100 protein-coding genes and 4 pseudogenes (2 of these 104 cut by a window edge) are annotated in these 114,099 nt (G+C 72.8%); 61 read left to right on the top strand and 43 right to left on the bottom strand.

The genetic code is table 11. The features are described from left to right. Both BJ961_RS22460 and BJ961_RS22455 read left to right on the top strand, forming a co-directional pair. A protein-coding gene (locus BJ961_RS22460; RefSeq protein ID WP_271414608.1) for an FUSC family protein crosses the window boundary here: on the top strand, positions 1-439 show its 3' portion. The gene continues 1,250 nt to the left of window position 1, outside the view; only the last 439 of its 1,689 coding nucleotides appear in the window; its start codon lies beyond the left edge, outside the window; its stop codon occupies positions 437-439. After that, positions 436-1,035, top strand: a complete 600-nt coding sequence (locus tag BJ961_RS22455) for a MarR family winged helix-turn-helix transcriptional regulator (RefSeq protein ID WP_271414607.1) — start codon at positions 436-438, stop codon at positions 1,033-1,035. Before BJ961_RS22460 ends, BJ961_RS22455 begins: the two co-directional genes overlap by 4 nt. Before the next feature lie 29 nt (positions 1,036-1,064). On the opposite strand, the gene BJ961_RS22450 is transcribed toward BJ961_RS22455, so the two are convergent. Both BJ961_RS22450 and BJ961_RS22445 read right to left on the bottom strand, forming a co-directional pair. Next, a complete protein-coding gene (locus BJ961_RS22450; RefSeq protein WP_271414606.1) occupies positions 1,065-1,829 on the bottom strand; it encodes a VOC family protein in 765 nt (254 codons plus the stop codon). Between the two features lie 122 nt (positions 1,830-1,951). Further along, the gene (locus tag BJ961_RS22445; protein ID WP_271414605.1) at positions 1,952-2,344 is read right to left on the bottom strand and encodes a VOC family protein; all 393 of its coding nucleotides are present in this window, start codon (positions 2,342-2,344) and stop codon (positions 1,952-1,954) included. An 80-nt stretch (positions 2,345-2,424) separates the two neighbouring features. Here BJ961_RS22445 and BJ961_RS22440 point away from each other — a divergent pair, with 80 nt between their 5' ends. Continuing rightward, on the top strand, positions 2,425-2,973 hold the full coding sequence (locus BJ961_RS22440; protein WP_271414604.1) for a GNAT family N-acetyltransferase: 549 nt from the start codon (positions 2,425-2,427) through the stop codon (positions 2,971-2,973). 15 nt (positions 2,974-2,988) lie between these two features. Here the strand turns inward: BJ961_RS22440 and BJ961_RS22435 are convergent, their stop codons facing one another. Beyond that, on the bottom strand, positions 2,989-3,672 hold the full coding sequence (locus BJ961_RS22435; protein ID WP_271414603.1) for a glycerophosphodiester phosphodiesterase: 684 nt from the start codon (positions 3,670-3,672) through the stop codon (positions 2,989-2,991). A gap of 227 nt (positions 3,673-3,899) precedes the next feature. On the opposite strand from BJ961_RS22435, the gene BJ961_RS22430 reads away from it, so the two are divergent. The 4 genes from BJ961_RS22430 to BJ961_RS22415 all read left to right on the top strand — a co-directional run bounded on the left by BJ961_RS22430 (position 3,900) and on the right by BJ961_RS22415 (position 7,835). Beyond that, a complete protein-coding gene (locus BJ961_RS22430; RefSeq protein ID WP_271414602.1) occupies positions 3,900-5,297 on the top strand; it encodes a DUF6421 family protein in 1,398 nt (465 codons plus the stop codon). Positions 5,298-5,365: 68 nt separating this feature from the next. Next, the gene (locus BJ961_RS22425; RefSeq protein ID WP_271414601.1) at positions 5,366-6,112 is read left to right on the top strand and encodes an SDR family NAD(P)-dependent oxidoreductase; all 747 of its coding nucleotides are present in this window, start codon (positions 5,366-5,368) and stop codon (positions 6,110-6,112) included. Next, positions 6,109-7,179, top strand: coding sequence for a threonine aldolase family protein (locus BJ961_RS22420; protein WP_271414600.1), 1,071 nt, complete (start codon positions 6,109-6,111; stop codon positions 7,177-7,179). Before BJ961_RS22425 ends, BJ961_RS22420 begins: the two co-directional genes overlap by 4 nt. A gap of 83 nt (positions 7,180-7,262) precedes the next feature. Beyond that, on the top strand, positions 7,263-7,835 hold the full coding sequence (locus BJ961_RS22415; protein WP_271414599.1) for a transglutaminase-like domain-containing protein: 573 nt from the start codon (positions 7,263-7,265) through the stop codon (positions 7,833-7,835). Positions 7,836-7,845: 10 nt separating this feature from the next. Here BJ961_RS22415 and BJ961_RS22410 read toward each other — a convergent pair whose 3' ends face one another. Continuing rightward, positions 7,846-8,574 (bottom strand): lysophospholipid acyltransferase family protein, encoded by a 729-nt coding sequence (locus tag BJ961_RS22410; protein ID WP_271414598.1) that lies wholly within the window; start codon positions 8,572-8,574, stop codon positions 7,846-7,848. A 264-nt stretch (positions 8,575-8,838) separates the two neighbouring features. Between BJ961_RS22410 and BJ961_RS22405 the strand changes: the two genes are divergently transcribed. The 5 genes from BJ961_RS22405 to BJ961_RS22385 all read left to right on the top strand — a co-directional run bounded on the left by BJ961_RS22405 (position 8,839) and on the right by BJ961_RS22385 (position 13,392). Beyond that, positions 8,839-9,219 carry a TlpA family protein disulfide reductase gene (locus BJ961_RS22405; protein WP_381160481.1) on the top strand — a complete coding sequence of 127 codons (381 nt, stop codon included), beginning with the start codon at positions 8,839-8,841 and terminating at the stop codon, positions 9,217-9,219. A gap of 157 nt (positions 9,220-9,376) precedes the next feature. After that, entirely contained in the window at positions 9,377-9,898 is a 522-nt protein-coding gene (locus tag BJ961_RS22400) for a flavin reductase family protein (protein WP_271414596.1), read from the top strand. Between the two features lie 220 nt (positions 9,899-10,118). Continuing rightward, positions 10,119-10,907 carry an electron transfer flavoprotein subunit beta/FixA family protein gene (locus tag BJ961_RS22395; RefSeq protein ID WP_271414595.1) on the top strand — a complete coding sequence of 263 codons (789 nt, stop codon included), beginning with the start codon at positions 10,119-10,121 and terminating at the stop codon, positions 10,905-10,907. A 55-nt stretch (positions 10,908-10,962) separates the two neighbouring features. Continuing rightward, complete coding sequence (locus tag BJ961_RS22390) at positions 10,963-11,925, top strand: electron transfer flavoprotein subunit alpha/FixB family protein (protein WP_271414594.1); 963 nt, start codon at positions 10,963-10,965, stop codon at positions 11,923-11,925. A 168-nt stretch (positions 11,926-12,093) separates the two neighbouring features. Continuing rightward, complete coding sequence (locus BJ961_RS22385; protein WP_271414593.1) at positions 12,094-13,392, top strand: DUF6986 family protein; 1,299 nt, start codon at positions 12,094-12,096, stop codon at positions 13,390-13,392. Here BJ961_RS22385 and BJ961_RS22380 read toward each other — a convergent pair. Then, positions 13,373-14,230, bottom strand: a complete 858-nt coding sequence (locus BJ961_RS22380; protein WP_271414592.1) for a hypothetical protein — start codon at positions 14,228-14,230, stop codon at positions 13,373-13,375. The two genes, BJ961_RS22385 and BJ961_RS22380, sit on opposite strands and share 20 nt — an antisense overlap. 42 nt (positions 14,231-14,272) lie before the next feature. Next, positions 14,273-15,322: a LacI family DNA-binding transcriptional regulator gene (locus BJ961_RS22375; protein ID WP_271414591.1), complete on the bottom strand. Its 1,050-nt coding sequence runs from the start codon at positions 15,320-15,322 to the stop codon at positions 14,273-14,275. A 240-nt stretch (positions 15,323-15,562) separates the two neighbouring features. Between BJ961_RS22375 and BJ961_RS22370 the strand changes: the two genes are divergently transcribed. The 3 genes from BJ961_RS22370 to BJ961_RS22360 all read left to right on the top strand — a co-directional run bounded on the left by BJ961_RS22370 (position 15,563) and on the right by BJ961_RS22360 (position 18,111). Continuing rightward, complete coding sequence (locus BJ961_RS22370; protein WP_271414590.1) at positions 15,563-16,516, top strand: ROK family protein; 954 nt, start codon at positions 15,563-15,565, stop codon at positions 16,514-16,516. Positions 16,517-16,703: 187 nt separating this feature from the next. After that, the gene (locus BJ961_RS22365) at positions 16,704-16,898 is read left to right on the top strand and encodes a hypothetical protein (RefSeq protein WP_271414589.1); all 195 of its coding nucleotides are present in this window, start codon (positions 16,704-16,706) and stop codon (positions 16,896-16,898) included. 169 nt (positions 16,899-17,067) lie between these two features. Continuing rightward, positions 17,068-18,111 (top strand): NUDIX hydrolase, encoded by a 1,044-nt coding sequence (locus BJ961_RS22360; protein WP_271414588.1) that lies wholly within the window; start codon positions 17,068-17,070, stop codon positions 18,109-18,111. Positions 18,112-18,273: 162 nt separating this feature from the next. Here the strand turns inward: BJ961_RS22360 and BJ961_RS22355 are convergent, their stop codons facing one another. After that, positions 18,274-19,629, bottom strand: coding sequence for a dipeptidase (locus BJ961_RS22355; RefSeq protein ID WP_271414587.1), 1,356 nt, complete (start codon positions 19,627-19,629; stop codon positions 18,274-18,276). A gap of 144 nt (positions 19,630-19,773) precedes the next feature. Between BJ961_RS22355 and BJ961_RS22350 the strand changes: the two genes are divergently transcribed. The 3 genes from BJ961_RS22350 to BJ961_RS22340 all read left to right on the top strand — a co-directional run bounded on the left by BJ961_RS22350 (position 19,774) and on the right by BJ961_RS22340 (position 23,290). Then, complete coding sequence (locus BJ961_RS22350) at positions 19,774-21,075, top strand: geranylgeranyl reductase family protein (protein WP_271414586.1); 1,302 nt, start codon at positions 19,774-19,776, stop codon at positions 21,073-21,075. 236 nt (positions 21,076-21,311) lie between these two features. Continuing rightward, positions 21,312-22,577: a sensor histidine kinase gene (locus BJ961_RS22345; protein WP_271414585.1), complete on the top strand. Its 1,266-nt coding sequence runs from the start codon at positions 21,312-21,314 to the stop codon at positions 22,575-22,577. 47 nt (positions 22,578-22,624) lie between these two features. Beyond that, positions 22,625-23,290: a response regulator transcription factor gene (locus BJ961_RS22340; RefSeq protein ID WP_271414584.1), complete on the top strand. Its 666-nt coding sequence runs from the start codon at positions 22,625-22,627 to the stop codon at positions 23,288-23,290. On the opposite strand, the gene BJ961_RS22335 is transcribed toward BJ961_RS22340, so the two are convergent. Continuing rightward, a complete protein-coding gene (locus tag BJ961_RS22335; RefSeq protein WP_271414583.1) occupies positions 23,251-23,535 on the bottom strand; it encodes a DUF6332 family protein in 285 nt (94 codons plus the stop codon). The genes BJ961_RS22340 and BJ961_RS22335 overlap by 40 nt on opposite strands. Before the next feature lie 84 nt (positions 23,536-23,619). On the opposite strand from BJ961_RS22335, the gene BJ961_RS22330 reads away from it, so the two are divergent. Beyond that, positions 23,620-24,057, top strand: a complete 438-nt coding sequence (locus BJ961_RS22330; RefSeq protein ID WP_271414582.1) for a MarR family winged helix-turn-helix transcriptional regulator — start codon at positions 23,620-23,622, stop codon at positions 24,055-24,057. On the opposite strand, the gene BJ961_RS22325 is transcribed toward BJ961_RS22330, so the two are convergent. From BJ961_RS22325 to BJ961_RS22315, 3 genes are all read right to left on the bottom strand, one after another. Then, positions 24,044-24,787: a maleylpyruvate isomerase family mycothiol-dependent enzyme gene (locus BJ961_RS22325; RefSeq protein ID WP_271414581.1), complete on the bottom strand. Its 744-nt coding sequence runs from the start codon at positions 24,785-24,787 to the stop codon at positions 24,044-24,046. The two genes, BJ961_RS22330 and BJ961_RS22325, sit on opposite strands and share 14 nt — an antisense overlap. A gap of 81 nt (positions 24,788-24,868) precedes the next feature. Next, on the bottom strand, positions 24,869-26,041 hold the full coding sequence (locus BJ961_RS22320) for an MFS transporter (protein ID WP_271414580.1): 1,173 nt from the start codon (positions 26,039-26,041) through the stop codon (positions 24,869-24,871). Between the two features lie 153 nt (positions 26,042-26,194). Further along, complete coding sequence (locus BJ961_RS22315; RefSeq protein ID WP_271414579.1) at positions 26,195-27,217, bottom strand: LacI family DNA-binding transcriptional regulator; 1,023 nt, start codon at positions 27,215-27,217, stop codon at positions 26,195-26,197. Positions 27,218-27,520: 303 nt separating this feature from the next. Between BJ961_RS22315 and BJ961_RS22310 the strand changes: the two genes are divergently transcribed. The 6 genes from BJ961_RS22310 (at position 27,521) to BJ961_RS22285 (ending at position 35,953) form a co-directional block, all read left to right on the top strand. Beyond that, a complete protein-coding gene (locus BJ961_RS22310; RefSeq protein ID WP_271414578.1) occupies positions 27,521-28,882 on the top strand; it encodes an ABC transporter substrate-binding protein in 1,362 nt (453 codons plus the stop codon). Next, positions 28,879-29,814 carry a carbohydrate ABC transporter permease gene (locus BJ961_RS22305; RefSeq protein WP_271414577.1) on the top strand — a complete coding sequence of 312 codons (936 nt, stop codon included), beginning with the start codon at positions 28,879-28,881 and terminating at the stop codon, positions 29,812-29,814. The genes BJ961_RS22310 and BJ961_RS22305 overlap by 4 nt, the downstream gene beginning before the upstream one ends. A gap of 2 nt (positions 29,815-29,816) precedes the next feature. After that, entirely contained in the window at positions 29,817-30,698 is an 882-nt protein-coding gene (locus BJ961_RS22300) for a carbohydrate ABC transporter permease (RefSeq protein WP_271414576.1), read from the top strand. Between the two features lie 68 nt (positions 30,699-30,766). Then, the gene (locus BJ961_RS22295; RefSeq protein WP_271414575.1) at positions 30,767-32,848 is read left to right on the top strand and encodes a glycoside hydrolase family 2 protein; all 2,082 of its coding nucleotides are present in this window, start codon (positions 30,767-30,769) and stop codon (positions 32,846-32,848) included. A gap of 126 nt (positions 32,849-32,974) precedes the next feature. Then, complete coding sequence (locus tag BJ961_RS22290; protein ID WP_271414574.1) at positions 32,975-34,642, top strand: ricin-type beta-trefoil lectin domain protein; 1,668 nt, start codon at positions 32,975-32,977, stop codon at positions 34,640-34,642. Positions 34,643-34,711: 69 nt separating this feature from the next. Next, positions 34,712-35,953: an ROK family protein gene (locus BJ961_RS22285; protein WP_271414573.1), complete on the top strand. Its 1,242-nt coding sequence runs from the start codon at positions 34,712-34,714 to the stop codon at positions 35,951-35,953. Between the two features lie 48 nt (positions 35,954-36,001). Here BJ961_RS22285 and BJ961_RS22280 read toward each other — a convergent pair whose 3' ends face one another. The 4 genes from BJ961_RS22280 to BJ961_RS22265 are packed head-to-tail and all read right to left on the bottom strand — an operon-like array spanning position 36,002 to position 40,518. Further along, positions 36,002-37,381 carry a GH1 family beta-glucosidase gene (locus BJ961_RS22280; protein ID WP_271414572.1) on the bottom strand — a complete coding sequence of 460 codons (1,380 nt, stop codon included), beginning with the start codon at positions 37,379-37,381 and terminating at the stop codon, positions 36,002-36,004. Between the two features lie 40 nt (positions 37,382-37,421). Next, on the bottom strand, positions 37,422-38,249 hold the full coding sequence (locus tag BJ961_RS22275; RefSeq protein ID WP_271414571.1) for a carbohydrate ABC transporter permease: 828 nt from the start codon (positions 38,247-38,249) through the stop codon (positions 37,422-37,424). 5 nt (positions 38,250-38,254) lie between these two features. Next, positions 38,255-39,220, bottom strand: a complete 966-nt coding sequence (locus BJ961_RS22270; RefSeq protein WP_271414570.1) for a carbohydrate ABC transporter permease — start codon at positions 39,218-39,220, stop codon at positions 38,255-38,257. Positions 39,221-39,231: 11 nt separating this feature from the next. Further along, a complete protein-coding gene (locus BJ961_RS22265) occupies positions 39,232-40,518 on the bottom strand; it encodes an ABC transporter substrate-binding protein (RefSeq protein WP_271414569.1) in 1,287 nt (428 codons plus the stop codon). A gap of 284 nt (positions 40,519-40,802) precedes the next feature. On the opposite strand from BJ961_RS22265, the gene yicI reads away from it, so the two are divergent. Further along, the gene (gene yicI / locus BJ961_RS22260; protein ID WP_271414568.1) at positions 40,803-43,073 is read left to right on the top strand and encodes an alpha-xylosidase; all 2,271 of its coding nucleotides are present in this window, start codon (positions 40,803-40,805) and stop codon (positions 43,071-43,073) included. Between the two features lie 89 nt (positions 43,074-43,162). Here yicI and BJ961_RS22255 read toward each other — a convergent pair whose 3' ends face one another. Then, positions 43,163-44,365: a cysteine desulfurase-like protein gene (locus BJ961_RS22255; protein WP_271414567.1), complete on the bottom strand. Its 1,203-nt coding sequence runs from the start codon at positions 44,363-44,365 to the stop codon at positions 43,163-43,165. Positions 44,366-44,417: 52 nt separating this feature from the next. Beyond that, the gene (locus BJ961_RS22250; protein WP_271414566.1) at positions 44,418-45,155 is read right to left on the bottom strand and encodes an aspartate/glutamate racemase family protein; all 738 of its coding nucleotides are present in this window, start codon (positions 45,153-45,155) and stop codon (positions 44,418-44,420) included. Positions 45,156-45,522: 367 nt separating this feature from the next. On the opposite strand from BJ961_RS22250, the gene BJ961_RS22245 reads away from it, so the two are divergent. The 7 genes from BJ961_RS22245 (at position 45,523) to BJ961_RS22215 (ending at position 52,574) form a co-directional block, all read left to right on the top strand. Next, positions 45,523-46,872, top strand: a complete 1,350-nt coding sequence (locus tag BJ961_RS22245) for a purine-cytosine permease family protein (RefSeq protein WP_271414565.1) — start codon at positions 45,523-45,525, stop codon at positions 46,870-46,872. Between the two features lie 55 nt (positions 46,873-46,927). After that, positions 46,928-48,490 (top strand): hydantoinase/oxoprolinase family protein, encoded by a 1,563-nt coding sequence (locus BJ961_RS22240; RefSeq protein WP_271414564.1) that lies wholly within the window; start codon positions 46,928-46,930, stop codon positions 48,488-48,490. After that, the gene (locus tag BJ961_RS22235; RefSeq protein ID WP_271414563.1) at positions 48,483-49,562 is read left to right on the top strand and encodes a DUF917 domain-containing protein; all 1,080 of its coding nucleotides are present in this window, start codon (positions 48,483-48,485) and stop codon (positions 49,560-49,562) included. Before BJ961_RS22240 ends, BJ961_RS22235 begins: the two co-directional genes overlap by 8 nt. A 135-nt stretch (positions 49,563-49,697) precedes the next feature. Beyond that, positions 49,698-50,714 (top strand): DUF917 domain-containing protein, encoded by a 1,017-nt coding sequence (locus tag BJ961_RS22230; protein ID WP_271414562.1) that lies wholly within the window; start codon positions 49,698-49,700, stop codon positions 50,712-50,714. Next, entirely contained in the window at positions 50,711-50,869 is a 159-nt protein-coding gene (locus BJ961_RS22225; RefSeq protein ID WP_271414561.1) for a hypothetical protein, read from the top strand. Before BJ961_RS22230 ends, BJ961_RS22225 begins: the two co-directional genes overlap by 4 nt. Continuing rightward, positions 50,866-51,033: a hypothetical protein gene (locus tag BJ961_RS22220; RefSeq protein ID WP_271414560.1), complete on the top strand. Its 168-nt coding sequence runs from the start codon at positions 50,866-50,868 to the stop codon at positions 51,031-51,033. Before BJ961_RS22225 ends, BJ961_RS22220 begins: the two co-directional genes overlap by 4 nt. After that, positions 51,030-52,574, top strand: a complete 1,545-nt coding sequence (locus BJ961_RS22215) for a helix-turn-helix domain-containing protein (RefSeq protein WP_271414559.1) — start codon at positions 51,030-51,032, stop codon at positions 52,572-52,574. The genes BJ961_RS22220 and BJ961_RS22215 overlap by 4 nt, the downstream gene beginning before the upstream one ends. 13 nt (positions 52,575-52,587) lie before the next feature. Here the strand turns inward: BJ961_RS22215 and BJ961_RS22210 are convergent, their stop codons facing one another. Both BJ961_RS22210 and BJ961_RS22205 read right to left on the bottom strand, forming a co-directional pair. After that, positions 52,588-53,700 carry an ABC-2 transporter permease gene (locus tag BJ961_RS22210; protein WP_271414558.1) on the bottom strand — a complete coding sequence of 371 codons (1,113 nt, stop codon included), beginning with the start codon at positions 53,698-53,700 and terminating at the stop codon, positions 52,588-52,590. A gap of 19 nt (positions 53,701-53,719) precedes the next feature. Then, entirely contained in the window at positions 53,720-54,316 is a 597-nt protein-coding gene (locus BJ961_RS22205; RefSeq protein ID WP_271414557.1) for a Dps family protein, read from the bottom strand. Positions 54,317-54,527: 211 nt separating this feature from the next. Here BJ961_RS22205 and BJ961_RS22200 point away from each other — a divergent pair, with 211 nt between their 5' ends. After that, entirely contained in the window at positions 54,528-55,643 is a 1,116-nt protein-coding gene (locus BJ961_RS22200; protein WP_271414556.1) for a Gfo/Idh/MocA family protein, read from the top strand. A 127-nt stretch (positions 55,644-55,770) separates the two neighbouring features. Beyond that, a complete protein-coding gene (locus tag BJ961_RS22195) occupies positions 55,771-56,223 on the top strand; it encodes a phospholipase (protein ID WP_271414555.1) in 453 nt (150 codons plus the stop codon). On the opposite strand, the gene BJ961_RS22190 is transcribed toward BJ961_RS22195, so the two are convergent. Next, positions 56,129-56,884: a phosphatase PAP2 family protein gene (locus BJ961_RS22190; RefSeq protein WP_271414554.1), complete on the bottom strand. Its 756-nt coding sequence runs from the start codon at positions 56,882-56,884 to the stop codon at positions 56,129-56,131. The two genes, BJ961_RS22195 and BJ961_RS22190, sit on opposite strands and share 95 nt — an antisense overlap. Before the next feature lie 272 nt (positions 56,885-57,156). Further along, complete coding sequence (locus BJ961_RS22185) at positions 57,157-57,936, bottom strand: DeoR/GlpR family DNA-binding transcription regulator (protein WP_271414553.1); 780 nt, start codon at positions 57,934-57,936, stop codon at positions 57,157-57,159. A 129-nt stretch (positions 57,937-58,065) separates the two neighbouring features. Here BJ961_RS22185 and BJ961_RS22180 point away from each other — a divergent pair, with 129 nt between their 5' ends. Together BJ961_RS22180 and BJ961_RS22175 are read left to right on the top strand one after the other, a co-directional pair. Beyond that, on the top strand, positions 58,066-58,947 hold the full coding sequence (locus BJ961_RS22180; RefSeq protein WP_271414552.1) for an SIS domain-containing protein: 882 nt from the start codon (positions 58,066-58,068) through the stop codon (positions 58,945-58,947). Between the two features lie 32 nt (positions 58,948-58,979). Continuing rightward, positions 58,980-59,873, top strand: coding sequence for a class II fructose-bisphosphate aldolase (locus BJ961_RS22175; RefSeq protein ID WP_271414551.1), 894 nt, complete (start codon positions 58,980-58,982; stop codon positions 59,871-59,873). On the opposite strand, the gene BJ961_RS22170 is transcribed toward BJ961_RS22175, so the two are convergent. Continuing rightward, complete coding sequence (locus tag BJ961_RS22170) at positions 59,863-61,056, bottom strand: methyltransferase (protein ID WP_271414550.1); 1,194 nt, start codon at positions 61,054-61,056, stop codon at positions 59,863-59,865. The genes BJ961_RS22175 and BJ961_RS22170 overlap by 11 nt on opposite strands. A 77-nt stretch (positions 61,057-61,133) precedes the next feature. Between BJ961_RS22170 and BJ961_RS22165 the strand changes: the two genes are divergently transcribed. Further along, positions 61,134-61,784: an alpha-ketoglutarate-dependent dioxygenase AlkB family protein gene (locus BJ961_RS22165; protein WP_271414549.1), complete on the top strand. Its 651-nt coding sequence runs from the start codon at positions 61,134-61,136 to the stop codon at positions 61,782-61,784. Between the two features lie 37 nt (positions 61,785-61,821). Then, positions 61,822-63,060, top strand: a complete 1,239-nt coding sequence (locus tag BJ961_RS22160; protein ID WP_271414548.1) for an ROK family protein — start codon at positions 61,822-61,824, stop codon at positions 63,058-63,060. Positions 63,061-63,077: 17 nt separating this feature from the next. Here the strand turns inward: BJ961_RS22160 and BJ961_RS22155 are convergent, their stop codons facing one another. The 4 genes and pseudogenes from BJ961_RS22155 to BJ961_RS22135 form a co-directional block, all read right to left on the bottom strand. Continuing rightward, positions 63,078-63,476: a VOC family protein gene (locus tag BJ961_RS22155; RefSeq protein WP_271414547.1), complete on the bottom strand. Its 399-nt coding sequence runs from the start codon at positions 63,474-63,476 to the stop codon at positions 63,078-63,080. Then, a pseudogene (locus BJ961_RS22150) lies at positions 63,470-63,861 on the bottom strand (tautomerase family protein). Before BJ961_RS22150 ends, BJ961_RS22155 begins: the two are co-directional and overlap by 7 nt. 365 nt (positions 63,862-64,226) lie before the next feature. Beyond that, a complete protein-coding gene (locus BJ961_RS22140; RefSeq protein ID WP_271414546.1) occupies positions 64,227-64,814 on the bottom strand; it encodes a DUF4865 family protein in 588 nt (195 codons plus the stop codon). Between the two features lie 13 nt (positions 64,815-64,827). Next, a complete protein-coding gene (locus BJ961_RS22135; protein ID WP_271414545.1) occupies positions 64,828-65,445 on the bottom strand; it encodes a TetR/AcrR family transcriptional regulator in 618 nt (205 codons plus the stop codon). Between the two features lie 234 nt (positions 65,446-65,679). On the opposite strand from BJ961_RS22135, the gene BJ961_RS22130 reads away from it, so the two are divergent. Continuing rightward, positions 65,680-65,964 carry an SHOCT domain-containing protein gene (locus BJ961_RS22130; RefSeq protein WP_271414544.1) on the top strand — a complete coding sequence of 95 codons (285 nt, stop codon included), beginning with the start codon at positions 65,680-65,682 and terminating at the stop codon, positions 65,962-65,964. 221 nt (positions 65,965-66,185) lie between these two features. Here the strand turns inward: BJ961_RS22130 and BJ961_RS22125 are convergent, their stop codons facing one another. Then, positions 66,186-66,722, bottom strand: coding sequence for an ATP-binding protein (locus BJ961_RS22125; protein ID WP_271414543.1), 537 nt, complete (start codon positions 66,720-66,722; stop codon positions 66,186-66,188). A 185-nt stretch (positions 66,723-66,907) separates the two neighbouring features. Next, complete coding sequence (locus BJ961_RS22120) at positions 66,908-67,231, bottom strand: hypothetical protein (protein WP_271414542.1); 324 nt, start codon at positions 67,229-67,231, stop codon at positions 66,908-66,910. A 346-nt stretch (positions 67,232-67,577) separates the two neighbouring features. Between BJ961_RS22120 and cds1 the strand changes: the two genes are divergently transcribed. Then, complete coding sequence (cds1, locus tag BJ961_RS22115) at positions 67,578-68,702, top strand: L-cysteine desulfhydrase Cds1 (RefSeq protein ID WP_271414541.1); 1,125 nt, start codon at positions 67,578-67,580, stop codon at positions 68,700-68,702. A gap of 8 nt (positions 68,703-68,710) precedes the next feature. Here cds1 and BJ961_RS22110 read toward each other — a convergent pair whose 3' ends face one another. Next, entirely contained in the window at positions 68,711-69,184 is a 474-nt protein-coding gene (locus tag BJ961_RS22110; protein WP_271414540.1) for an SRPBCC family protein, read from the bottom strand. 118 nt (positions 69,185-69,302) lie between these two features. Next, complete coding sequence (locus tag BJ961_RS22105; RefSeq protein WP_271414539.1) at positions 69,303-70,127, bottom strand: DeoR/GlpR family DNA-binding transcription regulator; 825 nt, start codon at positions 70,125-70,127, stop codon at positions 69,303-69,305. A 253-nt stretch (positions 70,128-70,380) separates the two neighbouring features. Between BJ961_RS22105 and BJ961_RS22100 the strand changes: the two genes are divergently transcribed. Next, positions 70,381-72,774 (top strand): hypothetical protein, encoded by a 2,394-nt coding sequence (locus tag BJ961_RS22100; RefSeq protein ID WP_381160522.1) that lies wholly within the window; start codon positions 70,381-70,383, stop codon positions 72,772-72,774. 31 nt (positions 72,775-72,805) lie between these two features. Here the strand turns inward: BJ961_RS22100 and BJ961_RS22095 are convergent, their stop codons facing one another. The 4 genes from BJ961_RS22095 to BJ961_RS22080 all read right to left on the bottom strand — a co-directional run bounded on the left by BJ961_RS22095 (position 72,806) and on the right by BJ961_RS22080 (position 77,484). Then, positions 72,806-75,244: a right-handed parallel beta-helix repeat-containing protein gene (locus BJ961_RS22095; protein WP_271414538.1), complete on the bottom strand. Its 2,439-nt coding sequence runs from the start codon at positions 75,242-75,244 to the stop codon at positions 72,806-72,808. A 108-nt stretch (positions 75,245-75,352) separates the two neighbouring features. Beyond that, positions 75,353-75,958 (bottom strand): Rv1733c family protein, encoded by a 606-nt coding sequence (locus tag BJ961_RS22090; RefSeq protein WP_271414537.1) that lies wholly within the window; start codon positions 75,956-75,958, stop codon positions 75,353-75,355. Positions 75,959-76,170: 212 nt separating this feature from the next. After that, positions 76,171-76,998: an MOSC domain-containing protein gene (locus BJ961_RS22085; RefSeq protein WP_271414536.1), complete on the bottom strand. Its 828-nt coding sequence runs from the start codon at positions 76,996-76,998 to the stop codon at positions 76,171-76,173. Positions 76,999-77,040: 42 nt separating this feature from the next. Beyond that, on the bottom strand, positions 77,041-77,484 hold the full coding sequence (locus BJ961_RS22080) for a DUF6643 family protein (protein ID WP_271414535.1): 444 nt from the start codon (positions 77,482-77,484) through the stop codon (positions 77,041-77,043). Between the two features lie 353 nt (positions 77,485-77,837). Between BJ961_RS22080 and BJ961_RS22075 the strand changes: the two genes are divergently transcribed. Further along, the gene (locus tag BJ961_RS22075; RefSeq protein ID WP_271417128.1) at positions 77,838-79,091 is read left to right on the top strand and encodes a TerD family protein; all 1,254 of its coding nucleotides are present in this window, start codon (positions 77,838-77,840) and stop codon (positions 79,089-79,091) included. Positions 79,092-79,109: 18 nt separating this feature from the next. On the opposite strand, the gene BJ961_RS22070 is transcribed toward BJ961_RS22075, so the two are convergent. Continuing rightward, a complete protein-coding gene (locus BJ961_RS22070) occupies positions 79,110-80,357 on the bottom strand; it encodes a glycosyltransferase (protein WP_271414534.1) in 1,248 nt (415 codons plus the stop codon). Positions 80,358-80,396: 39 nt separating this feature from the next. On the opposite strand from BJ961_RS22070, the gene BJ961_RS22065 reads away from it, so the two are divergent. The 8 genes and pseudogenes from BJ961_RS22065 to BJ961_RS22030 all read left to right on the top strand — a co-directional run. Beyond that, positions 80,397-81,182: a glutamate racemase gene (locus BJ961_RS22065; RefSeq protein ID WP_271414533.1), complete on the top strand. Its 786-nt coding sequence runs from the start codon at positions 80,397-80,399 to the stop codon at positions 81,180-81,182. Positions 81,183-81,261: 79 nt separating this feature from the next. Beyond that, positions 81,262-81,804: a hypothetical protein gene (locus BJ961_RS22060; RefSeq protein ID WP_271414532.1), complete on the top strand. Its 543-nt coding sequence runs from the start codon at positions 81,262-81,264 to the stop codon at positions 81,802-81,804. Positions 81,805-82,016: 212 nt separating this feature from the next. Beyond that, the gene (gene lnt, locus BJ961_RS22055) at positions 82,017-83,636 is read left to right on the top strand and encodes an apolipoprotein N-acyltransferase (RefSeq protein WP_271414531.1); all 1,620 of its coding nucleotides are present in this window, start codon (positions 82,017-82,019) and stop codon (positions 83,634-83,636) included. Positions 83,637-83,703: 67 nt separating this feature from the next. Then, the gene (locus BJ961_RS22050; RefSeq protein ID WP_271414530.1) at positions 83,704-84,183 is read left to right on the top strand and encodes an NUDIX hydrolase; all 480 of its coding nucleotides are present in this window, start codon (positions 83,704-83,706) and stop codon (positions 84,181-84,183) included. Positions 84,184-84,237: 54 nt separating this feature from the next. After that, positions 84,238-85,038 carry a 3-hydroxybutyrate dehydrogenase gene (locus tag BJ961_RS22045; protein WP_271414529.1) on the top strand — a complete coding sequence of 267 codons (801 nt, stop codon included), beginning with the start codon at positions 84,238-84,240 and terminating at the stop codon, positions 85,036-85,038. 56 nt (positions 85,039-85,094) lie between these two features. Next, a pseudogene (locus BJ961_RS22040) lies at positions 85,095-86,240 on the top strand (GAF domain-containing protein); the annotation flags it as partial. Between the two features lie 475 nt (positions 86,241-86,715). Then, positions 86,716-87,189, top strand: coding sequence for a hypothetical protein (locus BJ961_RS22035; protein ID WP_271414528.1), 474 nt, complete (start codon positions 86,716-86,718; stop codon positions 87,187-87,189). Next, positions 87,189-88,349 (top strand): annotated as a pseudogene (locus tag BJ961_RS22030) (IS256 family transposase); the annotation flags it as partial. The gene BJ961_RS22035 and the pseudogene BJ961_RS22030, both read left to right, overlap by 1 nt. A 539-nt stretch (positions 88,350-88,888) precedes the next feature. Here BJ961_RS22030 and BJ961_RS22025 read toward each other — a convergent pair. After that, positions 88,889-89,143, bottom strand: a complete 255-nt coding sequence (locus BJ961_RS22025; RefSeq protein WP_271417287.1) for a hypothetical protein — start codon at positions 89,141-89,143, stop codon at positions 88,889-88,891. On the opposite strand from BJ961_RS22025, the gene BJ961_RS22020 reads away from it, so the two are divergent. Both BJ961_RS22020 and BJ961_RS22015 read left to right on the top strand, forming a co-directional pair. Further along, positions 89,046-89,360 (top strand): cupin domain-containing protein, encoded by a 315-nt coding sequence (locus tag BJ961_RS22020; protein WP_333782092.1) that lies wholly within the window; start codon positions 89,046-89,048, stop codon positions 89,358-89,360. The genes BJ961_RS22025 and BJ961_RS22020 overlap by 98 nt on opposite strands. Positions 89,361-89,441: 81 nt before the next feature. Beyond that, entirely contained in the window at positions 89,442-90,008 is a 567-nt protein-coding gene (locus BJ961_RS22015) for a GNAT family N-acetyltransferase (protein WP_271414527.1), read from the top strand. An 83-nt stretch (positions 90,009-90,091) separates the two neighbouring features. Here the strand turns inward: BJ961_RS22015 and BJ961_RS22010 are convergent. Both BJ961_RS22010 and BJ961_RS22005 read right to left on the bottom strand, forming a co-directional pair. After that, positions 90,092-91,429 (bottom strand): annotated as a pseudogene (locus tag BJ961_RS22010) (SMI1/KNR4 family protein); the annotation flags it as partial. A gap of 271 nt (positions 91,430-91,700) precedes the next feature. Beyond that, a complete protein-coding gene (locus tag BJ961_RS22005) occupies positions 91,701-92,750 on the bottom strand; it encodes a LacI family DNA-binding transcriptional regulator (protein ID WP_271414526.1) in 1,050 nt (349 codons plus the stop codon). 138 nt (positions 92,751-92,888) lie between these two features. Between BJ961_RS22005 and BJ961_RS22000 the strand changes: the two genes are divergently transcribed. The 4 genes from BJ961_RS22000 to BJ961_RS21985 are packed head-to-tail and all read left to right on the top strand — an operon-like array spanning position 92,889 to position 98,354. Continuing rightward, the gene (locus tag BJ961_RS22000) at positions 92,889-94,193 is read left to right on the top strand and encodes an ABC transporter substrate-binding protein (RefSeq protein ID WP_271414525.1); all 1,305 of its coding nucleotides are present in this window, start codon (positions 92,889-92,891) and stop codon (positions 94,191-94,193) included. Between the two features lie 11 nt (positions 94,194-94,204). Continuing rightward, positions 94,205-95,161, top strand: coding sequence for a carbohydrate ABC transporter permease (locus tag BJ961_RS21995; protein ID WP_271414524.1), 957 nt, complete (start codon positions 94,205-94,207; stop codon positions 95,159-95,161). Continuing rightward, positions 95,158-95,976: a carbohydrate ABC transporter permease gene (locus BJ961_RS21990; protein ID WP_271414523.1), complete on the top strand. Its 819-nt coding sequence runs from the start codon at positions 95,158-95,160 to the stop codon at positions 95,974-95,976. Before BJ961_RS21995 ends, BJ961_RS21990 begins: the two co-directional genes overlap by 4 nt. Beyond that, positions 95,973-98,354, top strand: a complete 2,382-nt coding sequence (locus tag BJ961_RS21985) for a beta-xylosidase/alpha-l-arabinosidase (protein ID WP_271414522.1) — start codon at positions 95,973-95,975, stop codon at positions 98,352-98,354. The genes BJ961_RS21990 and BJ961_RS21985 overlap by 4 nt, the downstream gene beginning before the upstream one ends. 65 nt (positions 98,355-98,419) lie before the next feature. Here BJ961_RS21985 and BJ961_RS21980 read toward each other — a convergent pair whose 3' ends face one another. Together BJ961_RS21980 and BJ961_RS21975 are read right to left on the bottom strand one after the other, a co-directional pair. Continuing rightward, positions 98,420-98,992 (bottom strand): dihydrofolate reductase family protein, encoded by a 573-nt coding sequence (locus BJ961_RS21980; RefSeq protein WP_271414521.1) that lies wholly within the window; start codon positions 98,990-98,992, stop codon positions 98,420-98,422. A 62-nt stretch (positions 98,993-99,054) separates the two neighbouring features. Next, positions 99,055-100,686: a PucR family transcriptional regulator gene (locus BJ961_RS21975; RefSeq protein WP_271414520.1), complete on the bottom strand. Its 1,632-nt coding sequence runs from the start codon at positions 100,684-100,686 to the stop codon at positions 99,055-99,057. 225 nt (positions 100,687-100,911) lie between these two features. On the opposite strand from BJ961_RS21975, the gene BJ961_RS21970 reads away from it, so the two are divergent. The 4 genes from BJ961_RS21970 to BJ961_RS21955 all read left to right on the top strand — a co-directional run bounded on the left by BJ961_RS21970 (position 100,912) and on the right by BJ961_RS21955 (position 108,886). Beyond that, the gene (locus BJ961_RS21970) at positions 100,912-102,177 is read left to right on the top strand and encodes an aspartate aminotransferase family protein (protein ID WP_271414519.1); all 1,266 of its coding nucleotides are present in this window, start codon (positions 100,912-100,914) and stop codon (positions 102,175-102,177) included. After that, entirely contained in the window at positions 102,174-103,613 is a 1,440-nt protein-coding gene (locus BJ961_RS21965; protein WP_271414518.1) for an NAD-dependent succinate-semialdehyde dehydrogenase, read from the top strand. Before BJ961_RS21970 ends, BJ961_RS21965 begins: the two co-directional genes overlap by 4 nt. Before the next feature lie 58 nt (positions 103,614-103,671). Next, the gene (argG, locus tag BJ961_RS21960) at positions 103,672-105,117 is read left to right on the top strand and encodes an argininosuccinate synthase (RefSeq protein WP_271414517.1); all 1,446 of its coding nucleotides are present in this window, start codon (positions 103,672-103,674) and stop codon (positions 105,115-105,117) included. 376 nt (positions 105,118-105,493) lie between these two features. Further along, entirely contained in the window at positions 105,494-108,886 is a 3,393-nt protein-coding gene (locus BJ961_RS21955; RefSeq protein ID WP_271414516.1) for a CARDB domain-containing protein, read from the top strand. Positions 108,887-108,906: 20 nt separating this feature from the next. Here BJ961_RS21955 and BJ961_RS21950 read toward each other — a convergent pair whose 3' ends face one another. The 3 genes from BJ961_RS21950 to BJ961_RS21940 all read right to left on the bottom strand — a co-directional run. Further along, positions 108,907-111,186 carry a PI-PLC domain-containing protein gene (locus tag BJ961_RS21950; RefSeq protein WP_271414515.1) on the bottom strand — a complete coding sequence of 760 codons (2,280 nt, stop codon included), beginning with the start codon at positions 111,184-111,186 and terminating at the stop codon, positions 108,907-108,909. Positions 111,187-111,280: 94 nt separating this feature from the next. Continuing rightward, positions 111,281-112,300 carry an oligopeptide/dipeptide ABC transporter ATP-binding protein gene (locus BJ961_RS21945; protein WP_271414514.1) on the bottom strand — a complete coding sequence of 340 codons (1,020 nt, stop codon included), beginning with the start codon at positions 112,298-112,300 and terminating at the stop codon, positions 111,281-111,283. Beyond that, on the bottom strand, positions 112,297-114,099 hold the 3' portion of the coding sequence (locus BJ961_RS21940) for a dipeptide/oligopeptide/nickel ABC transporter permease/ATP-binding protein (RefSeq protein WP_271414513.1). 192 nt of this gene lie beyond the right edge of the window; 1,803 of the gene's 1,995 nt are visible here — the last part of the coding sequence; its start codon lies beyond the right edge, outside the window; it ends in the stop codon at positions 112,297-112,299. The genes BJ961_RS21945 and BJ961_RS21940 overlap by 4 nt, the downstream gene beginning before the upstream one ends.

Genomic DNA, 114,099 nt, shown 5'->3' with positions numbered 1-114,099 from the left:
GGCCCTGCTCGTCACCGAGTTCGCCGGCTACCAGGCCCCCGGCGACCTGATGACCGAGCGGGCCGTGGACACCCTCGTCGGGGCCCTGGTCGGCTTCCTCGCAGCCGTCGCCGTCACCGACCGCCGTGCCGGGAACCGCGTCGAACAGGCGGTCACCGCGGCCGACCGGGCCCGGGAGCGTGCCGCGCGCCTCCTGGCGGAGCCCGCCCCCGCCCCCGGCGCCCTGGAGGCCGCCCGCCGGGGCCTGGCCGCGGCCCTGACCGACCTGCGCGCCACCGCCGACGGCGCGGCCGGCGAATGGTGGGGCCGCGCGCTGCCCCAGGAGAGGGTCGTGCTCGCCGAGCAGTCCGGACACCGTACGCTCGCCGAAGCGGTGCGACGCCAGGCAGCGCGTCCGGACCGGGACACGGGCACGAGGACGGAGGACGTACGGCCATGACCGCAACCGACGGGGACCCGGCGACCGGGGGCGACGCGGGAGCCGGTGACGGGGGAGCGTACGGCGGGGGAGCCGACGGGAGAACGGGGCCGGGCGGGGACACCGTGGCCGCCGTCGTACGCCAGTGGCGTGCCGTCCACCCGGACCTCGACACCGGGCCGATGGAGATCATCGGCCGTATCAACCGCTGCGCCGCCCTCCTCCAGCAGGCCGAGGACGCCCCGCTGCGCCGCGCGGGCCTCAGCCGCGCCGAGTTCGACCTGCTCGGCGCGCTGCGCCGCACCGGGCACGAGCTGACCCCCGGCGAGCTGGCCCGCGAGACCTTCTCCTCCGGCGCCGCCGTCACCAAACGCCTCAAGCAGCTCAGCGAGCGCGGCCTGGTCGAGCGGCGCGGCGACACCCGCGACCGCCGGGTCGCCCACGTCCGCCTCACGGACACCGGCCGTGACCTCGTCGACGGCATCCTTCCCGAACAGCTCGCCTACGAGTCCGCCGTCCTGTCCGGCGTGGACGGTCCCCGGCAGGGCGAGCTGGCGGCGCTCCTCGGAGGGCTGCTGGGACAGCTGGAGGGCCGCCTGGACGCGCTGCGGGCCTGAGGGCGGACACCCCGGCGTCCCCGGGCGGATCAGCGCTCGTCGCCCGCCCGGTACACACCGAACATCGCTCCCTGCGGATCGCGCAGGACGGCGATGCGCGGCCCGTCGGGCACGGAGGTGGGCTCCATGAGCACGGTGCCGCCGCCGTCGGTCGTGTCGACCGCGGCGGTGTTCACGTCCGCCACCGCGAAGTAGGGCAGCCAGTGCGCCGGAACCTCGTGCGGGAACTTCTCGTCCATCGTCACCATGCCGCCGAAGTCCGCCCCGTCGATCCCCCACTGCGGATAGCTCTCCGAGGCGGTCACGCTCCAGCCGAAGACCGTGGTGTAGAAGTCGGCGGCCCGGTCGGGCTCCCGGGTGAGCAGCTCCACCCAGCCCAGCGAGCCGGGCGCGTTGAACAGCCCCGCGCCGGGGAAGGAACGCCGCTGCCACAACTGGAACAACGCCCCGGCCGGATCGGCGACGACCACGAACCGGCCCGAGTCGAAGACGTCCGTGGGCCCCTGCAGGACCGTCCCGCCGGCCGCCGCGACCTGCCGCACGGCGGCGTCCGCGTCGCGCACCGCGAACGACACGTTCCACGCGACCGGCTGACCCGGCTGGTACAGCGGCGTCAGCGCGGCGACCGCCGCGTCGCCGATCCGGGCGATCGTGTAGCCGCCCGCCTGCTGCCGCGGGTCCGTCGTGGGATACCAGCCGAACAGCTTGGTGTAGAACCGCTTGGCGGCTTCCAGGTCGGTGGTCCCCAGCTCCGCCCAGCAGGGCCCGCCGGTCACCGGTTCGTGGAGCTTCATCGTGGTGGGCGCCCTTCCGCCGGGGCCGCGGACCTGGGCCGCGGACCGTCCGTCCCCCTCCAGCACGCTAAGGCCGGGCCGGGGCCGCGGCCATCCGGCGCACACCGGCGTGCCGCTCCGACTCAGATCCCGGGCCGGTAGCGCAGCGGATGCTCCGCGGGCACCTCCACCAGCACGATCCGGGTGCCGTCCGGGTCCGCGATCCACATCTCCACCAGCCCCCACGGCTCCTTCACCGGAGGCCGCACGATCGCGACGCCCCTGGCACGCAGCTCGGCGTGGACCGCCGCGGCGTCCTCGACCTGGAGCCACAGCGCGAGCGCGGGGTCGAGGGGGGCCTCGGAGCGTCCCGAGAGCTCCAGGAAGCCGCCGCCGAGGAAGTACACGGTGCCCCGCTCCGGGCCGGTGCCGAACTCCCGGTGGACGGCGAGACCGAGCTGCTCGCCGTAGAAGGCACGGGATCGGTCGGGATCGGTCGGGCGGAGCAGGGTCCTGCTGCTGAGTACATGCACCATGGGCCCCGAGGCTACTGGCGGCGTTACCCTCATCGGTGCCCGCGCCGCGCCGAGAACGCACCGAACCGGAGACGCACCACATGAACACCGCCGCCCCCAGCCCCCTCACCTATCGCGACGCCACCGAGGCCGACGCCGACGTCGACGCGATCGTCGCGCTCATCGAGTCCGCGTACCGGGGCGACTCCAGCCGGGCCGGCTGGACGACCGAGGCCGACATACTCCAGGGGCAGCGCACCGACCCCCAGGGGGTGCTGGAGGTCGTCAAGTCGCCGGACAGCCGCCTGCTGACGGCGGAGCGGGACGGCCGGATCGTGGCCTGCTGCCAGCTGGAGCACCGCGGACCGCACGCCTACTTCGGGATGTTCGCCGTCAGCCCCGCCCTCCAGGGCGAGGGCCTCGGCAGGACGGTCATCGCGGAGGCGGAGCGGCGGGCCCGCGAGACGTGGGGGGTGACGGAGATGCACATGACCGTGATCTCGGTGCGCGAGGACCTCATCGCCTGGTACGAGCGCCGCGGCTACCGCCGTACGGGAGAGATGACGCCCTTTCCGTACGGCGACGAGCGCTTCGGCATTCCGCAGCGGGACGACCTGCGGTTCGAACTGCTGGTCAAGCAGCTGGTGTGACGCGTTCCCGGCCGCTCACGCGGTGAAGCGGCCGGTGCGCTTGATCTCCGGGTAGTCGGTCGTCGCGCCGTCGAGCCCCAGGGCGCGCACCAACCGCAGGTGGTCCTGCGTGTTCACGGTCCAGGAGAAGACCCGCAGCCCCGCCTTGCGGGCCTTTCGCACGATCTCCAGCGTGATCCTGTTGATGTCCAGGCACACGGTCCGGGCGCCCGCCGCCACGGCGCGGTCCACGACCTCGGGGCCGTAGTACTGCGCGACCAGGGCGGTCCGCACCCCCGGCACCAGCCGGGCGATCTCGACGACGGCCTCGTCGTGGAACGAGATCACCTCCACCCGGTCCACCAGGTCCCGGCGGAGCATCACCTCGGCGAGGACACGCGCCGCCGCCACGTCCTTGATCTCGGCCTGCAACGGCAGCGAGACGGCGTCCAGCGCCTCCTCGAAGACCGGGATCCGCTCCCCGCGGCCGGCGTCCAGGGCGCGCAGCTCCTCGAGGGTCTTGTCGGCGATCGCGCCGGTGCCGTCGGTGGTGCGGTCGACGTCGGCGTCGTGCATGACGACCAGGGCGCCGTCCTTGCTCAGGTGCAGGTCCAGTTCGACGACGTCGAGGCCGGCCTGCTCGGCGGCGACGAAGGAGCGCAGGGTGTTCTCGGGTTCGACACCCATGGCTCCGCGGTGACCGATGGTGAGGAAGTTCAAGGCTCGACTCGCTTCCGTCGACGTCGGCGTGGGCAGGGCGGCAGCCTAACGGCCCTGCCGGACCGTTTCCCCCGTGCCGCGCCGGGTATACGAACTCGGCGCTCGGCAGGAAAAAATGCGGCGAACCCCGGGGTGAGGCAGGATAATTTACGGAGACTCCCCTTGATTGGAGAAACCTCGTATGCCTACGGTGTGACGACGCAAGCTTCTCCCGTGGAGGATGGGACATGACGGAAATTCTTGTGCAGGTGGGTGCGGAGGAGAACGTTCCTCCGGCGAGCAGGGTGGTGGAGCACCCGGCGTGGCCCGTGCTCAAGGATGCCGTGGAGCGGATCCGGCCATGGCAGTCCAAGGACGGGTCGATCGACTTCGACGCCGAGGGCGCTCCCGAGCGGTCCGCCGCCGAGGACGCCGTACGCCGTGTCGCCGAGGCCGTCCGGGAGCTGTCCCCGCTCCTCGCGCACGACCGCGCCTACCACGAGGCCCTGGTGACCGACCTCGGCCGCTGGGCCGACGGCGGCTTCCAGGTGCCCGACTTCCTGGACTCGCTGCTGGCCTTCCAGCCCGCCGCGAGCCGCGCCGACGGCCTCCAGCACCTGGTCGTCTTCCCGATGTACACGCAGAACGGCAATCCGGACCGCAACCTCGAAGCGGTCGTGCTGCGCATGGTCTGGCCCGACTGGCTGGCCGAGCTGGAGCGCACCCGCTACGACAACCCGCTGTTCTGCGGCATCACCTTCGAGGACTTCACGGCCGGCTACGACACCAACTCGGCCGTCCTCTTCCCGGAGACCATCGCCGTGCGCGAGGCACCCGAGCGCTTCTCCTGGGGCGGCATCTTCTGCGACCGCGAGGCCGCCCGCTTCCGCCGCGTCACCGAGGCCGCCGTGGACCTGCTGGGTCTGGAGCTGCCCGAGGACGTCGCCGCGCTGGTCGACGACCAGAAGCGCTGCGAAGAGGCGTTCGTGCTGTGGGACATGGTCCACGACCGCACCCACAGCCACGGCGACCTGCCCTTCGACCCGTTCATGATCAAGCAGCGCCAGCCGTTCTGGATGTACGGCCTGGAGGAGCTGCGCTGCGACCTCACCGCCTTCAAGGAGGCCGTGAAGCTGGAGGCCGACGGCGTCCCGCAGGCCCGCGACGTGCAGTACGCGGTGCTCTTCGACCGCATGTTCCGCTTCCCGGTGACCGGCGAGCGGGTGCGCAACTACGACGGTCTCGGCGGCCAGCTCCTCTTCGCCTACCTGCACAAGCACGACGTCGTCCGCTGGACCGACAACAAGCTCTTCATCGACTGGCAGCGTGCCCCGCAGGTCACCAACCAGCTCTGCGCCGAGATCGAGAAGCTCTACCGCGACGGCATCGACCGCCCGAAGATCGTCCACTGGTTCGCCGGCTACGAACTGGTCTCCACCTACCTCGCCCCGCACCCCGGCTCGAAGTGGGCCAAGGGCCCCGACGCCCTGGACCTGACCCTGCCGCCGCGCAAACTCGTCGACGACGTGCTTCCGGACGAGTTTCCGCTGAGCATGTTCTACGAGGCCCTGTCCAAGAAGCTCAAGAAGGTGATCGCCTCCACCCGGGGCATCACCGCGGACGGCGCCGAGCGGGCCGCCGCGTGAGCGACGGCGCCACTTCGCAGGAACACGCACGGCAGACACGGACTCAGCAGGCTCGGGAGGCGAGGACCATGGGCAACGGGACGCTCGACGGCGCGGTGATCGCGGTGGCAGGGGCGGGCGGACCCGCCGGACGGGCCGCGCTGCTGCGGCTCGCCGAGGCGGGTGCGACCGTCGTCGGCGCGGACAACGACCCGGAGCGGCTCGCCGAGGCCGTGGACGCGGCCCGCTACGCGCACGGCGGCGCCACCGTCACCGGCGAGACCGTCGACCTGCTGGACCCGGACTCCACCCGGGCCTGGGCCGACCGCACCGAGCAGGAGTTCGGCCGGATCGACGGCATGGTGCACCTCGTCGGCGGCTGGCGCGGCAGCAAGACCTTCACCAAGACCGAACTCGGCGACTGGGACCTCCTGGAGAAGCTGCTCATCCGCACCGTGCAGCACACCTCCCTCGCCTTCCACGAGGCGCTCCAGCGCAGCGACCGCGGCCGCTACGTCCTGATCAGCGCCGCCGGCGCGTCCAGCCCCACCGCGGGCAACGCCGCCTACTCGGCCGCCAAGGCCGCCGCCGAGGCGTGGACGCTGGCCATGGCGGACTACTTCCGCAAGGCGGGGGGCGAGCAGGGGCCGACGTCGGCGGCTGCGATCCTGGTGGTCAAGGCGTTGGTGCACGACGCGATGCGCGCCGAGCGTCCCAACGCGAAGTTCGCGGGCTTCACGGACGTGCGTGACCTCGCCGAGGCCGTCGCCGGTGTCTGGGACAAGCCCGCCGCGGAAGTGAACGGAAACCGTCTGTGGCTGACCGAGAAGCCGTGAACCCCCCGAAGACCGACGCGCGTCGCCATCACGACCCCGAGGTCCGCGGTTTCGCCAGTGACAACTACGCCGGGGCGCACCCCGAGGTGCTCGCCGCCCTGGCCCTGGCCAACGGCGGACACCAGGTCGCGTACGGCGAGGACGACTACACCGAGAACCTCCAGCGCGTGATCCGCGGCCACTTCGGCTCCGGCGCCGAGGCGTTCCCGGTCTTCAACGGCACCGGCGCCAACGTCGTCGCGCTCCAGGCGGTCACCGACCGCTGGGGCGCGGTGATCTGCGCCGAGAGCGCGCACATCAACGTCGACGAGGGCGGCGCCCCCGAGCGCATGGGCGGCCTGAAGCTGCTCACCGTCCCCACCCCCGACGGCAAGCTCACGCCCGACCTGATCGACCGGCAGGCGTACGGCTGGGACGACGAGCACCGGGCGATGCCGCAGGTCGTCTCGATCACCCAGAGCACCGAGCTGGGCACCCTCTACACGCCCGACGAGATCCGCGCCATCTGCGAGCACGCCCACGCGCACGGGATGAGGGTGCACCTGGACGGCTCCCGGATAGCCAACGCCGCCGCCTCCCTGAACGTGCCCATGCGGACGTTCACCAACGCGGTCGGCGTCGACCTCCTCTCGCTCGGCGGAACCAAGAACGGCGCCCTGTTCGGCGAGGCGGTCGTGGTGCTGAACCAGGACGCGGTGCGCCACATGAAGCACCTGCGCAAGCTGTCCATGCAGCTCGCCTCCAAGATGCGCTTCGTGTCCGTGCAGCTGGAGGCGCTGCTCGCCAAGGACCTGTGGCTGCGCAACGCCCGGCACTCCAACGAGATGGCCCAGCGCCTGGCCGAGGGCGTGCGCGCCGTGCACGGCGTGGAGATCCTCTACCCGGTGCAGGCCAACGCGGTCTTCGCCCGCCTGCCGCACGAGGTGAGCGAGCGCCTGCAGAAGCGGTTCCGCTTCTACTTCTGGGACGAGGCCGCCGGCGACGTGCGCTGGATGTGCGCCTTCGACACCACCGAGGACGACGTCGACGCGTTCGTCGCCGCCCTCAAGGAGGAGACGGCGCGCTGACGAACCTCGATTCTATGCATAGGTATGCGGTCACCTGAAAAGTCATTGACTGTCGGGTGATCGCTTTCCTATGCTCTGCGGGCATGGAGCTGATCCAGCAAACCCCTGACCTGTCCGCGTACCTCGCCGCCGACGAGGCCATCGACCACGACCATGCGCAGGTACGCGAGGTGGCCGGCCGACTCGCCAAGAAGGCGCAGGACTCGTATGACTATGCGCGGCTGGCCTTCGAGTTCGTGCGCGACACCATTCCGCACTCGCAGGACTCGGGGGACCCGCGGGTCACCTGGCGGGCCTCCGACGTCCTGGAGCGGCGCACCGGCATCTGCTACGCCAAGGCCCACGCGCTGACCGCGCTGCTGCGGGCCGAGGACATCCCCACCGCGCTGTGCTACCAGCGGCTCGACGTGGTGCACGGGCTCGTCGCCGTACGCCTGGACGGCGCCTGGCACCGACAGGATCCGCGCGGGAACAAGCCCGGCGTGAACGCGCGGTTCTCCCTGGGGAGGGAACACCTGGCCTTCACGCCGGACCACGCGGCGGGCGAGGCGGACTACCCGGAGCTGTACGCGGCACCGCACCCGGCGGTGCTCGACACGCTGAAGGCGGCCGCCGACCGGCAGCAGCTGTGGGAGACCCTCCCGGCCGCGCTCTGAGGCGCCCGGCTCAGAGCGCCTGGGCCGTGCGCAGCTGCTCGGGCGTCGGTGCGGTGCCGCCGAGGTGGGCCGGCATCCACCAGGTGTCGTCGGCCCCCTTGGGGCGCACGGGGTAGGCGCGCTGCGCCGCCTCCAGCAGCTCCTGCACCCGCTCGCGCAGCCGCCGGGTGATGGCGCCCGCGTACTGCTCGCGCGAAGCCTCCATCGCCTCGCCGACCCGGATGGTGATGGGGGTGTGGCTGCGCCTGAAGTTGCGCGGGTGGCCCTTGGTCCACAGCCGCTGGGTACCCCACAGCGCCACGGGCACCAGCGGGACGCCCGCCTCCTGGGCGAGCCGCGCGGCACCCGACTTGAAGCTCTTCAGGGTGAACGACTCGGAGATCGTCGCCTCCGGGAAGACCCCGACGATCTCGCCGGACTTCAGCGAGTCCAGGGCGTGCGCGTAGGCCGCCTCACCCTGCTTGCGGTCCACCGGGATGTGCTTCATCCCGCGCATCAGCGGGCCGGAGATCCGGTGCCGGAAGACCGACTCCTTCGCCATGAAGCGCACCAGCCGCTTCTGCGGCAGCGCGGCCAGGCCGTCGAAGACGAAGTCCAGATAGCTGATGTGGTTGCTCACCAGCACGGCGCCGCCCGAGCGCGGGATGTTCTCCGATCCCTGGCAGTCGATCTTGAGGTCCCACGCCTTGAACAGGGTGCGGGCGAGACCGATCACCGGGCGGTAGACGAGTTCTGCCATGGGCGGGTCGAACCCTTCCTTCTCAGCCTGGGAAGGGGGCTCCCAGTCGAAAGTTACGCAGCCGTAGGTTTACGGCTTGTCGCCGATCGTGCCCCAAGAACGGCCCGTGTACCAGCCTTGGTGCCCGTGCGCGGCGAGATCCTCATCACTCGCCCGGCCGTTTCGTGGCCGGAACATGTCGACGAGCGGGAATCTCCGCCGTCCCGCGAGCGCTGCACCCGTGGACGACTCGGAAAAGCGGCGCGCGACTGGGCGTGCCCATGGGTGCCGCGGTGGCGGCGGAACGGGGGCGTGCCGGTGCGCGGGCAGCACGACGACAGGCGGCCGGCGGCTCCCGGCCCACGGCTCGACGCGGCCGGCCTGGGCGCGGAACTGGGCGCCCGTGCGACGCTCGTGCAGTTCTCCAGCGCCTTCTGCGCACCCTGCCGGGCCACCCGGCGCGTCCTGGACGAGGTGGCCGGCATGGTCCCCGGCGTCGTCCACGTCGAGATCGACGCCGAGGCCCGCCTGGAACTCGTCCGGGCCCTGGGCGTGCTCAAGACCCCCACCGTGTTCGTCCTCGACGCCGGCGGCCGTGTCGTACGGCGTGCCGTCGGGCAGCCGCGCAAGGCCGACGTCATCGCCGCACTGGGCGAGGCCGTGTGACGAACCGTGTGACAACCGCCACGTCGGCGGTGAGTCCTTCTCCACAGCTTCCGCACCCGGCACGTAATGGACTGTGTGTGCCACCCGTGGTCAGCCTGCCCCCCACCCTCGCCCCGCGTTCCCGGGACCGAGGCGCAACGCAGAAGGACAACCCCGTATGACGGCCACCCCCGACGTCGCCCCCGAGGTCGCCGCGCCGCGGCTCGCCGCCGACGACCTGCTGCGGTCCGTCTTCCGGCGGCACGCGGCGGGCGTCGCCGTGATCACCGCGGGCGGTGCCGCCGGTCCGGCCGGCTTCACCGCCACGTCCCTCACCTCCGTCTCCGCCGGTCCGCCGCTGCTCTCCTTCGGCATCGGCACCGGCTCCTCGAGCTGGCCGGCGGTGTCCGAGGCCGAGTACGTCGGCGTCCACCTCCTCGGCGAACACCAGGAGGAGCTGGCGGCCACCTTCGCCCGCAGCGGCGCCGACCGCTTCGCGGCGCCCACCGCCTGGCGCGAGGGCCCGCGGGGGGTGCCCGTGCTGGACGGTGTGCTCGCCTGGCTCGTGTGCCGGGTGGTCGGGCGGGTACCCGCGGGCGACCATCGGATCGTGCTGGCGGAGGTCCTCCTCGGCGACCCCGCCGGAGCGGGCACGCCCTTGCTGTACCACCAGGGGCGTTACCGGGGTCTGCGCGACTGACCGGTCAGCGGGACGGCTTCTGCGGAGGCGTCGAGTTCCGGTTACGCTGCGTTGCGAAGGTCACAGTTCAAAGCGCTTGCTTAGCGGGAAAGAACTGGATGTACTGACGAGTAATATTCCGGGCGGAGCGCAGGTCGCCCCGACCGGGATCGGCCGCTTGGGGCGCCTATGCTGCCTGCAAGAGGCAGCACTGAAATGTCGACGCAGTAGGAGAGCCGGCGTGAGCTTGAGGATCGTTGTCACTGTGAAGTACGTGCCCGACGCCACTGGCGACCGGCACTTCGCCGATGACCTGACCGTCGACCGGGACGACGTGGACGGTCTGCTCTCCGAGCTGGACGAGTACGCGGTCGAGCAGGCGCTGCAGATCTCGGAGAATTCGGACGACGACGTGGAGATCACCGTTTTGACGGTGGGCCCCGAGGACGCGAAGGACGCGCTGCGCAAGGCGCTGTCCATGGGTGCGGACAAGGCGGTCCACGTCGAGGACGACGACCTGCACGGCACCGACGCGATCGGCACCTCGCTGGTTCTGGCCAAGGCGGTCGAGAAGGCCGGTTACGACCTGGTGATCTCCGGCATGGCCTCCACCGACGGCACCATGGGCGTCGTTCCGGCGCTGCTCGCGGAGCGCCTGGGCGTGCCGCAGGTGACGCTGCTGTCCGAGGTGTCGGTCGAGGGTGGCGTCGTGAAGGGCCGCCGGGACGGTGACTCGGCCACGGAGCAGCTGGAGGCGTCGCTGCCGGCGGTCGTGTCGGTCACCGACCAGTCTGGCGAGGCGCGTTACCCGTCCTTCAAGGGCATCATGGCGGCGAAGAAGAAGCCGGTGGAGTCCTGGGACCTCTCCGACCTCGAGATCGACGAGGACGAGGTCGGTCTGGAGAACGCCTACACGGTCGTGGAGTCGGCGGCCGCGCGTCCGGCGCGCAGCGCGGGCACGATCGTCAAGGACGAGGGCGAGGGCGGCAAGCAGCTCGCCGAGTTCCTCGCGGGCCAGAAGTTCATCTGAGGCCCTACCGCCCTCCCCGCCCCTCATCTTTCGCAAGCAGGAGAGAAGAAGTCCCATGGCTGAAGTTCTCGTCTACGTCGATCACGTGGACGGTGCCGTCCGCAAGCCGACCCTGGAGCTGCTGACGCTGGCCCGCCGCGTCGGCGAGCCCGTCGCCGTCGCCCTGGGCAGCGGCGCCGGTGACACCGCCGCCGCCCTCGCCGAGCACGGCGCGGTGAAGGTCCTCACCCACGAGGCCGCCGAGTACACCGACTACCTGGTCGTGCCGAAGGTCGACGCCCTCCAGGCCGCCGTCGCCGCGGTCTCCCCGGCCGCCGTGCTCGTCCCGTCCTCCGCCGAGGGCAAGGAGATCGCCGCCCGCCTGGCGCTGCGCCTCGGATCGGGCGTCATCACCGACGCCGTCGACTTGGAGTCCGGCGACGAGGGCCCGGTGGCCACCCAGTCGGTGTTCGCCGCCGCCTTCACCACCAAGTCCCGTGTCTCCAAGGGCACCCCGGTCATCACGGTCAAGCCGAACTCGGCCGCCGTGGAGCCCGCTCCGGCCGCCGGTGCGGTCGAGGCCCTGTCGGTCACCTTCTCCGCCGCCGCGACCGGCACCAAGGTCACCTCCCGCACGCCGCGCGAGTCGACCGGCCGCCCCGAGCTGACCGAGGCCGCGATCGTGGTCTCCGGCGGCCGCGGCGTCAACGGTGCCGAGAACTTCGCGATCATCGAGGCGCTCGCCGACTCCCTCGGCGCGGCCGTCGGCGCCTCGCGCGCCGCGGTGGACGCGGGCTGGTACCCGCACACCAACCAGGTCGGCCAGACCGGCAAGAGCGTGTCCCCGCAGCTGTACATCGCCTCCGGCATCTCCGGCGCGATCCAGCACCGCGCGGGCATGCAGACCTCGAAGACGATCGTGGCGATCAACAAGGACGCCGAGGCCCCGATCTTCGAGCTGGTCGACTACGGCGTCGTCGGCGACCTCTTCGACGTCGTCCCCCAGCTCACCGAGGAAGTCAACACCCGCAAGGGCTGAACCTCCCCGCCGCACCGCACACCGAGGCCCCCGGTGACGTCCACGGACGTCGCGGGGGCCTCGGCGTGCGCACAGGATGGTGTTGACCGGCGAAGACTCGCCAGATAACTTCACTCTACGGATAACTGATTCCGGTCAGCGGAAAAATGAACATCAGGAGGGTGTCGAATGGGTCAGCAGGAGAAGGTGGCAACGAGCCTCGCGGGCGCCGTCGGCGAGGAGATCAGTGCCTCCCTCGCACCGGTCGACGCGGAGCTGGAGCGCCGCTACCCCGGAGACCCGGGCACCCGCCAGCCCGTCCACACCGTCTACGTCCCCGGGGACGTCTTCGCCGCCGACACGATCCGCTCCTGGGGCGACAAGGCCCTCGTCGCGCTCGACGAACACGCCCCGGACGCCGCGTCCTTCGCCGCCGTCCTCGGCCTCGCCGACGACCTCGCCGAGCCCGTGTACACCCGCGTACGCGCCAAACTGGAGCGGGAGCCGATCGAGGACCTGCGCGTCGACTTCGAGGACGGCTACGGCAACCGTACGGACGCCGAGGAGGACGAGGCGGCCGCCCGCGCCGCCCGGCTGATCGCGCAGGCGTACGAACAGGGTACGGCCGCCCCGTACATGGGCATCCGCATGAAGTGCATGGAGGCACCGGTGCGCGCCCGGGGCATCCGCACCCTCGACGTCTTCCTCAGCGGCCTGATGGAGGCCGGCGGCCTGCCCGACGGCCTCGTCCTCACCCTGCCCAAGGTGACCTACCCGGAGCAGGTCACCGCCATGGTGCGGCTCCTGGAGGCGTTCGAGAAGGCGCGCGGCCTCACGCCCGGCCGGATCGGCTTCGAGATCCAGATCGAGACCAGCCAGTCCATCCTCGCCGCAGACGGCACCGCCACCGTCGCCCGCATGATCCAGGCCGCCGAGGGCCGCGCCACGGGCCTGCACTACGGCACCTTCGACTACAGCGCCTGCCTCGGCGTCTCCGCCGCCCACCAGGCCAGCGACCACCCGGCCGCCGACCACGCCAAGGCGGTCATGCAGGTCGCCGCCGCCGGGACCGGCGTACGGGTCTCGGACGGCTCCACCAACGTCCTGCCGGTCGGCCCCACCGCGCAGGTCCACGACGCCTGGCGCCTGCACTACGGCCTCACCCGCCGCGCCCTCGCCCGCGCCTACTACCAGGGCTGGGACATGCACCCCGGCCACATCCCCACCCGGTACGCGGCCGTCTTCGCCTTCTACCGCGAGGGCTTCGAACAGGCCGCCGCCCGCCTCGCCCGCTACGCCAACCGCACCGGCGGCGACGTCATGGACGAGCCCGCCACCGCCAAGGCCCTCAGCGGCTACCTGCTGCGCGGCCTGGACTGCGGCGCCCTCGACATCGGCGAGGTCGCCCGGCTCACCGGTCTGACCCGCGCCGACCTGGAGGGCTTCTCGGGCCCGCGGCGCGGCGACCTCACGGCATCGGCGCAGTAGGCGGCCTTCGGGTCCCCGCGAACGGTTCGTCCGGCCCCGAGCCCACGTAACGCTCCAGGCCGGACGGCGTCACCCGCTTCTCCCGCGCGAACAGCCGCGTCCCCCGGTCGCACAGCCGCCGGTCCGCCCGCGCCCGCGCGCAGAACTCCTCCGGCGTCGTCCCGAACAGCGCCCGCAGCCGCGGCGACCCGTGCAGCAGCCCGGCGAGCAGGGGCCGTTGCTCCCCGGGGTGGCGGCACGGCGCACCGGTGCCGTCGTGCAGGACGCCGTGGCGGTTGACGTACGCGTGGACGCCGGGCAGCACCGTGCCGTCCCCCGGCTCGACGCGTACGTCCGGCGCGGGCAGCCAGGCGCGGTCGAAGTTCCCGCCCGCCATCGGCACCCCCTCGCTGGCGTCGACCACGGCGAGCTGCTCGGCGTCGAGCCACAGGACGAACAGCTCCCGCACGACGCCGGGGGCGCCCACCGGCGAGGCGGACACGTAGCCCATGCGGCTCACGTGCGCGGAGACGCCGATGTCCAGGCCGGTGACACGGGACCTGACCATCGGGACCGGTGACCCGATCCCGAACTCGTCCAGCTTGTGGCGCAGCTGGCCCGGGCTCGCGTTGGAGCCGATCGCCAGCACGGGCACCCGCTCGCCCCCGACCTCGTACACCGGCGGCCGGTCCAGCGGCAGCAGCCGGTCACCGTCCAGCAGCCCGGACTCCCGGGGCCACGCGCCCGGGTACGACAGCGGCTCCTCGCGCGGCACCCCGGCCAGGCCGAGCGCCTCCAGCGTGCGGTCCTCGCCCGGCGGTCGCGCGGATTCCCCGCCCTCGGTCGGTGATCGCGTCACGGTGTGCTTCCTCCCGGCGGCGCGTGGGGACGGTCGGCCCGGTCAGTGCGACGGCGGCAGCTCGCCCGAGCCCCGGGTGACCAGCCTGGTGGGCAGCTCGATGCGGTCGGGGGCGAGGAGAGTGCCGTCCAGTTGCCGGAAGAGCCGCTCGGCGGCCGTGCGGCCGAGAGCGGCGGCGTCCTGCGCGACCACGGTGACGCCCGGCTGGAGCAGGTCGGCCAGCTCGATGTCGTCGAAGCCGACGAGGGCGACGCCCCGGGTGTGCTCGGCCAGGACCCGGATCACGGTGACGGTCACCCGGTTGTTGCCGGTGAAAATCGCCGTGACCGGACACGAAGCGGCGAGCATCTCCTCGGCCGCCCGGCGCACCCGCACGGGGTCGGTGACGCCCAGGGACATCCAGGAGTCCTCGACCGCTATGCCGGCGTCCTCCATGGCGGCCCGGTAGCCGCGCAACCGCTCGGCGGCGGTGTGGATGCGGGGCATGTCCCCGATGAAGCCGATCCTGCGGTGCCCGTGCGCGATGAGGTGGGCCACGCCGTCGCGGGCGCCGCCGAAGTTGTCGGAGACCACCACGTCCGCGTCGATCTGCCCCGCCGGACGGTCCACGAACACCGTGGCGACGCCCGCCTTCAGCTCGGGTTCCAGATACCGGTGGTCGTCCCCGGCGGGGATCACCACCAGCCCGTCCACGCGCCGCGCGCACAGGGCGAGCACCAGCTCCTGCTCGCGCTCCGGGTCCTCCGCGCTCGACCCGTTGATCAGCAGGGCGCCGTGGGCGCGGGCCACCTCCTCCACGGCACGGCTGAGCGGCCCGTAGAACGGGTCGGCCAGATCCTCCAGGACCAGGCCGATGCTCGCGGTGCGGCCCTTGCGGAGCACGCGCGCGCTGTCGTTGCGGCGAAAGCCCAGCGCGTCGATGGCCTCCTGGACGCGCCGCTCGGTCTCCGGGGTCACGCCGGGCTCCCCGTTGACCACCCGGGAGACGGTCTTGAGGCCGACCCCGGCCCGGGCGGCGACGTCCTTCATGGTCGGGCGATTGCCGTAACGGTTCCCGGGGAGTCGGTCTGCGCGGCGGGTCGTGTCGGGCACGATGCGGTGTCCTGTCCTGTCGTCCACGGGATTGCGTCGGCTCCTGCTGTCCAGGGGGATGTGTCGGTGATGGGCTTGTATGAGGATGTGGCGTCGAGCATAGAGCCTGGACAACGTTGTCAGATGCGGGAGACACTGTCCATCGCACTCTCCGGCCCTCGTCCCCACCGCGGGACCGGTCGCTGCGCGCTCCTGTGTTCGTCTTTTTCGCTTTCGGTCCGACGGGGAGATCCGACTCTGATGCACACCGACCTCGTGGCAGCGCTGGACATCGGCGGCACCAAGATCGCCGGCGCGCTGGTGGACGGCCACGGCCGCATCCAGGCGCGCGCACAGCGTGCGACACCCGCCCGGGAGGACGGTGACACCGTGATGGGTGCCGTCGAGGCCGTGCTCGCGGAGCTGACCGCGTCCCCCCTGTGGGGGCGGGCCACGGCCGTCGGTATCGGCAGCGCCGGCCCGGTGGACGCCTCGGCCGGCACGGTCAGCCCGGTGAACGTGCCCGGCTGGCGCGACTACCCGCTGGTCCGCCGGGTCCGGGACGCCGTCGGCGGTCTGCCCGTCGAGCTGATCGGCGACGGGGTGGCCATCACGGCGGCCGAACACTGGCAGGGAGCGGCCCGCGGGCACGACAACGCGCTGTGCATGGTGGTCTCCACCGGCGTCGGCGGCGGCCTGGTGCTGGGCGGCCGGCTGCACCCCGGCCCGACCGGCAACGCCGGACACATCGGACACATCAGCGTCGACCTGGACGGCGACCCCTGCCCGTGCGGCGCGCGCGGCTGCGTGGAGCGCATAGCGAGCGGCCCCAACATCGCCCGTCGCGCGCTGGAGGCCGGCTGGCTGCCCGGCCCGGACGGCGACACCTCCGCCGCCGCGGTCGCCGCCGCCGCCCGCCTGGGCGACCCCGTCGCCGTCGCCTCCTTCGAACGGGCCGCGCAGGCACTGGCCGCCGGTATCGCCGCCACCGCGACCCTCGTCGAGATCGACATCGCCGTGGTCGGCGGGGGCGTGGGCAAGGCGGGTGACGTCCTCTTCACCCCCCTGCGCAAGGCCCTGACGGACTACGCGACGCTGTCCTTCGTCCAGCGCCTGGTGGTCGTCCCCGCCCAGATGGGGACCGACGCCGGACTCGTCGGCGCGGCCGCCGCGGCGCTGTCGAGGACGGCGGGCGTGGCCGCCGCGCACGTCTGAGCCGCGCCCGCCGGGAGGGGCGGGCACGAGGACCCGCCACCGGTGCCGGCGCGCGTCCACCCGGAGGATGCCGCGGCCGCCGCGCTCGGTGGCTTCGGTGGTGCGGCCGTGGTGGCCGCAGCTGCGGTTTCGGCGCCTGCGCGCGCCGACCCGTGACCCCCGGCGCGGCGGCGCAGTTGAACGGGGCATGAAGAAGCGCAGCATGCTCGCCCTCGCGTCCCTCGCCACCGGGTTCGTCGTCGCCGCCGTCACTCCGTCCCACGCCGCTCCGAGCGAACTTCCGCTCGGCCTGGACGTGGAGGACACGGTCAGCACCGTCCAGGACACCGTCGCCACCGACAGCCTCGCTCTCGACGACGACGCCCTGGGACACCTCGGCTGACACCCGCCGCCGGGCCCACGCGCCCCGCCGGGACCACACGGCGCCGGTACCCCCGCGGGGGCACCGGCGCCGCTGTCATATGCCCATTTCGCGCGCACTCAACGGGGCCTGGTTTCCGTGGCAGGGTGAAGCGGGCAAGCCACAGGGGGCCAACGGAAGAGGGGGACCTGTGACCGTCGTCTGGATCAACGGCGCGTTCGGTGCGGGGAAGACCACCACCGCACGGGAACTGATCGAACTGATCCCGAACAGCACACTCTTCGACCCCGAGATGGTCGGCGGGGCGCTCGCGCACCTGCTGCCGCCCAAACGCCTGGCCGAGGTGGGCGACTTCCAGGACCTGCCGATCTGGCGCCGACTGGTGATCGACACCGCCGCCGCGCTCCTCGCCGACCTCGGCGGGACGCTCGTGGTGCCGATGACCCTGCTCCGCCAGGAGTACCGGGACGAGATCTTCGGCGGTCTCGCCGCCCGTCGGATCGCGGTCCGGCACGTCCTGCTCGCACCGGCCGAAACGATACTGCGGGAGCGAATAGCCGGCCGGGAGGTGCCGGCGGGCCTGCCGGACGGCGAGATGCGGGTACGGCAGTGGGCCTACGACCACATCGAGCCCTACCGCTCCGCCCTCGCCTCCTGGCTCACCGCGGACGCCCACCCCGTCGACACGGGCACCCTCACCCCGTACGAGGCCGCCGCACGCGTCGCGGAGGCCGTCGGCACCGGTGCCGTGCCGGCCTGCGAGATCGTGCAGACACCCGAACCCACCGGCGAGACCGTCGCCGCCGGCGTCCTGCTCTTCGACGAGCGGGACCGCGTACTGCTCGTGGACCCCACCTACAAACCCGGCTGGGAGTTCCCCGGCGGCGTCGTCGAACCCGGCGAGGCGCCCGCCCGCGCCGGCATGCGCGAGGTCGCCGAGGAGACCGGGCTGCGCCTCGACGACGTCCCCACCCTGCTGGTCGTCGACTGGGAGCCACCGGCGCCCCCCGCCTACGGCGGCCTGCGGCTGCTCTTCGACGGCGGCCGGCTCGACTCGGCGGACGCCGACCGGGTCCTGCTGCCCGGACCCGAGCTGCGCGCCTGGCGCTTCGCCACCGAGGACGAGGCCGCCGACCTGCTGCCCCCGGTCCGCTACGAGCGCCTGCGCTGGGCGCTGCGGGCCCGGGAGCGCGGGGCCGCCCTCTACCTGGAGGCGGGCACGCCGGTCGGCTGACACCGGCCGACGGCCCCGCGCGTCCGCGCCTGCGCCCGCGCGCCCCCTCGGCCCGCATCGTCACCGGATCCCCGTGACCGAAGCCGGCCACCTCCGTGCCGAGCGCAGCCGCCGGACGGCGAGGCCCCCGCGTCGACGGCGGAACGCGAAACGCGACCCGGTTCAGCTCGCCGCGTAGTTGAGCAGGAAGTGCGCCTCCGCCACCGACAGCCGCTCCAGCTCCTTGGGGGACACGCTCTCGTTCACGGCGTGGATCTGGGCCTCCGGCTCGCTCAGTCCGATCAGCAGGATCTCCGCCTCCGGGTACAGGGACGCCAGGGTGTTGCACAGCGGGATGGAGCCGCCCTGACCGGCGTACTGCATCTCCTCGCCCGGGTACGCCACCGCCATCGCGTCCGCCATGGCCTGGTACGCCGGGCTCGTGGTGTCCGCGCGGAACGCCTGGCCCTGCCCGATCTGTTCGACGGCGACCCGCGCGCCCCACGGCGTGCGCGTCTCCAGGTGCGCCTGGAGCAGCTTGGTGGCCTCGGCCGCGTCCACGCCCGGCGGCACCCTGAGGCTCACCAGCGCCCGCGCGCCCGCCTGCACCGACGGAGTGGCCCCGACGACCGGCGGGCAGTCGATGCCGAGCACCGTGACGGCCGGCCGCGCCCAGATCCGGTCGGCGACCGATCCGGAACCGATCAGCTCCACGCCGTCCAGCACGCGCGCGTCCCGGCGGAACTGCGCCTCGTCGTACGCGAGGCCCTCCCACGCGCTGTCCGCCGCGAGGCCGTCGACGGTCGTCGAGCCGTCCTCGGCGCGCAGCGAGTCCAGTACGCGGATCAGGGCGGCCAGCGCGTCGGGCGCCGCACCGCCGAACTGGCCGGAGTGCAGGTTGCCTTCGAGCGTGTCGACCTTCACGCGCAGCAGCGTCATGCCGCGCAGCGTGGAGGTGACCGTCGGCAGACCGACGCGGAAGTTGCCCGCGTCGCCGATGACGATGGTGTCGGCGGCCAGCAGCTCGGGGTGCGCCTCCGCGTACCGCTCCAGTCCGCCCGTGCCCTGCTCCTCCGAGCCCTCGGCGATGACCTTGACGTGCACCGGCACGCCACCGTTGGCCTTCAGCGCCCGCAGCGCCAGCAGGTGCATCAGCACACCGCCCTTGCAGTCCGCGGCGCCGCGCCCGTACCAGCGGCCGTCCCGTTCGGTCAGCTCGAACGGCGGAGTGGCCCAGCCGGCCTCGTCCAGCGGCGGCTGCACGTCGTAGTGGGCGTACAGCAGCACCGTCCTGGCCCCCTCGGGACCGGGCAGGTACCCGTACACCGACTGCGTGCCGTCCGGGGTGTCGAGCAGGGCCACGTCCTGGAAGCCCTCGGCGCGCAGGGCCGACGCTATCCAGTCGGCGGCACCCTCGCTCTCGCTGCGTGGGAACTGGTCGAAGTCCGCCACCGATTCGAAGGCCACCAGTTCGGCGAGTTCCTCCTTCGCCCGGGGCATCAGCGAAGCGACGGTCTCGGCGACCGGATTCGACGACATGGGCACGCTCCTTGTGGGTGCGACGTTGTACCAAGGAGTACTTGGAATGACGGGCCGATCCTCCCACAGTGGCCTGCGGCGATGCCCGCCGTAGGATGCGGGGGTCAGGTGCGGCATGCGGTTTGATCGGAGCAGTAGACCATCGTGAGCAGCGAGAACTCTTCGGCGGACGACACGCGTCAGGTCTGGGACGTCGTCGTGGTGGGCGCGGGACCGGCGGGGGCCTCGGCCGCCTACGCGGCGGCGGTCGCGGGGCGGCGCGTGCTGTTGCTGGAGAAGGCGGAGCTGCCCCGCTACAAAACATGCGGCGGCGGCATCATCGGTCCCTCGCGCGACACCCTCCCGCCCGGCTTCGAGCTGCCCTTCCGGGACCGGGTGCACGCGGTGACGTTCACCCACAACGGGCGCTTCACCCGGACCCGGCGCTCCCGGCAGATGCTGTTCGGGCTGATCAACCGGCCCGAGTTCGACCAGCAGCTCGTCGAACACGCCCAGAAGGCGGGCGCCGAGCTGCGCACCGGGGCGACCGTCACCCGCGTGGAGCAGCACGGGTCGGCGGTGCCCGACCGGCGTACGGTCGCCGTCGTCCTCCAGGGCGGGGAGACCGTGCTGGCCCGCGCCGTCGTCGGCGCCGACGGAAGCGCCAGCCGGATAGGCGCCCACGTCGGGGTGAAGCTCGACCAGGTGGACCTCGGCCTGGAGGCGGAGATCCCGGTGCCGGAGACGGTCGCCGAGGACTGGAAGGGCCGCGTCCTCATCGACTGGGGTCCGATGCCGGGCAGTTACGGCTGGGTCTTCCCCAAGGGCGACACACTCACGGTGGGAGTGATCTCGGCGCGTGGCGAGGGCGCGGCGACCAAGCGGTACCTGGAGGACTTCGTCGGCAGGCTCGGCCTCGCCGGTTTCGAACCCAGCATCTCCTCCGGCCATCTGACCCGCTGCCGCGCCGACGACTCGCCGCTCTCGCGCGGCCGGGTCCTGGTGTGCGGGGACGCGGCAGGGCTCCTGGAGCCCTGGACCCGCGAGGGCATCTCCTTCGCGCTGCGCTCGGGGCGGCTCGCGGGGGAGTGGGCGGTGCGGATCTCCGAGGCGCACGACGCCGTGGACGCGCGCAAGCAGGCCCTGAACTACGCGTTCGCCATCAAGGCCGGGCTTGGCGTCGAGATGAGCGTCGGCAAGCGGCTGCTGACGGTGTTCGAGCGCCGTCCCGGGCTCTTCCACGCGGCCCTGACCGGTTTCCGCCCGGCCTGGAAGGCGTTCAGGGACATCACGCAGGGCTCCACCTCGCTGGGCGAGCTGGTCCGCGGCCATCCGCTGGCGCAGCGCGCGCTGGGCGCGATGGACCGACGGGCCGCACCGGCCGAACCAGCCGAACCGGCCGAGCCGTCCAGGTCCGCGCCGTCCCCGTCGACCGGGCCGTCCGCCGCTGAAGAGACCGGCACCTGACCCTCGGCGTCCCACCGCGGACACCGGCGGCGGGTTATGGGCCGGGGAGTGCCGGCGGCGGGTTCTGAGTCCCGGTCCCGACCGGCGCCGCTCCTGGGCACCGGACCGCCGGGCCCCGGCGGTCCGGCCCCGGTGACCTCCGGCGCGTCGGCGCGGGGCGTACTCCGCCGGGAGTACGGGTGGTCACCACGCGCGGGTGACGCCGCCCGCGGCGCCCGGCGTCTAGCGTGGCGGTCATGGACGGACAGCACGAGCCCGCGGGCCGGGCGCCGCAGTGGCGGCGGCACGGGCACCCGTGGTGGAACCCGCGGGGCGACGAGGAGCGCCGCCCCCGGTGGCCCTGGCCGTCCACCGTGCTCGTCACGGCGTTCGTGCTCTTCGGTTCGACCTTCGCCGCGCACGCCCAGGAGGGCGAGCGGGCCGGCCTGGACCCCTTCGCCCGCGTGCTGCTGCTGGTGGCGGGCGCAGCCCTGCTGTGGCGGCAGCGGCACCCGGTGCCGGTCGTGTTCGGCACGACGGCCGCCACCCTGGTCTACCTGGGCGCCGGATACCCGTACGGGCCGGTGTTCGCGGCCGTCGCGGTGGCCTGCTTCAGTGCCGTCGTCGCCGGGCACCGCCGGGCCGCGTGGGCGGCGATGGGGACCCTGTGGGCCGGGCAAGCCCTGCTGGCGCACTGGCTCTACCGGTGGCTGCCGCCCTCCGGCGACCCGGCCGCCTCCTGGGGACAGGAACTGGTCGTCGCCACCTGGGTCGTGGCGGTCGTGGCCCTGTCGGAGCTGGCCCGGGCCCGCCGCGAGCAGTGGGCGAGGGAGCGGGCCGAGCGGGCCCAGGCGGCGCGACGGCGCGCGGACGAGGAGCGGCTGCGGATCGCCCGCGAACTGCACGACGTACTCGCGCACAGCATCTCCGTCATCAATGTGCAGGCCGGTGTCGGCCTGGCCCTCCTGGACAGCGACCCGGAGCAGGCGCGCACCGCGCTCACCACCATCAAGGACCAGAGCAAGGAAGCGCTCGGCGAGGTACGGCAGGTACTCGGCACCCTGCGCGCCCCCGGAGACGCGCCGCGCGCTCCGGCTCCCGGTCTCGACCGGCTGCCCGAACTGGTCGAGCAGGCGTCGAGCGCGGGCCTCACCGTCCAGGTGGAGGGGAAGCCGCCGCGCCTGTCGCCCGGAACGGACCTGGCCGCGTTCCGCATCGTGCAGGAGGCGCTCACCAACGTCGTACGGCACTCGGGTTCCAGGCACGCGCGCCTACGCCTCGACCGGAACGGCAACACGCTGCGGCTGCGCGTCGACGACGACGGACCGGCGACGGGCGCCGAGGCGGGCGGCGGCGGCAACGGGCTGGCCGGGATGCGGGAGCGGGCCGCGGCCCTGGGCGGCACCATCGAGGCGGGCCCGCGCCCCGACGGCGGCTTCCGGGTGCTGGCGGCCCTGCCGGTCGACGTGCGGCACCCGGACGTGAAGCAGGTAGGGCGCACGACGGACGTGGAGCAGGAGTAGAGCATGACGAACCCGGAGCGTACGACGCGGGCGAAGGAGGACGACCGGTGATCCGCGTGCTGCTCGCCGACGACCAGTCACTGGTACGGGCCGGCTTCCGGGCGCTGCTGGACGCGCAGTCGGACATCGAGGTCGTCGCGGAGGCCGCCGACGGCGAGGCGGCAGTGCGCTCGGTGCGCGAACTGCGCCCCGACGTCGTCCTCATGGACATCCGCATGCCTGTGCTGGACGGCCTCGCCGCGACCCGCGAGGTCACCGGCGACCCCGGGCTGCACGACGTGCGGGTGGTCATGCTCACCACCTTCGAACTCGACGAGTACGTCTTCGAGGCGATCCGCTCCGGCGCCTCCGGCTTCCTCGTCAAGGACACCGAACCCGAGGAACTGCTGCGCGCCGTGCGAGCGGTGGTGGACGGAGACGCGCTGCTGTCGCCCGGGGTGACGCGACGGCTGATCGCCGAGTTCGCGGCCCGCTCCAAGGAGCCCGCGGCGGCGGACGGGATGGCCCGGCTGACCGAGCGGGAACGCGAGGTGATGGCCCTGGTGGGCATCGGACTGTCCAACGAGGAGATCGCCCGCCGGCTGGTCGTCAGCCCGCTGACCGCCAAGACCCACGTCAGCCGCACCATGGTGAAGCTGGGCGCCCGCGACCGGGCCCAACTGGTCGTCCTGGCCTACGAGTCGGGTCTCGTGCGCCCGGGCTGGCTCGGCTGACCGGCACGTGCGAACCGCACCAGCACACTCACCACACGCAGGAAGAACACCGCCACGGCCAGAACCGTCCCCGACCCGACGAGGACGCCGCGCACCCGGGCGGGCAGGCCGAAGAGATACGCCGGTCCCGCCACCGCTCCGAACAGCACCGCCGCCGCGAACGCCGCGCTGCACAAGGCGTACCCGATCTCGACCGTGACGGCGTCCCGCTCTCCCTGTGTGCGCCTTCCCCCGTGAGCGTCCATGCCCCAAGTCTCCCAGAAGCAGGCCGAGTCGGCGCCGAGTCGGCAGCGCGGCGGCGGTCGGGGCGGCTCTGCTACGGTGCGCGGATGGCGGCGAAGCAGGACGAACAGGCGCTCGTGACCCGGTGGCGCTCGATCCTGGCCCTCCACGCCGGCGTCCAGTGCGCACTCGACCGCGCCCTGCACGGGCACGGTCTGTGCGGGAGCGACTTCGAGGTGCTCGACGTCCTGGCCGGCACACCGGACGACGACGGTTCCGGTTCCGGCGGATACCGTGTCCAGCAGATCTCCGAGCGGGTCCACCTCAGCCAGAGCGCGCTGTCCCGGCTGGTCGCCCGGCTGGAGAAGGACGGACTCGTCCAGCGCTCCGCGTGCGCCGAGGACCGGCGGGGCGTACGGGTGGCGCTGACCGCCGAGGGGCGGGCCAGGCACGGTGAGGCGCTGCCGGTGCAGCGGGCGGTGCTGCACCGGATGCTGGCCGGCCGACCCGACGCCGCCGCGCCGGAACCCCTCACTTCGAGGTGACGCCCGACCTCTCGCGCCACAACGCGGCGAGCGAGCCGTCGCCGGTGACCTGCGGGAACGGTCGGCGGTTCCACAGCGCCGAGTAGAGCTGCGCGGCGGGCCCGGTCAGCTCGCAGTCGGCTTCCCCGACCTCGTCCCGCCGGACCGCCAAAGGCTCCGCCGACAGCTGTACGGTCCAGACGGCGTCCGGTGCGTCCGTCGCCCGTATCCGCAGCGTGCGGGGCCCCTCGGTGCGCACGGCGCTCGTGGGGCGGGCGTGGAAGCCGCCCAGCAGCTCGTCGATGCCGTCCACCGCGAAGTCCGCGCCGATGCGGCCGGGTTCACCGCCCGCGGCAGCCGCCTCGGCGTCGAGCCGGTGCACGGTCGTCTCGTGCGCCTGCCGACGCGCCCAGAAGGCCAGCGGCGACGGCGCGGGCAGGAAGTGCCAGCACCGCACGTCGGGCGCGGCACCCGCGAGGGTGTCGACGAGCCGTCCGTGGCCCTCCCTGAACCAGGTCAGGAGCGGGGCGCCGTCGAGGTCGGGCGGGCCGTCGGCGGGACGGGGACCGGTGTGCCCCTCGGCGACGTACCCCGTCGCCCAGCGATGCACCGTCCCCGTGTGCCGCAGCAGGTCCCGCACCCGCCAGCCGGGGCAGGTCGGCACCTCGGCGTCACAGCCCGCCGACTCGGCGGCCGAGGCCAGCAACACACCTTCGTGGTCCAGTACTTCGACGTACGCGGCAGTCTTCATGACAGGGAGTCTGCCGCATGGAACGGAAAGGGAACGGACTCGAAGGCGTCCGCGCCCCCGCCCCGGGCGTCGGCGGTCGGATCAGGCGGGTGCGGCCGCGCGACGCGTCGCGACGGCGACCAGTACCGCCACCGCCGCGAGCGCCGCCACACTGGTGAGGGCGGCCGGCAGGGAGAACCAGTCGGCCATGAAGCCGATCGCGGGCGGCCCGAGCAGCATGCCCCCGTAGCCCAGGGTGGACGCGGTGGCGACACCGCTCGGGCCGCCCAGCGCACCGGCCCGCTCGATCGCGACGGGGAAGATGTTGGCGAGCCCGAGCCCGGTGATCGCGAAGCCGAACAACGCCGCCCACACCGACGGGGTGAGCGAGCCGAGCAGCATGCCGGCCACGGCGGTGGTGCCGCCCGCCACCACCGTGGCCGTCCGGCCCAGGCGCTCCAGCAGCGTCGTCCCGGTCAGTCGGCCGACGGTCATGGCGAGCGCGAAGCAGGAGTAGCCCGCCGCCGCCGTCCCCGGCGACGCGTCGAGGTCCTGCTCCAGGTGCAGGGCGCCCCAGTCGGCCATGGCCCCCTCGCCGTAGGCCGTGCACAGGGCGATCAGCCCGAAGGTGAGGACGAGGCGACGGGTCCGGCGGTCCGTGCGGCGCGGGGCGCCGTCGTCCTCGGGGACGCGGTCCGGCGGCGCGGCCGGCTCGCAGCGCAGCAGGGCGCGGCCCGCGACCAGGGTCACCAGCAGGCCGATCACGGTGAGCGCGAGCAGGTGCCGCGTCGGCGACAGCGACCCGGCGACCAGCCCGCCGAGCCCCGCGCCGACCATGCCCCCGAGGCTGAACGCCGCGTGGAAGCTGGGCATGATCGGGCGCCCCAGCACGGCCACCAGGTCGACGGCGGCGCTGTTGAAGGCGACGTTGATCCCGCCGTACGCGCTGCCGAACACGAGCAGTACGGCGCCGAGGGCGAACGCCGAGTGGGTGAGTGGGGGCAGGGCGATGCTGAGGCAGAGCAGGACCGCGCAGGCGACGGTGACGGGGTGGCTGCCGTAGCGGCGGACCAGCCGCCCGGTGAGCGTCATGGTGACGACGGCACCGGCCGAGACACCGAGCAGGGCCAGGCCCAGGGTGCTGGCGGAGGCGCCGGTCTGTTCCTTGATGGCGGGGATCCGGACCACCCAGCCGGCGAAGACGAAGCCGTCGAGGGCGAAGAAGGCGGTCAGGGCGGCACGGAGACGGGTGAGATCGTCGCGGGTGCCCGGCACGGCGTTGTGCGATCGGGCTTTGTTTATTTGCGGCACAAAGTGAGGCTAGGTGCCGGACGGAGGAGCGGGCAAGGGGCGACGAGCGCGGCCGGGGCAGGGGCGCGGGGAGTGCCGAATGGGGAGGAGGGGGCGAACGGGGGCGCCGGACCCTGGTCAGCCGGCCGGTGCCCCTCCTGTGCTCTCCCGCACGAGCAGCCGGTGCGGCGCCTTGGTCTCCCTCGGTGCGGGCGCCGAACCGTCGATCACACCGAGCAGGGTGCTGACCGCGGTGCGCGCGATCGCGGCCTTGTCCGGGGCGACGGTGGTCAGCGACGGCGAGCTGTACCGCCCCTCCTGGATGCCGTCGACCCCGACGACGGCGATGTCGTCGGGCACCCGCACGCCGGCCCGGGTCAGGGTGTGCATGGCGCCGATGGCCAGCAGGTCGTTGTAGCAGAAGACGGCGTCGGGCGGCTCCGGCAGCGCGAGCAGGTGCTCCATGGCCCGGGCGCCCAGGTGGCGGTGGAAACGCGGGGTGGGGACGATCAGCCCTTCATCGACGGTGAGCCCGGCCCGCTCCAGCGCCTGGCGGTACCCGGTCGTGCGCAGCTGGGCGGTCTCGCCGGTGCTGTAGGGCTGGTCGCCGATGGCGGCGATGCGCCGACGGCCGAGGCCGAGCAGGTGCTCCGTCGCCTCCCGGGCCGCGACGACGTTGTCGATCGCCACGTGGTGGAGGCTGCCGTTGAAGATGTGCTCGCCGAGCAGGACGACCGGCACCCGGTTGGTGCGCCTGCGCAACTCGTCCGCGGAGATGGACAGGGGGCTCAGCAGCAGGCCGTCGAACATGGTGGCACGGGACTCGCGCCCCAGCAGCTCCCGCTCCCGCTCACCGTCGCCGTCGGTCTGGTCGAGCATCACCACGTACCCGTGGGTGCGGGCGGCGGTGATCACCTCGCGGGCCAGTTCGGCGAAGTACGGCACGTCCAGTTCGGGGACGACCAGCGCGATCATGCCGCTGCGGCCCCGGCGGAGATTGCGGGCCACCAGGTTGGGCCGGTAGTCGAGTTCGTCGAGCGCGGCCTGCACCCGGACCCGCAACTCGTCGGAGACGGGCACCGAACCGTTGACCACGTTGGACACGGTGCGGATCGAGACTCCGGCACGTCGGGCGACGTCGCGGAGCGTGGAGCCGGCCATCCAGTTCCCCCTCACGGCCCCCGGGGGGCATCGGTCGACAGCATCTCGGGTGCGCGCCGGTACGAACCGATGCCGACGCAGGTTGATGTTACTCAGCTATTGCATCGTTGCAAAAGGCGCAGCATCATCTCTGCATCGTTGCAAAGCGAGGGCGACGGTGCGGCGATGCGTGCGTACCGCCGTGCCGACGACGACGCCTGCGCGCGTTCCCGTCCACCCCGGCTCAGCTCTGCCCTGCCCATCACCCCGTCCCACTCCGTCCCGTGAACCGCAGCCCGCATTCCCATCCGAGGAGCCGTGCTCATGTCCAGATCATTCGTCCCGCGGCGCAGCGTTCTGCGCGGCGCTCTCGGTGCCGGCGCGCTCGCCGCGGCCGCCGGCCCGCTCGCGGCGTGCGCCCCGGGTTCCTCCGGGTCCGAGCCGCGCAAGCTCACCGGGACGCCCGGTGCGTCGGCCAAGGGTGAGATCACCATCTGGAACCGCTCCGGCGACCTGTTCAAGGTCTTCGACGCGGCGATCGACGCCTTCCGCAAGGCCTACCCGGACATCAAGGTCAACCATCAGGCCGTCGACATCGACGCCAAGCTCGCCAACACGCTGATCAGCGGCACCGACCTGCCCGACGGCAGCTTCTGGGACGACGCCAAGATCGGCGGCCAGGTGGAGCACCTGTACGACCTGACGGACCTCATAGCGCCCTACCGCGACAAGACCTCGGCGTACAAGCTCTCGGTCAACACGGTGGACGGACGGATCTACGGAGTGCCCTGGGACCTCGACCCCGGGCTGCTCTGGTACCGCGAGGACCTGCTGGAGGACGCCGGGGTCGACCCGGCCGGGCTGAAGACCTACGACGACCTGCTGGCGGCGGCCCGGTCGCTGCGGGAGAAGAACCCCAAGGCGCGTCCCCTGCACATGGAGAAGGACCCCGCCCTCGGCCAGCTCTGGCTGGAGATGCTCGCCGGCCAGCAGGGCACCAGCCTCGCCGACGCCGACGGGCAGGTGCGGCTGGACTCCAAGGAGTACCGCACCATCCTCAACTGGGTCCGGGACGCCGTCGACGACGACCTGGTCACCCACGCCGAGTACCTCAAGCAGGCCGACCTCGCCGCCCTGGAGAACGGGCAGCAGGCGCTGGTCCCGTGGGCGGTGTGGTGGTCCTTCGCACCGCAGCAGCTCCTGAAGAAGGGCAAGGGCAAGTGGCGGGCCGCCCCCCTGCCGGCCTGGACTCCGGGCGGGGCACGCAGCGGCGCCATGGGCGGCAGCAGCTTCATCATCCCGGCGAAGGCGAAGAACCCCGAACTCGCCTGGCTGCTCTACGAGTTCCTGTGCTTCAAGGAGCCCGGCTACAGCGCCGTGTACGGGCCGAGCGAGGTCTACCCCGGCGGACTGAGCACCTCCGTGCCGAGCTACGGCCCCGCCCGCCGCCCCGACAGGCCGCTGTTCGAGCCGGTGGCCGCACTCGGCGGACAGGACCTGTGGAAGGTCGCCGTGGACGCCGCCGACACCATCCCGGCCGCCGCGCCGATCCCCGCCTGGTGGGCCAAGTCCGTGGACTACCTCGGCGACAACCTCCAGCGGCTCATCGAGGGGAAGATGAACCCCGACGACGTCATCGACGACTCCACCAAGAAGATCCAGCGCAACCTGGTGGACCGCGCATGACCACCGGCACCCTCACCCCGCCGCGCAAGGAACAGGCGGCACCCGACTCGCCGCGCCCCGCCCGCCGCTCCCGGCGGGGGCCCTTCCTGGCGCCCTACCTCTTCGTCGCGCCGTTCTACATCGTCTTCGCGGCCTTCGGCGTCTACCCCCTCGTCTTCGCGCTCCAGTTGAGCTTCACCGACTGGAAGGGCGCCGGCGAGGCGAAGTTCATCGGCCTGGAGAACTACACCTACCTGCTCACCAGCGAGGAGTTCTGGTCCTCGCTGGGCAACAGCGCGGTGATGTGGCTGCTGATCGTGCCCCTCCAGATCGTCGGCGGCCTGGCCGCGGCGGTGCTGCTCGCCAACGCGCGGCTGCGGTTGCGCGGCATGTTCCGGGTCGCCTTCATCGCGCCGTTCGTCACCCCGCTGGTGGCGATGGCCCAGGTGTGGATCGTCGCCTTCGACACCGACTACGGGCTGGTCAACCACCTGTTCAACCTGGTCGGCCTGCCGGACGTCGACTGGCTCCAGTCGACCGCGTGGGCCAAACCGACGCTCGCGCTGCTGTTCCTGTGGAAGACCACCGGCTTCGCGATCATCATCCTGCTCGCCGGACTGCAGGCCGTACCCTCCGACGTCTACGAGGCCGCCGCCCTCGACGGCGCCTCCCGCAAGCGGCAGTTCTGGTCGCTGACCCTGCCCCTGGTCCGGCGCAGCATCGCCTTCCTCGTCGTGGTGCAGACCCTCGCGGTGTTCCAGATGTTCGCCGAACCGTTCGTCGTCACCCAGGGCGGCCCGTACGGCTCGACCACCACCGGCGGGCTGTACCTCTACAACCACATCCTGGCGTCCGACCTCGGGACCGGCGCCGCGAACTCCTTCCTGCTCGTGCTGCTGGTGTTCGCCCTGTCCCTGCTGTCCGTGCGCCTGCTCCGCTCCCGAGACGAGTGACCATGACCAGCCGGACCAAGAAGCCGGGCAGGAGCCTGTCCCAGCCCCGGCCCAGGCCGCTCCAGTACCTCGTGCTCGGCCTCCTCGCCCTCGTGTTCGTCTACCCCATCTGGTGGGCCGTCAGTTCCTCGCTGAAGCCGCCGACCGACATCGTCCGCGACCCGCTGTCCTTCTCGCTCGGCTCGGCCACGCTCGACAACTACCGGGCGATGTTCGACGACGTGCCGATCGGCACCGGCTTCGTGAACACCGTGCTCGTCGTCGCCGTCAAGGGCGCGATGACCATGTTCTTCTGCCCGCTGGCCGGCTACGCCTTCGCCAAGTACCGCTTCCCCGGCAAGAACCTGCTCTTCGGCGTGCTGATGCTCACGCTGATGCTGCCGACCCTGGTGCTGATCATCCCGCTGCTCCTGGAGATGAGCGAGCTGGGCTGGGTCAACACCTACCAGGCACTGATCCTGCCCGGCAGCATCGACGCCTTCGGCATCTTCTGGATGCGGCAGACCATCGCCGCCGTGCCCGACGAACTCCTCGACGCCGGACGGGTGGACGGGGCGAGCGAGTTCGGCATCTTCGCCCGGATCGTGCTGCCGGTCATCCGGCCGGGCATCGCCGCGCTCGGCGTCCTGACCGCCATGAACATCTACAACGACTTCGTCTGGCCGGTCGTCGCCGTCAACGACGAGAGCCACCAGACCCTCCAGGTCGTCCTGTCCACCCTCGCGCAGAACGTCACCGGCAACCGCGTCGGCGCCGACTTCGCCACCGTCTGGGGCGAACTCCTCGCCGCCGGAAGCATCGCGATGCTGCCCGTGCTCGCCCTGTTCATCCTGCTGCAACGGCACTTCATCAACGGGATCCTCGCGGGCAGCGTCAAGGGCTGACACCCCGCCCGTACACCGCTGATCCCGCCAACAGCCCCCCCGCGCACCGAATCGGAGCAGACACGCACATGACCATCCCTCGCCCCGAGTACCCCCGCCCGCACTTCGACCGGTCCCACTCCTGGCTCACCCTGAACGGCGCCTGGGACTTCCGTGCCGACCCCGCCGAGCGGTACTCCGCCGACGCGTCCGACGGCTACGACCGCGCGATCACCGTGCCCTTCGCCTGGGAGACACCCGCCTCGGGCATCGCCGAACACTGGCTGCGGACCGCCTGGTACCGGCGGACGTTCACCGTGCCGGCCGACTGGGCCGGACAGCGCGTCGTGCTGCACTTCGGCGCCGTGCACCACGCCGCCACGGTCTGGGTGAACGGCACCGAGGTCGCCCACCACGAAGGCGGCTACACCCCCTTCGCCGCCGACGTCACCGACGCGCTCGGCGACGGCGAACAGCTCCTCACGGTGCGGGTGCACGCCCCCGCGGACAAGCGGGACATCGCCCACGGCAAGCAGCGCAGCATGCCCCGCGACGACTACGACGGCGTCTGCTTCACCCCGTCCTCCGGCATCTGGCAGAGCGTCTGGCTCGAAGCCCGCCCCGCCACCCACCTCGCCGCGCTCCGGCTGCGCCCGAACGACGACCTGACCGGCATCACCGTCGAGGCGGTCGTCGACGGCCCCGCGGCGGACCGCGCCCGACTGCGGCTGCGCGTACGCGGCGAGGACACCGCCGCCACGGCCGCCCCGGGCCCCGACGGGCGCCTTCGCGCGGAACTCCTCGTCGCCGCCCCCCGGTTGTGGTCGCCCGAGGACCCGCACCTCTACCACGTGGACGCCGAACTGACCTCCGACGACGGCACCGACCGGGTCGCCGCCCGCACCGGACTGCGCAGCATCACCGTCGACGGCGAGTCCCTGTACCTCAACGGGCAGCGGCTGTTCGTACGCGGCGTCCTCGACCAGGGCTACTGGCCCGAGACCGGCATCACCGCCCCCGACGACACCGCCCTGCGCCGCGACCTGGAACTCGCCGCCGAGGCCGGCTACAACCTCGTCCGCAAACACCTCAAGCTGGAGGACCCCCGCTTCGCCCACCACGCCGACCGGCTCGGCATGCTCCTGTGGGCCGAACCCGCCTCGCCCGGACGCTTCTCACCCGCGTCCGTCACCGCCTTCACCGAGCAGATCGAACCCATGGTCGAACGCGACGGCAACAGCCCCGCCATCGTCATCTGGGGCCTGTACAACGAGGAATGGGGCCTGGACTGGGACATCCCCGGCGACCCGGCCAAGCAGCACGCCACCGCCGACGCCTACGACCGCCTCAAGGCGCTCGACTCCACCCGCCCGGTCGTCGACAACTCCGGCTGGACCCACGTCAAGACCGACCTCCTCGACTGGCACTACTACGACGAGAGCGCCGCCTCCTGGGCCACCACCGTCGCCGACCTGCTCTCCGGCGCACGCGACGACTTCCCCGTCAAACTCGGCCCCGACTACGTCGTCCACAAGAAGCTCGCCGTCCCCGGGCAGCCCCTGCGCGGCCTGCCCAACCTCAACAGCGAGTACGGCGGCGGCTTCACCGGCCTGGACCGCGCCTGGCACCTGCGCTGGCAGACCCAGGAACTGCGCCGCCACGACCGGCTCGCCGGGTACGTGTACACGGAGCTGTACGACATCGAGCACGAGAGCGCCGGGCTGCTGGACTTCGGACGCGGCACCAAGGACCTCGCGGGCGTCGACCCGGCCCACGCCAACGCGCCGACGACCCTCGTCCTGGACGTCACGCCGGTGGCACCCGGCCGCGACCTGCTCATCTCCGACCGCGACCTCACGGTCGACGTCCACGTCTCCCACCACGGGGCCGACCCGGTCGCCGGCACCCTGCACACCACCTGGACCCCGGTGTACGCCAGGACCCCCGACGCGCCCGGCGACGCCGTCCCCGGGTGCCGCGCCGAGGCCAAGCCGTACGTCCTCGGCGCCCCCGTCACCGTGCCCGCCGCCCTGCCCGAGGGCTGGACCAGCGGCCGGCTGCACCTGGCACTGGTCGTGGACGGCACCGTCGCGGCGCGCACCGCGCTGGACGTGGACACGCGGACCGACCCGTACATCGGTGACGACCCGCAGGCCCGCCCCACCGCCTGACTCCCGCCCGACCCACGACGACCGTCCAACCCACGACGACCGTCCGACCCACTACGACCCGCCACGCCCCGCCACGCCCCACCGATCCCGCACCACCCGACACCCCCACCACCAAGGAGTCGACCCGTGCGCACCTCGTCACTCACCCGCGGCAGATCACCGGCCCTGCTCGCCGTCCTCGCCCTCGTCACGGCCCTGCTGTCCCTGTGGCCGCAGCCCGCGTCGGCCGCGCCCGCCGGACAGGTCCTGGCCTCGCCCGACCTCGCCGCCCACCCGCAGGGCGACGACAGCTACCCGCGCGCCGTCCGCCTCGACCACGACGGCTCGGCCGGCCAGACCATGCTCGCCACCTACGCCCGGCGCGAACAGGGCGCCGCCAACACCCTGCCCGTCCACCGCAGCACCGACGGCGGCCGCACCTGGAGCGCCGCCCCGATCTCCACCATCACCTCGCACACCCCGGGCTGGGACATCGAGGCACCCGTCCTCTACGAGGTGCCGCGCACCGCGAACGGCCTGAACCAGGGCGACCTCCTCGCCGCCGGCACCGCCTGGCAGGCCGGTGACTACACCACCCAGCGCGTCGAGGTCTTCAAGAGCACCGACCACGGCCGGAGCTGGCAGTACCTCTCCGACTGCACCCGCACCAGCGGCCTGCCCGACACCATCGGACACGGCATCTGGGAACCCTGGTTCCTGCTGGCCCCCGACAACACGCTGGCCTGCTTCATCTCCGACGAGCGGCCCGCGAACAGCCCGACCAACAACCAGGTCATCGGCCACTACACCTCCACCGACGGCGGCCGCACCTGGAGCGGCACCCTCACCCGGGACGTCGCCTTCCCCGCCGACGACCTCGCCCGCCCCGGCATGTCGATCGTCGTCCCGCTGCCCGACGGGCGGTTCATGATGGCGTACGAGATGTGCCGCGACGCCACCGACGCCGACCACGCCTGCGAGGTGTACACCAAGACCAGCCCCGACGGCCTGAACTGGGCGCCCGCCGACGACCGGGGCACCCTGGTGCGCACCGCCGACGGCAGGGAACTGCTGCACACCCCCTACCTCGCCTGGGTGCCGGGCGGCGGCCCCGACGGCACGCTGCTGATGTCGGGCCAGCGCGTGGTGAGCGGACCCACCGGCAACAAGACGGTGCTGGCGGAGTCCGGCGCCGTGGTCTTCGCCAACACCCACCTCGGCGCGGGGGAGTGGACCGAGATCGAGGCCCCGGTCCTGACCGCTCCCACCGGCGGCTACAACCCCGGCGAGCCCTCCTGCCCCGGCTACAGCTCGCCGATCGTGCCGCGCGCCGACGGCACCTCCTTCCTCTACCTGACCGCCACCCGGCTCGGCACCGGCAACCAGTGCCAGGTCCGCTTCGGCACCGGCACCCTCGGCGGACCGGTCGGCCAGGTCACCACGCCGTGGGTCGCGGGCAAGTGCCTGGACGTCGACACCAACACCAGCGGCAACGGCAACGCCGCCCAGCTGTGGGACTGCAACACCGCCACCGGCCAGCGCTGGTCCGTCGCCCCCGACGGCACGGTGCGCGCCTTCGGCAGGTGCCTGGACATCGACGGCAACGGCACGGCCAACTTCACCAAGGTCCAGATCTGGGACTGCGCCTCCGGCGTCGGCGGCCAGCAGTGGCGCCACCGGGCCGACGGCTCGCTGTTCAACCCGCAGTCCGGCCGCTGCCTGGACATCCCGTCCGGCGCCACCGCCAACGGCACCAAGCTGCAGATCTACGACTGCAACGGCCTCGGCACCCAGAAGTGGAACCTCCCGGCCTAGCCCCACCGGACCAGCCCCACCGGCACCCGGGGCCCCGCGCCCCGGGTGTCGCATACGCTCGACAGCACCATGATGAACAACCTCACCCCCTTGGAGCCGAAGGCCGACAAGGCCACGGTCAGACGGCACAACCTCAGCCTGGTCCTGAGGGCCGTGCACGACGCGGGGGAGGCGACCAGGGCAGGCGTCGCCACGCACGTCGGACTGACCCGCGCGGCGGTGTCGTCCCTGGTCGAGCAGCTCCTCGAGTACGGCTTCGTCTCCGAGTGGGGCAAGACCAGCAGTGGGCAGGCGGGACGTCCCGGCACCGTCCTGAAGGTGTCCCGGTCGGGCCCCGCGGGCCTCGGCGTCGAGATCAACATCGACTACATCGCCGTCTGCGTCGTCGACCTCGCCGGCACCGACCGGGTGCGCCTCGTGGAGCACTTCGACAACCGCGGGGTCCAGCCCTCCGAGGTCCTCGCGCGCGCGGCCCGGCTGGCGGCACGCGCCATCGGCTCGGCGGCCGAGCAGGAACTCGCCCCGGCCGGCGTCCACGTCGCCCTGCCCGGCCTGGTGACCGGCGGCACCGTGCGCCAGGCGCCCAACCTGGGCTGGCAGCGGGTCGCCGTCGAGGGACTGTTCGCGCAGGCGCTCCTCGCCCTGCGCCCCGCCCATCGCCCCCTGCCGGTCAGCTCCGACAACGAGGCCAACGCCGCCGCCCTCGCCGAGCTGTGGTTCGGCGCCGGCACCGAGGGCGTGCGCAGCTTCCTCTACCTGACCGGCGAGATCGGTATCGGCGGCGCCCTCGTACTGGGCGGCGAGCTGCTGCGCGGGGCGCACGGCTTCGCCGGGGAGATCGGGCACATGGTCGTCGACCCGGAGGGCCCGCTGTGCCGGTGCGGCGCCCACGGCTGCCTGGAGCAGTACGCCGGTCAGGCCGCGCTGCTCGCCGCCGCCGGCCTCGACGCCGACGCGGGCGTCCAGGGCGTCGCCGAACTGGAACGCCGGGCCCGGCGGGGCGACCCGTCCGCCCTGTCGGCGATCGAACGCGCCGGACGGCAACTGGGCGTCGTGGTCTCCGGGGCGGTGAACCTCTTCGACCCCGACGCGGTGATGCTCGGCGGTGTCTACCGCGAGCTGATGGACTGGCTCGCCCCCGCCGTCGACCGTGAACTCGCCCGGCGCGTGGTCTCCGGGCTGTGGAGCGAGGGCGGCAAGCGGCTGCGGGCCTCGTCCTCGCTCGGCGACGCGGCCCGGGGCGCGGCCGGCGTGATCGTCCGCGAGGTGCTGGCCGACCCGGCGGCGTACGCGGAACGGGACGCGGAGTGAAGTGAGGGGCCGCCCGGTCGGCGGCCCCTCACATCGGTCCGGTGTTCGTCAGCCGCGGTTCGCGGCGATCATCTCCCGGTACCAGCGGTAGCTGTCCTTCGGCGTGCGCTCCTGCGTCTCGTAGTCGACCCGCACGATGCCGAAACGCTTGTCGTAGCCGTACGCCCACTCGAAGTTGTCCAGCAGGGACCACACGTAGTAGCCGCGCACGTCCACGCCCGCGTCGATCGCCGCCCGCAGCGCCGTGAGGTGGTCGCGCAGGTAGGCGACCCGGTCGGTGTCGTGCACCGTGCCGTCGGCGGCGGGCGCGTCGTCCTCCGCCGAGCCGTTCTCGGTGATGTGGACCGGCGGCAGTGCGTCGCCGTACTGCTTCTTCAGCCGCACGAGCAGGTCGGTGAAGCTGTCCGGGACGACCGGCCAGTTCATCGCCGTGTGCCGCACGCCGGGCAGCCGCACCTCCTCGTACCGGTTGTCCGTGGCCACGCGCCGCGCCGGGTCGCTCTCGCGGTGCGGGGCGTCGGCGACCACGATCGGCCGGTAGTAGTTGATGCCGAGGAAGTCCAGCGGCCGGGAGATCAGCTCCAGGTCACCTTCGCGCCGGAAGTCCTCCCCGGTGATCAGCTCGCCCCAGGTCTCCTCCTCGGTCGCCGGGTAGCGGCCCGCGAGGATCGGCTCCGTCCACACCAGGTTGTGCTGGGTGTCCGCGCGGACCACGGCCGCCAGGTCGGCGGGGGAGTCGGTGGCGGGCAGGTTGCGGTCCAGGTTGAGCGTGATGCCCACCTCGCGCACCCCGGCCGCGCGCAGCGCCTCGACGGCCAGTCCGTGGCCGACCAGCAGGTGGTGCGCGGCGGCCAGCGCACCCCGGCCCTCCTTGGCGCCGGGCGCGTGCCGGCCGATGGAGTAGCCGAGGAAGGAACTGCACCACGGCTCGTTGAGGGTGATCCAGCGCGGCACCCGGTCGCCCAGGTGCTCCGCGACCACCGCCGTGTACTCGGCGAACCGCTCCGCCGTCTCCCGCACCCGCCAGCCGCCCCGGTCCTCCAGGGCCTGCGGCAGGTCCCAGTGGTACAGGGTGGCGGCCGGCTCGATGCCCGCCGCGAGCAGTTCGTCCACCAGGCGGGAGTAGAAGTCGAGGCCCTTGGGATTCACCGCGCCCGCGCCGTCCGGCACGATGCGCGGCCAGGCGATCGAGAACCGGTACGAGTCCACACCGAGGTCGCGCAGCAGCGCCACGTCCTCGGGGTAGCGGTGGTAGTGGTCGCAGGCCACGTCACCGGTGTCGCCGTTCACCACCAGGCCGGGCGTGTGGCTGTAGGTGTCCCAGATCGACGGACCGCGGCCGTCCTCCCGCGCCGCGCCCTCGATCTGGTAGGAGGCGGTCGCGGCGCCGAGGACGAAGCCGGGCGGGAAGCTGGGGTAGTCGCTCATACTGTGCTGCTCATCTCCATGCGGACGGGGCGTGCGGGGGTCACTTGACGGAACCGCCGGAGATCCCGGCGGCGATGTACTTCTGGGCGAGGACGAGGAGGATCGCCGCGGGCACCGCGGACAGCACGGAGGCGGCCATCACCGAGCCCCAGTCCCCGACGTGCGCGCCGATGTACTGGTAGATGCCGAGGGTGATGGGCTTGACGTCGTCGGTGGTGTTCAGGGTGAGCGCGAACATGAAGTCGCTCCACGAGAACAGGAACGCGAACAGCCCCGACGTGATCAGCGAGTTGCGGCTCATCGGCAGCACCACCCGCACGAACGTCCGCACCGGCCCGGCCCCGTCGATCTGCGCGGCCTCGATCACCTCGCCCGGGATCGACACCATGAAGGAGCGCATCAGCACGATGGAGAACGGGATGCCCAGCGAGGCGTCCGCCAGCATCAGGCCGAAGTAGGAGTTGACCAGGCCCAGGTCGACGTAGGAGTTGTAGAGCGCGTTGGCGATGACGATGCCCGGCACCATCTGGGTGATCAGCGTGCCGAACACGATGGTGCGCGAGCCGCGCAGCCCGAACCGCGCGAGCCCGTACGCCGCCGGCGCCGAGATGGCCAGGCAGATGGCGACCGCGCCGAGCGAGACCGCCAGCGAGGTCAGCAGGTGCCCGCCCTGGTCACTGATCGCCTTGGAGAAGCCGGACAGGTCCAGGCTGCCCGGCACCGCGTCGACCTGGAGCAGCCCGGAGTCGGGCTGGAGCGCGGTGTTGAGCATCCAGTACAGCGGGAACAGCATCACGCACAGGATGAGAACGCCGGCGACGGTGGAACCCCAGCGGCGCCGGGAGGCTGTGGGCGTGTGGGAGGCCATGGACGTCACTTCCCCTCGGTGCGGTTGGCCCGCAGGTAGAACACCGCGAACACGGCGGAGATCAGGATGAGTACGTTGCCGACCACGGCGCCCGCGCCGAAGTCCAGCTGGACGAACGAGTTCTGGTACGTCAGGGTGCCCAGCGTCTGGGTCGCGTCGGCCGGGCCGCCGTCGGTCAGGGCGAGGATCAGGTCGAGGATCTTCACCGTCGACATGAAGCCGAGCACCAGGACGACCGTGACGACGGGCCTGAGCATCGGCAGGGTCACCGAGCGGAACGTCCGCCAGGCCGAGGCACCGTCCAGCGCCGCCGCCTCGTGCAGCTCCTTCGGGATCTCCTGGAGACCGCCGTAAAGGATGACCATGTTGAACGGGATGCCGATCCAGATGTTGACCAGGATGACGGAGAGCAGGGCCATCTCGGGGCTGGTCAGCCAGGGCGTGTGACCGCCGATGCCGAGGGTGTCCAGGAACGAGTTGAGCACGCCCGTGTCCTGGTCGAGGATGCGCCGCCAGACGATGCCGGACACCACCATGGGCACCAGCCAGGGCAGCAGGATCAGCGAGCGCAGCACCCCGTTGAGCGGGAAGCGGCGGCTGAAGAAGACCGCGAGCGCCAGGCCGATGCAGAACTGCCCGAGCAGCGACCCGGCCGTGAAGACGAGCGTGTGCCACAGGGCCTTGCCGAACAGGGCGTCCTGGAACACGTTGGACCAGTTGTCGGCGCCGTTGAAGGGCGCCTCACCGGTGAAGAAGGTCTTCGGCGTGTAGTCCTGGAAGCTCATGACGACGTTGCGCACGAGCGGGTAGCCGAAGAACAGCAGCATGAAGACGACGGCGGGGGCGACGAACCCCCACTGGGTGAGCCTGCGGCGGCGCGCGATCCGGCCGGGGTCCGGCGCGGCGGGCGACGTGGACGCCTTCGCGGGCGTCTGCGCGGTGACGGTGGAGGTGGGCGTGGGAGTGGTCATGGGGGCGTACCTCAGTTCCCGCTCGTGGCCCGCTGCTGGGCGCGCTTCAGGGCGGTCTCACTGGACTGGCCGGTAAGGGCGGACTGGAAGGCGCTCTGCAGGGCGAGCGAGACGCTCGACCAGCCCGCGCCGAGCTTCGCCGTCCGGGACCGGGCGACGGCCACCTGGTCGGCGAGGGAATCCAGCTCGGGCACCTTCTCGCGCCAGACGGCGGCGGCCTTCGCGTTGGCCGGGACCATCCAGCTGTTGAGCGCGTAGGTCAGCTGCTCCTTCTCGCTCGCCAGACACGCGACGATCTTCCCGGCCGTCCTCTCCCGCGCCTCGTCACCGGTGTTGGGCACGGTGAGGACGGCGCCGCCGAGCGGACCCACCGAGTCGTCACCGGCCGCGGGCACCGGGATCGGCGCGATGCCCCAGTGCAGCGACGTGTCGCTGTTGAGGGTCTCCACCTGCCACGGACCGTTGATCATCATCGCCGCGTTGCCGGCCATGAACTGGTCGTTGACGTCCGCCTGCGTCCAGTTGACCGTCGACTTCGACAGCGAGCCGTCCTTCAGCAGGCCCTTCCAGTAGTCGAGGGCCTCGACGACCTTCGGACCGTCCAGGTCGGTCTCGTCGCCGCCGTTGGACCACATGAACGGCGTGAACTGGAAGACGCCGTCCTCCGCGCCGCCCGCGCTCAGCGCCAGCCCGTACTGCTTGCCCTGCGTGAGCTTCTTCGCGCTCTCGCGCAACTCGGCCCAGGTGGTGGGCACCTCGATCCCCGCCTTGTCGAGGACGTCCTTGTTGTAGAAGAGGGCGAGCGTGTTCACGGAGCGGGCCGCGCCGTAGTACGTGCCCTCGTACGAGCCGAAGTCGACGATGCCGTCGGGGGTCTCGTCGGTGCTCAGCCCGAGGGTCCTCAGGTCGACCAGGCCGCCCGCGTCGGCGAAGGTCGGCATCTCGGAGGCGTCGAACTGCACGATGTCCGGCAGCGACTTGGACGACGCCATGCGCAGTGCCTTCGTCATCACCTGCGCGGCCGGGACGCTCTGCTGCTCGATGGTGACGCCCAGCTCCTTGCCGCAACGGGCCATCGCCTCCGCGTCCCAGCGGTGGTACGACTCGTCGGTCGAGGAGTTCATCACGGTGTACACGTCGGCGTCCCGCTGCTGTCCGCAGCCGGCCAGTGCCGCCCCGGCGACCAGCACGGACACGGCGGTGAACGGGGCGACGACGCGGCGTGAGCGTCCTCGCCCGCGGCGCGTGGCAGCCGGAGGGTGTGCTGTCAAGGCGAGCGAGGTGAAGCGCTTCGACATGGTGCGGCCCTTGCTGTCGTACCGTCCGGCTTCCTCGCCGGACTGTTTTGTTTGATGTGATGACTAATACGTCACCAACCCGCTTCCGCGCTAGAGCAAAGTGGCCCCGGTCTCTCCGCTCCGCGGGGTGAGGGAGTCGTTCTCTTGAGTAATAGCGCCAGCTCAGCGCGGTGAACGCGATCTCGGCACCTCGGCGCCGGGATTTGTTTTGTGTACGATCAAAACGCTGTGAGACGGCCCCCGTGCTCCCCACCCGACAGCTCCCGCCCCATCCAAGGAAGATCATGAAGTTCACCGACGGCTTCTGGCTCATCCGCGAGGGCGTGCATCTCTCGTACGCCACCGAGGTACGCGATGTACGCCCCGAATCGAAGCGCTTCACCGCCCATGCCGCCGTGAAGAAGGTGACGCGGAGGGGGGACACGCTCAACGCGCCGCTCCTCACGGTCGAGTGCTTCTCCCCCGCCGAGGGCGTCATCGGCGTCCGCGTCACCCACCACGCCGGCAAGCGCAGGCCGGGCCCCGACTTCGCCCTCACCGGCCCGGCGGACGGCGCCGGCGAGGTCCGCCAGGACGGCACCGTCACCGAGCTGACCAGCGGCCCGCTCACCCTGCGCCTGGACCGCGAGGGCCCCTGGGGGCTCACCTTCCACGACGCGGACGGACGCGAGCTGACCCGCGCCGACGCCAAGGGCACGGCCTTCGCCACCACCGGCGACGGCGCCCACCACATGCTGGGCCGCCTCGCCCTCGGCGTCGGCGAGCAGATCTACGGCCTCGGCGAGCGCTTCACCCCGTTCGTCAAGAACGGTCAGATCGTCGACATGTGGCAGGCCGACGGCGGCACCAGCAGCGAGCAGGCGTACAAGAACGTCCCGTTCTACCTCTCCTCGCGCGGCTACGGCGTCTTCGTCAACCACCCCGGCGCGGTCTCCTTCGAGGTCGGCTCCGAGTCCGTCGGCCAGGTGCAGTTCAGCGTCGAGGACCAGACGCTGGAGTACTACCTGGTCGCCGGACCCACCCCCAAGGACGTCCTCACCCGCTACACCGCGCTCACCGGCCGCCCCGCGCTGCCGCCGGCCTGGTCCTTCGGCCTGTGGCTCACCACGTCCTTCACCACCTCCTACGACGAGCAGACGGTGACGAAGTTCGTGGACGGCATGGCCGAGCGCGGCATCCCGCTCTCCGTCTTCCACTTCGACTGCTTCTGGATGCGCGAGTACCAGTGGTGCGACTTCCAGTGGGACCCGGACGTCTTCCCCGACCCCGACGGCATGCTCGCCCGGCTCAAGGCCAGGGGACTGCGGGTCAGCGCCTGGATCAACCCCTACATCGCCCAGAAGTCCCCGCTCTTCGACGAGGCCGCCGCCCTCGGCCACCTGGTGCGCCGGCCGGACGGCGACGTCTGGCAGTGGGACCTGTGGCAGGCCGGGATGGGCCTGGTCGACTTCACCAGCCCCGCCGCCCGCGACTGGTACGCCGGGAAGCTCAAGCCCCTGCTCGACCAGGGCGTGGACTCCTTCAAGACCGACTTCGGCGAGCGCATCCCCACCGACGTCGTCTGGCACGACGGCTCGGACCCCGAGCGGATGCACAACTACTACACCCACCTGTTCAACCGCACCGTCTTCGAACTCCTCGAGAAGGAGCGCGGCCAGGGCGAGGCCGTCCTCTTCGCCCGCTCCGCGACCGCGGGCGGCCAGCAGTACCCCGTCCACTGGGGCGGCGACTGCTGGTCCTCCTTCGAGGCGATGGCCGAGTCGCTCCGCGGCGGCCTGTCCCTCTCCCTGAGCGGCTTCGGCTTCTGGAGCCACGACATCGGCGGCTTCGAGGGCACGCCCGACGCCGCGGTCTTCAAGCGGTGGCTCGCCTTCGGCCTGCTCTCCTCGCACAGCCGGCTGCACGGCTCCTCGTCGTACCGGGTGCCGTGGGAGTTCGGCGAGGAGGCGGTCGACGTCGCCCGCAGCTTCACCCTCCTCAAGCACCGCCTGATGCCCTACCTGTACGGCGTCGCCGCCGAGGCCCACCGCACCGGCGTACCGATGATGCGGCCGATGGTCCTGGAGTACCCGCACGACCCGGCCTGCCGCCCACTGGACCGCCAGTACATGCTCGGCTCCGACCTCCTGGTCGCCCCGGTCTTCACCGAGGACGGCGAGGTCGAGGTCTACCTCCCCGCGGGCACCTGGACCCACCTCCTGACCGGCGAGCGCGTCACCGGCCCGGCCTGGCGCACCGAACGCCACGGGTACGACAGCCTGCCGCTGTACGTCCGCGAGGGCGCCGTCCTGCCCCTGGGCTCCGACGACCAGCGCCCCGACGGGGACTGGCTGGACGCCCCGACCCTGCTGGTCCACCCGACCGCCGACGCCGACTACGCGGCCGAGGCCACCGTGCCCGACCTCCTGGGCACACCCGCCGCGACCTTCCGCGTACGGCGGGACGGGGACGTCCTGCGGGTCACCGCGAGCGGCACCGACCGTCCCTTCACCGTCCGGGTCGCGGGCGGCGCGAGCGGTGAGGGCACCGGAGAGGTGGCCGTGCCCCTGACCTGAGCCCGGCCGCCCGCGCCCGGGACGGCACGACGGAACAGCACGAAGCGGCACGCCGGGAGCGTGCCGCTTCGTCGTCCCTGCGTGCCGTGTCAGCGCTCCAGGGCGCCGAGCGCCGTCAGCAGCCGGTCCACGTCCTCCGCACTGCTGTACGGCGCGAGGCCGACGCGTACGCCGCCCTCGTCACCGAGCCCGAGCCGGCGCGCGGCCTCCACGGCGTAGAAGGAACCGGCCGGCGCGTCGACCCCGCGCTCGGCGAGTTGCCGGTAGACGTCGGCCGGGCGCAGGCCCGCCACGGTGAACAGCAGCGTCGGAGTGCGCCGCGCGGCCCGCGAGTACACGATGATCCCGCCGAGGTCCGCCAGCCCCCGTTCGAGCCGGGCGCGCAGCGCGTCCTCGTGCGCCTCCAGCACCGCGAAGGAGGCGACCAGCCGGTCCCGGCGCGAACCCCCGGCCCGCGGGTCGAGCGCCGCGAGGAAGTCCACCGCCGCGCTGGTCCCGGCCAGCAACTCGTACGGCAGGGTGCCCAGTTCGAACCGCTCGGGCACGGTGTCGGAGGACGGCAGCAACTTGTCAGGGCGCAGCGACTCCAGCACCTCGGCCCGGCCGGTCAGCACGCCCAGGTGCGGGCCGAGGAACTTGTACGGCGAACACACCAGCGTGTCCGCCCCCGTCGCCGCCAGGTCCACCACGGCGTGCGAGGCGTAGTGCACCGCGTCGACGTGGAAGTGCGCGCCGTTCGCGTGGACGAGGGACGCCAGCGCCGGCAGGTCGGGCATGGTCCCGATCAGGTTCGACGCGGCGGTGACCGCGACCAGCCTGGTGCGCGGGCCCAGCACCGCCGCGAGGTGTTCGGGCAGCAGCTCGCCGGTCGCCGGATCGAAGTCCGCCCACCGCACGCTCGCCCCCGCCGCCCGGGCCGCCTGCACCCACGGCCGGATGTTCGAGTCGTGGTCGAGCCGGGTGACCACCACCTCGTCACCCGGCCCCCAGTCCTTGGCCAGGGTCCGGGACAGGTCGTAGACGAGCTGGGTGGCGCTGCGCCCGAAGACGACCGTCCCCGGCGTGGTGCCGAGGAGGTCGGCGAGGGCGGAGCGGGCCTCGGCGACGATCCGGTCCGCGTTGCGCTCGCCCTCGGTGTTGCGCCCCCGGTTGGCGAGCGGGTCGGTCAGCGCCGCCGCGATCGCGTCGATCACCGGCTGCGGGGTCTGCGTGCCGCCCGGCGCGTCGAACCGCGCCGTACCGGACTTCAGGGCGGGCACGTGCGCGCGGATCGCGGCGACGTCGAGGGCCATGGCTCAACTCCAGGGTCGTGGGGGCCGGACGGAAGGCGCGGGGGTCTGGGCGTCAGGCGATGCGGTCCTTCGGGCGGGGCGGCAGGTAGGTGGTACGGCTGGGCCGCACCCCGAGCCGCACCTGCGACTCCAGCCACATGATCGCAGCCCCCGTGGGGTCGACGACAGGGACGAAGGGGCCCTCGGCTGCCAGGCGCTCCTGGAGGGCCGCGGCCACGCCCAGCATCCCGGTGCAGCCGAGCACGATCACGTCGGCCTCCCGCGCCGCCACCGCGGCCCGGGCCTGCTCGGTGAGCGCGTCGATCAGCCGGTCACCGGGGTCCAGGTCGAGGACGGGAATGTCGACGACCCGGATCGGGCCGACCCGCCCCGTCAGTGCGTAGCGCCGGACCAGGCCGTGCAGCATCGGCAGCACGTTCGGCAGGACGGTGATCACCCCCGTGCGCTCGCCGAGCGCGAGGGAGGTGAGCACGGCGGGCTCGAAGCCGCCGACCACCGGGATGTCCACGACCTCCCGGGCCGCCTGCACACCGGGGTCGCCGAAGCAGCTGACGAACACCGCGTCGGCGCCGTCCTCGGCCGCCTCGCGGACCGCGTCGAGGATGCCCGGGGCGGCGAGCGCCTCGTCGTACTCGGACTCGATGGAGGCGGTGCCGCGCGCGATGCGGCGGACCTCGACCTCCGTGCCGGGGGACACCTCCGTGCCGGGGGACACCCAGGCGCCCACCTCGCGGCGGACCTCCTCGGTGAACGCGTCGGTGATGACGGGGAGCACGACCGTGAGCTTCACAGCACCTCCAAGGGGGCGAACGGGGCAGTCGACCACCCTGTGCGGGCCCGCCGGGGCCCGCAACGTGCGAGGCGCACAGCCGGGCCGCGGCGACCGTGCAAACCGCACCGCCGAAGCACCCGGCCCCGCATCCGGCCGCTTGCCACCTGTGCACCATGCCCAGTCGGCACCGTGAACCGGTGCCGGATGCACGGTGACCGCCCGGACCCGGCGGCCTAGTCTCAGCGAACCGCACACCCCGCGCCGCCGACCCCCAGCGCCCCGTCGGCACCCCCGCCACCAGCACCCCCGCGCCACCAGCATCCCCCGCGCCGCCCGCACCCCTCCGCGTCGCCCGCCCGCTCCCCGCCCGCCCTCCGGAGTCCCCATGGCGTCCTCTTCAGGCCACGACGACCACGCGCTGGCCCGCGTGCCGCAGACGGCCCGGTTCCACTGGTTCTCGGTGGCGACCCAGCGCTTCGGCCAGCTCTCCACCCTGGCCAGCTTCCTCATCGGCGCCACCCTCGGTTTCGGCATGACCTTCTGGAACGCCGTCCTCGCCATCACCCTCGGTGCGGTGATCCTGGAGGTCATGACGGTCTTCACCGGAATCGCCGGCCAGCGCGAGGGGCTCTCCACGTCGCTGCTGGCCCGCTGGACCGGCTTCGGCGCGGCAGGTGCCTCGCTCATCGGACTCGCCATCGGCATCAGCGCCGTCGGCTGGTTCGGCATCCAGAACGCGGTCTCCGCGGACGGCCTGGTGAACCTCGTCGGCGGCCTGCCCGCGTGGGGCTGGGCGCTGGTGGTGGGCCTGCTCATCACCGCCGTCGTCGTCCGGGGCGTCGGCTCCATGGCCTGGGCCGCCTACGTCACCGTCCCCGCCTTCCTGCTCATGGCGGGCTGGTCCATCGCCGTCGAACTCTCCCGGCACGACCTGGGCGCGCTGACCTCCGCCCAGCCCGCCGGGCCCCCGCTGTCCCTGCTCCAGGGCACCACCATCGTCGCCGGCGGCTTCATCGTCGGCGCGGTCATCACCCCCGACATGAGCCGCTTCAACCGCAGCGGCGGGGACGTCGTCAAGCAGACGGTCGTCGGCATCACGGTCGGCGAGTACGTCATCGGCCTGATCGGCGTGCTCCTCGCGCTGGCGCTGCGCACCAACGACGTCATCGCCATCGTGACGTCCACCTCCGGCTTCCTCGGCACACTGATCATCGTGGCCGCCACCATCAAGGTGAACGACTGGAACCTGTACGCCGCCTCCCTGGGCGTCGTCACCTTCGTCGACCAGGCCTTCGGCCGCCGCCTCCACCGGGGCGCCGTCACCGTCGGCGTCGGCGTGATCGGCTCCGTGCTCGGCGCGGCCGGGGTCCTCGACAGCTTCACCGGCTTCCTCGACCTGCTGGGCGTCCTCTTCCCGCCGATCGCCGGGATCATGGTCGCCGAGTACTTCGTCGCCCGGACCTGGCGCCCCAGGCTGGACGACACCCGCGACAGCGGGGAACTGCCCGCGACCTCACCCATGTGGGTGCCCGCGGGCCTGATCACCTGGGCCGTCGCGGCCGTCGTGGGGAAGTACGTCACCTGGGGCCTGCCGTCGATCAACTCGATCGCCGTCGCCTTCGTGCTCTACCTCGCCGCCGCCCGCCTCGGCCTGGTCCGCGGGGTGGGCACCGCACCGACCCGCCGCGCCGTCCCCGGGACGGCCACCGGCACCCCCGGCGTCCCCGCCGCCTGACCGCGCACGCCACCGGCGGGCGCGGCCACCGAAAGAGAAAGGCAGGACAACCCACATGCTCCGACTGGGCATCGACGTGGGCGGCACCAACACCGACGCCGTCCTCATCGACGGCGACCGGGTGCTGGGCGCCGTGAAGGCGTCCACCACGGCCGACGTCACCGGCGGCATCGTCACCGCCATCGGCGACCTCGGCCGGTCCACCGGCTTCGACCCGGCCGCCGTCCAGGCGGTGATGATCGGCACCACGCACTTCATCAACGCCCTGGTGGAGGGCGAGCGCCTGGCGCAGACCGCGGCCATCCGGTTCGGGCTGCCCGCCACCCGCGCCCTGCCCCCGCTGGTCGACTGGCCCGACCGCCTGGTCACCGCCATCGGCGGCCACAGCCACCTGTGCCACGGCGGCCACGAGTACGACGGCAGCCCCATCGCCGCCTTCGACGAGGCCGAGTTCCGCGCCGTCCTGGACCGGGCCGTCGCCGCCGGCGCCACCTCCTTCGCGCTGTCCTCCGTCTTCTCCCCGGTCAACGCGGAGTTCGAGACCCGCGCCGCCGAGATCATCGCCGAACAACTGCCGGGCGCCCCGGTGAGCCTCTCCCACGAGATCGGCCGCATGGGCCTGCTCGGCCGGGAGAACGCCACCGTCGTCAACGCCGCCCTGCGCGGCCTCGCCGACCGGGTCGCCACCGGACTGCTGCGCACCGTCGCCGAGGCGGGCATCAACGCGCCGGTCTTCCTCAGCCAGAACGACGGCACCCTGATGGACGTCGACTACGCCCGCCGCTACCCGGTGGCGACGTTCGCGTCCGGCCCGACCAACTCCATGCGGGGCGCCGCGTTCCTGTCCCGGTTGCCCTCCTGCGCCGTCGTCGACATCGGCGGCACCACCAGCGACGTCGGGATCCTCCAGCACGGCTTCCCGCGCGAGGCGTCCACGGACGTCAGCGTGGCCGGCGTGCAGACCAACTTCCGCATGCCCGACGTGCTGTCGATCGGCATCGGCGGCGGCAGCCACGTCGTGCACCAGGCGTCCGGCACCACCGTCGGCCCCGCCAGCGTCGGCTACCGGCTCGGCCAGGAGGCCCTCGTCTTCGGCGGCACCCGCCTCACCGCCACCGACATCGCGGTGGCCGGCGGACGCGCCGAGGTGGGCGACGCCTCGCTCGTCGCCCACCTCGACAAGAGCGTGGTGGCCGCCGCCCTGCGCGTCGTCGACGACCGGCTCGCCGAGGTCGTCGACCGGATGCGGGCCTCCGCCGAACCGGTGCCCGTCGTCGCCGTCGGCGGCGGCAGCATCCTGGTCCCGGAGGACCTCGCGGGCGCGTCCCGCGTCGTGCGCCCCGACCACTTCGCCGTGGCCAACGCCATCGGCGCGGCGATCGCCCAGGTCGGCGGCGAGGTCGACCGGGTCTACTCGGTCGTCCCGCAGCAGCGCGACACCGTGCTCGACGAGGCCCGTCAGGAGGCCGTAGACCGAGCGGTCGCCGCGGGAGCCCGGCCGGGCTCCGTCGAGATCGTCGACATCGAGGAAGTACCGCTGGCCTACCTGCCGGGCAACGCCACCCGGATCCGCGTCAAGGCCGTCGGAGAACTGAGCCTGGGAGGCCCCCGTGCGTGAGATCACCGCCGACAACCTGCCGGACCTGGCCCGCGGGGCCGCCGTGCTCGGCACCGGAGGAGGAGGCGACCCGTTCGTCGGCCGCCTCCTCGCCCAGCAGGCGCTGAAGCGGAACGGTCCCGTCACGCTCCTCGACCTCGACGAGACCGACGACGAGGCACTGATCGTCCCGACCGCCTTCATGGGGGCGCCCACGGTCATGCTGGAGAAGCTCCCCTCGGGCGACGAGATCATCGGCGCCATGCGGGCCATGGAGGAACTCCTCGGCCGCAAGGCCACCCACACCGTCTCCATCGAGGCGGGCGGCCTGAACTCCATGTCGCCGTTCGTCGCCGCAGCCGAGGCGGGCATCCCGCTGATCGACGCCGACGGCATGGGCCGCGCCTTCCCCGAACTCCAGATGCTGCTGCCCACCCTCGGCGGCGTACAGGCCTCCCCGATGGCGCTCGCCGACGAACGCGGCAACTCCGTCACCCTGCGCACCGACGGCAACGCCTGGGCGGAACGCCTCGCCCGCGCCGCCACCGTCGAAATGGGGTGCAGCGCGGCCGTCAGCCTCTACGCCCTCACCGGCCGCCAGGCCAAGGACCACCTGGTGCCCGGCACCCTGACCCTGTGCGAGCGGGTCGGCCGGGCCATCCGCGAGGCGCGCGAGGGCCACGAGGACCCCGTGACGGCGGCGGCCCGCGTCCTCGGCGGCCGTACGGTCTTCACCGGCAAGATCAGCGACGTACGGCGCACCACCAGCGGCGGCTTCGCCCGCGGCACCGCCCGGCTGGCCGGCCTCGACGCCGACACCGGCTCGGCGCTGGAGCTGTCCTTCCAGAACGAGAACCTGGTCGCCACCCGCGACGGCGAGGTCGTCGTCAGCGTCCCCGACCTGATCTGCGTCCTGGACACCGACTCCGGCGAACCGGTCACCACCGAGACACTCCGCTACGGCCTGCGGGTCAGCGTCCTCGGCGTGCCCTGCGACCCGCGCTGGCGCACCCCCGAGGGCCTCGCCCTCGCCGGGCCCGGCTACTTCGGATACGCGCACGACTACGTCCCGTTCCCGGGCGCCGAAGTGTGATGATCGAAGGGTGACCCGCACGTTGGCCGGGGCCGCCCCGGCCCGCTCGCCCGCGGCACCCGCGCCGCTGACCGCCGCGCGGGTGCCGGCGCTGGCCGCCGGGGCCACCCTGCTCGGCTCCGGCGGTGGGGAGAGGTGGCCACCGGCGCCCTGCTGCTCCGCCGTGAACTGGCCGACGCACCGGTGCCGCTGGTTCCCGCCGCCGCCCTGGCGCCGGACACCGTCGTGGTGCACGCCGGTCTGGTCGGCGCTCCGGACGTGCTGGCCGAGCGGCTCGCCGACCCCGACGACTTCGCCCACGCCGTGCGCACCGCCGCCGAGGCCGCGGGCGTCCGGGCGGGCGCCGTCGGGGTCATCGAGATCGGCGGCCTCAACGCCGTCGTCGCCGCGGTCGCCGCCGCCCGGCTGGGCCTGCCGCTGGTCGACGGCGACCTCATGGGGCGTGCCTTCCCCCGCATCGACCAGACCGTGGCCGCCGTGCACGGCGTGGACCCGGCACCGCTCGTCCTGGTCGGCCCCGGCGGCGACACCGTCGTCGTCCGGGAGTGCTCACGCCGCTCGGCCGAACGGCTGCTGCGGGCCAACGTCCTCGCCCTCGGCGGGGCCGCCGCCCTCGCCGTCCACCCCCTGCCCGCCTCCCGGCTCGCGGCGATCGGGGTCCGCGACTCCGTCTCCGCCTGCCTCGGCCTCGGGGACCGACTCCTCACCGCGCCGGACACCGGCGGCACGCCCGAGAGCCTGGCCGACGCGCTGGGCGCCGAACCGCTGGCGGCCGGTCGCGTCGAGGAGATCGTCCCCCGCCAGGACCTGACCCCCGGCTGGGCCACCCTCACCGACGGCCGCACCGGTGCCGTGGTCCGGGTGGACCTCCTGGACGAGTACCTGGCCGTCACGGTGGACGGCGTCACCCGGGCCGCCACCCCGCAGATCATCGCCGCCGTCGATCCCAGCGGCCGCCGCCCCCTGCGCGCCGACCAACTCCGTACCGGCGGCCACCTGATCCTGCTCCGCCTCCCCGCCCTCCACGACTGGCCCCCCGCGGCCGAACCGCTGGTCGGCCCCACCGCCTTCGGTCTCGACCCGGCCCCGCCCACCGGACCCCTCACGCGCCCCTTCGACCGCGGCACCGTCCCGACCCGGAGCCCGTCATGACCACCGCCCCGAGCGTCGCCGATCCGCTGCCGCGCCGGGCCCGCACGTCGGCCGGGCGTGCCGGGTCGGAGGGGTCGGTGTTCGACGTGACCGTGGACTGGTGCGCTTTCGGCCCGGTGGAGGGTCACGTCGTCTGGTCCGGGGGCGGGGCATGAGCACCGTCCCGAGCGTCGCCGACCTGCCCGCCGATCCGCTGCCGCTGCGTCAGGCCCGCACGTCGGCCGGGCGTGCCGGGCTGGAGGGGGCGGTGTTCGACGTGACCGTTGATCGGAGCGCCCTTGCCCGTGGTCGCGCCGTCTCGTGCGAGGGCGGGGCATGAGCACCGTCCCGAGCGTCGCCGACCTGTTGGCCGATCCGCTGCTGCGCCGGGCCCGCACGCTCGCCGGGCATGCCGGGTTGGAGCGGCCGGTGCTCGACGTGACCGTCTACCAGGGCGCCCTCGACCCGGTCGACGGGCACCTGGTGCTCTGCGACGTCGGGGACGCCACCCCCGCCTACCGGCTCGACGCCCTCGTCCGCCGCGCCCAGGAGGCGGGCGCCGCGGCGCTGTGCGTCACCGCCGACGGCACCGCCAGACCGCCGTTGTCCGCCGTACGACTGGCCGACCGGCTGCGGATCCCCGTGCTGTGGGCCGCCACCGACGACCCGTTCCGGCTGGCCCTCGATCTCACCCTGCGGGTCCGCGCCCCCGAGGTGACGCGGGCCCGTACCGTCGACCACCTGGTCCGGCGCCTCGCCACCCGCACGGAGGGACCGGACCTGATCGCCGCGGCCCGCGGCGTGCTCGCCGCCGACGTCAGCCTCGTCACGCCCGACGGCGCAGCCATCGTCGGCGACCCGGTGGTTCCGGACGCCCTGCGGCCGGAGCTCGCCGTGCCCCAGCGCACCCCCGGACTGCTCGCCCACCCCGTGCACGCCGTCCCGATCGCGGGGCACCGGCCGGGCGGCACCGCGCCCGTCACCGCCTGGCTGGTCTGGCCCTTCGAACGGGCCGACGAGGACCGCGCCGACACCGTCGCGCTGGGCCTCGCCCTGCTCGAACCCTTCGTCCGGTCCTGGCTCGCCGGAGCACGCACCCGGGCCGACCACGACAGCGCCGTCCGCCGGCGTCTGCTGACGGAGGTCGTCACCGGCCGGGGCACCGTCAGCCGGGAGGTCGTCGAGCAGTCGGTCGCGCTCGGCTGGCGGCTGGAGGACTGGCACGTGGGCCTGGCCGTACGCGCCGAGGAGCCGCCCGCCGCCGACCGCCCCGACACCGTCCCCGCACCGCTGCTCGCCGCCCTGTCCCGGCACGGCGTCGGCACCCAGGCGGTCGCCGAGGGCGAGGGCGACTGGACCCTGTGGTGCAGCAGCGGTCCCCGGCCCGCCGACGACGAACCCCGGCTGCTGCTGCGCCGGGTCCGCCGGGCACTCGCCGAACTTCCCCCCGGCTGGCGGCTGGTGGCCGGTATCGGCCGGCCCCACCAGGGCCCCGGCGGCCTGGCCGACACCCTGACCGAGGCCCGCAACGCGGCGCGGCTCGCGGCCGCCAGGGAGTTCCGGCCGTCCGTCGAACACACCGACGAACTCGGCGTGGGCAGGCTGCTGGCCGCCTGGCAGCAGTCCGACGTCACCCGTGCCTTCGCCGAGACCGCCCTCGCCCCACTGAGCGGCCCCGAACACGCCCACCTGCTCACCACCCTGCGGGTCTTCCTCGAGCACGGCGGCTCCGCCGCCGCCACCGCCCGCGCCCTCGGCCTGCACCGCAACACCGTCGCCGCCCGGCTGCGCCAGGTCCGCGAACGACTCGGCGTCGGCCTGGACGACGCGGGCAACCGGCTCGCCCTCCAGATGGCCTGCCGCGCCCTGGCCTCCCCCTGAGCACGGTCGACCGTCAGGACACGGCGCCCTCCGGCTCGGGGTCCTGCGGCCTCTTGTCCCGTCCGCCGGGATGCCGGTGCCGCCAGATCCAGAAGACCGTGCAGGACAGCAGCGCCCACCCGCCCAGCACCAGGAAGGGGAACGCGTGCTGGTGGCCCTGGAAGTACACCGCGGTGTGCTGGGCGTTGACCGACGCCCCGGGCGGCAGCCACTGGCCGATCAGGCCCAGCGGGGACGGCAGCAGCGGCCAGGACACCGCGCCGCCGGACGAGGGATTGCCCAGCAGCACCATCAGCCCCCACGTGGGCAGCATCGCCCAGCGCCCGAACATGGTGTTGAACATGGTGAAGACCATGCCGGACGTGAACATCGTCAACGTCAGGATCAGCCACGACTCGACGAACGGCAGGTCCAGCGCACCCAGCAGCCAGTCCACCGTGGCGGCGATGGCGAACCCGCCCAGCAGCGCGTAGGCCGCCGTGAACAGGATGCGCTCGAACGGGGTCAGCGGCCGCGCGTGCACGCTCAACTGGATCGCCCCGACGAAGCCGATGATCACGGCGGCCAGGGAGACGTAGAAGATCGCGAGCCCGCGCGGGTCGCCCTTCTGGAGCGGTTTGACATCGCGGACGGTGACCTGGACGCCGGTCTTCTTCCCCACGGCCGGCGCCGTCTGCGCGAGGATCTCCGCGACCGAGGCGCCGGACGCCGCGGACAGCTCGAGGACGGCGTGGCGTCCGTCGTCGCGCAGCTCGAAGACCGCGAACACCTCCTGCTCCTCCATCGCCTCGCGGGCCGCGGCCCGGCTCCCGTAGGCGTGCACCTTGACCGAGGCGTTGAGGGCCTTCTCCAGGCCCTCCAGATAGGCCCGGCCACCGGCCTTCTCGTACGAGCCGACCACGGCCGTGGGAATCAGCCGGGGCGTCGGGTCCGCCATCGAGTAGGTGTACGACCCCGCGAAGAGGCCCGCCGCGGCCGCGAGGATCAGGACCAGTACGGTCGCCGGCCAGAACGGTGTCTGCCGGAACGCGTACCACCCCCCGCCGCCCGGCGGAGGCTCTGCGTGAGCACCGTGAGCACCGTGAGCACCGTGAGCACCGTGCGCGCCGTCGGAGTCGTGGGACATGTGGGCCGTGTCCGACGGGTCAGGCGTGGACGAGCGGTGTGTCCACGAGGTGCTCCGCCACGAACCACGCCTGCAGTTCGTTGGTGCGCACGACCTCGGAGACCAGGAGGTCGTTGGTGCCGTCGTCCCCGAGCTCCTGGGTGCGGGCCGCCGCGTCGTGGCAGTCGGTGAGGATCAGCTCGTGCGCCTCCAGCAGCCGCGACAGCATCGACGGCACCTCCTCCACCCCGTCCGGCGGGCGCGGCACGGTGGTGATCTCGGCGACGTGACGGGGGTCGCCGACCGCGACGCCGCCGAGCGTCTGGACGCGCTCGGCGATGGTGTCGATCAGCTCCAGCTGCTCGCCCGCGTGCTTGTCCAGCAGCAGGTGCAGTTGGTAGAACGTCGCCCCGCGCATCAGCCAGTGGTACTTCTTGTACAGATCGTGCAGGATCCGGGTGTCCGCCAGGACCTTGTTGAGCCGCTGGCAGGAGTAGAGACGGGTCTCCATGGTCAGGGCCACGGGGAACTGCTTGACGGTGCCGAACTCCTGAATGGTCCGGCCCTTCTGGTGCAGCCAGGGCTGGCTGCCGTCCGACCGGTGCTCCACGGACGACGAGGGCTTCGGGGAACTCACGCCTGGACTCCTTCCGGAGAGGGCTGAAGGGTGGGCCGGCGCGGTGTCGCCGGCCTCGGTTCCTCCCCGCGCCAGTCGACCAGCCGCGGGCCGGACCCGCAAACGGTGGGGGTTGTCCGGGCGATCGCCGCCCGCATAGGGTCGACCCAGTCCGAAAGCGCTTTCTACCTGGTGCGCGTGCTGGCGCCCGCCGCTGTCCGAGGAGGACCGCATGTCCCCACGCCCCGCCCGCCGCCGGGTCGCCGTGGTCGGTACCGGAGCCATCGTCACCGGCAGCCATCTGCCCGCTCTCGCCGCCCACGCCGACCGCACCGAACTGGTCGCGGCCGTCGACGTGGATCCGGTGCGGCTCGACGCCTTCCGCGCGCAGGTGCCCGGCGACGTCACCGGGTTCACGTCGACGGGGGCCATGCTGGACGCCGTACGCCCCGACCTGGTCCTGATCGGTACGCCGCCCTCCCCGCACCGGGAGCAGACGGTGGCCGCGCTCCAGGCGGGTGCGTGGGTGCTGTGCGAGAAGCCGCTGTGCCTGTCCCTCGCCGAGTACGACGACATCGCCGCGGCCGAGGAGGCGTCCGGGGCGTACGCCTCCGTGGTCTTCCAGCACCGGTACGGTTCCGGTGCCGCGCACGCCCGCGAACTGATCGCGAGCGGTGAGCTGGGCGCCCCGCTGGTCGCCCACTGCCAGACGACCTGGCACCGCGACGCCGCCTACTACGCGGTGCCGTGGCGCGGACGCTGGTCCACCGAGGGCGGCGGCCCGACCATGGGCCACGGCATTCACCAGTACGACCTCCTGCTCCATCTGCTCGGCCCCTGGGCGGAGATACGGGCCATGGCGTCGCGCCTGGTGCACGACACCGAGAGCGAGGACGTCTCCACCGCCCTGGTGCGCTTCGCGAGCGGCGCCCTCGCCACCGTCGTCAACAGCGTGCTCTCACCGGACGAGGTGAGCCGCGTACGCGTCGACTGCGCCGACGCGACGGTGGAGTTGACCCATCTGTACGGGCATCGCAACGACGACTGGAGCTACACCCCCGCCCGCCACGTCGCCCCCGCACGTGCCGCCGCCTGGCGCGCACCGCGCACCGACGTGCCCAGCTCCCACACGGCTCAGCTCGGCGCCGTACTGGACGCCTGGGACGCCGGGGTCCGCCCGCCCGGCAGCGGTCTCGAGGCCCGCGCCACGCTGGAGTTCGCCGCGGCCCTGTACAAGGCGGCGTTCACCGGGCGGCCGGTGAACGCGGGGGAGATCGGTCCCGGCGACCCGTTCTACGCCGCCATGCACGGCGGCCACCCCGACTGGGCCCCCGCAGGACGCGCGTAGCGGCGCAAACCCGAAGCGTTCACGGCGCGTTGGGGCGCGGGAGGTGTGAACAGGGGGTCGAGGTGCGCATCATCTTGGCATGAACCTGCGGTCCGAGGGGCGGGCCGCGGCCTCATGGAGGTGTGGGATGCACCGCAGACTCGCCACCGGACTCGGCGCCGCCGCGCTGGCCGTGACCACGGTCGTCGCCACCGCCGCGACCGCCGACGCCGTTCCCGCCGACAAGGCGCGGGTGCTGGCCGGTTGGACGCAGACCAGCGCGTCGAGCTACAACGCCTGGACCGCCGCGCGGGCGAACAAGAGCGCCTGGTCCGCCTACGGGTTCGACTGGAGCACCGACTACTGCTCGTCGTCCCCGGACAACCCGTTCGGCTTCCCCTTCAGCACCTCCTGCGCGCGCCACGACTTCGGCTACCGCAACTACAAGGACGCCGGGACCTTCGACGCCAACAAGTCCCGTCTCGACAGCGCCTTCTACGAGGACCTCAAGCGGGTCTGCGCCGGCTACGGCACCGCGACCAGGGCCGCCTGCAACAGCACGGCGTGGACGTACTACCAGGCCGTGAAGGTGTTCGGCTGACGGACCCCGGCCCGCGGCCGGTCACCGGGGCGGACGTCGCTGCCGCCAGGGCGGCGGCCGCGCTGGCGATCCCCAGGACCGCACCCGCGGCGACGTCACCGGGGTAGTGCACACCGGTGTGGACCCGGGAGTAGCCGACGGCGCCCGCCAGCACGCCGAGCGGTACGGCGGCCTCCGGCAGGACGACGCCGACGGCCGTGGCGAACGCGACCGCCGAGGCCGTGTGCCCCGAGGGGAACGAAGCCGACGCGGGCATGGGCACGTACCGGTCCACCGTCACCCGCGCCGCCTCCCGGTCCGGTCGCGCCCGGTGCACCAGACGCTTGCCCAGCAGGTTCGTCGAGGCCGACGCCACGGCGATCGCGCCCACGCCGACGAGTGCGGCCCGGCGGGCCCGCGTTCCGCACAGGGCGAGCGCGGCGGCGATCCCGAGGGAGACCTTCGAATGGTCGGCGGCGTTCGACAGGCGCCGCAGTACCCGGTCGAGCGTGGGCGTGGACGTGGCCGCCACCGCCGCGTACAGCGCACCGTCCACGGCACGCAGGTCCCCGAGCACGGCGGCGCGGGTCCACCTGCGCGCGGGCTCCGGTCCGGAGGCCGGTGTGCGCGGGCCGCCAGAGTCGCCGTCGGAGTCGGCGTCGGCGTCGGTCGGTTCGGTCATGGGCTCCTGCTCCGCGGGGAGAGGGGACCCGAGCCATCCTGGCCGCCTCCGGACCCGGCGGCGCGCGGGCGGGGCCCGTCCGGGGGACGGTGGAGGAAGGGACGGTGGGGCGGGGGCGGTGGCCGTGCGCGGGCCGGGGGCGAGGCCCGCAGCCCTGGCTCACCGGGCGGGCCGGACCGGCGCCGGATCCGCCGGAGCCCGCCTCGGCCGCGACGCCGGAGCGCACCGGGGGCCCCGGGCACCGGCCGGCGGCGCCGTCATCCGGCGGTTCCTCAGGCCGTGACGACCCGGACCCCGGCCTCCTCGAACCGCTCCACCAGTTCCGGGTCGGCCGCGCCGTCGGTGACCAGCGTGTCGACCGCCTCGGTCGCACAGATCCGGGCGAACGCCCGCCGTCCCAGCTTGCTGGAGTCGGCGGCCACGACCACCCGCTCGGCGCGCTCGCACAGCAGCCGGTTGATCGCGGCCTCGGCCTCGTCGTGGGCCGCGGCACCGTGCGCCACGTCGAAGGCGACGACGCCCAGCACCGCCACGTCGAGGGTCACCTGCCCGAGTACCCCGTCCGCGAGCGGCCCGATCAGCTCGTACGACTGAGCCCGGGCCACGCCGCCGGTCACCACGATCTTGAACTGCGGCCGGACGGCCAGTTCGTTGGCGATGTTGAGCGCGTTGGTGACCACCGTCAACGCGGGGGTGCCGGAGGCCAGGTCGGCGCGCACGGCCAGGGCGCGCGCCACTTCCGTGGTGGTCGTGCCGCCGGTCAGTCCCACCGCCTCGCCGGGCGCGACCAGGGCGGCGACCGCCTGCGCGACACGCTCCTTCTCCGACGCGCGACGGGCGGTCTTGTAGCGCAACGGCAGCTCGTACGACACCCCGTGCACTACCGCGCCGCCGCGCGTGCGCACGAGCATCTGCTGCTCGGCGAGCCGGTCGAAGTCGCGGCGGATCGTCGCGGCCGAGACCTCCAACTCGGTGGCCGCCTCCTCGACGTCCAGCCGGCCGCGCTCGACGAGCAGCTCCAGCAGCGCCTTCCAGCGGGCGTCGCGCGACATCCGCGCCTCCGTTCCTCGATCTTCCGTGACCCTAGCGCACCGCACTCATCCCCTGGAGTGCTTGATTGTGCTCGAAAGCTCGCTATATCTTGCAGGAACAATCAACCTGTGTTTCGGGGAGTGTGCGACATGACGTATGTCGAGGACGAGCTCAACAGCCAGCCCGAGTGCTGGACGCGCGCCGCCGCCGAGGCGGCGGTTCACACGGCGGCGCTGCCGGCGGCGGGGGAGCGGGTGGCGATCGTCGGCTGCGGCACCTCGTACTTCATGGCGCAGTCGGTGGCCGCGCTGCGCGAGGAGGCGGGACTGGGCGAGACGGACGCGTTCGCCGCCTCCGAGTTCCCGCGGGGCCGCGCGTACGACCGTGTCGTCGCCCTCACCCGCTCGGGCACCACCACCGAAGTGCTGGCGCTGCTCACGGAGCTGAAGGGGCGCACCCGCACCGTCGCGCTCACCGCCGATCCTCAGACGCCGGTGATGGCCGCCGCCGACGACGTGGTCGTCCTCGACTTCGCGGACGAGCGTTCGGTCGTGCAGACGCGGTTCGCGACCACCGCGCTCACCCTGCTCCGCGCCCACCTGGGCCTGCACACCGACGCGGTCGTCGCCGACGCCAGGGCCGCGCTCGCCGCCGAGCTTCCCGAAGGGCTGGTCGAGCGCACCCAGTTCACCTTCCTCGGCCGGGGCTGGACCGTCGGACTGGCCAACGAGGCGGGCCTGAAGATGCGCGAGGCCTCCCTGTCCTGGACGGAGGCCTACCCGGCGATGGAGTACCGGCACGGCCCCATCAGCATCAGCACCGCGGGCACGGCGACCTGGATGTTCGGCGAGGCGCCCGAGGGACTGCCCGAGCAGGTCCGGGAGACCGGCGCGATGTGGGTGCCCGGCGAGCTGGACCCGCTGGCCGAACTGGTGCGTGCCCAGCGGCTCGCCGTCGCCGTCGCCACCGCCCGCGGCCTCGACCCGGACCGTCCGCGCCACCTGACCCGTTCGGTGATCCTCGCCCCCTGACGCCCGCCCCCGAAGCCGGATAGGAACAGACCGTGCCCCTCGCCACCACCGGCGACCTGGTCGGCCGTGCCGCGGCCGACCGCTCCGCCGTCGCCGCCTTCAACGTCATCACCCTGGAGCACGTCGAGGCCGTCGTCGCCGGCGCCGAGTCCGTGCGCACGCCCGTCGTCCTCCAGGTCAGCGAGAACGCCGTGAAGTACCGCTACGGCCGCCTGCTGCCCCTGGCCCGCGCGGCCGTCGCCGCCGCCGAGGGCGCCGCCGTGCCCGTCGCCCTGCACTTCGACCACGTGCAGAGCGACAGCCTGCTGCGCCGTGCCGCGGACGCCGGGTTCAGCTCCGTCATGTACGACGCCGCCCGGCTGCCGTACGCGGAGAACCTCGCGGCGACCCGGGCCGCCGCCGACTGGGCCCACTCCCAGGGCCTGTGGATCGAGGCGGAGTTGGGAGAGGTCGGCGGCAAGAACGGCGCACCGCCGCTCGACGCCCACGCCCCCGGCGCCCGCACCGACCCGGCCGAGGCGCGCGCCTACGTGGCCGACTCCGGCGTGGACGCCCTGGCCGTCGCCGTCGGCAGCTCCCACGCCATGACCACGCGCACCGCGGCCCTCGACCACGACCTGCTCAAGGAACTGTCCGGCGCCCTGGACGTGCCCCTCGTCCTGCACGGCTCCTCAGGCGTCCCCGACGGCGAACTCACCGCGGCCGTCGCGGGCGGCATCGCCAAGGTCAACGTCGGCACCGCGCTCAACATCGCCATGACCGGCGCCATCAGGGAGCACCTGGCCGCCCGTCCCGACGCGGTCGACTCACGCGGCTACCTCACCGCCGGAAGGGAGGCCATGGCCCGCACGGTGGCGACGATCATCCAGGTGGTCGCCCGGGACACCCCCGCGGCTCCCACAACCGCTCCGGCGGCTACTCCCTGACCGCCTTCAGCACCACGAACTTCCGGTCGCCCGCCACCAGATGGCTGTTGCCGAACAGGCGCCTCAGTTTCACGTGGTAACCGAGGTGCCGGTTGCCGACCACCCACAGTTCACCGCCGGGGCGCAGTGCCCGCCGCGCCCCGGTGAACATCCGGTACGCCGTGGCGTCGGTCGTCGCCTGGTGGGAGTGGAACGGCGGGTTGTTGAGCACCAGGTCCACACCGCCGTCCGGCACCCCGGCCAGCCCGTCGCCGACCCGGAACTGAGCCCGGCCCGCGGCCTCGTTCGCCCGGTACGTGGCCTCGGCCGAGGCCACGGCCTGGAACGACTCGTCGGTGAAGAGCACCTCGGCGTCCGGATCGGCCAGTGCCACGGCCGTGCCGACCACACCGTTGCCGCAGCCGAGGTCCACCACCCGCCGGAAGCCCCCGGGGTCCGGCAGGTGCCGGAGGAAGAACCGGGTGCCGATGTCGAGCCGGTCGGCGCAGAAGACACCCGCGTGGTTGACGACGGGACGGCCGGAGAGCGGCCCGACGTCGTCGGGGAGCCGGTAGCCGAGGGGCCACGGGTTGGCCGGCCGCTTCAGCGCGGGATCGGGCTCGGAGAAGATCAGCCGGGCCTTCTTCACCGCCAGGGAGGTGCGGGTCGGTCCGACGATCCGCTCGAACAACCGGAGCGTCGAGGTGTGGATCTCCTTCACCATCCCGGTGCCCACCACGACCGTGCCCCCGTGCAGCGCGGGCGCCAGCCGCAGCAGCTGGTCCTCCAGCAGCGCCAGGCTCTTCGGCACCCGCACCAGCAGTACGTCGACCCGTTCCGGCGGCGGATCCTGCGTGGTGAGCAGGCGCACCGAGCCCGGCGCCACGCCGCCGCGCTCCAGGTTGGCCCGCGTCGCCTCCCGCGTGAGGTGGGAGTCGGTGATCTGCACCGGCCGGTGCGCGGCCAGCGCCGTCACCAGCGCCCCCCAGCGGTCGCCGACGACCACGACCGTACCGTCGAGCGGGACCTCCCGCTCCGCGAGGTGGCCCAGCAGGTACTCGTCGGAGGCGTCCCACGCACGGAGCCGGTCGCGCGGGTCCTCGGGGAAGCGGGACAGCACGTGCTCGCCCCAGGGCGTCGTCATCCGGTCGTCGCGGACGCCGCGGTCGTTGCTGCTGCGGTCGCTCATGCTGCGGTCGTTCATCGTGTGCCCAGGCTAGCCGAGCCGCAGCTCAGCACCGGTCGCGCCCGGCGCGGGCGGGCGCGGTGCACGATGGGGGCATGGACGCCGAGCTGTTCCCCAGGACCCGTACCGCGACCGCGCCCGGCGCCGTCCACGCGCCGGACTGGCTGGACGCGGAACGGCAGCGCGAGCTGCTGGACGCCTGCCGCGCCTGGGCCCGCCCGCCCGCCGGACTGCGCACGGTGCGCACCCCGGGCGGCGGCACCATGACCGCCCGGCAGGTCTGCCTCGGCCGGCACTGGTACCCGTACGGCTACGCCCCCACCGCCGTCGACTGCGACGGCGCCCCGGTCAAGCCCTTCCCTGCCCGGCTCGACGACCTCGCCCGCCGCGCGGTGGCCGACGCGCTCGGCGCCGAGGCGGTGGCGGCGGCCCCGTACGACGTCGCGCTGATCAACTTCTACGACGCCGACGCCCGCATGGGCATGCACCGCGACGCGGACGAGCGCTCCGACGCCCCCGTGGTCTCCCTGAGCCTCGGCGACACCTGCGTCTTCCGCTTCGGCAACCCCGGGACCCGCACCCGCCCCTACACCGACACCGAGCTGCGCAGCGGGGACCTCTTCGTCTTCGGCGGCCCCTCCCGGCTCGCCCACCACGGGGTACCGAGGGTGCACCCGGGCACCGCGCCGCCCGAGTTGGGACTCACCGGGCGGCTGAACATCACGCTCCCGGTCAGCGGCCTCTAGGCCCGCGCCCCGGACGGATCATGGGAGACTCGCCCTCATGAGCGGCAAGGCGGACCCCCGGGCGGCGGGGGAAGGGACCACCTCGAGGACGCGGCTGGACCGGGGGCGCGGCGCGCTCGGACCCGCGTTGGAGCTCGTGCACACCGGACGAGCCCCCACCCGGGCCGTCCTCACCGCGGAACTGGGCGTGACCCGGGCCACGGCCGGTGCGGTCGCCGCCGAACTGGAGGCGCTCGGCCTGATCCGGGTGGACGCCAGGCCCGGCGCGGCGGCCGGCTCGCAGGGCCGCCCCTCGCACCGCCTCTCGGTTGCGGAGGACGGGCCCGTCGCCCTCGCCGCGCAGGTCCACGCCGACGGCTTCCGGGCCGCCCTGGTCGGTCTGGGCGGCCGGATCGTCGCCACCGCGCCCGGCTGCGAGGTCGTCGACGCCGACCCGGCGAAGGTGCTGGGCTCGGTCGTCGAGACGGGCGCTCAGCTCCTGCGGGAGACCGGGCGGCGCTGCGTCGGCGCGGGACTCGCCGTGCCGTCCGCGGTCGCGGAGCCGGACGGTCTGGCCCTGAACCCGCTGCACCTGGCCTGGCCGGCCGGAGCGCCCGTGCGGGAGATCTTCGCGCAGCAGGTGCGCGCCGCGGGAATCGAGGGCCCCGCCTTCGCCGCGAACGACGTCAACCTCGCGGCGCTGGCCGAACACCGCCACGGCGCCGGACGCGGCGCCCGCGACCTGCTGTGCGTGGCCACCGGCCACCGCGGGGTCGGCGGCGCTTTGGTCCTCGACGGCCGCCTGCACACCGGAAGTTCGGGCCTCGCCCTGGAGGTCGGGCACCTCACCGTCAACCCCGCGGGCCGCCCCTGCTACTGCGGCAGCCACGGCTGCCTGGACGTCGAGACCGACCCGCTGGCCTTCCTCACCGCGGCCGGCCGCGAGCCGGGACCCGAGGTGTCCCTGCTCCAGCAGTCCTACGACCTGATCCGCGAGCACTACGCCGACCCGGCGGTCCGGGCCGCCACCGAGACCCTCATCGACCGCCTCGGCCTGGGCCTGGCCGGTCTGGTGAACATCCTCAACCCCGACCGCGTCGTCCTCGGCGGACTGCACCGGGCGCTCCTCGACGCCGACCCCGAGCGGCTGCGCGCGGTCGTCGCCGACCGCAGCCTGTGGGGACAGAGCGGCGGCGTGCCGATCCTGCCCTGCGGCCTCGACCACAACAGCCTGGTCGGCGCGGCGGAGTTGGCCTGGCAGCCGGTCCTGGACGATCCGCTGGGCGTGCCGGCGTAGCGAACCGGACGTGCCCTCTAGGCCGTGGGCCGGTCGCCGCCGCTCGGGGCGTGGCTGAGGTCGACGACGCAGAAGATGTTGCCGTCCGGGTCCGCCAGGACGACGAAGTCGGGGTCGGGCGGGTAGAGGTCCCACTCCACGGCCCGCGCGCCGAGACCGATCAGCCGCCGCACCTCCTCCCGCTGCTCCTCGGCCGAGTCCGTGAACAGGTCGAGGTGGAGACGGGGGCGCGGCTCGGGCGGTGAGTCGCTGCGCAGCAGTCCGAGGGCACGCCCGGAGCCGTCCGCGTACACGAGCGTGCGCCACGTCTCGCTGCTCCACTCCTCCGCGGCGACCAGGGGCAGAGCCGCCGTCCAGAAGGCCACCGCGCGGGGGACGTCCGTGACACCGATGACGGGGATTCCGAGTCTCAGCATGATCCCGACCCTACGTACTGCGCGAGCCCGTTGCCCAGCGACCAGTCCGCGGAGGTGTTCTCGGTCAGGGTGACGAAGACGTTGGGGCTGTCCCCGCGTACTCCTCGGCGAGTTGAGCGATCCGGCGGTACAGCGCCTGCTTCCGTCCGGTCGTCCGCCCCGCGCGCAACGTGATCGCCACGAAGACGATGTCCTCGTCCCGGTGCACGCCGAGGCAGTCGCCGTGGCGCAGGGTGCTCCGGGCGGCGTCGTGGGCGGTCAGGACCTGGAAACGGTCGTCGGGCGGGATGCCGAGGGTCTCGACGAGGGCGTCGTGGACGGCCCGCCCGAGCGCGTCGAGCCGCTCATGGAAACCGCCCGCCACCTTGATCAGCCCCGCGCGCACGCCCGACGTCCCGGTGCCCCGCGTCAGTTCGGCGGCGAAGACGTCGGCGGCCCGGCCCCTCGGCCCGGCGAGGACCCCTCGTCGTAGCGGCGTTCCTGTGGAGCCCCGTCGCGGCGACCACATGCACACCGGTCTCCCGGGACAGGCCGGCAGACCGGCGGCCCGCCGACGCAGACCGTACGGCGTCCACCGCACCACCGCGCCGCCGCCCCACTCCCGCCACGAGGCCGGCTCCGCACGCGCGGCAGCCGTGTCGTGCAACTCCTCGCCGGGCAGCCGGGGGCCGGCGAAGAACAGGTGGTCGTGAGCGTCGCACACCCCCAGCTCCCCGGCGGGCACGTCCCCGAGGGCCGTCCGGACGGCGCTCACCACTGGCGCCCCCGGGACAGCAGGCCCCGCCCCGGCTGCGAGAGGTGCAGCACCCGGAAGGCCTCGCCCTCCACCCCGTCCGGGACATCGTGCGCGTGCAGCGAGAAGTGCACCAGCTCCCAGCGGCCGGTGTCCACGACCGCCGCCGCCAGCAGCGCCCCGTCCACGGCCGCCAGCCGCCCGGTCTCCCGCACCGCCCGCGCCGCGACCTCCGTCAGCGGCACCCCTTCCGGCACCGGCTGCCGCCGCCGGACCGCGACCCGCGCCGGGGAGCCGGTGGCGCCGCCCTCCTCGTACGCCAGACCGGTCCACTGCCGGACCGCGGGCCGCCCGAAGTCGTCGGTGGGCCGCTGGAAGGCACCGTCCCAGAGGAAGGAGTTCATGCCCTCCACGGTGCGCCACAGGTAGAAGGGGGCGTACTGGTTGACGGGCGAGCCGTCCTTCCCGCGTGCGCGGATCAGATACGCCTTGAGTCCGAGGCCGGGCCAGTCGTCCAGCAGGTGCCCGGTGCGGGCCACCCGCTCCCGGACGATGTCCATGTCGTAGTCGGCGGGCAGGGTGAAGGTGTACTGCATGGCGTGCACGGGCCGGTACTCCTCAGGTGTTCCGGGACGGGCTCAGGGCCTCGCGCCGCCGTACGGCGTCCGGCGGCGCGAGCAGGGAGAGCAGGCCGCGGACACCCGCGTCGAAGGCGGCCGGGGAGCCCGACGCGCGGGCCAGGACGTAGCCGCCCTGGACGGTCGCGACGACCGCTGCAGCGATCTCCTCGGCGTCCAGGGAGGGCGCGAACTCGCCCTGCTCCCTGCCTTCCTCGACCAGCTGGGCGATCTGCTCGCGCAGCCAGTCGAGGGTCTCGTCCACGGGCGCGCGCAGGGCGTCGTCGGCGATCACGTCCGGGTCCATCGTCAGACGCCCCACCGGGCACCCGCGCAACACGTCGCGCTCACGCCGCAGATACGCCTCGACACGCTCGTACGGCGTCCCCGGACCGGTCAGCACGGCCTCGGCGGTGGCCCGCATCTCCTGGGCCGTCCGCCGGATCGCGGCGAGCGCGAGGTCGGGCTTGCCGCTGAAGTGGTGGTACATGCTGCCCTGCCCGGCCTCCGCGCGCTCGAGGATCGCCTTGGGGCTGGTGCCCACGTACCCGCGCTCCCACAGCAGCTCGCGGGTGGACTCGATCAGTCGCTCCGAGGTGCTCATGCGAGGACTGTACATACTAGTAGTTACAGAAGTCGAGTGCTCAGCGCAGGGATGGCTCGAAGGGACGACCGGAAGACAGCCGAAGGGCAGCCGGAGGGCGCGCAAGGGGCGGGAGGCGCAGGCGCCGACGGCCGGAGTACTCCCCGCGGGGTACCCACACGGCCGCCGGCCGTACGACGACCGGCGCCCCCTTCCGGGGCGAGGCTCGCAAGAGGCACAAGGAACATCGCGACCGAGGAGTGGGACGACATGGAGACCCTGGCACAGTTCGGCGACGGCGGGCCCGGCCCGTGGATCCTGCTCTTCCCGGTGATCTGGGCACTGGTCATCGGCGGCGGCATCACCCTGCTGCGCCGCACGGTGCGGCGCGGGCGCCGCGGCCCCGGGCGGCCGACCGCGATCGAAGGGGACTCGCCCCTCACGGTGCTCGGCCACCGCTTCGCCTCCGGGGAGATCGACGAGGACGAGTACTGGCGCCGGCTGACCGTGCTGGACGAGCAGTTCGGCCGCACCGGCAGGGGTGGCCCGGCATGACCGCGACGGCCGCCGCCCGAGCCGCCGGCGGGCCCGGGACACCTTGACGGCCGCGGAGCCGGTCCCCCGCGCCGGCTGCCCGGCGCCCGGAGCCGACGCACCGTCAACGGCCGCCGGTCGCACCGGTGGACGCCAGTTCCGGCCCGTGCGGTCCCGTGCTCCGCGCGTCGGCCCGGACGGTGGTACCGCACGGCCCGCGGCAGCGGAGGGTCACCGCCCGGTCAGCCGGCAACGGCCGACCGGGCGGGAGCGGGTTGGGCACTCCCGAGGTCGACCGCGTGCTCGACCTCCGCGAACGCGGCGACCGGCACCTCCTCGACCAGCCGGCGCGGCGGGTGTGCCGAGGCGGGCTGCGGTGCGGTGACGGCCGTCGGGAGCGTGAACCAGACGACCTTGGCCGCCTCGCCCTCGGGCCGGGCGCCCCAGCTCTCGCTCATCGCGGCCACCATGGCCAGCCCCCGTCCGCACGTCGCGAGGGGCTCGGCGTCGTCCACGACGGGCAGCCGGGGATCGTGGTCGCGCACCGAGACCGTGAGCCGGTCCAGGAGCAGCTCCATCTCCACGGTGCACGTCTTGTCCGGCCGGGCATGCAGGTGGACATTGGTCAGCAACTCCGTCACGCCGAGCACCGCCCGGTCGATCAGGAGATCCATATGCCAGTAGCGCAATTGCGCAGATACGATTCTGCGGACCTGGCCGATCCGCGACGGCAGGGCTTGGAGCTCCACCGTGCAGTGTCTGCTTGGGTGAGTGATCACGGCTGCGACTCCCCGACATAGAGGTCCGGAAGAACACGGAGTTCGGATCCAGCGGGGCGCACGTGGCACACGCCGCCCGCTGTCGTGGCCGGCGGGCTGGTTCGCAGCGTTATCGCCGGTAAACCCAGAGTGACGTGTGACCAGCGTGACGCAAGGGGTGAGGCACCGCAACTTACGGACATCTCTCAGACGCGGCGTCCGGCCGCCCTGCGTACCGCCTCGATGAAGCGGCCGGCCGCGGGCGGGCCCGGCTCCCCCGGTGCGGGGTCCCGCTCCCCGAGGGTCAGCAGATACCGCTTGCCGTTGAGGTCGGCCAAAGCCCGGTCCTGCGGGGCGAACCACGGGCGGGAGGCGCGCACCGCCTGCACCGGCGCGCTGTCGATCTCACTGCCGTAGCTGGTGAGCAACTCGACCCTGCCGCCGCTGATCCGGACCGTCCCGGCCCGGGTGAGTGAACGCAGCCGCTTGCCGATCCGCACCCCCGTGGCCCTGAACTCCGGCTCCGCCATGCCGTCGCCCCCTCGTGCCCGTCGGTTGCCGGACCGTGCACCGACCGCGATGCTCCGGGTACCGGCTCGTGTCGTGCTCCAGTGTGCGCCCGCGGCGGGAACCCGGTCCCGCCGCTGGCAGTCTGCCCGCACCGCGCCCCGAGCACCAGTACGCGCCACCGCTTTCCGGGGGCGACCGGAGCACTCGCCCGAATGCGCCCCCACCGTGCCGGCCCCTGCGCCCCAGGGGTGCCTTTGGGGCCCTCAAAGGTGTGTTTATGCAGGTGAGAAGCGTGTGGATGGTGTTTATGATCGGGGTGTCGGCCGCGCTGTACGCCGTCGGCGCGCAGCGTAAGGAGCCCCCGCAGTGAGCACTGACCGGCAGACCGGCACCGGCGCCACCCTCGACGTCGACCACAGCGACACGGCCTACCGCGCCTGGCTGAAAGAGGCCGTCCGCAAGGTCCAGGCCGATGCCAACCGCTCGGCCGACACCCACCTGCTCCTCTTCCCGCTCCCGGAACAGTGGGGCATCGACCTCTACCTGAAGGACGAGTCGACCCACCCCACCGGCAGCCTCAAACACCGCCTCGCCCGCTCCCTGTTCCTCTACGGCCTGTGCAACGGCTGGATCCGGCCGGACCGTCCGGTGATCGAGGCGTCCAGCGGTTCCACGGCCGTCTCCGAGGCGTACTTCGCGAAGCTGATCGGCGTGCCCTTCATCGCCGTCATGCCCCGCACGACCAGCACCGAGAAGATCCGCCTGATCGAGTTCCACGGCGGACGGTGCCACTTCGTGGACGACTCCCGGCGGATGTACGAGGAGTCCGCCCGCCTCGCGGCGGAGACCGGCGGCCACTACATGGACCAGTTCACCTACGCCGAACGCGCCACCGACTGGCGCGGCAACAACAACATCGCCGAGTCGATCTTCCGTCAACTGCGGCTGGAACGGTATCCCGAGCCCTCCTGGATCGTCGCCACGGCCGGCACCGGAGGCACCTCGGCGACCCTCGCCCGCTACGTGCACTACATGCAGTACGACACCCGCGTCTGCGTCGCCGACCCGGACAACTCCTGCTTCTTCGAGGGCTGGACCACCGGCGACCCCGACGTGGCCTGCGACCGCGGCTCCCGGATCGAGGGCATCGGCCGGCCCCGGATGGAGCCGAGCTTCGTCCCCGGTGCGATCGACCGCATGATGAAGGTGCCGGACGCGGCGAGCGTCGCCGCCGTACGGTCCCTGGAACGGGCCATCGGCCGCAAGGCGGGCGGTTCCACGGGCACCGGGCTGTGGAGCGCGCTGAAGATCGTCGCCGAGATGGTGGCCGAGGGCCGCCGGGGCAGCGTCGTGACGCTCCTGTGCGACCCGGGGGACCGGTACCTGGACAAGTACTACTCGGACGCCTGGCTCGCCGAACAGGGCCTCGACATCGAGCCGTACACGACGGCCATCGAGTCCCTGCTGCACACGGGCGCCCGGCTCGAATGAGCGGCGGGCTACGGGCGCGTCAGCCGCCGGTCCAGCGATGTGACCGCGCCCCGGAAGGCCCGCCCCATCCCCGCACGCGCCCGGTCGAGCACGAAACGGAACGCCGCCGTACCGTCCGCCGCGAACGTCCACTGCACCCGCGTGCCGGTCCCGGCGGGCGCCAGCCGCCACTCCTCGAGCATGGCCCGGGCGCCCGGCGCGTTGGTGACGTCGATGCGGTAGGCGTACCGCTCGGGCCGCTCGGCGGCCAGCACCGTCTCCACGAAGCGCGTACCGCCCCGGAGCCGGATCTCGCGCCCCGCGCCCTCCCCGATGGGCCGGGCGAACGTCACCGCGGAGAACCAGGCGGTCCAGCCGGGCACGTCCTCGGCCAGGGCGCGGTAGACGGCCTCCGGAGCCGCGGAGACCTCCCGTGCGAAGACCAGGCGTACCGGCGCCGTCTCGACGAAGTCGAGACCCACCGGACGCAGACGGCGAGCCATGGACACCACCCCCTTGTGCGAAGCCGCGCGTGCGGACGATCGGCCGGGTGGCGCCACGATAGCCGGGGGCGTGCCGGGTGTCAGCGGGGCCGGGGGCGCACCCCCGCGCACGCGGGGGTCAGTCGACCGCCGCGTCCGGCTCGCCCGCCACCACCAGACCGAGGTGCTCGGCGACCTCCGCACGGGCCGGTGCGGACAGGCCGGAGTCGGTCACCAACGTGTCCACCTGCTCCAGCGCGGCGAACGAACTCAGTCCCACGACGCCCCACTTGGTGTGGTCCGCGACCACCACGACACGCCGCGCCGACTGCACCAGCCGCCGGTTGGTCTCGGCCTCCGCGAGGTTCGGCGTCGACAGACCGGCCTCCGCCGATATCCCGTGCACCCCGAGGAACAGCACGTCGAAGTGCAGGGTCGCGATCGCCTGGTCGGCGACCGGGCCCACCAGCGAGTCGGAGGGGGTGCGCACACCGCCGGTGAGCACCACCGTCGCCACCCCCTGACGCGCCCCGGAGGTCCGCTGCGCCACGTGGAACACGTCGGCCACCCGCACCGAGTTGGTGACCACCGTCAGGTCCGGCACATCCACCAGCCGGTGCGCCAGCGCGTACGTCGTCGTACCGCCCGACAGGGCGATCGCGGCGCCCGGCGCGACCAGCTCGGCGGCGGCCCGCGCGATGTCCTCCTTGGCGGTCGGCTCCAGACCCGACTTGGCCTCGAACCCGGGCTCGTGGGTGCTCGCCTCGGCCACCGGAACCGCTCCGCCGTGCACCTTCTCCAGCACACCCTGCCGGGACAGCGCGTCCAGGTCGCGGCGGACCGTCATGTCCGACACACCGAGCTTGCGGGTCAGCTCGTTGACCCGGACGCCGCCCCGGCGGCGCACCTCGTCGAGGATCAGAGCGCGCCGCTGCTCCGCGAGGAGGTTCGGATTCTCACTCACGTACGCCTCGGTCCTTTCGCCGCAAACCGTCCGACACGCCGACGCACTCGCTCTGATGAGGACTTCTCCCCGCACCCGTGCGCGGACGCCCATCCTCGCACGCCGGCACCGGGGCCGCGCCACCGCCCGCCCCGGCCCCCGGGTCACACGGATCGGGGAGATTCCGTGCCGAGGGGTGTAGCACACACGCGCAGTGGAGATCCTTGTGCCCGCACGGACAGAGCCGACGGCACGTCACGGGGGAGTGCGGACAGTGGAGCAGACGCAGGGAAAGGCCCGGGCGGGCGGGCACGACACCCACGGACCGCGCGGCGGAACCGACGGGACGGACGCGAGAAGCGGCACCGCCCTGGAACTCCTGGTGCACGGAGTGGGCGGCACGACACCCGCCGAGATGCTGGACGACCCGCGGACCGTGCGGATCACCGGCGACCACGTCGCGGCCGTCTTCCGGCGAGCCGAGGACGCCGACGCCGAGTCCAGGCCCGAGGACTACCGGGGCCGGCCGGTGCCCGAGGCCTACGTCTGGTGCAACCTCACCTCCGGCAACGGCACCCGCGCCCTGTGGCTGCTGCTCCTGCCCTTCATGGTGGTCAACCTCGCCCACTGGATGCGGCCCGCCGCGCACGGCCGGATCCGCACGGTCCGCCTCTACGGGCTGCTGCTGCGGCTCACCGGCCTCACCCTGACGGTGCTCCTGGTCGCCGCCGCCTGCGAGGTCGCGCTCGACCTGGTGGCCTGGCAGTGCGCGGGCACGCGCGCGTGCGCGGAACGGCACTCCTGGCTGGGCTTCCTGTCGCCCGTGGTGTCGGAGGGCGGCTGGTGGAGCCCACCCGGCCGCAGGCTCGCCCTCGCGGCCGCGGTGCCCGCCGCGCTCACCGGCCTGCTCTGGTACCTGTCGCTGCGCACCTGGCGGGCCTACGAGTCCCAGCAGCCGATGGAGCGGGAGGCCGACGCCGAGGCAGGCCCGGGCCGCGCCGCGCTCGGCCGGCCCGGGTTCTGGTACGGGCGCCGCCTGGTGGCCCGGCTGCGCGCCGCCCACACCGCCGCAGGACTGCTGACCGTCGCCGCGGGCATCGGCGTGCCCGCGGCCCGGTTCGACCGGCGGCCGGGCGGACCCGCGCTGCTCGACACGCTGGGCTGGGCACTGCAGGGGGCGCTGGTCGCGGCGGCGGTCGGCGTGGTCGCGGTGGTGTGCCGCCGGGGCCGCAGCGAGAACCGCATCGACCGACACCTCGACGAGCACCTCGTACGACGCCTGCCGCTCGCCGCGCTCCTCCTCTTCGTCCTCGCCCTGCTGTACGGCGGCTGGGCCCGCCCGCAGTGGACGTCGACCGGCCGGCTGTCCGGGGACGCGGCCTTCGGCGGCATCGCCCTCGTGCAGGGACTGCTCGTCGTCGCCCTCGCCGTGGTCGCCCACCTGCTCCACCGCAGCCGGCCCGACACCCGCACCGCGATCCGGGGCCTCGGCGGCCCCGCCGTCGCCATGCTGGCCTGCGCGCTGGGCGGCGTGATGTCCGGCGGCGTCGCCCAGCGCGTCTCAGACTGGATGGACGGCACCGGCACCTTCCTCGACGGCCCGCCCGTCCTGCTGACCTGGCAGGCGTCCGTCATCCCGCCGCTGCTCGTCGTCGTCCTGCTGATGTGCGCCGTACTCGCCCGGCACACCCTGCGCCTGGCCCGGCTCGAACGGGACGCGGTGGAGCGCGACCACCCGGGGGAGACCGGGGACCGGGGACGCACCCGGCGCATCGCCCTCACCCGCGCCCTGGCCACCCTCACCGACCGGGCGCCCGTCCTCGTCGCCCTCACCTCCGCCGCCACCCTGCTGCTGGGTGCCGGAGCCCTGGTGGGCGCTCTGGCGACCGACCAGGTGCCCGGCGAGGCCGCGCGCGGCACGTACGCCGTCGTCCAAGGAGCCGCGCAGACCGCGCAGGCGCTGGGCTCCTGGCTGATCGGCCTCGGCTTCATACTGTTCGTCACCTGGGGCAGGCGTGCCTACAAGGACCCCTCCGCGCGGCGCACCATCGGCATCCTGTGGGACGTCGGGACCTTCTGGCCGCGCGCCGCCCACCCCTTCGCACCGCCCTGCTACGCCGAGCGCGCGGTGCCCGACCTCACCTGGCGGATGGCGACCTGGACCCGTGCCACCGGCGGGCGGCTGGTCATCTCCGGGCACTCGCAGGGCAGCGTCCTCGCCGCGGCCGCGTCCTGGCAACTGGAGCCGTCCGCCCGCAGACGGGTCGCCCTGCTCACCTACGGCTCCCCCCTGGAGCGGCTGTACGGCCGCTGGTTCCCCGCCCACTTCGGGCCCGCCGCGCTCGCCTCACTGCACGAGGAGGTCGACTGCTGGCGCAACCTGTACCGGCGCACCGACCCCATCGGCGGCCCGATGCGGCTGCCGGGCGACGCGGGGCCCGCGGTGGACCGGGCACCCCTCAAGGACCCGCTGACCTACGGCCGCACCGAACTCCACCCGCTGCCCGCACCGATCCTCGGACACTCCGACTACCAGGCCGACCCGGCCTTCGCCGAGGAACGCCGGCACCTGCTGGCCCGGCTCCGCCCCGAGGTGCCGGCGCCCCGCCACACCGACGGCGCCGCCGCACCCGTCCCCGCGGCCGACGACACGGTCGGGGACTGCTAGGGCCCGCCCCTGCCCGCGACGCACCGGTCCGCTACGGCAGCGCGGGCAGGTCGTCCGGGTACAGCAGGGTCAGGTCGTCCGTGCTGGGGTCGGACAGCTGGGCGACCCGGCTCGCATGGCGCTCCACCATCGCCTCGAAGGTCTGGCGGGCGGTGCGGCCGTTGCCGAAGGCCGGGCCCTTGGGGATCGCCGTGAAGTACTTCGTCAACGCCTCGTCGGTGCCGGGCGCCAGCCGGTACTCGTGCTCGTCGGCCTGCTGCTCCACGATTCGAAGCAGCTCCCCGGCGCCGTAATCGCCGAAGGTGATGGTCCGCGAGAAGCGGGACGCCACACCCGGGTTGACGGACAGGAAGCGCTCCATCTCCGCCGTGTACCCGGCGACGATCACGACGACGGACTCCCGCTGGTCCTCCATCAGCTTGACCAGCGTGTCGATGGCCTCCTTGCCGAAGTCCCGTCCCGCGTCCTCGGGGGAGAGCGCGTAGGCCTCGTCGATGAACAGCACCCCGCCGTGCGCCCGCTGGAACGCCTCCTGGGTGCGGATCGCCGTGGAGCCGATGTGCTCGCCCACCAGGTCCACCCGGGAGACCTCGATCAGGTGGCCCTTGTCCAGCACACCGAGGGCGGCGAGGATCTCGCCGTACAGCCGGGCGACCGTGGTCTTGCCGGTGCCGGGGGAGCCGGTGAAGACCAGGTGCCGCTTGACCGACGCCGCCTTCAGGCCGGCCCGCTGCCGACGCCGGCCCACCTCGATCATGTCGGTCAGGGCCCGCACCTCGCGCTTGACGCTGTCGAGGCCGACCAGGGCGTCCAGTTCACCCAGGACGGCCTTCGAGGTCCGCGCGGGCTCCCGCGCGGCGGTGTCCGCGACCAGGGGCTCCTGCTCGGTGGTGCGCTGTCCGGGGATCGAGCCCAGCAGCCCGGGAGTCTGGGCCACCGTCTGCACGACCGGCTCCGGCGCGGTGGGCGCCGTCAGGCCGGTGCTCTCGTCGCCGGTGCAGTCCTCGACGAGCGGACCGGAGTCGTACGCCGTGTCCGGCCCGCCCTCCGCGAACTCGTAGCCGCCGCGCGAACACCGCTCCGTGCGGCACTTCTTGAGCGTCGTACGGCAGCCGTCGATCACATGGAAGCCGTAGCCCGCGCTGCCGGTCACCCGGCAGTTCAGGAAACTGCCGCGCCCCCCGGCGGACACGTAGACGCCCGCCTCGGAGGGGGAGTCGACGGTGCAGCGCTCGATGGTGGGGTCGGCGCCCTTGGTGACGATCACACCGGTGCGGTTGCCTTCCAGGGTGCAGTTGTTCAGGGTGCCGCCGCTGCCGTGGTCGCGGAACCACGCGCCGGTGGCGGCGTCCCGGATGCGGCAGTCGTCCAGTTGGGCGGTGGCGCCGTCGCTCACCGACACGGCGGTGTTGCGCACCTGGGAGAGGTCGCTGTCGACGACGTCCACGCGAGAACCGCGGTCCAGGACGAACAGCGCGTCCGGCACGTCGTGCACCCGGCAGGAGTCGAGCACCGCGGTGGCGCCGTCGCTGACCCAGACCGCCGGGTAGTCGCCCGTACTGTCGAAGATCTCGCACTGGTTGGCGTCCACCCGCGTGCCCGGGTCCCACACCGACAGGCCGTTGCGCCCGAACTGCCGCACGCTGGTGCGGGTCAGGGTGAGCACCGAACGGGAGCGCAGGTCGACCGCGTTCTCCGGGATGTCGTGGATGCGGCAGTCGGCGAGGGTGAGCACCGCGTCCGTGTCCAGGGTGACGCCGTCGCCGGTGGTGCGGTGCACGTCGCAGTCGGTCAGGTGGGCCGTGGCCCGGCCGGTCACCTGCACGCCGCTGCCCCGGACCTCGTAGACCTCGCAGCCCACGGCCTCCAGCGCCGATCCCTCGCCGGTCGCCGTCAGTCCGGAGCCCGCCGCGTGGTGCACGCGGCAGCGGTCCAGCCGGGGATGGGCGCCGGAGCGCACCGCGACGCCCGCCTGTCCGGCCGCGACGACCTCGCACTCCTCGAACACGCCGCCCCCGCCGTCCAGGACGGCGATACCGACACCGGCCGGATTGTCGACGGTGCAGCGCCGCACCGTGGGACGCGCGCCGCCGCGCACCTCTATCCCGGACGCGGAACGCGCCACCACTCTCAGGCCCAGCAGCTCCGGCGTACCGTCCTCGACGAGCACCGCGGGTGCCGCCGCGTCCTGGCCCTCGACGTGCAGGTCCTGGATCACCGCCGAGGCGCGCACGGTCAGCGGGACACCGTCGGCGGGCGCGATCCGCACCGAACCCTGGGCACCCTCGGGGCCGCGCAGCGTCACCGCCCGCTGGACGACGAGATTCTCCCGGTAGGTCCCGGGAGCGACGGTGAGGACGTCACCGTCGGCCGCGGCCTCCAGGGCGGCGGCGAGCGATGCGTACTCCCCCGTGCGGCGCCGCCACCGCGAGGTGCCGGTGTGCGTCACCTGGACCGTGCCCTGTGCCATGGCGTTGCTGTGCCCCCACCTCGTCGTACGCGGGTTGTCGCCGATTGGGTTCGGCCGGTCCACCGTAGCGTGTGCGCAGGTGGTGGGTTGACCGGAGGCGGAAGCCCGTCAACTGCCCGCGCCGGTCCTGCCCCAGTCCGGGCCCGCCCGGTCCCACTCCCGCTCCAGACGGGCGTACCGGCGGTGGACCATGCGCCACACGACGGTCCGCCGGACGGCCTCGACCAGGGCGGCGACCACCACCGCGGTTCCGATACCGGCGAGCACGGCGTGCGTGGTCGCGGTCTCGGAGTCCAGCGGGCGGGCCACCGTCCGGCCCCGCGCGTCCGTCCATATCGCGAACCGGTCGCCGCTGCCCGGATCGTCGATGCCCACCATGACCGGGCCCTCGTGCCGGGAGCCGTCCGGCGCGGTCCAGTCGGCGAGCACACGGTGGCTCGGTTCCACGCCGGTGGCGGCCTCCGGATCGACGGTCAGGGGCGAACGCTCCAGGGCACGGACCACGGTGGCCGTCACCCGGTGCCGGGTCTCGTGCTGTTCGCGCACCGACCGCTCCAGGGCGTGCTGCGCGGCGCCGCCCACGAGCACGCCGACCAGGGGTGCCAGGGAAAGGATCAAGAGGAGTGCCGTCAGGGCCACCCAGGCCTCGGCCAGATCGCTCGCGCGGCACACCGGATTGCCCCGCCAGCGCCACAGACCCCTGATCGCACGCACGGACCCACCCCCTTCCCGCTCCTCACCGCCCCCCGCCGAGCCGTCCACGCGGATCCGGGCGAACCGGACCGCGAGGGCATGCCGCGTCTGCCCGGCGGCCCTCGCGCGCCGGTTCTCACGAAGCTCTCACCAAGCCCAACGCGCGGACCACGCACGGGGTTCCCGGTGCCGGACCCGGTGTCCGCGAGCCGTGCCGCCGGACGGCGGCGCGGTCAGTCGATGATCCGCACCGGGTCGCCGACCCGGACCGTGCCGCGGCCGAGGGGGACCAGGTTCTGTCCGAAGACGAGCTTGCCGTCGATACGACGGTGCCGGCCGAGACTGTGCAGGGGCTCGGAGCCGCGGTCCGCGGTGCCCTGGTCGGTGGTCGTCACGACGCACCGACCGGACGGCTTGGCCACCCGCAGGACGACCTCGCCGACGGCGACACGCGACCAGCCGTCCTCGGCCCAGGCATCGGTGCCGGAGACGACCAGGTTCGGCCGGAAGCGGTTCATGGGCAGGGGCCCCTCGTCCGCGTGCTCGCCCCGCGAGATCAGGGAGTTGAGGGCGTCGAGAGAGGCCGTCGTCGTCAGCAGCAGCGGAAATCCGTCGGCGAGGGACACGGTCTCGCCCGCCAGCGCGTACCGCGGGTCCACGGGGCGGCGGGTGGCGGGGTCGTCCAGGTGCACCAGCCGGACCCCGGTTCCGAGCAGGGCGCTGCACCAGGCGTGCGCCGCCTCGTCCTCGGCGGGCAGCACCTCGACCTTGTCCCGGAACAGCTGCGCCGTCAGGGTGCCCACCGTCCGCGGGACCGGCACCGCGAGCGGCGGCATGCCGGGCGCGGACAGCCGTACGCCGCCGCCGGGCAGAAGCTCGGCGGCGGCCAGGGCCAGGCGCGGCCGACCGCGTTGCGTGACGACCTTTCCCCCGTCGTCGATCAGCATCCAGCGTCGGTCTCCGGCCGGCCCCCAGGGCTCCACGACGGCCTCCCGGAGCGGCAGGCTCCGGAACGCCTTGACCGGATGGACGTGGATCGACTGCAGTCGCGCGTACCCCATGGGGTCATCGTGCCAGGTGGCACCGACAGCCCGGAGGACGGCTCAGTAGCCGCGGTACTGCTGCTGGTTGTACGGGTCCTGGTACGGCGCGGGAGTCGGCCGGGGGGCCGCGGGGCGCATCGCCTCGTAGCCCGCGGGGCCGGGTGCGGCCGGGCGGGGCTGCTGCGGCTGCTGGGGGCCGGGGTACCCGCGCGGCGCGGTCGCCTGGTGCGGGATGTAGGCGGCCGGGGCCTGCTGCAGCGGGGCGGGCTGCGGAGCCTGCTGCGGATACCCGTAGGAATGCTGCGAGGGACCCGCCGGCAGGGCGGGCAGGGCGGACGGCAGCGCGGGCAGATGACTGCTGCTCGGCATGTCGTACGCGGCGGGAACCCGGATCGGGGCGATCTGCGGTGTGCCCCGTTCGGCCACGAGGGAGTCGTAGATCGGGGTGTCCGGGAAGGAGGCGGAGTAATAGCCGCCGCCATAAGTGGAGCGGGGGGAGGTCATGGCCATAAGTTAAGCCCACGATGTGCTGGTTGGGGAGACCGATAAGAGGGTTGTTTTCCGTGTCCTCGGTGACCTGGCATCCCCAATGCGAGCGAACTTGACAAAATGGGGCGTCATGCCGTGTGTTTTTGCGGTAAAGGCCGAGTTCCGGGCGGGTTACCGGCGGTTGACGGGGCGTCCTGCCGGACGCGGCACCGAATCGCCGGCCCGCCCGACCTGCCGCCCGGCCTTCCGACCTCCCGTCGAACTTCTCGCGGACGACGGGTGGCCGGGAGAATGGGGTGGAACGGAAACTCGACGCTTCGCCGGGACGCGGCCCGGACCGGTGACACGTGAAAGGGGCGGACATGACCATGCCGAAAGGCTCGAACACCCCGGTGCCGACGACGGCGCTGCGCGTCGAACTGGGCTGGCGCTCCGGCCCCGGCGTGCCCGACGCCGACGCCTCCGCCCTCCTGCTGGTAGGCGGAAGAGTCCGATCGGACGCGGACTTCGTCTTCTACAACCAGCCGGCCCATTCCTCCGGCTCGGTCCGGCACGAGGGCAAGCGCGACACCGGCGGCCGGGTGACGGACAGCCTTCTCGTCGACCTCGCGCGCGTGGAACCCGCGATCGAGACCGTGATCCTCGCCGCCTCCTCGGACGGCGGATCGTTCGGACAGGTCCCCGGCCTCTACATCGAGGTCCGCGACGCCGCGCGGAACACCGTGGTGGCCCGCTTCGACAACCCGGGTGCGAGCGTCGAGACGGCCTTCGTGCTCGGCGAGTTCTACCGCAGGCAGGGCGCCTGGAAGTTCCGGGCCGTCGGCCAGGGCTATGACAGCGGGCTGGAGGGCCTGGCCACGGACTACGGGATCTCGGTGGACGAACCGCAGCAGGCCCCCTCCGCACCGCCCGCCGCGCCCGTCCGGTCCGCCCCGCCGGACCGGACACCCCCGCCCCCGTCGGCGGCGCCCGCCTCCGCACCGGTCCGGCTGACCAAGGTCACGCTCACCAAGGCGGCGCCCTCCGTCTCGCTGGCCAAACAGGGCGGCACCTCGGGCGCCATGCGCGTCAACCTCAACTGGCAGGTGCGCAAGCAGTTCTCCGGCTGGGCCCGCAAGCTGGGCCGCCCGGTCGCCATGCACGACGACCTCGACCTCGACCTGTGCTGCCTGTACGAACTGAGCGACGGCAGCAAGGGCGTCGTCCAGGCGCTCGGCAACGCCTTCGGGGCGCTGCACCAGCCGCCGTACATCCACCTCGACGGCGACGACCGCACCGGCGCCGTGTCGACCGGCGAGAACCTCACCATCAGCCTCGACCACCGGCGGTACTTCCGCCGCGTCCTCGTCTTCGTGACCATCTACGAGGGGGCCCGCTCCTTCGCCGACCTGCACGCCACCGTCACCCTGCGGCCGCAGTACGGCGCCGCGATCGACTTCTCGCTCGACGAGTGCACCGTGCCCTCGACGGTGTGCGCCCTCGCACTGATCACCAACACCGGTGACGACCTCGTCGTCCAGCGCGAGGCCCGCTACCTGGTGCCCGAGCGCGGGGTGAGCCCGCAGCGGACCGTCGACCACGCCTACGGCTGGGGCATGAACTGGACCCCCGGCCGCAAGTGACCCGCCCCGGACCGGTGTTCAGCCCTCCTCGGGCACGGGGCCGGGCACGCCGTCCGGGCGGGCGTAGGTGCGGCCCTTCCAGGCCGCACCGCGCCCCCGGTAGTGCTGCACCGCCGAGTCGACCGTCATCAGGAGGTAGAGGAACGCGGTGAACGGCAGCAGCGGAGCGAGCCACGGCGGCTGCCGGCAGTAACGCAGCATCGGCAGGTACGTCCCCGCCATCACCAGCCAGGCGGCGCCACCGAGGAAGGCCGTCGAGACCTGACCCGTCACCACGCCGACGAGCACCGCCACCGGCGGCACCAGGTACACCAGCGCCAGGCCGACGACCGTTCCGGCCAGCAGCGGGAGGCTGTGCCGCAGTTGCGCGTAGGCGCTGCGCGCGATCATCCGCCACAGGTCGTGCAGCCGCGGGTAGGGACGCACGCTGTCCACCCGGTCGGCCAGACCCAGCCACACCCGGCCGCCGCTCCCCTTGACCGCACGGGCGAGGGCCACGTCGTCGATGACGGCATGCCGGATGGTGTCCGGAATCCGCGCGCGCTCGGCGGCCTCCGTACGCAGCAGCACGCAACCGCCCGCCGCGGCGGCTGTCCGCGTCCTCCTCGTCCGCCCGCTCCCGGCACGGCCGTCGTCGATCCACCGGAAGGGATACAGCTGGGCGAAGAAGTAGACGAAGGCCGGTACCACGAGGCGCTCCCACAGGCTCTCCACCCGCAGCCGCGCCATCTGGGAGACCACGTCGAACCCCCCGGCCCCGGCCGCCGACACCAAGCCGCGCAGACTGTCCGGAGCGTGCGCGATGTCGGCGTCCGTCAGCAGCAGGTAATCGGGCTCACGCGCGCGTGCCAGGCCGATGCCGTGCCGCACCGCCCACAGCTTGCCCGTCCAGCCGGCGGGCGGCTCCCCGGGAGACGCCACCGTGAGCGGCAGCCCCTCGTGCCGCCGGGCCAGCTCGCACGCCAGCTCACCCGTGCCGTCCGTGCTGCCGTCGTCGATGAGGAAGACCTCGGCCCGCCCCGGGTAATCCTGGGCGAGCAGCGAAGGCAGGCTCGCGGGCAGCACCGCCGCCTCGTCGCGCGCCGGGACGACGACGCACACCGACGGCCAGACGGCGGGTTCCTCCCGCGCCGGAAGCCTGATGTCCGTACGCCAGAAGAACCCCCGGGCGAGCAGCAGCCACAGCCAGGCGGCGAGGGAGAGGGCTGGTACGACGGTCACGACGGAAGTCCACACATCGGCGCTCACGTGCGCAGTCTGCCCCACGCCACCGGCCGGCGGCGGCGCATCGACTATGGTGGCCGGGTGAAGATCGCGCTCATGGACTCCGGAATCGGTCTGCTGGCGGCCACCGCCGCGGTACGGCGCCTGCGACCGGACGCCGATCTCATCCTCTCCCTCGACCCCGACGGAATGCCCTGGGGTCCGCGCACCCCCGAGGACCTGACCGGGCGTGCCCTCGCCGTCGCCGAGGCCGCCGCGGCCCACCGCCCGGACGCCCTGATCGTCGGCTGCAACACCGCCACGGTGCACGCGCTGCCCGCGCTGCGGGCCCGGCTCGAACCCGGGGTGCCCGTCGTCGGCACCGTACCGGCGATCAAGCCCGCCGCGGCCGGCGGCGGCCCCGTGGCGATCTGGGCGACGCCGGCCACCACCGGCAGCCCCTACCAGCGCGGTCTCATCGAGGAGTTCGCCGGCGGCGCCACCGTCACCGAGGTGCCGTGCCCGGGGCTCGCCGACGCCGTCGAGCACGCGGACGAGGCGGCGATCACCGCGGCCGTCGCCGCCGCGGCCGCGCTCACCCCCGAGGACGTGACGACCGTCGTCCTGGGCTGCACCCATTACGAACTCGTCGCCGAGCGCATCCGGACCGCCGTGCAGCGCCCCGACGCCCCGCGCCTCGTCCTGCACGGCTCCGCCGGCGCGGTGGCCGCCCAGGCGCTGCGCCGGATCGGCGCCCGGCCCGACCCCGGCGCCCCGGCCGAGGGCACCCTGACCGTGCTCCTCAGCGGACGCGACGGCACGCTGCCCGCGCCCGCGCTGGCCTACGACGAGGGCAGGCTGCTGCGCGCGGTCACGCCGGCCGGGTGACGGGCCCTCCCGCCCGGTCGGCCCAGTCACCCTGCGCGACGAGGTACCCGCGCAGCGAAACATGAGTAACCTCTTATCCATGAGGCATCGCCATGGCGAGACCGTTCCCCAGCCGCACGTCTGGACCGGCCGTGCCACCAGCCGGGTCCAGTGGTTCCTGGCCCTCATCGGCGCCGCCTGCGTGGCACTCGGCATCGCCCTGGCCGTCGACTCGGCCTGGGAGTCCGGCGTCGCCCCGCTCGCCATGGCCGTCGTCGGCTGCATCGCGGCGGGACTGCTGGTCCTCTTCGGCACGCTCGCGTTCGTGCACGTCGCGCTGAGAGTCGACGACGACTGCCTCGAAGTGCGCTGCGGCCACATCGGCCTGCCCCGTCGCCGCATCCCTCTCTCGAACGTCGCCGGCGCCGAGTTCGCGCCGCACGTCACACCGCGCCACTGGGGCGGCTGGGGCTACCGGTGGCGACCGGAGATGGGCACCGCCGTCGTCGTGCGGCGCGGCGAGGGCCTGATCCTGCGCCTGGCGGACGGCCACACCTTCACGATCACCGTGGACGACGCCGAGGCGGCCGTCCGGGCCATCAAGGACCGCCTGCGCCCGAAGGCTCCGGGCCCGGCGCACTGAGCCCTGCCGCAGCGGTCGGCTGCCGCGGTCCGCGACCGTACCGGCCGCGGACGCCCACTTCTCGGTCCCACCGCGCCCAAGCCCGCCCCGCCCCCCCGCACCACCCCCGTCCGACGCGCCGGCGCCCGGCGCGATCCGGCCGACGGCCGGGGCTCCCGGCGTCCGCGGACCGTCCTGTTCCGGGTCCGGCCGTCCGCCGTACACTCCGGGGGGTGACAGCCACCGCAACCTCCGTCGGCGAACCGGACCGGACGCAGCCGCAGCCGCAGCCCACACCCGCCTCCCGCGTCGCCGCGCGGCTCCGGCGCCTCCTCCCGGCCGCCGCCGCCGCGCTCTCCGGAGTGCTGCTCTACGTCAGCTTCCCGCCGCGCACCCTGTGGTGGCTCGCGCTGCCCGCCTTCGCCGTCTTCGGCTGGGTGCTGCGCGGCCGCGGCTGGAAGGCCGGCCTGGGCCTCGGCTACCTCTTCGGCCTCGGCTTCCTGCTGCCCCTGCTGGTGTGGACCGGTGTGGAGGTAGGCCCCGGCCCCTGGCTCGCCCTGGCCGCGGTCGAGGCGCTCTTCGTCGCGGCGGTCGGCGCGGGCGTCGCCGCCGTGTCGAAGCTCCCGGGACGGCCGGTGTGGGCGGCGGCGCTGTGGATCGCGGGGGAGGCCGCACGCGCGCGCGTGCCCTTCGAGGGCTTCCCCTGGGGCAAGATCGCGTTCGGGCAGGCGGACGGACTCTTCCTGCCGCTCGCGGCGGTCGGCGGCACACCCGTACTCGGCTTCGCGGTCGTCCTGTGCGGTTTCGGCCTCCACGAGGTCGTGCGCCTGGCCGTCCGGGCCCGCCGGGGCGGCGAGGTCCGCCGCGGCGCCGCGGCGGTGGCGCTCCTCGGCGTGGCCGTGCCCGTCGTGGGCGCCGTGGCAGCCCGGCCGCTGGTCAGCGACGACGCGGAGGACGGCACCGCGACCGTCGCGGTGATCCAGGGCAACGTGCCGCGCGCGGGCCTCGACTTCAACTCCCAGCGCCGGGCCGTACTCGACTACCACGCGCGGGAGACCGAACGGCTGGCGGCCGAGGTCGAGGCGGGCAAGGTGGACCGCCCCGACTTCGTGCTCTGGCCGGAGAACTCCTCGGACATCGACCCCTTCGCCAACCCCGACGCCCGCCTGGTCATCGACCGGGCCGCCGACGCGATCGGCGCACCCATCTCGGTCGGCGGCGTCGTGGAACGCGACGGCAGGCTGCTCAACGAGCAGATCCTGTGGGACCCGGACAAGGGCCCCGTCGACACCTACGACAAGCGGCAGATCCAGCCCTTCGGCGAGTACCTGCCGCTGCGCTCGCTCATCGGCGCGATCAACGACGACTGGACCACCATGGTCAGCCGGGACTTCAGCCGGGGCACCGAGCCCGGAGTGTTCACCATGGCCGGGACCCGGGTCGGCCTGGTGACCTGCTACGAGGCGGCCTTCGACTGGGCCGTGCGTTCCGAGGTCACCGACGGCGCCCAGATGATCTCCGTGCCCAGCAACAACGCGACCTTCGACCGCAGCGAGATGACCTACCAGCAGCTCGCCATGTCCCGCGTCCGCGCCGTCGAGCACAGCCGGACCGTCACCGTGCCGGTGACCAGCGGCGTCAGCGCGATCATCATGCCCGACGGCAGGGTCACCCAGAAGACCGGCATGTTCGTTGCGGACTCCCTCGTCCAGGAGGTGCCCCTGCGCTCCTCCGAGACGCCCGCCACCCGGCTCGGCATCGCGCCCGAGATCGCCCTGGTGCTGATCGCCGCCGGCGGGCTCGGCTGGGCCGTCGGCGCGGGTGTGCGCGGGCGACGCGCCCGCGCCGTGTAGCCGTACGCCCGTCGCACGCCCCGCGACCTCGGCGAGGGCGGCCGCCGGGCCGGTTAGGGTCGTGCGCATGGCTACTCCCGATTTCATCCGCGACCTGCGCGCCTCGGCCGGACACCAGCTCCTGTGGCTCCCGGGGGTCACCGCCGTCGTCTTCGACGACGAAGGCAGAGTGCTCCTGGGACGGCGGTCCGACAACGGGCGCTGGTCGCTGATCGGAGGCATCCCGGAACCGGGGGAGCAGCCCGCGGCCTGCGCCGTGCGCGAGGTCGAGGAGGAGACCGCCGTCCAGTGCGTCGTCGAGCGGCTCGTCCTGGTCCAGGCGCTGAAGCCGGTCACCTACGACAACGGTGACATGTGCCAGTTCATGGACGTCACCTTCCGCTGCCGGGCCGTCGGCGGCGAGGCACGGGTCAACGACGACGAGTCGCTGGAGGTGGGCTGGTTCGCGGTGGACGCGTTGCCGGACATCAAGGAGTTCGGCCAGACCAGGGTCAAGCTGGCCCTGTCCGACGCCCCCACATGGTTCGAACCCACTGGTTCCAGCTGAAGTATGGGGCGTGCCCACATGGGGGCCGGGCCGGACGCTGCCTAGGGTCGGGGCATGACCTCGCCCAGCGTCCTCCAGGCCCCCCACGGCTCCTCGCTCGACCTCGACGGCCGCACCGCCCTCGTCACCGGCGCCGCCGGCGGCATCGGCCGTGCCTGCGCACTGCGGCTGGCCGCCGCCGGGGCCGACGTCAGAGCGATCGACCGGGACGCCGCCGGACTGGACGCGCTGGCCGAGAGCTGCGGAGACCTCGCGGGCAGTGTCGAGACCCAGGTGCTGGACCTGACCGACCTCGACGCAGCCGAACGCGCCGCCGCCGGGGCCGACGTCCTCGTCAACAACGCCGGGCTGCAGCTGGTGCGGCCCCTCGAGGAGTTCCCGCCGGACGTCTTCCACACCGTCCTCACCGTGATGCTGGAGGCCCCCTTCCGGCTCATCCGCGGCGCCCTGCCCCACATGTACGAACAGGGCTGGGGCCGCATCGTCAACATCTCGTCGGTGCACGGTCTGCGCGCCTCGGCCTACAAGGCGGCCTACGTGTCCGCCAAGCACGGTCTCGAGGGACTCTCCAAGACCGCCGCCCTCGAAGGCGCCGCCCACGGCGTCACCTCCAACTGCGTGAACCCCGCCTACGTACGCACCCCGCTGGTGGAGAGGCAGATCGCCGACCAGGCCCTGGCCCACGGAATCCCCGAGGAGCGGGTGCTCTCCGACATCCTGCTGCGCGACAGTGCGCTGCGGCGGCTGATCGAACCGGACGAGGTCGCCGAGGCCGTCGCCTACCTCTGCGGTCCGCGGGCCTCCTACGTCACGGGCACCTCACTGGTCCTGGACGGCGGCTGGACGGCGCACTGAGCCGTGGTTTTCCACAGGGCTGCCGGGACCACCGGGTGATGGGGAATCCTGTGGGCATGTCCCGTGACCGAGTGCAGTGCGCCGAGACGCCGTTCCTGGATCTGCTGGCCCGCGGCGCCTCCGCCGACGCCTACGAGCAGCCGGTGCTGCTCGCCCGCGCCGAGGGCGGACCGGCCGAGCGGATCGACGCGCTCGAACGGGCCAAGCACCTCGCGCTGGGCGTGCGCTCGGAGCTGGAGGGCCGGCGCAGGCGGGAGGCCGAGCTGTCCGCGCTGTTCGAGACCGCCCACGACCTCGCCGGACTGCGCGACCTGGACGCGGTGCTGCGCGCGATCGTGCAGCGGGCCCGCTCCCTGCTCGGCACCGACGTCGCCTACCTCAGCCTCAACGACCCGGACCACGGCGACACCTACATGCGGGTCACCGAGGGGTCGGTCGCCGCCCGCTTCCAGCAGCTGCGGCTCGGCATGGGGGAGGGGCTCGGCGGCCTCGTCGCCCAGACCGCCCGCCCCCACGTCACCGACGACTACTTCAAGGACGCCCGCTTCCAGCACACCGGCACCATCGACGCGGGAGTACGCGACGAGGGCCTGGTCGCCATCCTCGGCGTGCCCCTCATGCTCGGCCACCACGTCATCGGCGTGCTCTTCGCCGCGGACCGGCACGCCCGGGTCTTCGAACGCGAGCAGATCGCCCTGCTCGGCTCCTTCGCGGCCCTCGCGGCAGCCGCCATCGACACCGCGAACCTGCTCGCCGAGACCCGCGCGGCCCTCGCGGGTCTGGAGCGCGCCAACGAGATCATCCGGGACCGCAGCGGCGTCATCGAGCGCGCCTCCGACGTCCACGACCGGCTCGCCGAACTCGTCCTGCGCGGCGGCGGGGTGCACGACGTGGCCGCCGCCGTCTCCCAGGTCCTGGACGGCACCGTGGAGTTCACCGAGGCCGCCGCGGCACCGGAGTACGCGTTGGAAGCGTCCCGCGCCGAGGGGCACGTGGTGCGGCACAAGGACGACTGGATCGCCGCCGTCGCCGCCGGTGACGAGCTGCTCGGTGCCTTGGTCCTGCGCGGCCACCCCGGGCTCGACCCCGTCGACCAGCTCACCCTGGAACGCGCCGCGATGGTCACCTCCCTGCTGCTGCTCGCCCGGCGCTCCGCCGCCGAGGCCGAACAACGCGTACGCGGCGGCGACGATGCGCTTGAGGTTGTTCGGGGCTGGTGGAGCGGTTGCGGGCGATGACATCGGCACTACTTCCTGGGGATCTGCGGGGACGGTTGCGTGTCGCCATACCGTAGGAAGGTGCAGGTCAGGGGCGTATGTGGTGGGACACCATAGTTCGGAGGCGAGCTATGCGCGCAGTCCCCATGCGTCCTCACCAAGGGGCGCTTGACTTGGTGTTGACTACGCTGCGTTGAAGTCCGTCATCTATGGCCGATCGGACAGCCGCTGTCTCCTGCTCACAGGCGTGGAACTGAGGCTCGAGAGCTCGTGGACCGGGCGGCCCTGCGGCGGACGGAATGCCCGGCCTGCGAGTGTCACTTGGTCTAGGTGGTGTCGTAAGCGTCCTCGTTGCCAAAGCGCCTACCTACCCTGCGACCCGGTCGAGACCGCCCGCTGGTGCCAGCACAACGAGATTCACTGCGAAATCCTGTCCTACAGCGACGAATTCAGCGACGCCATGAAGCAGCTCTGGGACGGCACCGCAGAACTCGCCGGCATCAGCAACTTCCTGGTCTGCATACAGGACACGACTCTCCAGAACTGTGGCGAGCTCGCGGCCGACGTCCTCATCGGAGCCAAACTCAAAGCCCTCGAAAGAGCCTACGGCAGACTGAAACTACTCAAGCGCGGCTGCAAGGTTGCGGGCAGGTCCACCGTGCAGACGCTGGCCGCGGCGGGCCTGCCCTGCGGGATGCATGATGTTCCAGGGCTACCCAAGGCCGCGTCACAGATCACGAACGGTCCGGGTGACTGCCAAGCGTGCGCCGAGCGGATCCGCGACAGTCTGGGCGATGGTCAGGTCGTCCGTTTTGGCCCAGCAGGCCCGTTCTTCGGGAACTATCGTGGTCAGGGGACCATCAACTGGGACAACGGCTACCAAGCGGGTCTGTACGGTAACCGGTGTAACTCCCGAGCAAGAAGCGGAAGTTGATGACTGACGTGATGCGTGAGACCGGTACCGAGAGTGGCGTCGGCGAGCTGGCGGCCGCCGTGGATGACGAGCTGATCGGTCAGCTGGTGACCCGAGCTCAGGCCGACGGGTTGAAGCTGACCGGTGAGGGCGGCCTGCTGCAGCAGCTGACCAAGCGGGTGCTGGAGTCGGCGCTGGAAGGTGAGCTGACTGATCACCTGGGTCATGAGCACGGTGAGCGGGCCGAGGGCGGGCGGGAGAACTACCGCAACGGCCACCGGTCCAAGACTGTGGCCACCGAGGTCGGCCCGGTCGGGATCTCCGTCCCGCGGGACCGGGCGGGGTCCTTCGAGCCGATGCTGGTCAAGAAGCGACAGCGGCGTCTGGGTGGGATCGACGAGATGGTGCTGTCACTGTCGGCAAAGGGTCTCACGCACGGTGAGATCTCCGCGCACCTGGCCCAGGTGTACGGGACCGAGGTGTCGAAGTCGACCATCTCCACGATCACCGACAGTGTGGTCGCGGGCATGGTGGAATGGCAGAACCGGCCGCTGGACGCGGTGTATCCGGTCGTCTTCATCGACTGTGTGCACGTCAAGGTCAGGGATGGGCAGGTTGCCAATCGCCCGGTCTACATGGCATTGGCCGTGACCGCCGAGGGGACCCGGGACATCCTGGGGCTATGGGTTGGCGATGGCGGCGAGGGAGCCAAATACTGGCTCCAGGTCCTCACCGAGATCAAGAACCGGGGCGTGCGCGACGTCCTGATGCTTGTCTGCGATGGGCTGACCGGACTCCCCGACGCGGTGAACACCGTCTGGCCTGCGACGATCGTGCAGACCTGCGTGGTTCACCTGCTTCGTAACAGCTTCAAATACGCGGGCCGGCAGGACTGGGAGAAGATCGCTAAGGCTCTCCGGCCGGTCTACACCGCGCCCACGGAGGATGCCGCCACGGAAAGGTTCCTGGAGTTCTCGGAGGAATGGGGTGCGAAGTACCCGGCCATCGTCCGGCTGTGGGAGCGGGCCTGGGCGGAGTTCGTGCCCTTCCTTCAGTTCGACGTCGAGATCCGCCGGATCGTGTGCACGACCAACGCGATCGAGTCCGTGAACGCCCGAATCCGCAAGGCCGTCCGTGCTCGCGGACACTTCCCCACGGAACAGGCCGCCCTGAAGTGCGTCTTACCAAGCCGTAGTAGTACTCAATGGCCGGGTATACGACGCGTTCACTCCGAAGGGCGGGGAGTCAATCGCGGAGTACAAGGCCAAGTGGGACTACGGCGACATCATCGATTTCGGGTTCTAAGGACATCCATGAACGACAGGGAAGCCATCGAGCAGGTCCGATCCAGACCGGGGCTCTACGGTCTCGACGGATCGTACGAAAACGTGCACATGTTTCTCGTCGGATTCGACGTGGCCCGCTCGGGCGGGCTCATGCGGGGATTCACCGAGTGGATGGTCGTGCGCAGGGGAGAATGCACCAGCTTCGGATGGCAAGCGCTCGTCCTTGACGAGGCGTTCCCCGACCTCCAGCCCATGGGCTGGAACAAACTGGGTCAGCTGACGCCGGAGCAACAGCAGGAGGCTGTTGACCTGCTGTTGTCCCTCCTGCTTGAGTTCCTGGCCATGCGGGACGATGGGCATGGGCCGAAGTTGGCCCACATGTATGCGAAGTACTACGCGATGTACGCGGCGATGCCCGAGAGGGGCTCTGAGCACTAGCCAGGGCTCGAAGTGCGCGAGCGAGAGGCCGCCGCCGGAAGTACCGGCGGCGGTCCTGCCTCGGTGCGGTCGAGGCGGATCTCGAAGGGCCGCCGCTCCTCGAGGACGAACCCCGCGCCCCGCAGGTGGTCGGTCCACTCGTGGGGCGGCCGGGTGTTCGTGGCGGCGTGCAGGAGGGCCTCGAGGCCGGGCCGGCCGACACCGGTGTCCTCGGGCAGGAACAGGGGGAAGCCCCAGGCGGGCGGCGTCACCCCCGACGACCTGGGTGTCCACCCGGGCCGGGACTGGTTCACCGTGCTGTCCGGGACCGTCGTCCTCTACCTGGGCGAGCGCGTCATCCGTGTCGAGGCCGGTCAGGCGGCCTCGTTCTCCACCATGACCCCGCACGCCGTCCGCGGGGACCGCGGCCCCGCCGAGATCCTGGTCATCCTCGACCACAACGGCGAACGGAGCCACCTCCGCACCTGAGCGCCCCGGACAGTCGTCGTATTCGCCAGGGCCGGTGCCGGTCCTCTTCAAGTGGCCGGCCGGGTGGGCCAGGATGCGGGCATGACAGAGGGATCTCCTTCCAGGCTTCCGCGAGAGAACATCGAACTGCCGGACGGTTCCGTACTGCGCCGGCGTTCACTTGTCCCGGACGACGCGTTCATCGCCGCCGTCGCCGCCGACGTCGGGCATCTGGGGGAGTGGCTTCGCTGGGCCCGGCGTCCGCCCACCCGGGAGGAGACCGAGGGCTTCCGCGTCGAACAGGACGCGGACTGGGACGCCGGCCGGTCGTTCGTCTACGTGCTGACTCCGCCGGACCGTTTCGACAAGGTGCTCGGCGGGGGCGCGATGTTCCCGAACGGAGAGGCCGGTGTCCTGGAGATCGGCTACTGGGTCTGTTCGCCGGCCACCGGCCGCGGACTCGCCACCGGGGCCGCGGCCGCCCTGACGGAGGAGGGCCTCGGGCTTTTCGGCGTCGAGGCGATGGAGATCCACTGCGACGAGGCCAACGTCCGCAGTGCCGCGATCCCGCCCCGGATCGGGTACCGGTTGCTGCGCGTCGAACCCGACGAGCCGCAGACCGCGGCGGAGGCTGGGCGGAGCATGGTCTGGCGTCGCGAGGACGCCTGACCACGCCGCCTGCTTCAGGCTCCCTGGCCGGTGCTGCCGCCGTTGGTTTCTGGAGGGGGTGCCGCCGTCCCCGTCCGCGTCGGACGCGCGGGCAGGTCCTCCGGCTCGACCCCCTCCACCAGGACGAACCGGCAGAACGCGCGGTTGCCGCCGTGGTCGGGCTCCGCGCGTCACTCCGGGCCGCCCGCGCCGTCCGCGCCACCCGGGTCGAGTCCGGCCGGCGGCCGCGGTGCCGCACCGGTCTGCCCGCCCCGTGGAGTCGACAGCAACTCGCGGCCCCGCTCCGGGGTCAGCAGAGGTCCGAGTACGGGGTCGGCCACCCACCCCAGTGGCGCCAGGTGGTCCGGCCCCAGCGGCTCCCACAGGGGCACCGCGTCCATCAGGGTCCGCCATGCCCGGTCCGTCTCTCCCCGCCGCGCCAACTCCCGTGCCTGTTCGACCGCCTCCCCGAACGGTCCGGCCGCCGTGTACCGGTACGTGCCGCCGCGCACCTGCTCCAGCGTCGCGTAGGCCAGTGACACCAGATCCTCGTCGGCGCCCCGCAGGGGGCACATCAGCGCGGAGTCCTCCCGGTACGAGTGCGCCACGTGCTCGGCGACCAGGGGCGGCAGCAGCTCGGGCGCGTATCGCGGGTCCGTCACCAGGCCGTCGAATCTCACCGTGCAGGTGCGTCCGAGCAGGCGGCGTATCTGGTCGCCGAGCCCGGCGGCCCGCGGCCTGTTGTACCCCTTGGCCTCGTCCAACGTCCTTTCGGCCTGCTCCCAGTCGCCGCGCAGGGCCTCCAGCCGGGCCCCTTCCACTCGGGCGTCCAGCATCCGCGTCGTGTCGTTGGCGAACTCCGGTTCCCCATCGTCCGGTTGAGCCAGCAGGCTGTGGAACTCCCGGAACATGTCCCGCATGAACTCGAGGAAGCTCGCGTGCCGCGACTCGTCCCGCCAGCTCGCCCACGTGTACACGGCCCACTCGCCGTCCTCGTCCACGTCCTCCGGATCCAGCAGGACGTAGGTGGCGTCGGACTCGACGTCGAGCTGCAGCCCATTTCGCCAGACGTCCACGTCCCGCCGCTCCTCGGGCCCGGCGTCCTCGTCCAGGGATTCCTCGAGCATGACCGCGAGTCCTATCTCGTCGTCGTGCCAGTGCGCGTCCGCGGTTCCCGCCAGCAGCCACACGAACCCGCCCGCGTGCCGCCAGCCGTCAGTGGTCTTCAGGAACTCGCGGTACGAGGGCGGCAACCGCCGGCCGAGGCGCTCCTCCAAGTCCGTGATCCGCTCCTCGGACGCGGGCGGGAACCCCAGCCACCGCGCCTGCCGGGCGGCCTCGTCCTCTTCGTCCCGCGCCTCGCCGTCCGGCAGGGAATCCGCCCACTCCTCGCTCCACTTGAGCAGGAAGGACCGCCAGTCGAAAGGTGAGTTCTTCGTCATGTCCCCATGCTGGCACCCGCCACTGACAGCGCCGTGCCGCACGTCACGGCGACGAGCCCCTCAGGACCCCTCCCGCGCGTACTCGCCCCATCGTCGGCAACCTCCGGCTCTACGCGGACGTCCCCGAGGAGGACGTCATGCTGGTGGCCTTCGAGACGGCCCGGGAGAACTGGTGGGCCGCCGGCCGCGTCGTCGACCCCGCGACCGGCTACGACGAGCGCATGACCGACGTGCCCGCCGATCCGGGCCGGTAGGCCGCTGCGGGGCGCCGTCACGCACCCGTGCCGACGGGTGCCCGCGGCGCCCCGCCCGGCGGCGCCGTGCTCTGCCGTACGACGAGATGCGTCGCCAGTTCGATGCGCCGGCCGGCCCGGCCGGGATCGTCCGGAGTGAAGAGCATGCGGGTGGCCTCCCCGGCCATGTGCCGCAGCGGCTGGTGGACGGTGGTCAGCGGCGGGCTCGACCACTGGGCCAGCGGTACGTCGTCGTAGCCGACGACCGAGAGGTCCTGCGGCACCCTCAGGCCCCTGACGCGGGCCGCCTCCAGCACGCCCAGGGCCTGGAGGTCGCTGCCCGCGAAGATCGCCGTCGGCCGGTCGGGGCCGGCGAGCAGGTCCGTGCCGTGTGCGTAGCCGCTCTGCACGTCGTACTCGCCGTGCCGCACCAGGGCCGGGTCGAGCGGCAGGCCCGCCATGGTCATCGCCGAGCGGTAGCCGTCGAGCCGGGCCAGTGAGCACAGCATGTCCTCGAACCCGGTGATGATGGCGACGCGTTCGTGCCCGTGGTCGGTGAGGTGGCGGGTGGCCGCCAGACCCCCGGCCCAGTTGGCGGAGCCGACGGACGGGACGTCGGGATCGGGGTCGCCGGCCGGGTCGACGATGACGAAGGGGATGTTCCAGGACCGGAGCCGTTGCTTGACCTCCGCGGGGAGCGACGAGAAGACCAGCACGACACCCAGCGGCCTGCGTCCGAGCACGCCCTCGATCCAGTCCGGCGCGGGTGCGTGCCGGGTACCGCTGCGGGTGAGGACGACCTCGGTCCGGTGGGCCTTGGCGACGTCCTCCACGCCCCGGACCAGCTCCATCGCCCAGACGCTGTCCAACTCGTGGAAGACGAGTTCGACCAGGGGCGAGCGCGGTGGGCTCGGGCTCCGGCGGCGGTAGCCGTGCACCTCGAGAAGCCGCTCCACCCTGGCCCGGGTGGAGCGGGAGACATCCGAACGACCGTTGAGGACCTTCGAAACTGTCGGAGGAGAGACCCCCGCCTCTTTCGCCACTTCGGCCAGGGTCACCCTGGCGCCCACCTCAACTTCCTCGTGCATGCAGGAAGGATAGGTCATGGGGTCGATAACGTTTTGAGTCGGCAGGCGCACGGCCATTGACCAGAAATCCCGTCTCACTTTACTGTCCGACCAGCATGGACTTTCGGTGATGATGCCGAAACTTTCGAAAGGCGAACGATGAAGACACGTGCGCGCTTGCCCAGACTGGTCGCCACCGGTGCGACGCTCGCCCTGGCGCTGAGCCTGTCGGCCTGCGGCGACGGGAACGGCGGGGCGTCGTCCGACGACGGCAAGATCCATGTCCTGGTCTACGGGGACGCCAGCAACAAGGTCGAACAGCAGATCGTCGACACCTTCAACAAGACGTCCGACGTCAAGGCGGTCCTGGACACCATCCCCGGTGCCGACTACCAGAAGAAGCTCCAGACGATCATCAGCACCTCGCAGGCCCCCGACATCTTCTACAACTGGGGCGGCGGCAGCATCAAGCCGTTCGTCAAGGCGGACCTGCTGCTGCCGCTCGACGACTTCATCAAGAAGAACCCGGACCTGGAGAAGAAGTTCCTGCCGGCCGTCTTCGACAACGCCGTCGTCGACGGCAAGCCGTACGGCGTTCCGATGCGCGGCACCCAGCCCGTCCTGCTCTTCCACAACAAGAAGGTCCTCGACGACGCGGGCGTCCAGCCGCCGAAGACCTGGAACGAGCTGCTCGACGCGGTCAAGAAGCTCAAGGACGAGGGCGTGACACCGATCGCGCTCGGCGGCGGCGACGTCTGGCCCACCCAGATGTGGTTCCAGTACCTCTACGACCGCATAGCCGGCCCGGAGCTGTTCGCGAAGGCCATCGGGGGCGACAAGAGCGCCTGGGAGAGTCCGGACAGCAAGAAGGCCCTGGGCATGATCAGGGAACTCGTCGACGCCGGCGCCTTCGGCAAGAACTACGACTCCGTCAAGTACACCAACGGCGGCTCGGTGCAGCTGGTGGCCTCGGGCAAGGCCGGCTTCGAGCTGATGGGCTCCTGGTACTTCTCCCAGCAGCTGACGGATCACAAGGAGTTCGCCGAGAAGGGCCTCGGCTACACCGCCTTCCCGGCCGTCGAGGGCGGCAAGGGCGATCCGGCCGACGTCGCGGGCAACCCCAACAACTACTACTCGGTGATGAAGAAGACCAAGCACCCCGAGGCCGTCGCCGAGTTCCTGAAGCTCATGTACTCCGACGAGTTCGTCAAGGCACACCTGGAGATCGGCAACCTGCCGACCACGACCAACACCGACAAGTTCATCGACACCTCAGGCACCCCCGAGTACTCGCGCTTCCAGTACGACCTCGTCACCGACGCCCCGTCGTTCCAGCTGTCCTGGGACCAGGCGTACCCGCAGAAGGCGAGCTCGGACATGTACAAGGCCATCCAGCAGTTCTTCAACGGAACGCTCGACACGGACGGCTTCATCAAGGCCATGCAGGCCCTCCCGACCGAGTGACGAACGGGCTCATGACCACACAGATCACGAGCGCCCGGCCCGCCGCCGGACCCCGCAAGGGGACCCGGCGGCGGCCGCCCGCCTCGTCCGCGACGAAGGTGGGCCGCCCCGGCTTCGCCTGGGCGCTGCCCGCCGCAGTGTTCTTCTCCCTCTTCGCGATCGTCCCGCTGATCATGGTGGCGGTGCTGTCCTTCATGAGCTGGGACGGCCTCAGCTCGCCCGAGTTCGTCGGCATGGACAACTGGTCGCGCCTGATGGACGACCCGGTGATGCTGAAGAGCATCTGGCTGACCCTGCTGCTGACCGCGCTCGGCGTGGTCATGCAGACCCCGCTGAGCATCCTGCTCGGCGTCTGGGCCGCCGGTCACCAGCGCAACCGCGCCGTCCTCTCGGTCATCTACTTCATCCCGCTGCTGCTGTCCGCCACGGCCGTGTCCGTGCTGTGGCGGGCGCTGCTCGACCCGAACTTCGGCATCCCGGCCGACGCCACCTGGCTCTTCGGCGACGGCAACCTGTTCGGTGAACAGGCCACCGCCATCGGGGTGCTGGCGTTCGTCAGCACCTGGCAGTTCACTCCGTTCCACACGCTGATCTACCAGGGCGCCGCCCGCGCGGTCCCGCAGGTCCTGTACCAGGCGGCGGAGATCGACGGGGCGGGCCGCTACCGGCAGTTCTTCCACATCACGCTGCCGCAGCTGCGCACCTCCATGATCACCTCGATGATCCTGATGATCGTCGGCGGCCTGACCACCTTCGAGACGGTCCTCATCCTGACCCAGGGCGGCCCCGGCACCGACACCACCATCAGCGCCTACTACATGTACGACAAGGCGTTCAAGAGCTTCGACTACGGCACCGGCTCGGCGATCGCCCTGGCCCTGGTCGTCGCGGCCACGATCATCTCGCTGATCGTCGTCCGGGTCTCCGGCTACGACAAGATGCGCAGCTCGGCGGAGGGTGTGTCATGAGGCGCCGACCGAACTACCTGGCCGGCGTCGGCTCGCTCGTCTGGCTCCTCCTGGTCGGCCTGCCGCTGTACGTGATGCTCGCCGCGACCCTGCGCACCCGCCAGGACTACGCCGAGAACGGGCCGGTCTCCCTCCCGGACAGCTTCACGCTGGACAACTTCACCGGCGCCTTCGACTCGGGCTTCGGCCAGTACTTCGTCAACACACTCGTCGTCACCGCCTGCGTGATCGGCATCGTGCTGCTGCTGGTCCCGCCGCTCGCCTACGCGATCGTCCGCAGCCGCGGCAGAACCACGTCGGCGATCTTCCGGCTGTTCCTGCTCGGCCTCGCCATCCCGGCCCAGGCCGTGATCGTGCCGATGTTCTACCTGATCAGCGAAGCCGGACTGTACGACAACCTCCTCGGCGTCATCCTGCCCACGGCCGCGTTCTGCCTGCCGATGTCCGCCCTGATCCTCAGCGGCTCCATGCGCGACATCTCCCCGGAGCTGTACGAGGCCATGGCGATGGACGGCGCGAGCCCGCGGCGCATGTTCTTCCAGCTCGTCGTGCCGCTGTCCCGCGGCGGACTCTCCACGATCGTGGTGTTCTCCGCACTCCAGGCGTGGAACGGCTTCCTGTTCCCGCTCGTCCTGACCCAGTCCGAGTCCACCAAGGTGGTCACGCTGGGCCTGTACAACTTCCAGACCGCGCACGGGATCGACATCCCCGGTCTGCTGGGAGCCGTGGTGCTGTCCATGGTGCCCATCCTGCTCGTCTACCTGTTCGCCCGTCGCGCCCTGGTCCAGGGGCTGATGGGCGTCGGAGGAAAGTGACCGCCAACGTGGCCGTAGAGACCACCCCCGAAATCCCCCTGTGGAACGACCCCACCCTTCCCGTCGCCACCAGGGTCGACGCGCTCGTCGGCGCGATGACCCTCGAGGAGAAGATCGCCCAGCTCTACGGAGTGTGGGTCGGCGCCTCCGACCAGGGCGGCGAAGTCGCCCCCCACCAGCACGACATGGAGGAGGCCGTCGACCTCGACGCCCTCCTCCCCACCGGGCTGGGCCAACTCACCCGCCCCTTCGGCACCGTTCCCGTCGACCCCGCGCTCGGCGCGCTCTCCCTGATGCGCACCCAGACCCGCATCGCCGCGGCCAACCGCTTCGGCATTCCCGCCGTGGCCCACGAGGAGTGCCTGGCCGGCTTCGCCGCCTGGGGAGCCACGGCCTACCCCGTCCCGCTGTCCTGGGGCGCCACCTTCGACCCGGACGCGGTGCGCGCGATGGCCGCCGCCATCGGCCGCGACATGCGGTCCGTCGGCATCCACCAGGGCCTCGCACCCGTCCTGGACGTGGTCCGCGACGCCCGCTGGGGCCGGGTCGAGGAGACCATCGGAGAGGACCCCTACCTCGTCGGCACCATCGGGACCGCCTACGTCCAGGGCCTGGAGTCCGCCGGGATCGTCGCCACCCTGAAGCACTTCGTCGGCTACTCCGCCTCCCGCGCCGGCCGCAACCTCGCCCCCGCCTCCGTGGGCGCCCGCGAACGGGCCGACGTCCTGCTGCCGCCGTTCGAGATGGCCGTCCGCGAGGGCCGCACCCGCTCCGTGATGCACGCCTACACCGACATCGACGGCGTGCCCGCCGCGGCCGACGAGACGCTGCTGACCGGACTGCTGCGCGACACCTGGGGCTTCGACGGGACCGTCGTCGCCGACTACTTCGGCATCGCCTTCCTCAAGACTTTGCACGGCATCGCCGCCGACTGGGCCGACGCCGCGGGCGCCGCACTGGCGGCGGGCGTCGACGTGGAGCTGCCCACCGTCAAGACGTTCGGCACGCCACTCGTCGAGGCGGTCGCCGAGGGCCGTGTCCCGGAGTCACTCGTCGACCGGGCGCTGCGCCGGGTCCTCGCCCAGAAGGCGGCGCTCGGACTGCTCGACCCGGACTGGAACCCCCTCCCGCCCGCGCTCGACGGCGCCGACCTGGACGACCCGGAAGCGCTGCGCGGCCGGATCGACCTGGACCGGGCCGAGAACCGGGAACTGGCCCGCGAGGTCGCCGAGAAGGCGGTCGTGCTCCTCACCAACGACGGCACCCTGCCGCTCGCCCGGCCCCGCCGCATCGCCCTGGTCGGCCCCAACGCCGCCGAGGCGACGGCCGTACTCGGCTGCTACTCCTTCCCGCGGCACGTCGGCGTGCAGCACCCCGACGTCCCGGTCGGCATCGAACTGCCCACCCTGCACGCCGCCCTGGCCGCCGAGTTCCCCGACGCGGACATCACCGTCGCCCGCGGCACCGGCGTCGACGACGGCGACCTCTCCGGCATCGGCGAAGCGGTGGACACGGCCCGCGAGGCGGACGTCGTCGTCGCCGTCCTCGGCGACCGCGCCGGTCTGTTCGGCCGCGGCACCAGCGGCGAGGGCTGCGACGCCGAGTCCCTCGACCTGCCCGGCGCCCAGCGGCAACTCCTCGACGCGCTGCTCGACTCCGGCAAACCGGTCGTGACCGTCCTGCTCGCCGGCCGGCCCTACGCGCTCGGCCGGGCCGTGGCCGAGTCCGCGGCGATCGTGCAGTCGTTCTTCCCCGGCGAGGAGGGCACCGCCGCCCTCGCCGGTGTGCTCAGCGGGCGCACCGGTCCCTCCGGCAGGCTGCCCGTCAGCGTGCCGCGCGGTACGGGTGCCCAGCCGACCACCTATCTCGGGGCGCGGCTCGCCCACGTCAGCGACGTGTCCAACATCGACCCGACGCCCGCCTTCGGCTTCGGGCACGGACTCGCCTACACCACGTTCACCTGGAGCGACCTCGTCGCGCACACCGGGGAGGCGTCCACCGACGGCGGGTTCCGGCTCGAACTCACCGTCCGCAACACCGGCGAACGGCACGGCACCGAGGTCGTCCAGCTCTACCTGCACGACCCCGTCGCCTCCGTCGTCCAGCCGGTGCAGCGACTCGTCGGCTACACGCGCGTGCCGCTCGCCCCGGGCGAGGCCCGCCGGGTGCGCGTCGAGGTACCCGCCGACCTCGCCTCCTTCACCGGCCGCGACGGCCGGCGCGTCGTCGAACCGGGCGACCTGGAGCTGCAGTTCGCCGCGTCCAGCACCGAGCCCCGTCTGACGGCGGCGGTCGCCCTCACCGGGCCGGCACGCCGGGTCGACCACACGCGGCGGCTGCACGCCGTGTTCACGCAGGAACCCGCCGAGGGCGCCTGAGCCGCCGGCGGACGACGAGCGGTGGTCCCGCGTCCCGATGCCCGGCACCACCGCTCGCGGGCGGTTCACCGAACGACGTCGAAGACGTTCTTCTGCAGGCCGTTGGCGTAGACCTCGTGCTCGACGAGCCTCAGCCGCTGCGCGTCCTTGTCCGTGTCGCTGAACAGCCGCTTGCCCGCGCCGAGCAGGAGCGGGAACACCAGCAGGTGGTAGCGGTCGATCAGGCCGGCGTCCGACAGGCCCCGGTTCAGGGTGGCGCTGCCGTGGACGATGATCGGGCCGCCCTCGGTCTCCTTCAGCGCGGCGACCTCGTCGAGCGAGCGCAGGATCGTCGTCTCGCCCCAGTTCGTGACCAGGTCGTCCTCGGCGAGGGTGGTGGACACGACGTACTTCGGCATCACCTTGTACCGGGGGAACTCCGCCAGGTCCGGCCACACCGGGCTGAACGCCTCGTAGCTGACCCGGCCCAGCAGCAGCGCCGCGGCCTCGCTCTGCTCCCGGCCCTTGATCTCGTAGGCCTCGGGGACGAAGTCCACGTCCTTGACGGTCCACCCGGAGTTCCGGTAACCGGGCTCGCCGCCCGGCGCCTCCACCACACCGTCGAGGGAGACGAAGGCCGTGCTGATCAACGTACGCATGTGAAGTCCTTCGGTGTTCGGTTCGGGCCGTCCACCCCTTCGACCGGGAACGGGCCGAAAACTCATCGGTCCGGTCCGGACGGCGGACCCGCCCGGAGCGCGTCCAGGGCCTGAAGGGCCACGTGGAGTTCGGTGCGCTGCTCACCGGACTCCAGGTCGCGGCCGAGCAACCGCTCGATGGTACGCAGCCGCTGGTAGACGGTCTCCCGCGACAGCCCGGCCGACCGGGCGGCGACGGTCTTGTTGCCCGCGGCGTCCAGATAGCCGCGCAGGGTGGCCACCAGGCCGGTGCCGTGCCGGGCGTCGTGGTCGAGGAGTGGACCCAACTGCCGTTCCGCGTAGTCCTGGACGCGGAGGTCGTCGCGCAGCGCGAACAGCAGGCGGCGCAGCCCGATGTCCGACCGCTCGTGGAAGGAGCGGCCGGGCGGCGGCGGACGGCCGGGCTCGGTAGCCTCCGCGACCCGGCCCGCCTCGCGGAACGAGCGGGCGACGCCGGCGAGGTCACCGGCCGGCGAGCCGACACTCACGGCCGCGCCCGGAGCCGCGTCCAGCGCCGTGCGGCTCAGCCGTTCGACCGCCTCGCGCCACGGCCGGGACGGGCCCAGCGCCAGCAGCACCCCGACGCGGGTGGAGGAGAGCAGCCCGACGAGGGCCCGCGCCCCCGTCGTGGTCAGTTCCTCGGCGAGGCGCGTCTCGGCGCCCGCGGTGTCCTCCTCGGGCGGCAGGTCCGCGAGCACGGCCACGAAGGAGACGTCCTCCGCGGGCAGCCCCAGGGCCGCCACCCGGGCCCGCGCGTCCGCGGGGGAGCGGTGACGCTGTTCGACCAGGTCGCGCAGCGTGTTGCGATGGGCGGTGCGCTCCCAGGGTGTGGGGCGGGTGAGACGGGCGATGGTGAGCGCCATCGCCGTGCGCTCCAGCACCGTGACGTCCTCGGGTCCGAAGGCCCGGCCGGGCAGCATGACCACCCGGCCCCACGTCTCGCCCCGGTACTCCACCGGGGCCGCCAGCCATCCCTCGGGACCCGAGACGTCCACCCGGTCGGTGACGGGCGTGGTGCGCGAACGCCGTTCCCAGTCCGCGAGCGCGGCCCGGGCCGTGGTGCCCGAGGGCTCGCAGACCAGCGCCCGGTGGACCAGGTCCTCCAGCACGACCGTACGCCCGCCCATCTCCGACGCGGCGCGCACCACCTCCTCGGGGCCCGCGCCGCGCAGGGTGAGCGCGGTGAACGCCTCGTGGACGCGCTGCGTCCGGTGCATCGCGTCCGCCTGGTGGCCGAGGATCAGCGTGTGGACGACCTGGGTGACCTCCAGGAAGTTGACGTCCTTGGCGAGCGTGACCAGGGGCAGCCCGCGCGCACGGCAGGCCCGGACCAGCGCGTCGGGCGGCCGGTGGTAGCGGCGCACCAGCTCGATGACCAGGGCGGCGGCACCGACGGCGGCGAGTTCGTCGACGTAGCGGCGCACACCGGCGGGGTCGTCGGGCAGGGGCATACCGGTGGTGAGGACGAGTTCGCCGCCCTTGAGGAAGGAGGCGGGGTCCGTCAGTTCGGTGACGTGGACCCAGCGGACCGGACGGTCGACGTGCTCCGCGCAGGTGACCACCCGCGGATCGCCCCCGGCCAGGACGGGCAGGGCCAGGACGTCGGCCACGGTGGGCGGCCGGCCCGCCGCGCCGGGCCGCCGGTTCTCGCACACGGGTGCCTCCCTGCCCACCCTGGTCACTCTGGCAAGCGGCGTTGACCTGCGCAAGAGCGCTCGGAGCGCGGAAGGGGCGCGGGCGGGCGGCGCCGGGTGCGCCGAACGGTTGACACATCGTCCGGACACGCCGCCCCCGCCGGACAGATCAGGCGTTGCCGCGGCCGCCGCCACGGGCATGCTCGGGGGACCGCAGGAGACCGACGAGCAGGCCGGGAGACGAGCATGACCGCACTGTCGCCGCACCTTCGCCAGGCCACCCCCGTGGTGGCGGTCCGGGGCGAGGGAGTCCACCTCCACGGCGAGGACGGCCGCCGCTATCTGGACTTCACCGCCGGCATCGGCGTCACCAGCACCGGCCACTGCCACCCCAGGGTCGTGGCCGCCGCCCAGGAACAGGCCGGCACCCTGATCCACGGCCAGTACACGACCGTCATGCACCCGCCGCTGCGACGCCTGGTCGACAAGCTCGGCGAGGTGCTGCCGCAGGGCCTGGACAGCCTGTTCTTCACCAACTCCGGCAGCGAGGCGGTCGAGGCCGCCCTGCGGCTGGCCCGGCAGGCCACCGGCCGCCCCAACGTGCTGGTCTGCCACGGAGGCTTCCACGGCCGCACCGTGGCCGCCGCCTCCATGACCACCTCCGGCACCCGCTTCAGGTCCGGGTTCTCGCCCCTGATGAGCGGCGTGGTCGTCACCCCCTTCCCCACGGCCTTCCGCTACGGCTGGGACGAGGAGACCGCCACCCGCTTCGCCCTGCGGGAACTGGACTACACCCTCCAGACGATCTCCTCGCCCGCCGACACCGCCGCCGTCGTCGTCGAGCCGGTCCTCGGCGAAGGCGGGTACGTCCCCGCGAACCGCGCCTTCGTCGAAGGGCTGCGGGAGCGGGCCGACCGGCACGGCTTCCTGCTGATCCTCGACGAGGTGCAGACCGGTGTGGGCCGCACCGGCCGGTTCTGGGGACACGAGCACTTCGGCGTCACCCCCGACATCCTCGTCACCGCCAAGGGCCTGGCCAGCGGCTTCCCGCTGTCCGGCATCGCCGCCCCCGAGGAGCTGATGCGCAAGGCCTGGGCCGGCTCGCAGGGCGGCACCTACGGCGCCAACGCGGTCGCGTGCGCGGCGGCCTGCGCCACACTGGACGTCGTACGCGACGAGAAGCTCGTCGAGAACGCCGAGGCGATGGGCGCGCGCCTGCGCCACGGACTGGAGGCCGTCGCGGCCCGTACACCGGCCGTCGGCGACGTACGGGGCATGGGGTTGATGCTGGCGAGCGAGTTCGTCACCGAGGACGGCGAGCCGGACCCCGAGACCGCCGCCCGGGTGCAGCGGGCCGCCGTCGACGAGGGCCTGCTGCTCCTGCTCTGCGGGGCCTGGAACCAGGTGGTGCGGATGATCCCGGCCCTGGTGATCGACGAGACGGCCGTGGACGAGGGGCTCCGGGCATGGGCCGCCGCCGTCGAGTCCGGCACGCGGGGAGGCCGGTCATGAGCGGCACTCCCACCCGACTGTTCGTCGGCGGCGCCTGGGTGGACGCCGTGGACGGCGCCGTCATGGCCGTGGACGACCCCGCGACCGGCGAGATCCTCGCCCACGTCGCCGACGCGGGACCCAAGGACGCCCGGCTCGCCGAGGAGGCGGCGGTCCAGGCGCAGCGGGAGTGGGCCCGTACGGCACCGAGGGCGCGCAGCGAGATCCTGCGCCGGGCGTACGAGATCGTCCTGGAGCGCACCGACGCGCTCGCGCGCCTGATGACCTCCGAGATGGGCAAGCCGCTGGCCGAGGCCCGGGGCGAGGTGGCGTACGCCGCCGAGTTCTTCCGCTGGTTCTCGGAGGAGGCCGTACGGATCGACGGCGGCCACGGCGTCCTGCCCGACGGACGCCACCGCATGCTGCTCTCCCGGCGCCCGGTCGGCCCCTGTCTGCTGATCACCCCGTGGAACTTCCCGCTCGCCATGGGCGCCCGCAAGATCGGCCCCGCGATCGCGGCCGGCTGTACGACGGTGCTCAAGCCGGCCCCGCAGACCCCGCTCTCCGGCCTGGCCCTCGCCGCGGTCCTCGAGGAGGCGGGGCTGCCGGACGGGGTGCTGAACGTCGTCACCACCTCCAGGGCGGGGGAGGTGTGCGAACCGCTGCTGCGGGGCGGGCAGATCCGCAAGCTGTCGTTCACCGGCTCGACGGCCGTCGGGCGGCTGCTCCTCGCCCAGTGCGCGGACACGGTCGTACGGACCTCGATGGAGCTGGGCGGCAACGCGCCGTTCGTGGTCTTCGACGACGCGGACCTGGACGCGGCCGTGGACGGCGCGATGGTCGCCAAGATGCGCAACATGGGCGAGGCCTGCACCGCCGCCAACCGCTTCTTCGTGCACCGCTCGGTGGCCGGGGAGTTCGCCGACCGGCTGGCCCGGCGGATGGGGGCGCTCGTGGTGGGCCCGGGCACCGGCGACGGCGTCGACGTCGGCCCGCTCATCGACGCCGCCGGACGCGCCAAGGTCGAGGAACTCGTCGCCGACGCGGTGGAGCGCGGCGCCCGGGTGCTGGTCGGCGGCCACACGCCCGAGGGGCCGGGCTGCTTCTACCCGCCCACCGTGCTCACCGACGTGTCCCCGGAGAGCCGGCTGATGGGCACGGAGATCTTCGGGCCGGTCGCGGCGGTCCTCGCCTTCGACGACGAGGACGAGGTCGTCCGCCGGGCCAACGACACCCCCTGGGGGCTCGTCGGATACGTCTTCACCGAGGGCCTGGACCGGGCCATGCGGGTCAGTGAACGCCTGGAGGTGGGCATGGTCGGGCTCAACACCGGCCTGGTCTCCAATCCCGCGGCGCCCTTCGGCGGCGTCAAGCAGTCGGGGCTCGGCCGGGAGGGCGGCCGGGTCGGGATCGAGGAGTTCCTGGAGTACCAGTACGTGGCGCTGCCGACGGGGTGACGCGGTCGACGCGGGACGGGGCTTTGCATGGTCATGCGTAATCATGCATACTCTTCCTATGTCCAAGGTCCTCACCTCCCTCCCCACCGGCGAGCGCGTCGGTATCGCCTTCTCGGGCGGCCTCGACACCTCCGTCGCGGTCGCGTGGATGCGTGACAAGGGCGCCGTCCCGTGCACGTACACCGCCGACATCGGTCAGTACGACGAGCCCGACATCGCCTCGGTGCCCGACCGTGCCAAGACGTACGGCGCCGAGGTCGCGCGCCTGGTCGACTGCCGCGAGGCGCTGGTCGAGGAGGGACTGGCCGCGCTCACCTGCGGGGCGTTCCACATCCGCTCGGGCGGCCGGGCCTACTTCAACACCACGCCGCTCGGCCGTGCCGTCACGGGCACCCTCCTCGTCCGGGCGATGCTCGAGGACAACGTCCAGATCTGGGGCGACGGCTCCACGTTCAAGGGCAACGACATCGAGCGGTTCTACCGGTACGGCCTGCTCGCCAACCCGCAGCTGCGGATCTACAAGCCGTGGCTGGACGCGGACTTCGTGACCGAACTGGGCGGCCGCAAGGAGATGTCGGAGTGGCTGGTCGCCCACGACCTGCCCTACCGGGACTCCACCGAGAAGGCGTACTCCACCGACGCCAACATCTGGGGCGCCACCCACGAGGCCAAGACCCTCGAGCACCTCGACACCGGCGTGGAGACCGTGGAGCCCATCATGGGCGTGCGGTTCTGGGACCCGTCGGTCGAGATCGCCCCCGAGGACGTGACCATCGGCTTCGACCAGGGCCGCCCGGTGACGATCAACGGCAAGGAGTTCGCCTCCGCGGTCGACCTGGTGATGGAGGCCAACGCCGTCGGCGGCCGCCACGGCATGGGCATGTCCGACCAGATCGAGAACCGGATCATCGAGGCGAAGAGCCGCGGCATCTACGAGGCGCCCGGCATGGCCCTGCTGCACGCGGCCTACGAGCGCCTGGTCAACGCCATCCACAACGAGGACACCCTCGCGCAGTACCACACCGAGGGACGGCGCCTGGGCCGGCTGATGTACGAGGGCCGCTGGCTCGACCCGCAGTCCCTGATGATCCGCGAGTCGCTGCAGCGCTGGGTCGGCTCGGCGATCACCGGGGAGGTCACCCTGCGGCTGCGGCGCGGTGAGGACTACTCGATCCTCGACACCACGGGTCCGGCGTTCAGCTACCACCCGGACAAGCTGTCCATGGAGCGCACCGAGGACTCCGCGTTCGGCCCGGTGGACCGGATCGGCCAGCTCACCATGCGCAACCTGGACATCGCCGACTCCCGCGCCAAGCTGGAGCAGTACGCCGGGCTCGGTCTGATCGGCACCGCCAACCCCGCGATCGGTGCCGCCCAGGCCGCCGCGACCGGGCTGATCGGCGCCATGCCCGAGGGCGGCGCCCAGGCCATCGCCTCCCGCGGCGAGGTCTCCGCCGACGACGAACTGCTCGACCGCGCCGCGATGGAGTCCGGCACGGACTGACCGTCCCCCTCCCCGGGGAACCCCGCACCGGCAAGGGCCGGCTCGACGCCTGAGGGCGCCGGGCCGGCCCTTCCGTTTCTCTCCCTCGCGCACGGCTTGCGTGCGTTGCGGGCTTCCAGCGGCCTGTTCCTCTCGCGGCGGCCTTTGATGCCCAGTTCACGCCAACGCAAGTGTTTCGCAACCCACGCAAGTCGTTTACGTATCAACTCCGGGCTCATCCACGACCGTTGACAAACGGGTGACGCGCTAGAAACCTGATGACGCACTTTCCGCAAAGAATCGACTGTACTGCTCAATTGGCGCGCAGAGTCGGTGCTTCTCCTCAACTGCCGGTCCGTCGCGCCCTCCCCGACTCCCCACGGAACAGAGGACCCCCATGAGACGGAGATCCCTCGGCCGGCGAACGCTCACGGGCGCCGCCGTCGCCGGGCTGATGACGGTCGGGCTGCTGCCACTGCCCCTGGCCACCGCGCACGCGGCGACGGACCGGGCGACGGCCGCCGCCGACGTCAACCTGGCCCTCGGCCGCCCGGCCACGGCGGGCGGCTCGCACGGCGCGTACCCGGCGGGCAACGCCACCGACGGACAGCAGGCCACCTACTGGGAGGGACCGGCCGGAACCTTCCCCGAGTGGCTCCAGGTCGACCTCGGCACCGCCCGCGACCTCGACCGGGTCGTCCTCAAACTGCCCGCCGGCTGGGAGGACCGGACCCAGACCCTCTCCCTGCGGGGCAGCACCGACGGCTCCACGTTCCGCACCCTCGACGCCTCGGACGCACGGGCGTTCGGACCGGCACAGGCCGGCACCGTCGCCGTCGACCTCGACTCACCCGCCGAGGCCCGTTACGTCCGCGTCGACATCACCGGCAACACCGGCTGGAACGCCGCCCAACTGGCCGAACTGGAGGTGTACGGCGACGACGTCGACACCGGCCCGCCGCCCACCGGCACCAACCTCGCCCGCAACAAGCCCGCCGAGGCCACCTCCACCACCCAGAACTACGTCGCCGCCAACGCCACCGACGACTCCACCTCCACGTACTGGGAGGCCGCCGGCAACCCGGCCGACCTCACCGTGAAGCTCGGCGCCGACGCCGACATCAGCGGTGTCGTCGTCAAGCTCAACCCCGACCCGGTGTGGTCCGCCCGCACCCAGAGCATCCAGGTGCTCGGCCGGGCGCAGGGCGAGAGCGAGTTCACCTCGCTGCGCGAGCGCGCCGACTACGCCTTCAGCCCGGGCCAGGACAACGCGGTGACCCTCCCGGTCAGCGGCCGGTTCTGCGACGTACGGCTCCGGTTCTTCTCCAACACCGGCGCATCCGGCGGCCAGGTCGCCGAGTTCCAGGTCCTCGGCACCGCCGCACCCGCGCCCGACCTGACCGTCACCGGCCTCGACTGGTCGCCCGCCGCCCCGAGCGAGCGCGACGAGGTCACCGTGAACGCCACGGTTCGCAACGCCGGCACCGCGCCCTCCCAGGCCACCACCGCCGAGGTCACCGTGGAGGGCACCACGTCCGGCAGCGCCGCGGTCCCCGCGCTCGACCCCGGCGAGTCCGCCGAGGTCGCCGTCGCCACCGGCACCCACGCGGCCGGCAGCTACGCGGTCGCCGCGGTCGTCGACCCGAGGGACACCGTCGCCGAACTGGACGACACCAACAACAGCCGCGCCGCCACCGACCGCCTCGTCGTCGACCGGGCACCCGGACCCGACCTCGAAGTGCGCTCCATCACCACCAACCCGGCCAACCCGGCCGTCGGCGCCGAGGTCTCCTTCACCGTCGCCGTGCACAACCGCGGCACCAGCGCCGTCGAGGCGGGCACGGTGACCCGGATCCAGGCCGGCTCCACCACCCTGGACGGCACCACCGGGCAGATCGCGGCCGGCGCCACGGTGAACGTGCCGGTCAGCGGCGTCTGGAAGGCGACGAGCGGCGGGGTCACCCTCACCGCCACCGCCGACGCCACCGCCCGGGTCGCCGAGACCAACGAGAACAACAACGTGCTCGCCAAGTCCCTCGTCGTCGGACGCGGCGCCGCCGTGCCGTACACCGAGTACGAGGCGGAGGACGGCCGCTACGACGGCACCCTGCTCACCACCGACGCCAAGCGCACCTTCGGACACACCAATTTCGGCACCGAGTCCTCGGGCCGCGAGTCCGTCCGGCTCGACTCGGCCGGCCAGTACGTCGAGTTCACCTCCACCACCCCCACCAACTCCATCGTGGTGCGCAACTCCATCCCCGACGCCCCGGGCGGCGGCGGAGCCGAGGCCACCATCAGCCTCTACGCCGACGGCGCGTTCGTGCAGAAGCTCAACCTCTCGTCCAAGCACAGCTGGCTGTACGGCAGCACCGACGACCCCGAGGGCCTCACCAACCGGCCCGGCGGCGACGCCCGGCGCCTCTTCGACGAGTCCCACGCGCTCCTCGACCGGACCTTCCCGCAGGGCACCGAGTTCCGCCTCCAGCGCGACGCCGGTGACTCGGCCGCCTACTACGTCATCGACCTGATCGACCTGGAGCAGGTCGCGCCCGCGAAGGCCAAGCCCGCCGAGTGCACCTCCATCACCGAGTACGGGGCCGTCCCCGGCGACGGACTCGACGACACCGACGCCATCCAGCGCGCCGTCACCGATGACCAGAACGGCAGGATCGACTGCGTGTGGATCCCCGCCGGGCAGTGGCGCCAGGAGCAGAAGATCCTCACCGACGACCCGCTCGACCGCGGCCAGTACAACCAGGTCGGCATCAGCGACGTCACGATCCGGGGCGCCGGCATGTGGCACTCCCAGCTCCACACCCTGACCCCGCCGCAGGAGGCCGGCGGCATCAACCACCCGCACGAGGGCAACTTCGGCTTCGACATCGACGACAACACGCAGATCTCCGACCTCGCCGTCTTCGGCTCGGGCACCATCCGCGGCGGCGACGGCAACGCGGAGGGCGGCGTCGGGCTCAACGGCCGCTTCGGCAAGAACACCAAGATCAGCAACGTGTGGATCGAGCACGCCAACGTCGGCGTCTGGGTCGGCCGCGACTACTCGAACATCCCCGAGCTGTGGGGCCCCGCCGACGGCCTGGAGTTCACCGGCATGCGCATCCGGGACACCTACGCCGACGGCATCAACTTCTCCAACGGCACCCGCGACTCCACCGTCTACAACTCCTCCTTCCGCACCACCGGCGACGACTCGCTCGCGGTCTGGGCCAACAAGTACGTGAAGGACCCGTCCGTGGACATCGGCCACGACAACCACTTCCGCAACAACACGATCCAGCTGCCGTGGCGGGCCAACGGCATCGCGGTGTACGGCGGTCACGGCAACACCGTCGAGAACAACGTCGTCTCCGACACCATGAACTACCCCGGCATCATGCTCGCCACCGACCACGACCCGCTGCCCTTCTCCGGGCAGACCCTCATCGCGGGCAACGCCCTGCACCGCACGGGCGGCGCGTTCTGGAACGAGGACCAGGAGTTCGGCGCCATCACCCTCTTCGCGCAGGGCCAGGACATCCCGGGGGTGACCATCCGGGACACCGAGATCCTCGACTCGACCTACGACGGCATCCAGTTCAAGACCGGCGGTGGCGCGATGCCGGACGTGAGGATCGAGAACGTCCGCATCGACAAGTCCAACAACGGATCCGGCATCCTCGCGATGGGCGGCGCCCGGGGCAGCGCCACCCTGACCGACGTCACGATCACCGACTCGGCCAAGGAGGACGTGCGGATCGAACCCGGCTCCCAGTTCCGCGTCAACCGGTAGACGCCGGGCCCGGGCAGCGATCAGTGCGAGGACGTCCGGCGGCGCGGAGCACCAGCGCGTCGCCGGACCTCCTCCGCGCCCCGGATGCGGTCCGGCGACCGTTCGACCGGGACGCGCGTGTCGTCCTCGAGGCGCTCGGCGTTCAGTTCCTCCACCGCGCCGAGCGCGTCACCGATCGTCGCGTAGTCCACCGCGATGAAGTTGACCGGTCTGCCGCGCTGCCGCTCACAGGTGTGCGCCCGCTCCAGCACCCGTTGCCGCGAGTTGACGACCCCGGCGTCGAGGCGCAGTCCGCCGCCCGCCGTGACGAAGTGGTTGAGCAGGAACAGCCGCTTGTCCGCGCCGCCCCGGTTGGGCAGGCAGGACATCTCGTCCGGGCTGCGGAAGGCGAAGGGCGTCTCCATGGCGTACCGGTACAGGTTCCGGTACCAGGGCGCGGGCCCGTCCGCCTTCTCGGCGAAGACGACCAGCCGCCGGCCGCTGTCGATCATGTCCTTGAGCTTCGGCCACGGGCGGTCCGGGTCCGTGTCCGGCTCGTACAGCAGGTCCAAGAGCCCGGCCCGGACGAATGCGTCCTGGGTCGTCACCGCGTCCACGCCGTCCTGGAGTACCAGCGTGACGACCTCCGTGGGGTTGTCCCGCAGCCACTCACCGATCTGCCGCAGCGTCGGCACCAGTTCGAGCGCCCCGGCGCCGCACACCGAGTGGCACAGCCACAGGCCGGAGTGGGGCGGGTTGACCCGCTCCAGGATCCCCGTCAGCCGACGGCGCTCGGCGGGGGAGAAGTCCGAGGTGCTCAGCCGCTCCGCCACCTCCTCGGGCCGCTCCCAGCGGTGCGTGTCGAGGAGCAGGACCCGCGATCCCGCGCCCAGCTGGCCGACGATGTCGGGGTCCTGGAGGGGGCCGATGAACCGGTCGGCCGTCGTGGCCATCGCGTTGTGCGACGCCAGCTGGGCGATCTCGTCGTAGCGGGCGTCGCACAACTCGGCGCTGCCCTGGCAGATGCGCGGGGAGGACCCGGTGATCGCCACCGGCGCCAGCATCGTCCCGACGAGCGCGAAGGCGGTGACGGCGAAGGTCAGCGCCGGGACGTGTCGCGGGTCGGTGAGGACCGGCACGCTGGGCCGCGTCTGCCAGGCCCAGCCCACGGCGATCAGCAGGGCGCCCGCGGCGAGCAGGATCACCGCGACGACGACGGCCGTGGTGAGCAGCCGGTCCACGGCGGCGGCCTCGATGTCGGCGAGCAGCCCCGACGCCGCCGGGGGCCACGAGGGCGGGGTGCCCAACAGCGAGTCGCCCAGCGTGAGCCGCAGCACGAGCACCGTCAACGCCATCAGCGACGCGGCGGCGGCCGGCACCCAGCCGAGCGGCATCAGCCGGCGCTTGGCCGGTGAGGGTGTGGAGAACCACAGCAGGGCGAGCGCGGCGGCGCACAGCACGGCCGCCGCCGGTTCCACCACGTCCTGGAAGAGCCGCGTGACGTTGCGGGCACGGTTCAGCGGCGCCAGCGCCTCGGCCCGGGGATCGATGTCGACGGTCACGACCCACGTGCCCGCCCTCGCCTCCCGCAGCAGCTCCTCGGCGGTGTCCCGGACCTGTTCGGTCAGGGCGACCGGCGCGAGCGCGGCCAGGGCCGAGGCCACGTCGCCCCGGTCCAGCGCCGTCCGCACGGTGGGCCGGAGACCGGCCCGCGAGCCGTCCGGCACCAGCGTCATCAGCGCGTCGGTGGCCGCGACGGCCTGACCGTGGGAGAGCGGCAGCGTCGGCAGCTCGTCCAGCGGTGCCTCACCGGCCACCACCCGTGCCACCAGTTCGGACAGGCGCTGCACGAAGGCCTGGAAGTCGGGTTCGGACCGCTTCTGCAGCGCGGCGACGGCATCACCGAAGTACGCCTGGCTGAGCCGCTCGACGTTGGCGACGACGGGCTCCAGGTCGACCGTGATCCGCAGCCGGTCGCGGTCGCCCTCCAGGTAGTGGACCATCTCCGCGATCTGCCCCTCGCCCATGGTCCGCAGCGTCTCGGGCGGAATCACGACCTTCAGGTTGGAGGTGATGGTCGACTGCGGGACGGGCAGCCGCTCCAGCAGGTCGCTGGTGAAGGGCGAACTGCCCGGGTCCACCAGCACCTCGTCGTAGAACCGCTGGTAGGCCCGCTCGTCCTCCAGCACCTGGTCGTAGAACCCGGCGTCGAGCACCGTACTGCGCACGACGGCCGCCGCGGCCAGGACGGTCAGGCTCAGCACCGCCACGCACCACGCCAGCACCTCGACCCAGGGCGAGCGCCGAACCAGTGCGTTCATGGAACCATTCTCGTATCAGCCGACCGTCGTGCCGCACGGTGCCCGGGCGGGGCACCCTCACACGCATGCCCCGGCCCGGGCCGGCCGATACCCGTCAGTTTCCGCGTCCGGCCTCCGCCGGGGCGGCGCTCTCCTGCGGATGGACGCAGTGCCACCGATGTCCCTCGGCGCCCTCCGTCGCCGCCGGGAAGGCGGTGGCGCAGGCGTCGTCCGCCTTCCAGCAGCGGGTCCGGAACGGGCAGCCGGACGGCGGGTTGGTGGCCGAGGGTACCGGACCGTGCAGCACGATCCGCTCGGGGCGCTCCAGCAGGCTCGGCGTCGCGGAGAGCAGCGCCTCGGTGTACGGGTGGCGGGAGGCACCGGACACCTCGGCGGCGCCGCCCTCCTCGACCACACGGCCCAGGTACAGCACCGCGATGCGGTCCGCGAGATAGCGCACCGTCTGCACGTCGTGCGAGATGAACACCATGCCGAGCCCGAGCCGGGCGCGCAGGTCCACCAGCAGGTTGAGGATCTGGGCGCGGACCGACACGTCCAGGGCGCTGGTGGGCTCGTCCGCGACGATCAGCTCCGGCTCAAGCGCCAGGGCGCGCGCGATGGCCACGCGCTGGCGCTGACCGCCGGACAGCTGGCCCGGCAGCGCGTCCAGGGTGTGGCCGGGCAGTCCGACCAGTTCGAGGAGTTCCTCCACCCGCGCCTCCCGCTCGGCCCGCGTGCCGCGCCGGTGCACGTCCAGCGGGTCGCGCAGGATCCGGCGCACCGGCAGCCTCGGGTTGAGGGCGGTGGAGGCGTCCTGGAAGACCACGCCGACCGAGGCCCCGAACCCGGTACGGCGCTCGGCGGCGCCCATCGTCCACAGGTCCTGCCCACGGAAGTACACGTGTCCCTCGGTGGGGCGCTGCAGCCCGGTCACCACGCGGGCCAGCGTGGACTTGCCGCAGCCCGACTCGCCGACGAGACCCAGGATCTCGCCGCGCCGGACCTCCAGGGAGGCGTCGGTGAGGGCGTGCACGGAGTCCCGGCGCAGGATGCCGCCGCTGCGGGCCCTGTGCCGTACGTGGATGCGGTCGAGCCGGACGAGTGGGTCCATGGTGCTGTCCTCGGTGGCGGTCATCGGGCTCCCTCCAGAGACTTCGCCGACCCGCTCGCGGACGCCGGACGGTGCGCGGACGCCGGGTGGTGGCAGGCGAAGAGGTGGTCGAGGCCGGCGTCCCGGTCGGTGGCGGGCGGCGGGGTGGTGGCGCACAGGTCGCTGGCGGCGGCGCAGCGCGACGCGAACCGGCAGCCCGGACCGAACGCCTTCGGGGCCGGCACCACACCGCGGATCTGGTGCAGCCGCTCGGCACCCGACTCCAGGGAGACCACCGAGCCGAGCAGCCCCCGGCTGTAGTGGTGCGCCGGGTCGGTCAGCAGCGCGCGGGTGTCACCGGCCTCGGCGACCTGACCGGCGTACATGACCGCGACCCGGTGGGCGAGGTCGCCGACCAGGGCCAGGTCGTGGGAGACGAGGACCATCGCGAAGCCGAGTTCGTCGCGGAGCCGGACCAGCAGCTCGACGACCTGGGCCTGCACGGTGACGTCGAGGGCGGTGGTCGGCTCGTCGGCGATGAGCAGGCGCGGGCTGCGGGACAGGGCCATCGCGATCAGCACCCGCTGGCGCTGCCCGCCGGACAGTTCGTGCGGGTAGCTGCGCAGGGTGCGCTCGGGGGAGAGGCCGACCAGTTCGAGCAGCTCGGCGGGGGTGCGGGTGCCGCCGCGGGAGGTGAGCCACTTCAGCTGGGTGCCGATCAGCACGGACGGGTTCAGGGACGACATGGCGTCCTGGTAGACCATCGCGATCTCCGGACCCATCAGCGCCCGGCGCTCCTTGGGCGCCAGCTTCAGCAGGTCCCGGCCCCGGTAGAGGATCTCGCCCCCGGCCTCGGCGTTGCGGGCCAGCAGGCCCATGATCGCGAGGCTGGTGATCGACTTGCCGCAGCCCGACTCGCCGACCAGGCCGAGGGTCTCGCCCTCGCGGACGGTGAACGAGATGCCGTCGACGACGCGGGTGTCGCCGTACCGGTCCGGGAAGCGGATGGACAGGTCCCGTACGACCAGCAGGTCGGCCGCGTCCTCGGCGAGCGGCGGCACGGCGGGCTCCATGGCCTCCAGCCGGGTCGCCAGCTCGGCGAGCGCGGCGTTGACCTCGGCCTCGTCCGTCGCGGGAGCGGGGGCGCCGGCGTTGTCGTCGGCGTCGGTGCCGCCGGTGCGCGAGCGGTCCGGGGAGGCGGCGGCGTCGGTCATGCCCTCCGAGAGCACGTTCAGCGCGAGCACCGTGACCAGTACGCACAGGCCGGGGAAGAGGGTCGCCCACCAGCCGCCGGACAGCAGGATCTGCCGGCCGTAGGCCAGCACGCTGCCCCAGCTCGGGTCGGGGTCCTGCACACCGGCGCCGATGAAGGACAGGCTCGCCTCGAAGATGATGGAGTCGGCCACCATGACCGTCGCGAACACCAGGATCGGCGCCGCGCAGTTGACGGCGACGTGCCGGGCCACGATGTAGCCGCGGCGGGCGCCGATGACCCGCTCGGCGGCGACGTAGTCCTCGCCGTACTGCTCCAGCACGTTGGCCCGCACCACGCGGGCGAGCGAGGGCGAGTAGACGAACGCGATGGTGAAGATGATGACCGGCACGCTGGGCCCGAAGACCGCGACGAGCACGGCGGCCAGCGCGATCGGCGGGAAGGACATCACGACGTCGAGCGTGCGCATCACCGACTCGTCGGCGAGCTTGCGCGAGGTGGCCGCCAGCGCGCCCAGGGCGGAGCCGAGGACCAGGGCGAGCAGGGTCGCGCCGAGGCCGATGACCAGGGAGTAGCGCGCACCGTGCACGACGCGGGCGAACACGTCGCGCCCGGCCCGGTCGGTGCCGAA

This window comes from Streptomyces lienomycini (assembly GCF_027947595.1).
GTDB classification, from domain to species: Bacteria; Actinomycetota; Actinomycetes; order Streptomycetales; family Streptomycetaceae; genus Streptomyces; species Streptomyces lienomycini.
The sequence above is the reverse complement of the archived record's forward strand: the minus strand, read 5'-3'. Positions and strand labels throughout refer to the sequence as shown.

What these genes read in the sequence shown, in the direction of transcription:
- BJ961_RS22425 (WP_271414601.1), top strand. Translation starts at nt 5,366, where the DNA reads ATGGGCAACGGGACGCTCGACGGCGCGGTGATCGCGGTGGCAGGGGCG.
- BJ961_RS22005 (WP_271414526.1), bottom strand. Translation starts at nt 92,750, where the DNA reads ATGCACGAGGAAGTTGAGGTGGGCGCCAGGGTGACCCTGGCCGAAGTG.
- BJ961_RS22285 (WP_271414573.1), top strand. Translation starts at nt 34,712, where the DNA reads ATGATGAACAACCTCACCCCCTTGGAGCCGAAGGCCGACAAGGCCACG.
- BJ961_RS22325 (WP_271414581.1), bottom strand. Translation starts at nt 24,787, where the DNA reads ATGAAGACTGCCGCGTACGTCGAAGTACTGGACCACGAAGGTGTGTTG.
- BJ961_RS22330 (WP_271414582.1), top strand. Translation starts at nt 23,620, where the DNA reads ATGGCGGCGAAGCAGGACGAACAGGCGCTCGTGACCCGGTGGCGCTCG.
- BJ961_RS22305 (WP_271414577.1), top strand. Translation starts at nt 28,879, where the DNA reads ATGACCACCGGCACCCTCACCCCGCCGCGCAAGGAACAGGCGGCACCC.
- BJ961_RS22450 (WP_271414606.1), bottom strand. Translation starts at nt 1,829, where the DNA reads ATGAAGCTCCACGAACCGGTGACCGGCGGGCCCTGCTGGGCGGAGCTG.
- BJ961_RS22225 (WP_271414561.1), top strand. Translation starts at nt 50,711, where the DNA reads ATGACCACCGCCCCGAGCGTCGCCGATCCGCTGCCGCGCCGGGCCCGC.
- BJ961_RS22200 (WP_271414556.1), top strand. Translation starts at nt 54,528, where the DNA reads ATGTCCCCACGCCCCGCCCGCCGCCGGGTCGCCGTGGTCGGTACCGGA.
- BJ961_RS22045 (WP_271414529.1), top strand. Translation starts at nt 84,238, where the DNA reads ATGACCTCGCCCAGCGTCCTCCAGGCCCCCCACGGCTCCTCGCTCGAC.
- BJ961_RS22080 (WP_271414535.1), bottom strand. Translation starts at nt 77,484, where the DNA reads ATGACCTCCCCCCGCTCCACTTATGGCGGCGGCTATTACTCCGCCTCC.
- BJ961_RS22130 (WP_271414544.1), top strand. Translation starts at nt 65,680, where the DNA reads ATGGAGACCCTGGCACAGTTCGGCGACGGCGGGCCCGGCCCGTGGATC.
- BJ961_RS22170 (WP_271414550.1), bottom strand. Translation starts at nt 61,056, where the DNA reads ATGAACGACCGCAGCATGAGCGACCGCAGCAGCAACGACCGCGGCGTC.
- BJ961_RS22190 (WP_271414554.1), bottom strand. Translation starts at nt 56,884, where the DNA reads ATGACCGAACCGACCGACGCCGACGCCGACTCCGACGGCGACTCTGGC.
- BJ961_RS22355 (WP_271414587.1), bottom strand. Translation starts at nt 19,629, where the DNA reads ATGTCGTCGAATCCGGTCGCCGAGACCGTCGCTTCGCTGATGCCCCGG.
- BJ961_RS22210 (WP_271414558.1), bottom strand. Translation starts at nt 53,700, where the DNA reads ATGTCCCACGACTCCGACGGCGCGCACGGTGCTCACGGTGCTCACGGT.
- BJ961_RS22275 (WP_271414571.1), bottom strand. Translation starts at nt 38,249, where the DNA reads ATGGCCTCCCACACGCCCACAGCCTCCCGGCGCCGCTGGGGTTCCACC.
- BJ961_RS21990 (WP_271414523.1), top strand. Translation starts at nt 95,158, where the DNA reads ATGAGGCGCCGACCGAACTACCTGGCCGGCGTCGGCTCGCTCGTCTGG.
- BJ961_RS22270 (WP_271414570.1), bottom strand. Translation starts at nt 39,220, where the DNA reads ATGACCACTCCCACGCCCACCTCCACCGTCACCGCGCAGACGCCCGCG.
- BJ961_RS22295 (WP_271414575.1), top strand. Translation starts at nt 30,767, where the DNA reads ATGACCATCCCTCGCCCCGAGTACCCCCGCCCGCACTTCGACCGGTCC.
- BJ961_RS22335 (WP_271414583.1), bottom strand. Translation starts at nt 23,535, where the DNA reads ATGGACGCTCACGGGGGAAGGCGCACACAGGGAGAGCGGGACGCCGTC.
- BJ961_RS22385 (WP_271414593.1), top strand. Translation starts at nt 12,094, where the DNA reads ATGGGTCAGCAGGAGAAGGTGGCAACGAGCCTCGCGGGCGCCGTCGGC.
- BJ961_RS21970 (WP_271414519.1), top strand. Translation starts at nt 100,912, where the DNA reads ATGACCGCACTGTCGCCGCACCTTCGCCAGGCCACCCCCGTGGTGGCG.
- BJ961_RS22095 (WP_271414538.1), bottom strand. Translation starts at nt 75,244, where the DNA reads ATGGCACAGGGCACGGTCCAGGTGACGCACACCGGCACCTCGCGGTGG.
- BJ961_RS22120 (WP_271414542.1), bottom strand. Translation starts at nt 67,231, where the DNA reads ATGGCGGAGCCGGAGTTCAGGGCCACGGGGGTGCGGATCGGCAAGCGG.
- BJ961_RS22075 (WP_271417128.1), top strand. Translation starts at nt 77,838, where the DNA reads ATGCCGAAAGGCTCGAACACCCCGGTGCCGACGACGGCGCTGCGCGTC.
- BJ961_RS22160 (WP_271414548.1), top strand. Translation starts at nt 61,822, where the DNA reads ATGAGCGGCAAGGCGGACCCCCGGGCGGCGGGGGAAGGGACCACCTCG.
- BJ961_RS22455 (WP_271414607.1), top strand. Translation starts at nt 436, where the DNA reads ATGACCGCAACCGACGGGGACCCGGCGACCGGGGGCGACGCGGGAGCC.
- BJ961_RS22310 (WP_271414578.1), top strand. Translation starts at nt 27,521, where the DNA reads ATGTCCAGATCATTCGTCCCGCGGCGCAGCGTTCTGCGCGGCGCTCTC.
- BJ961_RS21950 (WP_271414515.1), bottom strand. Translation starts at nt 111,186, where the DNA reads ATGAACGCACTGGTTCGGCGCTCGCCCTGGGTCGAGGTGCTGGCGTGG.
- BJ961_RS22135 (WP_271414545.1), bottom strand. Translation starts at nt 65,445, where the DNA reads ATGTACAGTCCTCGCATGAGCACCTCGGAGCGACTGATCGAGTCCACC.
- BJ961_RS22400 (WP_271414596.1), top strand. Translation starts at nt 9,377, where the DNA reads ATGACGGCCACCCCCGACGTCGCCCCCGAGGTCGCCGCGCCGCGGCTC.
- BJ961_RS22440 (WP_271414604.1), top strand. Translation starts at nt 2,425, where the DNA reads ATGAACACCGCCGCCCCCAGCCCCCTCACCTATCGCGACGCCACCGAG.
- BJ961_RS22000 (WP_271414525.1), top strand. Translation starts at nt 92,889, where the DNA reads ATGAAGACACGTGCGCGCTTGCCCAGACTGGTCGCCACCGGTGCGACG.
- BJ961_RS22265 (WP_271414569.1), bottom strand. Translation starts at nt 40,518, where the DNA reads ATGTCGAAGCGCTTCACCTCGCTCGCCTTGACAGCACACCCTCCGGCT.
- argG (WP_271414517.1), top strand. Translation starts at nt 103,672, where the DNA reads ATGTCCAAGGTCCTCACCTCCCTCCCCACCGGCGAGCGCGTCGGTATC.
- BJ961_RS22050 (WP_271414530.1), top strand. Translation starts at nt 83,704, where the DNA reads ATGGCTACTCCCGATTTCATCCGCGACCTGCGCGCCTCGGCCGGACAC.
- BJ961_RS22180 (WP_271414552.1), top strand. Translation starts at nt 58,066, where the DNA reads ATGACGTATGTCGAGGACGAGCTCAACAGCCAGCCCGAGTGCTGGACG.
- BJ961_RS22240 (WP_271414564.1), top strand. Translation starts at nt 46,928, where the DNA reads ATGCTCCGACTGGGCATCGACGTGGGCGGCACCAACACCGACGCCGTC.
- BJ961_RS21945 (WP_271414514.1), bottom strand. Translation starts at nt 112,300, where the DNA reads ATGACCGCCACCGAGGACAGCACCATGGACCCACTCGTCCGGCTCGAC.
- BJ961_RS21995 (WP_271414524.1), top strand. Translation starts at nt 94,205, where the DNA reads ATGACCACACAGATCACGAGCGCCCGGCCCGCCGCCGGACCCCGCAAG.
- BJ961_RS22215 (WP_271414559.1), top strand. Translation starts at nt 51,030, where the DNA reads ATGAGCACCGTCCCGAGCGTCGCCGACCTGTTGGCCGATCCGCTGCTG.
- BJ961_RS22370 (WP_271414590.1), top strand. Translation starts at nt 15,563, where the DNA reads ATGCACACCGACCTCGTGGCAGCGCTGGACATCGGCGGCACCAAGATC.
- BJ961_RS22280 (WP_271414572.1), bottom strand. Translation starts at nt 37,381, where the DNA reads ATGAGCGACTACCCCAGCTTCCCGCCCGGCTTCGTCCTCGGCGCCGCG.
- BJ961_RS22035 (WP_271414528.1), top strand. Translation starts at nt 86,716, where the DNA reads ATGAAGCAGCTCTGGGACGGCACCGCAGAACTCGCCGGCATCAGCAAC.
- yicI (WP_271414568.1), top strand. Translation starts at nt 40,803, where the DNA reads ATGAAGTTCACCGACGGCTTCTGGCTCATCCGCGAGGGCGTGCATCTC.
- BJ961_RS22060 (WP_271414532.1), top strand. Translation starts at nt 81,262, where the DNA reads ATGAGGCATCGCCATGGCGAGACCGTTCCCCAGCCGCACGTCTGGACC.
- BJ961_RS21955 (WP_271414516.1), top strand. Translation starts at nt 105,494, where the DNA reads ATGAGACGGAGATCCCTCGGCCGGCGAACGCTCACGGGCGCCGCCGTC.
- BJ961_RS22430 (WP_271414602.1), top strand. Translation starts at nt 3,900, where the DNA reads ATGACGGAAATTCTTGTGCAGGTGGGTGCGGAGGAGAACGTTCCTCCG.
- BJ961_RS22165 (WP_271414549.1), top strand. Translation starts at nt 61,134, where the DNA reads ATGGACGCCGAGCTGTTCCCCAGGACCCGTACCGCGACCGCGCCCGGC.
- BJ961_RS22415 (WP_271414599.1), top strand. Translation starts at nt 7,263, where the DNA reads ATGGAGCTGATCCAGCAAACCCCTGACCTGTCCGCGTACCTCGCCGCC.
- BJ961_RS21980 (WP_271414521.1), bottom strand. Translation starts at nt 98,992, where the DNA reads ATGCGTACGTTGATCAGCACGGCCTTCGTCTCCCTCGACGGTGTGGTG.
- BJ961_RS22110 (WP_271414540.1), bottom strand. Translation starts at nt 69,184, where the DNA reads ATGGCTCGCCGTCTGCGTCCGGTGGGTCTCGACTTCGTCGAGACGGCG.
- BJ961_RS22390 (WP_271414594.1), top strand. Translation starts at nt 10,963, where the DNA reads ATGGCTGAAGTTCTCGTCTACGTCGATCACGTGGACGGTGCCGTCCGC.
- BJ961_RS22085 (WP_271414536.1), bottom strand. Translation starts at nt 76,998, where the DNA reads ATGGGGTACGCGCGACTGCAGTCGATCCACGTCCATCCGGTCAAGGCG.
- BJ961_RS22365 (WP_271414589.1), top strand. Translation starts at nt 16,704, where the DNA reads ATGAAGAAGCGCAGCATGCTCGCCCTCGCGTCCCTCGCCACCGGGTTC.
- BJ961_RS22245 (WP_271414565.1), top strand. Translation starts at nt 45,523, where the DNA reads ATGGCGTCCTCTTCAGGCCACGACGACCACGCGCTGGCCCGCGTGCCG.
- BJ961_RS22315 (WP_271414579.1), bottom strand. Translation starts at nt 27,217, where the DNA reads ATGGCCGGCTCCACGCTCCGCGACGTCGCCCGACGTGCCGGAGTCTCG.
- BJ961_RS22410 (WP_271414598.1), bottom strand. Translation starts at nt 8,574, where the DNA reads ATGGCAGAACTCGTCTACCGCCCGGTGATCGGTCTCGCCCGCACCCTG.
- BJ961_RS22300 (WP_271414576.1), top strand. Translation starts at nt 29,817, where the DNA reads ATGACCAGCCGGACCAAGAAGCCGGGCAGGAGCCTGTCCCAGCCCCGG.
- BJ961_RS22255 (WP_271414567.1), bottom strand. Translation starts at nt 44,365, where the DNA reads ATGGCCCTCGACGTCGCCGCGATCCGCGCGCACGTGCCCGCCCTGAAG.
- BJ961_RS22345 (WP_271414585.1), top strand. Translation starts at nt 21,312, where the DNA reads ATGGACGGACAGCACGAGCCCGCGGGCCGGGCGCCGCAGTGGCGGCGG.
- BJ961_RS22445 (WP_271414605.1), bottom strand. Translation starts at nt 2,344, where the DNA reads ATGGTGCATGTACTCAGCAGCAGGACCCTGCTCCGCCCGACCGATCCC.
- BJ961_RS22220 (WP_271414560.1), top strand. Translation starts at nt 50,866, where the DNA reads ATGAGCACCGTCCCGAGCGTCGCCGACCTGCCCGCCGATCCGCTGCCG.
- BJ961_RS22015 (WP_271414527.1), top strand. Translation starts at nt 89,442, where the DNA reads ATGACAGAGGGATCTCCTTCCAGGCTTCCGCGAGAGAACATCGAACTG.
- BJ961_RS21965 (WP_271414518.1), top strand. Translation starts at nt 102,174, where the DNA reads ATGAGCGGCACTCCCACCCGACTGTTCGTCGGCGGCGCCTGGGTGGAC.
- BJ961_RS22155 (WP_271414547.1), bottom strand. Translation starts at nt 63,476, where the DNA reads ATGCTGAGACTCGGAATCCCCGTCATCGGTGTCACGGACGTCCCCCGC.
- BJ961_RS22185 (WP_271414553.1), bottom strand. Translation starts at nt 57,936, where the DNA reads ATGTCGCGCGACGCCCGCTGGAAGGCGCTGCTGGAGCTGCTCGTCGAG.
- BJ961_RS22195 (WP_271414555.1), top strand. Translation starts at nt 55,771, where the DNA reads ATGCACCGCAGACTCGCCACCGGACTCGGCGCCGCCGCGCTGGCCGTG.